Raw genomic sequence first — 115,343 nt, 5'->3', positions numbered from 1 at the left:
TATATTCCTGCGTGTTGTTGAAAGCGGCGATGGCGCTTTCCATGGCGGCGAACTGGATGGTGAGCCGCTCCTCGAGCGCAATGCTGCGTGCCTCGACGCGCTCCTGCTCCTCGGCGATCGCCGCGGCTTCCTTCGCCAGACGTTCGGATGTCGTCTTGAAGCCGCCTCCGCTCGCGGAAAGCTGCTTCTGCATATCGGTGATGAGACCGGACACCGTCGATCGCACGACAATCGTCGCCGATGTCGCGCTGCCGAGGATGTTGACGGCAAGGCCCGCTGCCGCCGACGTGGAGGACGCGATCAGGCGGTTGCCGATGCCGATCGCGGCGACACCGCCGATCTTGCCCGAAGCGTTGGTACCCGCGGTGGCGGTCGGCACATCAAGGCCCAGCGTGGCCGCAAGCGTGCCGTTGAGCCCGACGAGCGAAACGCCCGAGGTGCTGCCCACGCCCTTCGAGGTGAAGCTGAACGCCGACCCATCCCACGCCGCCGTCAGCGACAGGCCGAACGACTTCAGCACCGAATCGTCGTTGATCGCGGTCTGGAACGCCGCGGCAAGCGCCGCACCGGTCGCATAGCTGCCTTCGGGGAGGTTGATGGCGAGCGAGGTGCGGCCGTCAAGCGTGACCGTGAAGCTCTTGTTCGTCGCATCGATGACGACCGGCACGTCGAACGCCGTAGGTGCGGCCGCACCGCTGAGCCTGCCCGAGGTCGCAGCGACAATGTCGGTGACCGCATAGGTACCCGGCTTTGCAGCACCAAGGCTGCTTGCGATCTCGACGAGCGCGGAACTGCTGGTCTGCCCCGGCACGAACATGTCGTGGACGCGGCCCGGATGATTGGTCACCGCTTTCGTGAGCGCCGCATCGTCGATGCTGAGCGTGCCGTCGCGGTTGGTCTTGATGCCGATCTCGGAGAGGCTCGACGGACCGCCGCCGTCGGTCAGCAGCGTCTTCGTGCTGAGATCGGCGAGCATCCGCTTGAGATCGCGCGTCGTGCGGTCGCCCGCGAGCGCGCCCGCGGCGACGCCGTCCTTGCCCGCCCGGGTTTCCTCCGCAAGCATCGAGATCAGCTGGTTGTAGACGTCGACATAGTTGCCGACCGCCGTTTTCAGCGTGGTGGCATCATAGTCGCTGGAAATCGTCACGGGACCGTCGGTGACCTTCATGAGGTCGAGTTTGAGGCCCGAGACGAGGTCCGAAATGCTGTTCGTCGGGCGTTCGACGGTGATGCCGTCGACCACGACGATGGCGTTCTTCGCCTGCGCCGTCCACGTCATGCCGGCAGTGCCCGGGCCGAACTCGAAGGCTTCGAGGCCCGTGCTGCCGTCAATCGTGAACGCCTTCGCCGCGCCCGTTTCGCCGCGCAGCACGAGGCGGGCACCGCTTGCGTCTTCGACGATCGAGGCGGTGACGCCCGCGTTCGCCGCGTTGATCGCCTGCTGGAGGCCGACGAGGCTGTTGTTTTCCGGCCCGATCGTGACGGTGACGGGCGCCGCCGTGCCCGCGGTGAACCCCGCCGGTGTCGGGAACGTGCCGGTGAGCGTGCCGAAGCTGATGGTGAGCGTGCCCTCGCCGATCGGCGCGTTGCGATCGGCAACCGCTGCCGACGCGACCGTCTGCCGCTGCGCGAGCTGCGTCGCCTCGATCGTGTGCGACAGCGAGGGCGGGCTCGACGAACCGGTGAGCGAAAGCGCGATCGAAGACGTGTCGCTGCTGATCACCTGGCGGCCGAGCGCGCCGCTGCTCACGAGCGAATCAAGCGCGGTCGAGAAGGCGGACAGGGCCGAGCTGATCGTAGAAAGGCTGGAGATCTTGGCCTCGACAGCCGTCTGACGCGCAGTCAGCATCTTGTCGCTGCCCGCGCGCTGCGCGGCGACGAGATCGGCCACGAGCTGCTTGGTATCGATTCCCGATCCGCTGCCGAGCGCCGTCAGAATGGACATTGGACCTGCCTTCTCGTTCCTGCGGACGCGCGCCATCCGCTAAGACTGTTCACGACCGATTCTGCGCCGGATTTAGGGAATAATCGGTAAAGATTCGCAAGCGTTCCGATCATAGCGGCCGCCCGTTCTCGTCGAAGCGTGCGCCTTCCGGCACATCGATAGTGGGCTGGGTCAGGCGATCGCGCTCCACGCTGAACACGAACGCCAGCACGCCGGCGACGGCAACATAGAGATCATCGCGGATTTCCTGGCCGATTTTCGAGGTGAAGAAGACCGCGCGGGCGAGCAGCGGATAGCTGAGCACCGGCACCTCGTTGTCTGCCGCAAGCTCGCGAATCACTTCGGCGACCAGATCCTTGCCCTTGGCGACGACGACAGGCGCCAGATCGCGGGTCTTGTCGTAGCGGAGCGCTACGGCGAAGTGCGTCGGGTTCGTCAGCACGACATGCGCCTGTTGCATACCCGCGCGCATATTGTTGCGCGTCGCCTCGCGCTGACGGCGACGAAGCTGCATCTTCACCTCGGGCGAACCCTCGGTCTGCTTCATCTCGTCCTTCACCTCCTGCCGCGACATCTTGAGCTTGCGCATCAGCTGGATCGCCTGCAGCGGAATGTCGACACCCGCGACCACCACGAGCCCGGCCGACAGGATGAGCAGGAATACCGCGGCGAGATGCCCCGTGTGGGCAACGGCCTTGCCGACGTCCTCAGTGCCGAGCGAGGCGATCTCCCGCGCGTAATCGGAGAGCATCCACCAGCCGATGACACCAACGAGCACGACCTTCAGGATCGATTTGCCGAGTTCTGTGAGGCCCTGCATCCCGAAGGTGCGCTTCACCCAGTTCATGGGGTTCATGCGCGAAGCCTTCGGTGCGATCAGCGACATGTTGAACTGGAACGTACCGAGCAGCGCCTGACTGACGAGCGCGGCGGCGAAGCACGTGAACAGCAGCCCTGCGAGGGGAAAGGCGATCACCTTGCCGAGCGCCCACGTCGCGGCGGCAGGCTGGAAATTGACCCCACCCTGTTTGAGGCCGACCAGCCCCGTCTTGAGCATGAGTTCGAGGCTGGAAACCATCCAGCCGCCCGCAAGCGCGAGATAGGCGGCACCGACGAGCATGACGAGCGCAGTGGTGAGTTCGCGCGAGCGGAGAACATCACCCTTTTCCGCCGCGTCGCGCTTGCGCTTCTCGGTCGGGGCTTCGGTTTGCTGGTCCTTTTCGGGTTTGTCGGACACGTCAGCCCTCTCCCAGCCAGGCTTTGGCCTCGTCGAGCCCCGTATCCGCTGCCGACTGCATAAGGTCGCTCATCGCCGGAAACGCGATGGCGAGTACGACGAAGCCGGTCATCAGCGTCAGCGGCAGGCCGACGGCGAAGATGTTGAGCTGCGGCGCGGTGCGCGTCAGCACGCCGACGAAGAGGTTGAGCGCGAACAGCGCGAAGCCAACGGGAAGCGCGATCGCGAGCCCGCCCGCGAACACGAAACCACCGAACTTCACGATCGCCCAGAAATGGTCCCGCGTCAGCCAATCGCCGCCGAGCGGCATCAAGGCGTAGCTCTCCACGATCAGGCGCACGAGGATCAGGTGGCCGTTCAGCGCAAGGAACAGCAGCGTCATCAGGATCATCAGGAACTGGCCGACAACCGCGCTGTTGTTGCCGCTCTGCGGATCGACCATGTTCGCGAAACCAAGGCCGATCGAGTTCGCGATATATTCACCGGCGAGCAGCGGCGCGGCAAAGGCAAGCTGCAGGATGAAACCCACGGAGAGCCCGATCATCAGCTCCTGAATCACGATCACCAGGCCCTGCAGCGACAGGATGTCGTAGGGCACATCCACCGGATAGACCGAAAGCACCAGCACGCCGATCGCGCCCGCGAGCACGACGCGCACCTGCAGGGGCACGCCGATCGCCGAGAAGATCGGCGCCGCGACGAGCGTGCCGCCGATGCGCAGCATGGCGAACATCAGCTGCATCATCCACGCCTCGATGCCGACGGAGAGGATGTCGGTCATCTGACGAGATCCGGAATCCGCTCGAAGATGTCCTGCGTGAAATCCACCAGAAGCCCCATCATCAGCCCGCCGAAGAGGCCGAGACAGACAAGCACGCCGATGAGCTTCGGCACGAAGCTGAGCGTCGCCTCGTTGATCGAGGTCGCCGCCTGCACCATGCCGAGTACAACGCCGATGACGAGCGCGGGCAGCAGCACGGGCAGCGAAACCAGAACGAGAATCCAGAGCGCCTGTCCGGCGACTGCAGTGAAATAGGATGCGTCCATCTTGCCGCTCCTCAACTCGTAAAGAAGCTGCCGGCGAGCGAGCCCATGGTGAGCGCCCAGCCGTCGACAAGAACGAACAGCAGCAACTTGAAGGGAAGCGAGATGAGCGTCGGAGACAGCATCATCATGCCGAGCGACATGAGCACGGCGGCAACGACGAGATCGATGACGAGGAACGGCAGGAAGATGAGGAAGCCGATCTGGAATGCCGTCTTCAGCTCGCTGGTAACGAAGGCGGGGAGCAGCACAGAGAACGGCACGTCCTCCGGCTTTTCATAGGCACCGTCCTTCTTCAGGTTGGCGAACAGGATGATGTCCTTCTGCCGGGTCTGCGCCATCATGAAGCGGTGCAGCACGGTGCCGCCCTTCTCCACCGCCGCATCGATCGGCATCACGTTCGCGGCATACGGCTTGAAGGCCGTGTCGTTGATCTCGGTGAGCGCCGGGCTCATCACGAAGAAGGTGAGGAACAGCGACAGGCCGATCAGCACCTGATTGGGCGGCGTCTGCGCAAGGCCGAGCGCCTGCCGCAGGATCGAAAGCACGATGATGATGCGCGTGAACGCCGTCATCATCAGGATCACTGCCGGCAGAACCGACAGCAGCGTCATCAGGACGAGGACCTGCAGCGACAGCGAGAGCGGCTGACGCGCGCCCGGCGCAGCAGCGCCGGTCAGCGTATCGGCTGCAAACTGGACGGGGGAAGGTCCGGCCGGCGCAGTCTGGGCAAGCGCAGGCGCGGCGAACAGGAACAGCGCGGCGATGAGGAACGGCGCGAGGCGCATCAGGCGATCAGCGCGCATCGTCTTCATCCTCTACGGTGAAGCTGATCGCGGGCACTTCGGAGAGAAGGTTCGCGCCCTGCTTCGTCACCGCGAGCAGCAGGCGCTTTCCTTCGAAATCGACCACGGCGAGCTTGACTGCCGGAGTAAGAAACACCGTCTCGGAAAGCCGGGCGGCGGAGCGGGTGGTGGAGCGGGACTTGAGGCCGCCGGCGAGACCGCCAAGATTATAGCGTTTCGCGAGCCAGAGCCCGGCAATGATCAGTCCGCAAACCAGCGGCAGCATGATCGCCAGCCGTAATACGTAATCCCCGATCAAGGTCCACCCCCGTCAAAATCTTGACGCGTCAGATGTCCTTGACGCGTTCTCCCGGTGCCACAATGTCGGTAATCCGTACGCCGAAGCGTCCACCGACCGTCACCACCTCGCCCCTCGCAAAGAGTGTGCCATTTGCGAACAGGTCGAGCGGGGCACCCGCCGGGCGGTCCAGTTCGACGACGCTGCCTTCGTTGAGATTCAGAAGGTCGCGGATCTTCACCTGGCTGGTGCCGACCTCCACCGAGAGGCGGACGTCGATTTCCTGAAGCAGGCGGAGGTTCGCCGATCCCGGCTTCCAGGGATCGTCGGACTTGGTTTCCGGGCTCGCGGTTTCAGTGTCGCTCATGTCGGGCTCCTTGAAATACTATCGGTTGGTGGTGGCGCGGGGGCGCGCGATGGAACGGATCTTGAGCGCGGCGTTGCCATTGGCCTCGCCGGGCGCACCGATCCCGAAGGTAGTTTTCTCGACGAGCATGTGCAGCTCTTCGGGAACATGGATCGGCACCACGTCGCCGACCTTCAGCGCCATGATCCCTTTGAGCGACATCGTCGGCTCCGCGAGGATCGAGCGCACCGGGAGCTCGACATCGAGCAGCGCCGATTTGAGCCGCCCCTTCCAGCCGGGATCGGTCTCGCTCTGTTCGGTGATGACGCGCAGGCGCAGAAGCGGCAGCAGCGGCTTCAGCGCGTTCAACGGATAAACGACATCCACTGCAGAGGTGCCGCCGCGCGGCAGATGGACGAGGAAGCGTGTGACCACAACCATGTCGTTCGTTTCGAGAAACGAGAGGAACTGTGGGTGGCTTTCGCTCGAAATGCGGCTGAACTGCAGGTGGAAGATATCCGCCCACGCCGCATCGAGCTGCGCGAACAGGCGGCCGAGCAGCGATTGCTGCACGCGGTCTTCAGCGGCGGTGAACTCGCTGGCGCGGGTCGCGGGAGGTTCGCCCTTGCCGCCATAATACGCGTCGACGATCGCGCCAATGAGATCGGGCTTCATCACCACGAGACCATGGCCGCGCAGCGGCTCCATGCGGACGATAGTGAGGCTCAGGAAATCCTCGAAGCCCTCCGCATAGCTGCCGAACGATTCGAGCGACGTGAGCCCGCAATCCACCTTGGGCGCGACGCGCAGCATCGGCTGGAAAACCTGCCGCATCCCGCGCGCGAGGCGTTCGTTCAGCATATGCAGCGCATGAAGATCGCCGAACTCGCGCTCGTCGCCGCTGTCGAAGCTCCACGGCGCGATCACGCCGTCGGGCATCACGCCCGCGCCGGATGCGATGCTGCCGTCGGCGATGCCCGCCTGCAGCGCTTCGATCTCTTCCTTGCTGAGATTGAGTTCGGAACTCATGGGTGCCGCCTACTGGATGACGAAGCTGGTGAAATAAACCTGGGAAATGCCGCCGAAGCCGACCTTTTCCTGAAGGGCTTTGTTGATCGCGGCGCGCAGGCGGCGTTGCAAGTCTTCCTTGCCCGCAGCCGTCGCGACATGGTCCGCGGTCTGCTCGCCGAGCACGCCGAGCACCGCGCTGCGGATCGCCGGCTCGTTCTTCTCGACCGCCTCGATCACGCGGCTGTCGTAGTTCGTCGCGACGCCGAGCCCGACCTGGATGTAGCGATTGGGATCGGTGAGGTTCGCGGTGAACTCGCGCTTCATCTCGAAATAGGTCGTCTCATAGTGTCCGTCGCCGTCAGCATCGGTCTGCGCCGGCGCATCTCCACCGTCCTTGCGCTCGACGAGCTTGGGCTTGTTCTTGTCCTCCTTGGGGCCGTGGCCGCCGATGAGACCGCTTGACGTAGCATACCAGCCGCCCGCCGCGCCGCCGCCGAGCAGGACGAGCGCGCCGAGAACGGGAACGAGCTTGCCGACAAGGCCGCTCTTCTTCTTGGGGACAGGTACGGGAGTATCACTCATTTCAATCTTTCCTAAGCAAAGCGCTCGATGGCGGTCTGGCGAACAATGGCACGAACGGTTTCAGCCTGCGATGCCGCTCCACGCGGTCGCGTGCTAAACGGCTGCTCGAACGCCGTCTCACGCGATTGCTCGCCGCGATCCTGGCGCCCGCTGCCAACATCGACGGAGGCTTCCTCAAGGCGGACACCCCGGTTTTCCATCATCGACTGGAGGCGCGGCGCGGCATCGGCGATGAAGCCCTGCGCGGCGGCGGTTTCCACCGTGAAATGCACCTTCGCCTGATTGCCGTTCGTTTCGACCCGGATAAAGAGATCGCCAAGCTCACGCGGTTTCAGGTGCAGCTGCGCCTCGCGGCGGTCGCCGCTCACCAGCGTCTGCACATCGGCGGCGAGCTGATCGACCCACTGGTCCTCGACCGCATTGCCGATCAGCAGATCGTCGAGCAACGCCTCGTTCGGCACGGTCTGGCCCTGCGCCGCGTCCGCGCCCTGCGGGCGGGCGGACAGCGGGTCGTGGACCGCAGCAAGCACGGCCTGCGCGGTTTGCGACGCCGGAAGCGCCTCGCGCAGCGGTGCCGGGATATTCGCCGTGTCGGTATCGGCACGGTCATTCAGAAAGGCCCGTGCGGCGGGCACAGCCTCCTCCGCCGCCGCAACGGCGGCACGGAATTCACTGCCCCGCGCCAACGCGCGCGTCGGCATCACGGGACGTTGCATCGCCGGGGCGGCAATGGTCGCGCCGGCCGCCGGCATCGGTGTCGCGGCATCGGTTTCGGCATCGGCGACAGCCTCTCCCACGGAAGCCTTTGGCGCAGGTGCGGCGGGCGCATCCTCGGCATCCGCAAGCGCGCGGTCAGGTGCTTCGGAAACGGGCGTCGACGGTGTCTGACCGGCCGTTGCGACCGGCGCAGCCTGCGGCTCGCCGGAAACGGGTGTGGCCGCGGCAGGAATTGCGGGCGGCGCGATGGACACCGAAAGCGTCGTGACCTGCGGCACCGCAGGTGCGATCACACCGGCCTGTACATTCTCTTCACGATCGACGGCATCAGGAGCGGCGGCCTCCACCTCGGCATCACCGGACGCGTCACCCTGCTCGCCTGCAATGATCGCCGGAACCGGCGTTTCCGTATCCGCGGGCGCGAGATGCCGCGCTGCCACCGCTGCAAAGCGTGCGCCGGGCGTTTTCGGATCCGGCACGGGCGACGACTGCGTAGGCATCGCGGGGAGCTGGAGATCGAAGGCCATATCCATATCGCTTTCGGCTGTTTCGATCACATTGGCAGACGGAGTGGCGGCTGCTGGCGCGTTTTCCGCCGTCGGGTTTCCGTCACCGGTCGACGGCAGTCCGACGGTAAGACCCTTGGCAGGCGGCGCAGCCTTCAGGGCCATGATCGACAGGAAATCGGGCGCAGATGTCGGAATTCCGGGGCGGATGGCGGTTTGCACCGACAATTCCGGCATCCCCAGAAGTTCACCAAGACCAGTCGCGTTGACGGACATTTGACCCCCGTTGCTTACTCAGGCGAACACTCAGCAATAAGCGTGCCATTTTGGGGCGGGTCTGCGCGAAGCCCTTCAGGCGCGCGTGATGCGCCGCGGCGGGGTCGCGCGTTCCTGACGCGCTTCGGCCTCGCGCGCCTCGGCGGCTTCGGCACGGTCCGCGAGTTCCTCGGCGGCACGCTTCCGGCGATGTGCGCCGAGCGTCACCTGCCGGGCATCTTCGAGCCGCACCTCGGCGCGCGCGGCGCGGTCCAGCGTGGCGGCGAGCGCCTTCCCCAGCCGGTCGTATTGATGCGCCATGGATTTGAGCGCGAAGGCCGCCGCATCGTCGGCGACGGGCGTGTAGGAATGCCGCAGCGCCTCGATGCGGTTGTGCATCTGACGAAGCTGGTCGAGATCGGCGGCGGCTTTGCCCTCTTCGGCAAGCGCGCGCTGCTTCTGAAGGCCGCGAACGCGCGCGACACGCGCCAGACGATCCGCCTTCCCGGCCATCTCAGTGCTCGCCGAACTGCTGGGTCAGCTCTGCGACCGACGCCGCGAGATCGACAGGCGCATCCTCGGCCTGCATGATGTAGGCTGTGACTCCCGCCTGCGCTGCAATGGCGGCGTCGAGCGCCGGGTCGTTGCCGCGGTTGTAGGCGCCCATCAGAATGAGGTCGCGATTCTCTTCGTAGAGCGAGAACAGGCGCTTCAGCATCTGCGCGGCACGGATATGCGGGCGTTCGGCAACATCGCTCATCACGCGGCTGATCGAGGCGGCAATGTCCACCGCCGGGTAGACGCCGCGCTCCGCCTGCTTGCGTGAGAGCACGATATGCCCGTCAAGGATCGCGCGCGCCGCATCGACGACCGGGTCGCCCACGGTGTCGTCGCCGTCAGCGAGCACGGTGTAGAACGCCGTGATCGAACCGCCCGATTTCGCATCGTTGCCCGCGCGCTCGATGAGGTTTGGCAGCAGCGAGATGACCGAAGGCGGATAGCCCTTCGCGGTCGGCTGCTCGCCGAGCGCGAGACCGATCTCGCGCTGCGCGTGCGCGACGCGAGTGAGGCTGTCGATGATGAGCAGCACGTTCTTGCCCTGCCCGCGGTAGTATTCAGCGATCGCGGTGGCGCGATGCGCGGCGCGGATGCGCATGATCGGGGAATGGTTCGCCGGAACGGCAACGACGACCGAGCGCTCACGCGCCGGCCCGTGCAGTTTGGTGGCAAGAAAATCCGTGACCTCGCGGCTGCGCTCGCCAATGAGCCCGACGACGACGACATCCGCCTTCGAATAGCGCGTCATCATGCCGAGCAGCACCGACTTGCCGACGCCCGAGCCCGCGATGATGCCCACGCGCTGGCCGCGCCCAAAGGTGAAGAGGCCATTCAGCGCACGCACGCCGACGTCAAAGGCTTCGGTGACGCGCCCGCGTTCCAGCGGGTTCTGCAGCCGCCCGACGAGCGGCCAGTCCTGCTCTGCCTCGATCGGGCCGAGCCCGTCGAGCGGCAGGCCCGAGCCATCGACGACGCGGCCGAGCAGGCTATCGCCCACCTCAACACGCGACTGGTTGCTTTGCGGAAAGACCCGCGCATCGGGGAGCACGTCGGCGCGCTGGCCGAGCGACATCAGGATGCAGCGGCCGTTCCGGAAGCCGATGACCTCCGCCTCGGCCGCTTCTTCGCTGGCCGTTTCGATGCGGCACACGGTGCCGACAGGCGCGGCAAGGCCCGAGGCTTCCAGAAGCAGACCGTCATAGCTGGTGAGCCGCCCGATCTGGAGCGGCGCAGTATCGACCGACGTCCTGCCGATGCCGCCGAGCAGATCGGCGATATCCTCGGTCGCCGTGTTCACGCGGCGATGCCCGCCGCGCGCAGTGCGGTTTCAAGCCGAGCGATGCGCGGACGAACACCGTCCTCCACTTCACCGCCACCGGCTTCGAGCCTCACGCTGCCGCGTTGCAATTCGGGATCCGCGGCAAGCGTGAGGTTCGTATAGTCTTTAAGGCTGCCATCATCGATGACGGCAAGGTCGTCCGGGTGCAGAAACAGCTTCGCGGCCTCGCTGGTTTCCTTCAGCGTATCGAGCGCTCGTGTGATGCAGCCGTTGACGAATGCAGGCTCGACGGCAACGTGTGCGCCGACGATGCGCTCGACGAGATCGAGCACGGCGCGGCGCAGCTTCGGCCCCAGCGCGGCCCTGTCGATCGCGCGGGCGTCGTCGAGGCTGCGCAGCAGCGAACGGCACTCGGCCCGGGCCCGCTCCGCTTCGGCCCGCACTTCCGCGCGGCCGGCCTCAAGCCCGGCGGCGTGCCCCTGCGCTTCAGCTTCGGCGAGCGCGGCGGCAAGCTCTTCTTCGGTCGTTTCGATGGTTTCGTGAATTGTGCCGCGCGTGAATTCCGACGAGGGGTGGGCGAAATCCACGCGCGGCACGAAGTCGCCCGCCGGCCGGGGAGCGAACATCGGTGTGAAGTCGCTGCGGCTGGGTGCGAACAGATCGGCGAGCGTCACGGGACGGGCATCTGCACTGAAAACACTAGACATAGTCATCTCCCGAACCGCCGAGCATGATAGCACCGCTTTCGCCGAGCTGGCGTGCGATCGCGAGGATGCGCTTTTGCGCGTCCTGCACCTCGCTCACCTTCATGGGACCGCGCGATTCGATCTCGTCCTGCACGCTCTGTGCGGCACGCTGCGACATGGCAGCGAACATCTTGGTCCGCATCCGCTCGTCCGAGCCCTTGAGCGCGGCGACAAGCAGCGTGTTGTCGACCGAGCGGAGCAGCGTCTGCATACTGCGGTCGTCGAGCGCGAGAAGGTTTTCGAACACGAACATCTGGTCCTGAATACTCTGGCCGATATTCTCGTTCATTGTGGTTAATTGTTCGATGATACGGCGGTCCGCGCCGCCGCGCACATAGTTCATGATGCGCGCCGCGGTGGTCGTGCCGCCCGCGGTCGCGGAGCGCACGGCGGCGTTCGTCTTGATCTGCTTCTGCATCACGCGCTCAAGCTCGGCGAGCGCGTCAGGCTGGATCGAATCGAGCGTCGCAACCCGCAGCATCATATCGGGCTGCATCTCCTCAGGGAGCAGCTGGAGCACTTCAGCGGCGAGGCCCGGCTCCAGATGGCAGAGCACGGCGGCGATCACCTGCGGGTGTTCCGACGAAATCGTAGCCGCGATCGAGCGCGCATCCATCCAGTCGAGGATTTCGATGCCCTTCTGCGGTGCCGAGGAGCTCATACGACCGAGCACGCTGCCCGCCTTCTCTTCACCCAGTGCCTTCACGAAGACGTTCTTCACATACGGGCCGGTGCCGAGGCCAAGACTCGTCTGCTCGCGCGCGGCGAGGATGAACTCGTCGAGGACGACGTTCACCGTATCCTGATCGACATCGGCCACCGAATACATCGCCTGGCCGAGGTTCTGCACCTCGCGCGGGCCCATGTGCTTCAGAAGGTCGGCCGCTTCGTCTTCACCCAGCAGCAGCAGCAGGATGGCGCTTTTCTGGGTGCCGGACAGATGGCGCGGCGCGAGTGCGAGTTCCTCACTCATTGGCATTTCCCTGGGCTGCGGTTTCGGTACGGATCAGCTGGCGGACGACATTCGATGCGCGGGCGGTATCCTCGGCGACGAACATGCGGACCACGGCGACCTTGTCGTCATAGCTGTTCGCCATCGTCAGCACCTCGGGCGGCAGGCCACCGCGCGGCTTCAGACGTGCCTTCAGCGCTTCCATCGTCTGCAGATCGCCGCCATCGAGCACGATGGAACGCGGTGCGCCAAGGACGCCACCGGCCGGCATGGGCGCGGCATCGGCAGCGGCCAGCGCCTTTTTCAGGAACGGCCGCAGCACCATGAAGAACACGACGACGAAGATGAGGAGCGCCGCGAGGATCTTGAGGATGTCGCCGATCCAGGCGTTGCTCTGGAAATCAACCTGATACCAGGCCTGCGTTTCCGCCGTGGGATCGACGAACGGCCGCGATGTGACGGCCACGAGATCGCCACGCTCCGCGTTGAAACCGATGCTGCTCTGCACGAGCTTCTCGATGGCCTTCGTTTCCGCGGCGGTCATCGCCTTGCCGTTTTCGCGCAGCACGACGGCGGCGGAGACGCGGCGAACCTCGCCGATCGGCGCCTTGGTAACGGAGACCTGCTTTCCGATCTCGTAGTTGCGCGTGTAGCTCTCGCTGCGCGGGCCCGAGGGCGGCGCGGCGGGGGCAGCGCCCGGATCGGCGGGATTTTGCGCCTGTGCCTGTGCCTGCTCCGGCGTTGCTGCAGTCGCGGCAGGCGGAGCGACGTTCGAAAGGGCGCCCGGAATGCCGCGCGGAGCCAGCTCGCCGCCGCTCGACTGCGATGCGCCCTGCTCGCTGCGGATCACGGCATTGTCCTTGTCCCACGCCTCGTTCGTCTGCTGGGTTTCGGTGAAATCGAGGTCGAGGTGCACTTCGGCGGTGAAATTGTCGCTGCCGATGATCGGCGTCAGCAGCGCGAGCAGACGTTCGCGGTACATGCTTTCCATCTTGGACTGGAACGCGATGCGGCGGCGGCTTTCGCCGAATTCGTCGCCCGAAGCGTCGGGGGTAAGCAGCGTGCCCATCTGGTCGATGACCGACACGCGGTCCGCCGGCAGGCCGGGAACCGAGGAGGCAACCAGATTGACGATGGAGCGCACCTGCGCCTCGCCGAGCGCGCGGCCCGGCGCCAGCTTCAGGAAGACGGAGGCGGTCGGCTGCGCCTGATCGCGCACGAAAACGGACTGTTCGGGAAGCGCGAGGTGGACGCGCGCGGATTCAACCGCGGCGATTTCCGCGACGCTGCGCGCGAGTTCGCTTTCCTGGCTTTGCTTCAGGCGGGCCTGCTCGATCGCGCGGCTGGTGCCGAGCGGCATATCGTCGAGCAGCGCATAGCCTTCGGCCGCGGCCTTCGGCAGCCCCTGGCCGGCGAGCAGCATCCGCGCCTTGTGATAGTCGGCGGCGGGCACCTGCACGCTGCCAGTCATGTTATCGATACCGGGCGTGATCCCCGATGCTTGCAACGCCTCGACGACAGCGGCCTTGTCCGCCTCGGCAAGCCCCGGAAACAGCGTCCGCATCTCGGGCGTGCGCGTGAGGATATACGCCATGGCGACCGCGGCGATCACCAGCGTGCCGATCACCATCGGCAGGCTGCGGCGCACGGCGGGCTGCGCGAGCATCGCCTGCAGCTGTGCCTGAAAGCGGCCGAACCCCGGCCCAAAGGGGGCGGCGGGCGGCGGCGCGGATACGGCTGGCGATGTGGCGGTGTCACTCATGAATAGGGCTCGTCAATCTCTTGCAGATGTTTGGACGGGGTCAGCGGCGAAATCAGACGGGCATGTTCATGATGTCCTTGTAGGCGGTCAGCAGGCGGTTTCTCACCTGCATGGTCGCCTCGAAGCCGATCGATGCCTTCTGGCGCTGCAGCATCACCGCGGCGATGTCCGTCGTCTCGCCGCGCTCATAGGCGGCGGAGGCTTCGGCGGCGCGCGTCTGCTGCGTGTTCACAGCCTGCATCGCGCTTTGCATCACGTTGCCGAAATCCGGCTTCGTCGCGGCTTGCGGCGTGCCGGCGCGGGAAAGCACGTCGTTCCGCTCCAGGATCTGGGAGCGGATCGCGAGCAGGCCTTTTGCATCGATCGTCATAGCCGGGACTGCAATGCAACCGCCGTGCCAATCGCGGAAAACAGCGGCGCGACGGCGCGCGCGTCGAAATCCGGACGGGTCTTTCGCGCGGCGACGTCGGAAACCCGACGGAAAAAGCGCACCCAAATTTTCGTGATTAAACTTTGCCGCGCATCGGTCGTGAACTGGGGTACGGCAGATGCTTCGCCAATGAGGCGCATGGCTGAGCCGGCTTTTAGAGCGGGAAAAAGAGAGAGAGCCATGACTGTCATCAATACGAATATCTCGGCCCTTCGCGCCCAGAGCGGCGCCGCTGCGGCTGAATCCTCGCTGTCGAAGGCGATGGAGCGTCTGTCCACCGGCAAGCGCATCAACTCCGCGAAGGACGACGCCGCCGGTCTCGCCATTTCGCAGCGCATGACCGCGAACATCCGCGGCATGGCCGTCGCCATCCGCAACGCCAACGACGGCATCTCGATGGCGCAGACGGCTGAAGGCGCCCTCGGCGAAGTCACCAACATCCTGCAGCGCATCCGCGAGCTGACCGTGCAGTCGGCGAACGGCACCTTCAGCGCGCAGGATCGTTCGAGCCTCCAGGCGGAAACCAACCAGCTGCTCGCCGAAGTCAACAACATCTCGAAGACGGCGAACTTCAACGGCCTCAAGCTGCTCGACGGCTCGGTCACCGACCTCAAGCTGCAGACGGGCGTCAACGCCGGCGACCAGGTCGGCATCTCGATGGTGAACGTGTCCTCGAACGCGCTCGGTCTCACGAGCGGCGGTGCGCCGGGCCAGATCACGACGGGCCGCGTCGGCAACCTGTCGTCCATCGCCGCCGGTGCAGTACTGTTCAACGGCGTCGCCGCGCTTGAAACGGCCTTCGGCGCCGGTGTCACCACCGACACGGCCCAGAAGCTGGCCGCCGCGATCAACGACAACAGCGACAAGACGGGTGTGAAGGCCACCGCCTCCAACAACGTCACCAGCGCCAAGATCACGGCCGAGAGCTTCGCGGTCGGCGACATCACCATCGGCGGCGTCGCCGTGGGTGCGGCCGCGAGCGTCGAGGAACTGGTCTCCAACATCAACCGCAACGACTTCGGTGTCACCGCGACGCTGAACGCCGACAAGACGATCACCCTGTCGAACACCACCGGCAAGGACATCACGGTCGGCGGCACGGCGGCGGGCGGCTTCACCGCCGGCACCTACACGGGCTTCGTCAGCCTGCAGAGCGCTGACGGCAGCGACATCAAGGTGACGGTCGCGGATGCTGATGCCAGCGCCTCGATCGACGATGCGGAAATCGCCACGGCGCAGAAGTTCGGCCTCAACTACTCGGCCGATGGCGTCAGCTTCAGCGGCGTCGATGTTGGCGGATCGGCCCTGGTTGCCGATGCGCTGGTCATCAACGGCGTGAAGATCGGTGCTTCGGTCGACGATACGGCCGCCGAGAAGGCGATCGCGATCAACGCACAGTCGGACAACACCGGCGTGAAAGCCACGGTGTCTGGCGACAAGCTCGTGCTGACCTCCACGGACGGTTCGGGTATCCGCGTTGAAGGTACCTCCGCTGCGCTGACGGCCATCGGCTTCTCTGCGCAGGGCGGCACCGCCAACATGACCTCGACGCTCGACATCAGCAGCCAGGAAGCTGCGGTTGCGGCGCTCACGGTCCTCGACAAGGCGATCGACTCGATCGTGTCGAGCCGTGGCGATCTCGGTGCCCTCCAGAACCGCCTCGAATCGACCGTCAGCAACCTGACGACGACCTCGACGAACCTGACCGAAGCCCGTTCGCGTATCGAAGACGCGGACTTCTCGGCGGAGAGCACCAACCTCGCCCGCTCGCAGGTTCTGAGCCAGGCGGCAACCGCCATGCTCGCTCAGGCGAACCAGACGCAGCAGAACGTGCTGTCGCTGCTTCGTTAAGAGTTAGCGTTGTAAGTTAGTACGGGTTCGGCCCCGGCGCTCATCCGAACGCCGGGGCCGTTTTCTTGAAGACCTGAGATTTTGGGGGTTTTTCGTGGCAACCGAAGACGACGACGAGGAGCTGACGTTCGACGCGGAGGCGCCGCAGGCCGCAAAGCCGAAAGCCGCCGAACCGCAGCCCGAGCCCGCCCCCACGAAGGCCGAGGCCGAAGCTCCGGCACCGGAACCCGCTGCTGAACCGGCTCCGGAACCCGCGCCCGCCCCGACAGCGGCGCCTGCCGCTGAAGCGAAACCCGCCGAAGCCGCCCCGCCGTCGCGCAAGCCCTCGCGGTCCGGCATGGCGATCGCCGCGTGTCTCGGCGTCTGCGTGCTCACCTCCACCATCGCCGCCGTCCAGTCGTGGCGCGCGGCGAGCATCGCGGCCGACGCGAGCAGCGCCGGATCGACGAAGGACGTGATCGCCAAACTGAATGCGCTCCAGACGCTGATGGAACAGCAGCGCGATGCTATCGACGAACTGTCGACCCGGCCCGGCCTCGCCGCAGCATCGGCATCGCCGCAATCGGTCGACGGCCAGATCAATGCGCTGGCCGCGGCGGTCAAAGCCAACCAGCAGATGGCCGAGCAGCTGCCGTCGGTGGTGATGAAACAGGTAGACGCCCGCCTCGCGCGCGCCGAGCCCCGACGCGCGGCGCCTGCAAGCACACGCCCGCAAGCCGTCCGCCCCGCCGCCCAGCGCAGTGCCGCAGCGAAACGCGCGCCTGAGCGGAGCGCGGAAGCCGCGAAGGTTCTGAACACGCCGATCGTGGCGTCGTCGGCCGAGAAGAAGCGGCCCGCCGGCGAAGAGATCAGCTACCCCTGAGCCTGGCGTAAAGAGGGCTGGCAGAACCCGCAGATGCTGCTAGCTGGCGGGCATGAGCCTTCGCCTGCCGCCCGTTCCTGCCTGGTCCGCCGCCCTTATCGCCGCCCTTATCGGGTTCGGCGGAACGGTTGCACTCGTGGTGCAGGCCATGCGCGTGCTCGGCGCATCGATCGAGCAGACGGGCTCGGCTCTTACCGCGCTTTGCCTCGGCATCGCGCTCACCGGCGGCTTTTTCTCCCTTCGCCTGAAAATGCCCGTCGTGCTGGCGTGGTCCACGCCCGGAGCGGCCCTGCTCGCCGCGACGGCACCCGGGATCGCATGGCCTGCCGCGATCGGCGCGTTTCTGGCCGCAGCCGCAATGATGGTGGTGCTGGGCGCGATCCCGGCACTCGGGCGCCTCGCCGCGCGCATCCCCACGACCGTTGCCTCGGGTATGCTCGCCGGGGTTCTGCTTCCCTTCTGCCTCGGGCTTTTCAGGGCGGGCGCCGCCGATCCGCTGCTCGTCGCCTTGCTCGTGGCGGTTTTCCTGTTCGCGCGCCAACGCGTGCCGCTTTACGCGCTGCTCCTGGTCCTCGCGGCAGGGATTGCCATCACCATGGTTCGCGGTGACGTAGCCCCGCTTCCGCCCGGAGCGACGTTCGGCGCGCTGACCCCCGTGATGCCTGCGTTCGATGTCCGCACGATCCTCAGCATCGGCGTGCCGTTCTTCCTCGTCACGCTCGTCTCGCAGAACCTGCCCGGCCTCGTCGTGTTGCAGGCAGCCGGCTACACGCCGAACGCCCGCACGCTTATCGTCGGGACCGGATTGACCTCGCTGGTGGCGGCGCCATTCGGGGCGCACGCGATCAGCCTCGCCGCGATCACGGCCACGATCTGCACCAGCGACGACGCACATCCCGATCCGCGCAAACGCTGGGTCGTGGGCATATTGTATGCCGGCTTCTATCTCGTGCTCGCGCTGTTCTCGCCCGCGCTCGTGCGGCTGTTCCTTGCGCTGCCGGAAGCGGTGATCGTCACGTTGACGGGCATCGCGCTCATTCCGGCGCTGCTCGGCACGATGGAAACAATGCTGTCGGTGAAGGAGGATCGCGACGCGGCGATCGTCACTTTCCTTGCGACCGGATCGGGCCTCGCGCTTTTCCGGCCTCGGCGCCGCATTCTGGGGGCTGCTCGCGGGTTTCCTCGCGCTCGGCGGCAAGGCGCTGCTGCGCCGGATTTAGGTTACGCCGCCCACTCCGAAAGACCCTGCCGCATCCGGTCGAGCGCGGCTTTCTTGATCTGGCAGACGCGCGCGGCGCCGACGCCGAGCACGGCGCCGATCTCGTCGAGGTTCAGCTCCTCGACATAGTAGAGCTGGAGCACCATCGCCTCGCGCTCAGGCAGGGTCTTGATGCCCTCGGCGAGCGCGCGTTCGAGATCCTTGCGTTCCAGCGTTTCGTCCGGCGTTTCGCCTTCGTCGGCGAACCACTGCGAATGGTCCGAATAGACCTCGTCGATGTTCTCGTAATGCACGCCCTGCGTCGCATCGATCTCGACCTGCAGCGCCTCGATCGTGATGCCCATGCGCGCGGCGAGTTCCATCTGCGTCGGCGGGCGTCCGAACGCCAGCTCCGCCTCGCGGCGCGCATCGTTCAGCTGCTTGCGGCGCACGAGCGCGCTGCGGCACATATTCGCCTGCCGCCGCAGCTGATCGATCATCGCGCCGCGAATGCGCGTGGTGGCGTAAGTGGTGAAGGCGGCAACGCCGCGCTCTTCAAAATTGCGCGCGGCTTCGAGCAGCGCGATCGTGCCGATCTGCACGAGATCGCCGATCTCGATCGCCGAGCTGACCCGCCCGAAGACATGCCACGCGATCTTGCGCACAAGGCCGAGATTGGCCTCGACGCGCTGCTGCGGCGTCGGCGCCGACTGGCGCCGCGCGTAAACAAGGCCGCCGGGAAGCTCAGCCCGCGCGTGCATCGCGGTCCTCTCCGAAGAAAGCGGTGTTGGGCGCCGCGAGGATGTCCGTGCGCGTGCGCTTCGCGATATCGAGCGCAAGCGTGTTGAACGCCTGCCCCGCCGCCGAAAGCGGGAACGCTTCCACAAGACAGCGCTTGCGCATCGCGGCGCTGTGCACGTGATTGTCGTGCGGGATCGAGCCGAGGTGTTCGAGATTGATGTCGAGGAAGTTGCTCGCCACCTGTTTGAAGCGCGCGAACAGTCTGCGGCCCGCCAGCGCGTTCGGCACCATGTTGGTGACGACGAGCACTTCGCGGCAGCGGCCGCGCACAGCCAGCGCTTTCAGAAGACCGTAGGCGTCGATGAACGATGCCGGCTCGTCGGTGAGCACGACGATCGCGAAATCGCTCTTTTCGACAAGGCTCGTCACGTTGGGGGCAATGCCCGCCGCCGTATCGATGACGAGATAGTCGAGGTCGTCCTCGAAAATGCGGAACTCGCGGCACAGGCCATCAAGCACGTCGTCTTCGATCACCGCGAGACTGACGTCGCCCGATCCGCCGCTGACAAGCCCGATCCCCGCCGGACCGGGCTGCACGATCTCGGTGAGCGGCACGCCGTCCTTCAGGGCATCGCGCACCGTGCGGCCCGCCGGGCGGCCGAGCATGACGCCCGCGTTCGCAAGGCCGAGATCGGCATCGAACAGCATCACCCGCTTGCCGGACTTGGCGAGCGCGACCGAGAGATTGACCGACACGTGGGTCTTTCCGACACCGCCCTTGCCGCTGGCCACGGCCACCACGACGGGGCGATTGCGGATATCCTGGCCGGTCGGCGCGGGCGAAGTCATTCGGGAAAGGCCTTCCGTTGGCATACGCTTGAGAGCGGAAATCATTGCAGCGTCGCCGTCGCGCCGTTGGAGAGTGCCGCGGCGACCATCCGGCAAAGGCCGGTTGCCCGCGCAGCATCGTATCCGCTTCCGAAATCGGCCGAACGCCCGATCCCGGCAAGCGGCACTCCGCTTGAAAGCAGCATGGTCAGCACCGCCCCCGGCGGCAGGGTTTCACCCGCATGCGTGAGAACATAGGCATCGAAACCTTGCGAAAACATCTCCGCGATTTGGCGATGCCGCGCAAGCTGGCCGTTGAGCGGCATCGTGCAGAGCACGCTGAGCGTGCCCGCGCGTTCGAGTGCACCGCGCAGTTCTTCCACCTCGCAGGCGGCAAGGCGCGGATCGCTTGGCATATCGATGAACAGGCGTTCCTTGCGCGAAAGACGCCGCGCCGCTTCGGCTAGGCTCTCCCCGCGCGCCGGATCGGCGACCGGAATCTTCAGAATGGCGGCGATGACGCGAAGCTGCTCGCGCGCGCCGGGGCGGCGATCCCCGGAAAGGAGCGTGATGCGTTCGCCGGGGCGCGCCGCGCGCGCCATCGCGGCGAGCTGCGCCAGCGTCGTCGTCTTGGCACTGCCGCTGTCGCCCACTACGCAGACATGCGCGAGATCGGTGTGCGGCGGCGGCGCGATCTTCACTTCGCGCTCGACGCGGATCAGGAAGCGCGACCACGCGTCAGCAAGATCGGCACCGGCCGCGGCCATCTCGCCGGTCAGGAACTCGGGATCGATGCCCACCGCGCGCGACTGCGCGATGAAGCGCACCATCGGATCCTTGCCCTTCGGCTGAGGCACAGGCGCGAAGACGGGCGGCGCGGCCATTTCGGACACACGGTGCAGCGCCGAGGGCGTGGGGCGCCGTTCGATACCGCCCGCCACAACCTCGACGCCGTGGCGCGTGGTGCGGGTCTCGTAAACGACAGCGTCGGGGCCGAACATTTCGGCGACGCGTTCAAGCGCGATGCGGCTGCTCGGCGCTACGATGGTCGTGGTCTGCATGACGCGAACTCAACTCCCCTTAGTGTTCGTTGCCGCGGCCGACGACGGCCACCACCTGAACCTGACGGCTGTCCGGAATCTCGTAGAAGGACAGCACCGTCACATCCGGCAGATGCTGGCGCAGAAGCTGGAACAGCGGCCTGCGCACGAGCGGCGTCGTGACAACTGCAAATGTCGTGCCATCCGACAGCAGCGGACGCGCCGCCTCGCCGAGCGCGGTGAGGATGCGCTGCGAGAGCGCCGGATCGAGCGGATAGGCGCCCGTGGGATCGGCGCGCACGGAGGCGACCAGAAGCTGCTCCAGTTCGCCATCGAGCGTGATGATCTTCAGCTGCTCGCGGATGCCGCAGAGCCTCTGGACGATGAGCCCGCCAAGCGCCGGGCGCACCAGCTCGGTAAGGTCGCCGGCATCCTGAGTGCGGTGCGAAACGCCCGACAAAGCCTCGATAATCCGCCGGAAATCGCGGATCGGCACGGCCTCGTCGAGCAGGGTCTGCAGCACCTGCGTGATCGTCTGCAGCGACAGCGCCTTGGTGACACCGCCCACCAGTTGCGGCGTGGTGGTCTGCAATGTGTCGAGCAGCTTCTGCACCTCGTCCTGCCCGAGAAGCTGGCGCGACTGGCCGCTGAGGATCTGGTTGACGTGCGTTGCCATCACGGTCGACGGGTCGACGACGGTGTAGCCGTTCGCGATTGCCTGGTCCTTTTCTTCCGGCTGGATCCACAGCGCGTCGAGCCCGAACGTCGGATCCTTGACGGCACGTCCGGAAACCGACGCGTGGACGAGACCGGAATCGAGCGCGAGCAGTTCCTGCGGCGCCACCTCGTCCTCGCCGTAGACGACGCCCGAAACGAGCACGCGATAGGCATGGGGCGGCAGCGCCATGTTGTCGCGCACGCGGATCATCGGGATCACGAAGCCCAACTCGCGCGAGAGCTGACGCCGGATGCCGGTGAGGCGGCCCATCAGCGGCGCACCGAGCTTTTCGTCGACAAGGCCGATGAGGCCGTAGCCGATCTCGACGCTGATCTGGACGTTGTCGGTAACGTCTTCCCAGCTGATCTGCGATTCCGCATTGGGGTCGACCACCGGCGCCTCGATGACGGGCGCAGCATCGGCCACGGCCTTCGCCCGCTTCAGGCGCCACGCGACATAGCCGGCCGCTCCCGCGGCAGTCAGGATGAGCATGTGTGGCATACCCGGCACCACGCCGAGCAGCAGCAGGATCACGGCAACCGGCGTCCAGGCGCCCACCGAGCCGAACTGGCTCGCCACCTGCCCGGAAAGGTCGAGCGGTGAAGACACGCGGGTAACGATGATCGCCGCCGCGATCGACAGCAGCAGCGCAGGGATCTGCGCGACGAGGCCGTCGCCGATGGCGAGCAGGATGTAGTTCGAACCCGCCTCGCCCAGCGTCAGCCCATGCTGCACCGTGCCGAGGATAAGGCCGCCGATGATGTTCACGAACAGGATGAGGATGCCCGCGATGGCATCGCCCTTCACGAACTTGGAGGCGCCGTCCATCGATCCGTAGAAATCCGCTTCGGTCGCGACTTCCTGACGGCGCGCTTTGGCTTCGTCGGGCGTCAGCAGACCGGCGTTCAGGTCGGCATCGATCGCCATCTGCTTGCCGGGCAAGGCATCGAGCGTGAAACGCGCCGAAACTTCGGACACGCGGCCCGCGCCCTTGGTGATGACGACGAGGTTGATGATGACGAGGATCGAGAAGACGAAGATGCCGACGATGTAGTCACCGCCGACGAGGAAGTTGCCGAACGCCTCGATCACTTTACCCGCGGCGTGCGGCCCTTCGTGACCGTGGACGAGCACGACGCGCGTAGAGGCGACGTTGAGCGCCAGACGAAGCAGCGTCGCGAATAGGAGCACAGTGGGGAAGGACGAGAAATCCAGCGGTTTCTGCGTGTTCAGCGACACCATGAGCACGGCGAGCGAGATCATGATGTTGAAGATGAAGAACGTGTCGAGCATGAACGGCGGGATCGGCACCACCATCAGCACGACGAGCAGCAGGATGCCGATCGGCAGGAAGGCCGCGCGGGCGGCACCTGCCCAGATCGAGCGGTTCATCTGGAGCGTTGCGGCAGTCACGAACGGCTCCGGGCGCTGGTCTTCAAGGCTTCAAACTCCGTGTGAAACAGGCTCAGCCGAGGCTGGCGAGCGTGAGATAGGCGAGCCGGGCGGCTTCCGGTTTCGTCGTCGTGAGCAAGCCGTCGAGCGCCGCGGCATCCTCACCGGCGAGCGCGAGCGCGAGGCTCATCGGCAGCGGCGGTTCGACGGGTACGGCAGGCGCGCGGGCTGCGAGCGCCTGGTCCGGCGCATCGTCCCCCATCTTGGCGGCGAAGCGCTCATAGACTTCCGAGAGCGAGCGCGGCGTGCCGTTCGATGCGTAGAACACGGCGCGGTTCGCAGCAGCAGCAGCCGGCATCACCTGATCGGCGCGCTGGTCGGGGTTGGCCGCCATGGCGCCGAGGAACTTCGAAGCGCCGCGCGGTCCAAGGAAATGGCCCATGTAAAGGTCGGTCGCGTTGGCCGTGCGCCCCGTGGCGCCTTCGATGGCGTTCTGGTTGTCGCGCGCCGTTTCCGCCGCCATCAGCGCCGAGGCTTCGGGTTCATTGCGGAGATTCATGATCGCCGTGCGCAGGCCGGGATCGGCGACGGAAAGCCGTCCACGCGCATCGGTCTTGATCGCGTTCGCAGCCCAGCTGAGGCCATGCTCCGCGCCGTGGCGCTTCAGCGCGCCGAGCCAGCTCTGATCGATGAACTGATAGAGCCCTGTCGCACTGCTGGTGCGCGCTTTCGCATCGGGCCTGAGGCCGCTTTCGACCTTTGCCTGGTTGTAGAGATAATCGAAATCGACGCCGGTACGCCGGCTCGCTTCGGCAATCGCCGTGCGGACGCGGTCAGCGCCTCCAGCGATCGTAGAAAGGGGCGTCGGATTCATGACGGCTTCGTCTCCTTTGGGGGAGACAAAGCAAAGGCCGTGCCAGTCTTAGAAAATCAGCGCCTTCAGGCGCAGTCGAGGTCCAGCGTGCGGTAGCCGCCGTCCATGCGGCCATTGCGGCCGTAGCGGACCTGCGGGGCGTGCCCGGCGGCGCGCGACAGCACGGCGAGGCGGCGCTCGACGCCCGCAAGCAGCAGGTTCACGCGGAGCGCGGCCTGCTCGCAAAGCTCCGCGCCTTCGCGGATCAGCGCATCGGTTTCGGCGTCGCTTTCGACGATCGGCGAGAGCTGGAGCGCCGAAATCGCGGCGAGCTTCGCGGGTGTCGAGGATTCGAGGACGCTGATGTCCCCGCTTTCCAGCGCCGCGAGCTCTGCGCGCAGCGTTTCGTTCAGGGTCATCAGTGTCTGCCGGTAGGCAGGGGCATCCATCATTCGGCCGTCCAGCCGAGATCGAGATCGACCATCTTGCGGGCGATCTGTTCGGGATCGACCTTGTAGCTGCCATTCGCGATCGCGGCGCGAAGCTCGGCGACGCGCGCGGCGTCGACCGGCGCGGCAGCGGCATCGCGCGCCGCTGTGGCAAGCTCGGAAAGCTCGGCGCGCGCAGGCGTCGGCGCGGTTTCGGCCGTCGCGGTCTTCTTGGCTCCCGCCGCCTTCGCGGCAGCCGGGTCCAGAAGCACCGACGCTCCGTTCAGCCCTGCCGGGCGGCCAGAAATTCCGTCTACCATCCTCGTCGCCTCATCATCGCCTCAGCGGCGCAAAAGCCCATTATAATTTCATTCACGACCGTCTTCCGGATTCTTATAGCCCGGAAGCGCAACAATTCCCGGCGCGATCACAATTGCCTGTATTCGGTTCCCCGAAGCCACATTGCGAACGCGCACGCGGCCGCCCACCGGAGCGTCTTGTTCGGCAAGGCCGTCGACCGCGACTTCGATCCCGCCGCCCCCGCTCTTGATCTGCACGGGATCGCCGCGCTTCACCGCATTTGCGGCGATCAGCATGTTGGCGCGCACCGCCTCTCCAGGATTGAGCGCGCGAATGACCACTTTGCCGACCACCTGATCGACCGCCGTGACCCCGCCGGGAACATAGGTATCGGGCCGGAAATCCACGTCCCCTGCCGTGATCGTACCGCCGCGCGGCACTGGGCGAACGACGACAACGGCGCCGCTTCCACCCTGCACAGCGCCCTGCCCGGCCGGTTTCATGTCGATGGGAACGTAAATCTGCCAGCCGTCCGGCCCGCCGCAGCGGACGAGCACCGTCGTCTGCCCCGTACCGTACCAGATCAGCTCCGGCCGGATGGAACAGGCGCCGAGCTTCAGGCGGCGATCGACGCGCGGCGCGCGGTTCGGCCCGGCGAAGTCGCCGATCTGGGCTTCAAGGCGATCAAGGTTCTCGAAAATCACGGGCTGGGCCGTCGCCGCGGGCACGCCGACGGCAAATATTGCCGCCAATGCCCACAAGCGTCGGGAAACCGTCGTTCTGTTCATCCAGCCTTGCATGACACATTTCAAAGCAATGTCCATGCCAAGCTCGGAAGTTAGCGCAGGCGCAGCGCCGTCCGCGTTCCGGGAGGCACCCCATCGCCGAGCACGCGCGCCCGCGCGGCGCTGCCCGACACCGAGACCACCTCGGCAAACGTCCATTCCGGCCCCGCCCCGGCCGCGACGCGGGCGTCCCCGAGCCCAAGGAGATCGCCGACGACGAGGTCGCCGCCCGCCGCCGAGATCAAAAGCTCGTCGCCCGAGGCGCCGTTCACGGCCACTTCGAGCGGGCGGCAGCGCGCGAACGCCCCCGCTTCCTCGACGAGATCGGCAAGCTTTCCGCCGAAATCGGGCGCAACGGCACGGCGCGAGGGGCGGTAGTCGGCGGGAACATATTCCCACGTCCGCGCCGAGAGCGTCCAGTCGCTGTCGCGCGTGATCCGCCCGAGGAGCGTGCCCCGCACGGAATCGTAAACCTCCACGCCGAGCACGGCCTCGGCGCGCTTGCCCGTGATCAGAGCGGCGCCTTCCACACGGCGCGTGCGCATCTCGATGAACGGCTGCACGAACAGGCCGTAGCCGGGCGCACCGCCATGCGCGAGCGCCGCATAGCGTTCAGAAGGCCGCCGCGCGGCGGCAAGCGGCAGCGCGGCAGGCTCGCCATAGGCGTCCCGGAATGTGCGCTCGGCATCGGCGCGCACCGGGTCCGCAATGGCGGGATCGATCGCCGGATCGATATCGACCCGGAGCGGGCCCACATGCATCACGGGCCGCACCGATACGTTGCACTTACCGGCCTCAAGCGGCGCGAGCGTTGCGGATACAGCAACCCGCAGCAGGCCATCTTCGCGCCATTCGTCCGTCACCTCGAACGCGGTCACCTTCGCGCGCGCGGTCGCCCAGAGCGTGTCGGACCGCACGATGTTGCGGTCGATAATCGTGCGCGCTTCAACGTCCATGCCGCCCGCCGCGACGGCCTGCCGAAGCGCATCCCCGATCGCCGCGCGGCGCGCGCGCGCCGCGTCCGCACCGAGCGGTGCGGCACCTTCCACGTCGACGCGCACGTCCGCGGCCGCCGGAAAGGCCGCAAGAACGACGGCAACGGCAAGAAGGGCGGCCCCGCAGCGCATCAGTCGGCGCCGCCCGCCGGTCGCCGCATCTCGACGACGGTTTCGTAGGTATCGTCGCCCTTCGGCGTGATCTTGACGATGCGCGCGCCCGATACGGTTCCGCTCACCGTGGCGCGGATCGAGTCCGACTGCAGCGACGTGTTGGATGCGGAGGACTGCGACTGTAGCTTCACGCCGTACACCTGCTCGGCAAGGTTGCGCAGCGCGGCAAGGTGCGAGGCGCGGATCGCCAGCAGGCGGCGCTCCTCGTCCGTTCGCGCGGGCTGCGACGAGATCGGGGCGAAACCGACGCCGGTCAGCACGGCGGGCGCTGCTTCCTGCGCGTGTGCCGGCAGGACAAACAGGGCAAGCACCGCAAACGCGGCCCGGGGCGTCATGAGTCTCATGTCAGGAATAACGACAGCTTCGGGTTAAGATTAAGTGCGCGCGAAAACGCGTCGGGAAACCGACGGAAGGCCGTCAAGGCTCCGACAATGCGCCCACAACCTCAAAATATATCTATTGAAATCATATTGTTATCGATCTGGCACGCCACTTGCTGGAGCGAGAGCGGACAAAACCATCAGGACGTACCGCAATGGACGTACTCGACAATTATTTCGGTGTGCACGCACAGGCGCTCGAATTGCGTTCGAAGCGCCTCGAGCTGCTCGCCTCGAACATCGCCAACGCGGCCACCCCCGGCTACAAAGCGCGCGACATCGATTTCGCCGCGCAGCTGAAGTCGGCGGAGAGCGGCGGCGCGCTGACCGTTACCGCAGGCAACCACATCGGCATGGGTGGCCCCGGCGCATCCGGCGGCGCGCTCTACCGCATCCCGAACCAGGCATCGCTCGACGGCAACACGGTCGAGCTTTCCACCGAGCAGACACGCTTCGGCGAAAACGCCGTTCAGTATCAGACGACGCTCGCGTTCCTGAACGGCCGCATCAACACGCTCTCGCGTGCGCTGAAGGGCGAATGACGATGGCCGGACTTTCGATCTTCGACATTTCGGGCCGCGCCATGTCGGCGCAGCTCGTGCGGCTCAACACCACGGCGAGCAACCTTGCGAACGCCGGCTCCGTCGCGAGCAGCGAGGCCGAAGCCTACAAGGCGCGCAAGCCGATCTTCGAGACCTATTTCGATCAGGCGAACGGCGGGGCCTCAGCCACGGTGGACGTCGTCGATGTCGTCTCCGCCGGCGGCACACCCGTGAAGCGCTACGATCCCGGCCATCCGATGGCCGACAAGGACGGCTATATCTACGAGGCCGCAGTCGACCAGACCCAGGAGATGGTCGAGCTGCTCGAAGCCTCCCGCCAGTATCAGAACAACGTCGAGGTCATTCAGACCGCGAAGTCGCTGATGCTGAACACCCTGAAACTCGGACAGTGAGGCAGGCATGACCAGTACCAGCAGCGGCCTTGATCTGAGTGCGCTCGGCATCAAGAGCTACGATTCAAGCAGCACCGTCACGCAGAAGAGTCAGCTCGATCAGAGCGACTTCCTGAAGCTGCTGACGACGCAGCTGAAGAACCAGGACCCGCTCAACCCGGTCGAGAACGAGGCGTTCGTCGCGCAGATGGCGCAGTTCTCGTCGCTGGCGGGCATCTCGGAGATGAACACCAAGCTCGGCAGCATCCTCGATTCGCTGAACAACAATCAGCTTTCAACGGCCACCGGCCTTGTCGGCAAATATGTGCTGACATCGGGCACCAAGGCGGTGCCGGACGGCACGGGTGCCGTTTACGGGGCGATCACGATCCCCGAGGGTGCGACCGACACGACGGTCGCGATCAAGGATTCCACCGGCGCGACGATCCGCACGCTGAAGCTCGGCGCGGTCGAGGACGGCGTCCACGAATTCGCCTGGGACGGCAAGAACGACGCGGGCGAAACCGTGGAGCCGGGCCCCGTCACCATCGAGGCGACGGCAAACGTGGGCGGCAAGCGCGAGGCGCTTTCCACCTCGGTCTACGCGCTCGTCCAGTCCGTCAGCACCGCGACCGCGAACACGCCGATGACGCTCGACCTGCTCGGCATCGGCTCCGTCACCTTCGACAAGGTTCAGAAGATCAGCAGCTAGTTCTCACCGTTTCCAGAGGAGACCCTACCCATGGCAATGTATACCTCGCTCACCGGCCTCAACGCCGCGCAGACCGATCTTTCCACGACCTCGAACAACATCGCGAACGTCGGCACGGTCGGCTTCAAGCGCTCGCGCGCCGAGTTCGGTGACATCATCTCCAGCTCCGCGCTGCAGAGCGCCGGCCGCGTCGCCGGCTCGGGCACCGCGCTCAAGACGATCAAGCAGCAGTTCACGCAGGGCGCGATCCAGTCGAGCCTCAACGTGATGGACGTCGCGCTCATGGGCGAAGGCTTCTTCATGGTGAAATCCACCTCGGGCACCACCGACATGCAGTTCACCCGCAATGGATCGTTCAGCGTGAACAACGAGCGTTTCGTCGTCGATAGCGGCGGCCAGGCGCTTCAGGTCTATCCGGTGAACGATTCGGGCACGGTGATCTCGACGAGCATCAACGACACGCGCGCACTGCGCCTGCCGCTGACCTCGGGCCAACCGCGCGCCACCACCGGAATCAACCTTGCGCTGAACCTGCCGTCCGACGCGGAGGTGATCCCGAACAACCCGATCTATACCCCGACGAACCCCTACGCGTTCAATCCGGACAATCCCACCACCTACAACCGTTCGACCTCCACGACGGTCTACGACTCGCTCGGCAATCCGATGGCTGCGGAAATCTATTATGTCCGCACATCGAGCTCGAATTCGTCGTCGACCACGAACGACTGGAACGTCCACGTCATCGTCGACGGTACGGAACTCACACCCTCGTCCGGCCCTTCGCCTATGCAAATGCGCTTCGACAATTTCGGTCAGCTCATTTCTCCGACCACAGGCGTGGGCTTCGACCCGCTGAACATCCCCGGCGGCGATCCGCTGCTCATCTCGCTCGATCACGGTACGTCGACGACGCAGTATTCGGACCCGTTCTCGATCGTGTCGATGACGCAGGACGGTTATCCGTCGGGCCGTCTCGACAGCGTTACCGTCGACAACAACGGCGTGGTGCGCGCCAGCTTCACCAACGGTCAGACGCAGGCGCTCGGCAAGATCGCGGTCGCGACCTTCGCCAACGCCAACGGCCTCAAGCAGACCGGCGACGCGCATTACACGTCAACCGGCATTTCCGGCGAACCGATCCTCGGCGAGGCGGGATCGAGCGGTGTCGGCACGATCCGTTCGGGCGCGCTTGAAATGGCGAACGTCGATATCACCGAGGAACTCGTCAACCTCATCACCGCGCAGCGCAACTTCCAGGCGAATGCGAAGGCGATCGAAACCGATAGCGCGATGACGAGCGCCATCATCAACATCCGCAGCTAAGCGGATTTGAGCTGACCGGAACCGACCATGGACCGTCTCGTCTATACCGCCCTCTCCGGCCTGCGCAGCGCCATGGCTGCGCAGGACGTGACGGCGCACAATATCGCCAACGCGAGCACGATCGGCTTCAAGCGCGACGTCAGCGAAGCGCAGAGCCGCCATCTCGTCGGCGGCCAGAGCTTCGCCAGCCGCATCCAGGCGGCCGAAGGCACGCTGGCGTCGGACCAGGCGCCCGGCACGGTCAATCAGACCGGTCGCGCGCTCGACGTGGCGATGCTGGGCGAATCGATGATGGCGGTTCAGGCACCGGACGGCACCGAAGTCTACACCCGGCGCGGCGATCTCCGCATCAGCCCCACGGGTATCCTTGAAACCGGCGACGGCCTCGTCGTCGTCGGACAAGGCGGGCCGATCACGGTGCCGCCGGCCAATACGGTCGAGATCGGCGCCGACGGCACGGTGAGCATTCGTCCGCAGGGCGGGCAGCTCAACGAGATGAGCGAAGTTGGCCGCATCAAGCTGGTGACGCCGCAGCCGGACGAACTGGAAAAGGGCCTCGACAATCTGATGCGCGCGGCGGGCGGCGGACAGCTCGCGCAGGACGATACCGCACGCCTCCAGACCGGCGGGCTTGAAGGTTCGAACGTCAACATGATGGCCTCGATGGTCGACATGATCGAGCAGGCGCGCGCCTACGAGGTGCAGGTGCAGCTCGTCACCAGCGTCCGCGACATGGACATGAGCAGCACGTCGCTGCTGCGTCTGGAATAGCAAGGAAGGAGTCCGGCATATGAGCTCGGCACTGCACACGGCAAGGAGCGGCCTCGACGCGCAGGACATGCGCATGAGGGTCATCTCCAACAACCTCGCCAACGTGAACACCACGGGCTTCAAGCGCGACCGCGCGGAATTCCAGAGCCTGATGTACCAGAACTACCGGCAGGCGGGCGCCAACAGCGAGCAATCGACGCAGTATGCGACCGGCCTCAACATCGGCACGGGCGTGCGCATCGTCGGCACCGAGCGTATCAATACGCAGGGCTCGATGCAGTCGACCGACAACCCGACCGACATGGCGATCAACGGCTCCGGCTATTTCCAGGTGCTGAAGCCCGACGGCACGATCACCTACACGCGCGACGGCTCGTTCACGGTGAGCAGCGAGGGCCTGCTCGTCACCAACGACGGCTACCCGCTGCAGCCCGACATCACGATCCCGGAAGGCGCCCGGTCGCTGACGATCGGCAAGGATGGCACGGTCAGCATCGTCAATGCCGGCGACTCCTCGCCGAGCCAGATCGGTCAGATCCAGGTCGCGAACTTCCTGAACCCTGCTGGTCTCCAGCCGCTCGGCGACAATCTGTTCGCCGAAACCGCCGCGAGCGGCGCGCCGATCGTGGGAACGCCGGGCGTCGATGGTCTCGGCGAGATCAACCAGAACATGCTCGAAACCTCGAACGTCAACATGGTCGAGGAAATGGTCAACATGATCGAGACGCAGCGCGCCTACGAGGTGAACTCGAAGGTGATCTCCACGGTCGACGGGATGATGCAGTATGTCACGCAGAACCTTTAAGGTTGCCGCCCTCTCGCTGCTCGCGGCGACCGCCGCGTGCGCAGCGCCCTACGAGCGCCCGATGGCGGAATTCGCACCGTCGCACGCCCCGGCGCCGACCGCGCCCTTGCAGGCAACGGGCGCCATCTACCAGGCCGGCCGTTTCGCCAGCCTCGTCGAGGACAATCGCGCCCGGCGCGTCGGCGACGTGCTGACAATCGTACTCGTCGAAAAGACGCAGGCCGCGAAGTCGGTATCGAGCGCGAGCTCGCGCAACAGCGACATGTCGCTTACGCTCCCCGATGCGAAACCCTTCTCGTGGGTGCCGGATGGGCTGCTTTCAGGCGGCAGCGGCCAGACCTTCGCCGGACAGGGTTCCGCCGCACAGTCGAACCAGCTGACCGGCGAGATGACCGTCACCGTGGCGCAGGTCTACACCAACGGCACCATGCTCGTGCGCGGCCAGAAGCTCATCAAGCTCAACCGCGGCGAAGAGTATCTACAGATCTCCGGCATCGTGCGCCCGCAGGATGTGACGCCCGAGAACCGCGTCGCCTCCACGCGCGTCGCCGACGCCCGCATCGCCTACTCCGGCACCGGCGAACTCGCGCAGCAGACCCGCATGGGCTGGCTGCAGCGCTTCTTCACCGCAATTACACCCTTCTAGGTCCAAAGGACTCGCCATGCGCCTTCGCCGCTTCCTCATCGCTCTCGTCCTCGCCTGCGGGTTTGCCGCACCGGCGGCGGCGGAGCGCGTCAAGGATCTCGGCGATTTCGCCGGCATTCGCTCGAACCAGCTCGTCGGCTACGGCATCGTCGTCGGCCTCAACGGCACCGGCGACGACAATCTCGAATACACGATCCAGAGCATGAGAAGCGCGATCGCGCGCTTCGGCGTCGTCATCCCGCCGGGGGTGAAGGCCAGCCTCAAGAACGCCGCGGCCGTGATGGTGACGGCGGACCTGCCGCCCTTCGCGAAGCCCGGCCAGAAGATCGACGTGACCGTCTCGGCGATCGGCAAGGCGAAGTCGCTTCGCGGCGGCAACCTGCTCCTGACGCCGCTCGTCGGCGCGGACGGCGAGGTCTATGCGATGTCGCAGGGCAGCCTTGCCGTCGGCGGTCTCGGCGTCGAGGGGCAGGACGGATCGAAAGTGACGGTGAACGTCCCCTCCACCGGCCGCATCCCGCAGGGCGCTTCGGTCGAGCGCATGGTCGACACGCCGTTCGCGACCTCGCCGAGCCTCGTGCTCAACCTCCGCGAAGCGGATTTCACGACGACGCAGCGCGTCGCCGACGCCATCAACAAAACACTCGGCGGCGGCACCGCCTCGCCCATCGACGCGGTCTCCATCGAAGTCACCGCGCCGATGCAGGCGGACCAGCGCATCAGCCTCGTCTCGATCATCGAAAACATCGAGGTGCAGCCCGCCGCGCCCGCCGCGCGCGTGGTCGTCAACTCGCGCACCGGCACAGTGGTGATCGGCGCCAACGTCCGCGTCTCGCCCGCCGCCGTCAGCCACGGCAGCATGGTGGTGAAGGTGACTGAGAACCCGCAGGTCAGCCAGCCGGGCCCCTTCTCGCGCGGCCAGACGACAGTGACGCCCGACAGCGGCATAGAGGTCGAGCAGGGCGGCGCGCACATGTTCCTGTTCAATCCGGGCGTCGCGCTCGACGACATCGTGAAGTCGGTGAACGCGCTCGGCGCGACCCCGTCGGACCTCGTCGCCATCCTCGAAGCCTTGAAGCAGGCGGGCGCGCTCAAGGCGGAGCTGATCGTGATATGACGACGATAAACGGCCTTCAGAACGGCGGAACCGCGGCTGTCGACAGCAGCCGCAAGAACACCGATGCGAACCTCGACAAGGCCGCACAGCAGTTCGAGGCCGTGTTCGTGAACCTGATGCTGAAGCAGGCGCGGCAGGCCGTGCCCGATGGCGGCCTCTTCCAGAGCGAGGGTCTGAAGACCTTCCGCGAAATGCAGGACCGCGAGCTTGCAGGCACGCTCGCGAAGCACAGCCCGCTCGGCATTGCCGAGGCGCTGAAGACCTTTCTCGCGCGTGGCCAGCAAACCGCGGCCCCCGCGACAAACGAAGGCGAAGCGAAATGAGCGACCTCCTCGGCCTCGGCGCATCCGGCGTCCGCGCCTACCAGACCGCGCTCGACATCGTCGGCGAGAACATCGCCAACGCGAACGTGCCCGGCTATGCGCGGCGTACCGCCGTCGTCACGGAGAACCCCTCCGCCGGCGGCGGCTTCCCGCTGATCCGGCAGACCACAGCGGGAAGCGGCGTCAACGTCAGCGGTGTCGCCCGTGCCTATGACGCCTTCCTCACCAGCGATGCCCGCACAGCGTCCGGCGACTACGCCCGCGCGCAGACGCGGCAATACTGGCTGAGCGAGATCCAGTCGTTCCTCAACACCGATTCGCAGGGCCTCTCCGGGAGGCTGACGTCGTTCTACAACGCCGCGCAGGACATCTCCACCGATCCCACCTCGCTCTCCGCGCGCGATGCCTTCCTGTCGGCCGCCGGCGAAGTCGCCGCGCAGTTCCGTAGCCTCGCGCAATCGTTCGATGCGACGCGCACGGGCATCAAGCAGGATGTCGACCAGACCGTCGATCGCATCAACGACCTCACCAGCGCGCTTTCGACGCTGAACGGAACCATCCGCCGTACCGCGGGCGGCACGTCCGCCTCCGCGAGCCTCGAAGACGAGCGCGACCGCCTGCTGAACGAGTTGGCGTCGCTCACCAAGATCGACGTCACCACCCGCGGCGACGGCACGGTCGATGTGCGCCTCGACAATTCGAACGGTCCCATGCTGCTCGATCAGATGGGCGCGAAGCTGCTCGGCGCCACAGAGGCGAACGGCAAGATCCGGCTGACGCTCGATCCGTTCGGGAGCAGCGGCACCATTCCGGTGCCGGGCAGCGGCGTTCTCGCCGGCCTTTCCGATGCCTACACGCAGAACAGCACCAGCATGGCTGCGATCGATACGCTCGCCCAGCAGTTCGTCACCAGCGTCAATGCCGCACATCGGCAGGGCGTCGATCTGAACGGTGTCGCCGGCGGCGATCTGTTCGCGGCAAGTTCGCTCGTGGCGACGCCGTCGCGGACCAACACCGGGCAGGCGACGCTCGACCTTCAAGTGACCGACGAGTCGCTCGTCTTCGCCGGGGGCTATGAGCTCTGGTACGACGGCGGCACCAGCCAGTGGACGCTCTCGCGCACCGATGGCAGCGCCTCCATAACCGGCAGCGGCACGCTCGACCTCGATGGCATCCACCTCGAACTCGGCGGCGCGCCCAAGGGCGGCGACTGGTTCCAGATCGAAGGCGTCTCGGGCGCTGCGGGTATGCGCGTTCTCGTGGAGGACGGCGCGAACGTTGCGGCGGCAGCGCCGTGGGCGGCCGATATTTCTGCGGCCAACCAGGGCGCGGGCACGGTTTCCGTGCGCAGCAACCCGGCCGCCGCTACGATCCCCGCGCCGGTGCCGACGAGTTTCACGGTCCGCATGGGCGCGGGCAGCACCTACGAGATCATCGACACGGCTGACACCGGCGTTCCGCCCACCGTGCTTGCGAGCGGGGCCTATGTGCCGGGCGCATGGATTCCGGTGAACGGCTTCGACGTGCAGCTTTCGGGCACGATTGCGGAGGGTGACAGCTTCGTCGTCGCACCGACGGCGGCAGGCATGGCCGACAACGCCAACATGCTGCGCATGGTCGATACAAGGCTCGGCAATCCCGGCTTCGAGGGCCGCTTCGCCCGTGAAGTGACGCGGGTTGCGACGAACCTCAACGATACGAAAGCGCTGGCATCGGCAACGCTCGCCGTGCGCGACAAGGCGCTGGAAGCGCGCGACGCGGCATCCGCCGTCAATCTCGACGAGGAAGCTGCCGATCTCATCCGTTTCCAGCAGGCCTATCAGGCCTCTGCGAAGATCATCGCGGCCGCCCGCGAGATCTTCCAGACCATTATCGACATCCGCTAAGCTTCCCCGAGGAACCGCAAAATGCGCGTCGGCACCTTCCAGTCCTTCCAGTCACAGATGAGCCGCATGGGCTCGCTGCAATCGACCCTCGCCCAGCTCGAGGCGCAGATCGCGTCGGGCAAGCGCATCCTCGATCCATCGGACGATCCGCTGGGGTCGAGCCGCGTCGCGGACTTGCAGCGCAGCATCGACAACAACCAGCAGTTCATCCGCAACATGGATGCGATCACAACGCAGCTTTCGTTTGCCGACAGCGCCGTGGACGCCATGTCGAACCAGATGGTGCGCGCGAAGGAACTCGCCGTGCAGGCCGCGAACGGCACGCTGACCGACGCCGATCGGAAGGTGATCAGCACCGAGCTCGGGCAGATCATCGATCAGATGCTGTCGCTTTCGAACAGCCGCGATGCAGCCGGAAATTATTTGTTTTCAGGCGCTTCCGTCGGCACGGCACCGTTCGCGCGGGATGCGACCGGCGCCATCGTGTGGCAGGGCAGCGGCGACGCGCCGAAGGTGCCGATCAGCGCCGACGTGGCCGTCTCGACCGGCGCGAACGGCCTCTCAATGCTTTCGATCGAAACGAGCGGCGGACGCCAGACGATCCTCGCCTCGCTCACGGAATTCAAGGCGCTGCTCGACGACCCCAGCGTCGATGCTGCGACCTTCACGGCAGGCATGGAGAAGGCGCTCAGCGACACGACGGCAGGCATCGACCGCCTTGCCGATCAGCGCGCCACCTTCGGCTCGCGCATGGCGCAGGTGGATACGGAGACCGACCGTCTGAAGGCGCTGGAGACCACGATGACGACCGCGAAGAGCAATCTCGAAAGCCTCGACGTCGCCGCGGCCATCGTCCAGCTCAAAAGCGCGATGACGTTGCTCGACGCTTCGCAGCAGAGCTTCGCCCAGATCAAGAAACTGTCGCTCTTCAGCTACTTGTAACGCTGTGCTGCGTCGCAACAAATCTATGTACGGGGAAGCCTTTCTCAACCTTTGGGTGCCTAAATGGCCGTCAACTGAGGTCGTTAAGCAAGATGGACAGACGGCATCGCAAGAATCCGGGCGAGGCCCGGTGATGCCGCCAGGCAATGGAGTTGTGCGTTAGATGTTCGCTGCGATCGGCCTTATTGTCCTTTTCGCGATGGTCTTCGGTGGTTTCGCCATCACCGGCGGCAATCTCGAGCCGGTCATGCACGCGATTCCGCACGAGATGCTCATCATCGGCGGCGCGGCGGCGGGCTCACTGCTGCTTGGCAACAGCTTCGCCATCCTGAAGCAGGTCGGCGGCGGCATCGGCAAGATCTTCAAGGGTCCGACCTACAACAGGAAGGACTATCTCGACGCGATCTTCCTCGCCTCCAAGCTGATGAAGACCATGAAGACCGATGGCCCGGTCGCGATGGAAGCGCACATCGAGGACCCCAAATCCAGCAGCATCTTCAACGAGTACCCAAAGCTGCTGAAAGACCATTTCCTCATCGATTTCATGGCGGACGCCATCCGCCTCGTCGTCGTCTCCTCGGGCACGCTCAACGTGCACGCCGTCGAGGAGATCATGGACAATGCGATGAAGACGCATCACCACGCCGCGATGAAGCCGGTGAAGGTGCTGCAATCCACCGGTGACGCCCTCCCGGCGCTCGGCATCGTCGCGGCCGTGCTCGGCGTCGTGAAGACCATGGGCTCGATCGACCAGCCGCCCGCCGTTCTCGGCGGCATGATCGGCTCGGCGCTCGTCGGCACCTTCCTCGGCGTGCTCCTCGCCTACGGCATCGTCTCGCCGATGGCGAACCGGCTGGAGCAGATCCTCGAGGAAGACGGCGAAATCTACCACGTCGCCAAGGCGATCATCATTTCCTCGCTGCACGGCAATGCGCCCGCCATGGTCATCGAGGCCGCGCGCACCAGCATCAGCAGCAAGAACCAGCCCGGCTTCGCCGAGGTGTTTGACGGGCTGCGCGGCCGATGAGCGCCGAGCCGATCAAGCCGCTCGTCGCCGAAGCGGAAGTCCCGCCGCCGATCATCATCAAGAAGATCACCATCGAAGCCCACGGCGGCCATCACGGCGGCGCGTGGAAAGTGGCTTACGCCGACTTCGTGACCGCGATGATGGCGTTCTTCCTGCTGCTGTGGATCGTCGGCGCAACCAACGAGGATCAGCGCAAGGGCATCGCCGACTATTTCTCACCGACGCTCGTCCAGCACACCAAGGCGGGCGGATCGAACGGCGTGATGGGTGGCCGCGCCATGTTGGCGCCCGACGGCAACGCGCCGAACGCCGTGCCGAAGGGCACGCAGCGGCTGATGCCCGTCACCAGCTTCTCGCGCGTGACACCGCCGACGCCGGAGGAACGCGCAGCAGCCGATCAGTTGCAGCGCGAAGACGTGAAACGCTTCGAAGCCGCGGCCGAAGCGCTTGAAAAGCGCATGGCGAGCGACAAGAATCTCGCGCAGCTGCGTGACCAGCTGCGGCTGTCGGTGACGCAGGAAGGCCTGCGCATCGATATCCTCGACGAGGCTGACTTCGCGATGTTTTCCGTCGGCACCAACCGGCTTTCGCCGCAGGCGCAGGACCTTGTCCGCGCCGTCGCCACGGCCGTGCAGACGATGCCGAACCCGATCGCCATGCGCGGCCACACCGACAGCCTGCCCTACGCCGGCGGCTCGCTCGGCGGACCGGCGGGCGGTATGAACAACTGGGTGCTCTCCGCGCAGCGCGCCGAAACGACGCGCGCCGCGCTCGCCGCTGCCGGCGTCGATCCGACACGCTTCTCGCGCCTTGAAGGTGTCGCCGACCGGGAGCCCTTCAACAAGGCCAACCCCTACGATCCGCGCAACCGGCGCATCAGTGTCACGCTGCTCTATCGCACGCCGATGGGCCCCGGAACCGCTGACCAGCCTCCCGCCGAATAAGACGGGTTGATCGGCGCGGCAGGTGCGTGCATATGCACGCATTATGTCTTCACCCTGTGTCTGCACACGCCTGCGCCGCGCCGCCCGCGCCGCGAACACGCTCTACGACGCCGCGCTGGCGCCGGCCGGCCTCACGACGCCGCAGTTCGCGCTGTTGCGCACGCTGGCGCGCACGGGTGCCTGCTCGCTGACGGCGTTCGGCGCCGCCACGGGCCACGACCGCACCACGCTGAACCGCACCGTCGGCGCGCTCGAGCGCGAAGGCCTCGTGCAATCCTGCGCCGGCACCGACAAGCGCCAGCGCATGGTTTCGCTGACGGATACAGGCCGCGCCGCGATCGACCGCGCAACGCCGCTCTGGGAGCAGGCGCAGGCCGAGATGGCACAGCAGGTCGACACCGGAACGCTGTTCGCACTGCTCGACCGCGTCGAAGCCGGAGTGCGCCCATGAAGCGCCCCGCCGTCGTCATCGCCTGCGGCGCACTGATCGTCACGCTTGCCATGGGTGTGCGGCAGACCTTCGGGCTGTTCCTTCCCGAGATGAGCGCCGCACTCGATATCGGGCGCGGCACGTTCGGGCTCGCGCTCGCCATCCAGAACCTGCTGTTCGGCCTCGCGCAGCCGTTCGTCGGCGCGATTGCCGACCGCCACGGCGCCGGGCGCGTCGTCGCTTTCGGCGCCATTCTCTACGCCCTTGGCCTCATCGGCGCGGCGATGGCATCGAGCGCGTTCAGCCTTCACATCACCTTCGGCGTGATCGTCGGCATGGCGCAGTCCGCCACGACGTTCGTCGTCGTTCTCGGCGCGGTTGGCCGCGTCGTGCCGGAAGCGCAGCGCTCACTCGCCTTCGGGATCGTCACGGCAGGCGGATCGCTCGGCCAGTTCCTTATCGTACCCGCCGGGCAGATGCTGCTCGGCGACTTCGGCTACCAGACCGCGCTCATGGTGCTCGCCGGCACCGTCGCCGTCGCCGCGGCGCTCTCCGTGGGCGTCGCCGGAAAGCCGCAGCCGATCCGGAGCGATCAACCGATCGGAAATGCTCTCGCCGAGGCCATCTCAAACCGCAGCTTCCTGCTGCTCACCGCAGGTTTCTTCGTCTGCGGCTTTCACATCGCCTTCATCGCCACGCATTTCCCGGCCTACCTCGCCGACAAGGGCCTCGGCACCGCGATCGGCGGGACGGTGCTGGCGCTCGTCGGCCTGTTCAACATCTTCGGCTCGTACATCTTCGGCCTGTGGGGCGATCACGCGCCCAAGAAGCTGCTGCTGAGCGGGCTGTATGCAACCCGCGGCCTCATCATCGTCGTCTACCTTCTGCTGCCCGTTTCAACGCTCTCCTCGCTGGTCTTCGCCGCGGCGATGGGCTTCCTGTGGCTCGGCACGGTGCCGCTGACGAGCGGCCTCATCGGGCAGATCTTCGGCGTCCGCTACCTCTCGATGCTCTACGGCATCGTCTTCCTCAGCCATCAGGTGGGCAGCTTCTTCGGCGCGTGGATGGCGGGCGTGCTCTACGACATCACCGGCAATTATGATGCGGCGTGGGGCGCCTCCATCGTGCTCGCCGTGATCGCCGCGCTCCTGCACCTGCCGATCCGCGCCGTTCCCGTCGCGCGGCTGCAGGCTGCATGAGCCGCCGCGCGCATCTTCTCGTCGTGGCGCTCGGCCTGCTTGCCGCGGCCGCCGGCTGGGCGCTCTGGGACCGCGAGGGCGCCATGCTCTGGCTCGCCGGGTTTGCGAGCTTGTGCGGCTGAGCGGCTTGCGTCCGCGCGCAAACCCGGCTAGCAGCACAGCGTCATCTGGGGAGTAGCCAGCCGCCGACGAGGCGGGCCTTCGCGTCAACATACTTGGTCGAGAGGCCATGGTGCGAGGGGAACGGGATCACCGTTCGGGCGAGACCAATGACGTCGCTTCCCTGTCCGGTCGGGCGGGGGAGGCGATGTCGTTGGATTCGCGTACTGCCCGACCCGGAGATATCCCTTGGAAGCCCTGTTCGTTTCGACCGTCGTGGTCGCGCTCGCCGAGATCGGCGACAAGACCCAGCTGCTCGCCATCGTCCTCGCCGCCCGCTTCAAGCGCCCGATGCCGATCATCGCGGGCATCTTCGCCGCCACGATCGCCAACCATTTCCTCGCCGCGCTCGTCGGCAGCCAGGTCGCGTCGATCCTTGAAGGCCAATGGTTCCGCTACGCCGTCGGCGCCTCGTTCATCGCCATGGCGCTCTGGACGCTGATCCCCGACAAGCTCGACGATGTGGAAGACAAGCCCGCCCGTTTCGGCGCGTTCCTCACCACGCTCATCGCCTTCTTCCTCGTCGAGATGGGCGACAAGACGCAGATCGCCACGGTCGCGCTCGGCGCGCGTTTCGAAAACGTGATCGCGGTGACGATGGGCACGACGCTCGGCATGATGATCGCGAACGTACCCGCCGTATTCCTTGGCGATGCGCTCATCCGCCGCGTGCCCATGCGCGCCGTTCACATCACCGCCGCGCTGCTGTTCCTCGCGATCGGCCTCTGGGTGGTCGCGCAGACCGCCGGCTGGGTGTGAGACCCCGCATCGCCAAGGAAGCACTGGACAATCCGGGCGGCAACGCGCATCGCTTCGGCCCATGACCGGTACGCCCAAGGCGCGCCCAGCGCGCCGTCTCACCCGTGAGGACTGGATCGCAAGCGCCCGCAAGACGCTTGTCGATCGCGGTGTCGACGATGTGAAGGTCGATCGGCTGGCGAAGCAGATGCGCGTGACGCGCGGCAGCTTCTATTGGCATTTCCAGCACCGCAAAGACCTTCTGGATGCGCTGCTGACCGACTGGGAAGCCCGCAACTATTTCGAGATCGCGCAGATCCGCGCGCGCTGGGCGAAGACCGCGCCGGATCTCACCGAGGTCGTGGCGAGCTGGCTGGATGCGGACCCCGCCTTCCCGTCCTTCGATGTTGCCGTGCGCGCATGGGCACGCAAAAGCACCGACGTGGCCGAAGCGGTCGAGCGCGCCGATGCCGCATGGATCGGGCTGCTGCAGGAGCTGTTCCAGAAGAGCGGCTACGACAGCGACGAAAGCCTCGTGCGCGCGCGCATCACGCACTTCCACCAGATCGGCTATTACGCCCTCGGTTTCCGCGAGCCCCATGCCGAGCGGCTTCGTCTGGTCCCGCTCTACTACCGCGTGCTGACCGGCCGCGAACCGACGGCCAATCTGCTGAAGACACTCGGCGACCTCGTCAGCGAAGCGCCCGCCGCCAAGCGTACGGGCCGCAAGGCCGCAGGCTAACCCAAGTCCAGTGCAACGCTGTATCTTCGTTCCGAAAGTCTGAGCTTTCGGAGGCGCCGTTCATTTGCTTTCCACGCATTTCGCAGGATTGATTCCAAACAGAAGTGTATGTATCTCTGGCGCCGTGATGGGAAGCAAGCGGGGAGCGACGGGCAGGTGACACGATATTCGGCGTGGTCGCTGCTGCGCGCGGGCCTTTCCGGCCAGCGGACGTGGACGCCCGCGTGGCGCGACGCGAAACCCAAAAAAAGCTACGAGGCCGTCATCATCGGCGGCGGCGGGCATGGCCTCGCGACCGCGTATTATCTCGCGAGCAAGCACGGCCTTCGCGACATCGCCGTGCTGGAGCGCGGCTGGATCGGCGGCGGCAACACGGGGCGAAACACCACCGTGATCCGCTCCAATTATTTCTTCCCGGAAAGCACGCGCTTTTACGATTTCTCGCTGTCGCTCTACGAAGACCTGTCGCGCGAACTCAATTACAACATCATGTTCTCGCGGCGGGGCATGTGGAGCTTCGCGCACGACCGGCACGGCGTTGAGATGCTGCGCCGCTCGGCGAACGCGATGCGGCTGAACGGTGCCGACGCCGAATATCACGAGGCGGACGAGGTGCTCCGCCGCATCCCCGGCCTCAATCCCTCGCCGCGCTTCCCGATCCTCGCCGGCCTGCTGCAGCCGCGCGGCGGCACCGCCCGCCACGATGCCGTGGCATGGGGCTATGCGCGCGCCGCCGACAGCCTCGGCGTCGACATCATCCAGAACTGCGAGGTGACCGGCTTCGACATTCGCGATGGTCGCATCCGGGGCCTCGAGACCTCGCTCGGCGATATCGCCGTGGATCGCGTCGGCCTCGCGGTCGCGGGCCACAGCAGCGTGATGGCAGAGCGCGCGGGCTTCCGCCTGCCGATCGTTTCCTACGCGCTGCAGGCGTTCGTGTCGGAACCGATGAAGCCAGTGCTCGATACCGTCGTGCTCGCGCCTTCCACCGGCACCTACCTCAGCCAGTCAGACAAGGGCGAGATCGTGGTGGGGAGCGCGCTCGATCTGTTCCCGTCCTACGCGCAGCGCGGCAGCCTGCCCGTGCTCGAACACACGGCGGCGGGCCTCATAGACCTGTTCCCGCACTTCTCGCGCGTCCGCCTGCTCCGGCAGTGGGCAGGCATCGTCGATGTCGTCCAGGATTCGACACCGATCCTCGGCGAAAGCCCGGTGAAGGGCCTGTACCTCAATTGCGGATGGGGCACCGGCGGCTTCAAGGCGATCCCCGGCGGCGGCTTCTGCTTTGCCCACAACATCGCGACCGGCGAGGCGCACCCGCTTGCCGCCGCCTTCTCACTCGACCGTTTCCGGACCGGCGCGCTCATCGATGAAGCCGCCGCCTCCGGTATTGCGCATTGAGGTCACCATGCTGCTGATCGATTGTCCCTGGTGTGGTCCCCGCGCCGAAAGCGAATTCCGCTGCGGTGGCGAAAGCCCGATCGTTCGCCCCGCCGACCCGGCAGCGACCGACGATACGACGTGGGCGGACTACATGTTCTTCCGCGATAACGTGAAGGGGCTCGGCTTCGAACGCTGGCACCACCGCTACGGTTGCAGCCTCTGGTTCAACATCGCGCGCGATACCGTCTCGCACCGCATCCTCGCCGTCTACGGCATCACCGATCCCCGCCCGGCGCTGGAGGGCGAGGCATGAGCGGCTACCGGCTCGACCACGGCGGCGACATAGACCGCACACGCCCCCTCACCTTCCACTGGGAAGGCAAACGCTATTCGGGCTTCGCAGGCGATACGCTCGCCTCCGCCTTGCTCGCCAGCGGCGTCCGCATGGTGGGGCGCAGCTTCAAATACCACCGCCCGCGCGGCCTCATCGCCGCCGGGCTCGACGAGCCGAATGCCATCGTCCAGCTCGAACAGGGCGCGCAGACGATCCCGAACCTCAAGGCGCCCTATGTGGAGCTTTACGAGGGGCTCAGCGCAAACCCGGTGAACGCATGGCCGAGCCTCGGCTTCGATCTGCTCGCGGTGAACGGCCTCGTGAAGCGCTTCATCCCGGCCGCGTTCTACTACAAGACCTTCATGTGGCCGGACTGGCTGCTGTTCGAGCCCGCGATCCGCAAGGCGGCGGGCCTCGGCACCTCCCCCACCCTGCCCGATCCGGATGTCTACACGCAGACCTCGGCCCACACGGACGTTCTGGTTGTCGGCGGCGGCATCGCCGGGCTTTCGGCGGCGCTGCACGCAGCGCAGGTCGGGAAAGCCGTGATGCTGATCACCGGCGGCGCGCACTGGGGCGGCAGGCTTGCCGGAACCAGCGACACGATCGAAGGGAAGCCCGCACGCGTCTGGATCGAAGATACGCTCCGCGCGCTCGCCGCCATGCCCAACGTCACGCTGAAAGCGCGAACGCTCGCGACCGGTCACTACGACCACGGCATGGTCGCGCTCTGCGAACGGCTCACCGACCACCTGCCCCCGGCGGAGCGCAGCGGCCCGCGCCAGCGGTTGTGGCGCGTGCGCACCGATGAGCTGATCCTTGCAACGGGCGCGATCGAACGCCCGCTCGTGTTCCGTGGCAACGACCGCCCCGGCGTCATGCTCGCGGGCGCCGCGCGCGCCTATCTGCATCGCTATGGCGTCATCGCAGGACGGCAGGTCGTGGTCGCGACCAACAACGACAGCGCGTGGCAGGCAGCGTTCGATCTGGCCGAAGCGGGGGCACGTCTGGTTGCCATCGTCGATGCGCGCGCTGACCTGCCTGCCGCGCTGACCGAACGTGCCCGCAGCCACGGCATCGCGGTTCATGCGGGTATGGCCCCCGCTGCGGCTCTGGGCGGGCGATCGCTGCGCGGCGTGCGGATCGGAAACGTCTCCGGTACGGGACGCATCGAGGGCACCACGCAGACGCTGCGCTGCGACACGCTGCTCGTCTCGGGCGGCTGGAACCCCGCCGTGCACCTCCACTCGCACGGCGCCGGCCGGTTGACGCTCGACACCAACCTGCAGAGCTTCACACCCATAGCCGCAGCAGGACATCGCAGTGTCGGCGGCGCAGCGGGTGATTTCGCGCCCGCCGCGCCGATCCCGGCGCTCTGGTCGATTTCCGAAACCGGAGAGCCCGATCCCGAAGCGTGGGTCGATTTCCAGAACGATGTGACCGCTGGAGATATCGCGCTCGCCGCGCGCGAGAACTTCCGCTCGGTCGAGCATCTGAAGCGCTACACGACGCTCGGCATGGCCTCCGATCAGGGCAAGACCTCGAACGTGAGCGGCATCGGCATCCTCGGCACCCTGCTTGAAAGACCGATGCAGGCGATCGGCACCACGAAATTCCGCCCGCCCTACGACCCGACGCCGTTCGGCGTGTTCGCCGGGCACCGTGTCGGCGAAGGTCTGCGCGCCCGCCGTCGCCTCGCGTTCCACGACTGGCACAGCGAGAACGGCGCATCGCTCGACGAATACGGCGGCTGGATGCGGCCCGCCGCCTACCCGCGCGCGGGCGAGCGCGAGGAAGACGCCGTCCGCCGCGAGGTTCTGGCCGTGCGCGCGGGTGTCGGTCTCTTCGAAGCCTCCCCGCTCGGCAAGATCGAAGTGAAAGGCCCGGATGCCGCCGCCTTCCTCGATCGCATGTATGTGAACACGATCAGCACGCTGAAGGTGGGCCGCTGCCGCTACGCGATCATGCTCACCGAAAACGGCACGGTGTTCGACGACGGCGTCGTCACGCGGCTGGCCGAGGACCATTTCCTCGTCGGCACCACCAGCGGCCACGCGGCCGCCATCGCTGAAGCATTCCGCGAGTGGCTTCAGTGCGAATGGACAACGATGCAGGTGCTCGTCGAGGACGTCACCACCTGCTGGGCGGTCGCCAACATCGCCGGGCCGAAGGCGCGCGACGTGCTCGCAGCGCTGGAGCCGGACATCGACATTTCGGGCGCAGCCTTCCCGCACATGAGCGCCCGCACGGGGCATGTTTGCGGTCTCCCCGCACGCATCGCGCGCGTCAGCTTCACGGGCGAGCTTTCCTATGAAATCGCCGTGCCGTGGCGGGATGCCGGGGCGCTCTGGACCGCGCTGGTCGAAGCCGGCGCGCCTTACGGTTTGACCCCGTTCGGCGTCGAGGCGCTGATGACGATGCGCATCGAGAAAGGCTTCCTGCACGTCGGCTCGGACACCGACGGCACCACGCTACCGCAGGACATCGGTTTCGGCGGTATCATGCGAAAGAAGGCGCAGGATTTCGTCGGCTGCCGCTCGGCGCTCCGGCCCGATGGGCTCAGGACCGACCGGCGCAGTCTCGTCGGACTCGAAGTGACCGATGGCAACCCGGCCCCGCTCACCACCGGCGCGCACGTGCTCCCCGCCACGGCTGCCGCGCCGCAGCCCGGCGAGGGCTGGGTCACGTCGAGCACATGGTCGCCGACGCTGGAGGCGCCGCTCGCGCTCGCGCTCGTCGAACGCGGGCAGGACCGGATGGGCGACACCGTGCGTGTCTGGGATCTCGGCACGTGGCGCGAGGCGCGCATCACCGGCCTCTGCCGCTATGACCCCGAAGGAGCCCGGCTCGATGCCTAACCCCCTGATGCCGGATTGGTGCCGTATCGACGCGGACCTCGCCGTCGCCAAGATCCAGATCACGGGCGCCGACGACGCGCCGCAGCGTCTCGCCGCGGCGCTCGGTCTCAGCGCGCCTGCCCCGAACCGCTTCACCGGCAACGGCGATATCGCGCTTTCAGCGGTCGCGCCGGGCGAATGGCTGCTCACGGGCACATCGGACGGCGTAGCGACCGCACTGAACCGCGCCGAGACCGCGTTTCCCAACGAAACCATCCTCGCGCTCGACCTGACGCACGGGCGTATCGCGCTGCGACTGGAAGGATCGGCGGGGCAGGATTGGCTGGCCGCTTTCACGCCGCTCGATCTCCGCCTCCCGGCCGGCGCCGCGGTTCGCACGCGTTTCGGCGACATCGGCGCATTCATCGCGCGCACAAGCGATACGCCTGCGTTCTTACTGATCGCCGATCAGAGCTACGCCGGATACCTCCTGCACCTCCTCGGAAGCCCGTCATGACCGAACTGAACCGAACCCGCTGCGTCCTCCGCTTCCGCAGTCCGGATCGAACCGGCATCCTCGCGGGGTTGGCGCCGCTTCTCACCGACAACGGCTGGGACATTCGCGAGGCAGCCATCTACGGCGACCCGGACAGCGCCACCTTCTTCGCGCGCATGGAACTCGCGAGCGACCGCGCCCGGACCGCCGACCTCGCCCAGCACATCGCCCCCGCAGTCGTCGCACTCGGGCTCGACTGGGAAGTCCACGACATCGCCGAACCGATGCCCGTCCTGATCGCCGTCTCGAAGTTCAACCACTGCCTCGTCGATCTCCTACACAAGGTCGAAATCGGCGCCCTCCCCATACGCATCGTCTGTGTCGTCTCGAATCACGAGCAGGAACGAAAGCGCGTCGAATGGCACGGCATCCCCTACCACCACCTCCCGGTGGACCGCTCAGACAAGACCGCGCAGGAAAAACGCTTCCTCGAGATCATCGCAGAGAGCGGCGCCGAACTCACCGTCCTCGCCCGCTACATGCAGATCCTCTCGGATGACTTCGCCGGCCAGCTCGCCGGCCGCTGCATCAACATCCACCACAGCTTCCTGCCGAGCTTCAAGGGTGCGAAGCCCTACCATCAGGCCAAGGCGCGCGGCGTGAAGCTGATCGGCGCCACCGCCCACTACGTCACCGCCGACCTCGACGAAGGCCCCATCATCGAGCAGGACGTCCGCCGCGTGACCCACGCAACCACCGCGGAGGAGATGGTCGCCACCGGCCGCGAGGTCGAAGCCTCCGTCCTCTCCCGCGCCGTCCGCTGGCACGCCGAACACCGCATTCTCGGCAACGGCAACCAGACGGTGGTGCTGAACTGACAAAACCGACGATTGCGGGCTTGGCAAGACCCCGGCACCTCGCCTATATGCCCGCTTTCGTCGATCCAGCGCCTGCCCCAAGCAAGGCGCTACCCGGTGCGGAGAGGTGCCAGAGAGGTCGATTGGGACGGTCTCGAAAACCGTTGTGCGGGCAACCGTACCGTGGGTTCGAATCCCACCCTCTCCGCCACGAAGCGCTTGGCGAGTGCCCGGAAAGCCTGCGAGAACCATGCGTTTCCGGACACTTTCGACCGATCTGTCCTCTCATTTGATCCCTTTGAGTTCCCCAACAATCTCGAGCTGTGCGGGATTATTTTGGAGCACTCCTGTTGAAGAGCTTCCAGGTGAGGAAGGGGAAACCCGCGGCGCTGGATTGCAAGCTCGCTGATTCCGTCGGACTTTATACTGTTCGTGAGTCCCGCTTCCAACCCGGAAACGGTGCGGGTGTTCGGCCTCTATCTCCAGGTATCGCTCTACGCGGCACTGAAGCTACGTGACGAGTTGCACGGATACCGTGAGCTCGTCATGCCTCTCGATAAGGAAAGCATGCCATGTGCAGCGAACACATTGCGGAGTTTGTAGCCACGACCAAAGGCTGAGTTTGGACATACAAACGCACCACGGATGCTCAAGGGAAACAGTTCCTGCGTGGGCCGCCTATTTCAGCTTTCTATCGGTGACAGGCAGAACAAGGCTGGAACGGTGCGCACCGACCGCGATGTCCCATTTCTGCCCGGCAAGAGGTGGGCTCGCGAAGTGCGCCCTGTCAGACCCTGCAAGCACGATCCGGATGCGTGAACCCTGTCTGAAGCGATGTGAGATCGGCATCATGGAAATATCGAGCGTGATCTCTCGGCCTGCGGTGTGAGGGTTTGCATCGCGGCGCAGATTCGTCTGCTGCGCGGCCAATGTCTGATAAGGGAGCTTGCCCGACAGGTGATGCGAGGCCCGAACGAGACCCTCTGTCAAATACCACGCACGCCCCTCGGAATCGACCTCCTCGAGATAGACAAAATAGTCCGCATTGGAAACCGTGTTGGTGATCTCCAGTGTGAAAACTGGGCTGCCTGTGATCTCCAGATCTGACGCCAGCGGTTCAGTTGTAAAGTTGACAAGGCCCGAATCCACCCCGCTGCGCTCCTGATAGGCCACGGGACTGGACATCGTTGTATCCCAGCGGGAGAGCGACCCTGGCGCAGCATCATTTTCGGGAACAACTGAGAGCGTCTGTGCCTTGCCGCAGGCCTGCGCCTTCAGTTCCCCCGCCAGCGTCAGGCAGTAGCGCACGCGCTTTCCGGAACGAAGCCATGTGTTCGCTGCGTTCCAGCGATTTGCTCCCGTCGTGAACCAGCGGACCCTCGGCTCGCGATCATAGCCGTTGTCGACCCCGGCAACGTAGCGATCGAAAAAGGCTATAAGCTCAGCCTTCAGATCGAATTTGGACGGGACAGGCACCGTTACTCCGGGAGCGTAGTAGTGGCCGAGGCCGTGATTTCCTGACGAAATCAACAAGCGTTGTTTCCCGGAAGCCGAATTCAGGAAGCGATGAATGGCAGACCGTGCATAGCCGGAATCATACCAGCTCGCGATCCCGAGAAGCGGCATACGATCGCGATCGAGTTCGCGCTGATATCGGTAGGGGCTCGGCCATCCATCGGAGCCGAACACGGGATCGTCCCGGAATTCGACATCGCTCAGACCTTCCGCGCTGTTGCGGTTTTCCGCATGATCGCGAATGGCCTCCGCGACCATCTCGCCTTTCGGATCGGCATCGACGGGGCACGGGCCAGCGACATTCGCAAGCGCGGGGATACCCTCCATGTTGCCACTGTCGAGCGCCGCGTTGAACGCGCCCCAATTCTGAATGAAGAAGCTGTTGCGGACACCGCCGGGGAAGTCGAGGTCCGCGTAGAAATCATATCCGGCCGAGATCGGCGCGACAGCCTTGACCGCTGGATGACGATTGAGCAGCAGAAGCTCCGATGTGGTGCCGACGTACGAGACGCCCGCAGCGCCGACGCGGCCGTTTGACCACGGCTGCGCCACGACCCAGTCGAGAACAGCATTGCCGTCCTTCACCTCCTGCATTCCGAACTCGGTCGGGCGTGATCCGTAGGAGGCACCCGTGCCCCGCACGTCGACCACGACCACCGCATAGCCGCGCCGCACGAAGTAGGCGGGAAACGGCGCAATCTGCCGACAACTTCCGGTGGGATCAGACCGGGCCGCAAGCGAACGATAGTAACGGGTCTGCTGCAGAATAACCGGAAGCTGCTTTCCGGCTTCAAGATCGCGCGGCAGGTAATAATCGGCCGCCAGCCGAATACCATCCGGCATGGTCACGTAAACCGAGCGTTTCTCCACCTCTCCGGCGGAAGCCGGCCGCGCTGGGCGATCGGCCTGCCACGGGGCCGCATCGGGAGCGACAACCTGCGGTGTCGCCCCGGCAAGCGCCAGAATGGCGCCCAGAACAATCATCATGATCGCTACCTCTATTTACTGCCCGCGAGCGCGAAACCGACACCGCGGCTGACGGCGGCGGGAATGACACTGCTGTGCGTTTCCTCGGGGAAGTTGACGAAGCGGACTTCATAACCCGCACTGCCGGACACAGCCGCGAGACGCGCTGCCAACTCGCTTGCATTATCTACCATCCGGCCCATGCCGGATGCATCTTCCACGTTTTCCCCCGGCTTCTGTTCGAGGGCACCCACCGTTATCAGCACGCGCGGTGCAGCCTTTCCGGCAGCGACGCGAGTGCGAAAGGCGGCTTCCTCATTCAGAACGGCTCGCCTGTTCCACCATATGGATGGGCTTGCGGCAACGAACGTCCTGAAACTTTCCGGGTGGTTGAAGAGCACATGCAGGGTGAACAGGCCGCCAAGCGAATCCCCAAGCAGCGTCTGGTCCTTGAGATCGACGGGATACGCCGCGGCAAGCATCGGGCGCAGCTCTTCGACCATGAACCGGTAGAACAGCTCGGCTCCTCCAAAGCGGCCGTCCTTGCCCGCCATGGCTTTCAGGGCTGGAGGAATGTTTTCGGCCGGTGTGGGAGGCGTCAGGTCGGCATTCCTGAGCGCCATGATCTGCCTGATGTCTGAAACTGGATAGCCAACACCGACGATGATGGCCGGGCGCAGTTCACCGAACTGCCTCAGCATCATCTGCATCGCGGCGGTTCCGAACATACCGTTTCCGTCAGTGACATAGATGACGGGATACCCTTCCGGCGGCGGAGGCATCAGCGGCTTGTACACATAGACGCGATAGGTGCGCCCACTGATCGCGGAAGCGATGTCGAACTGAGTCGCATCGACCAGCGTCGCCGGCTTCTGCGCCGGGAGCGGCGAAGGCGTGGCAACCGTTTGCGCGGCGGCTGGATGAACAGCCGCGACAGCGAAAAGGGCGGCGGCGATCTTGAGATGACGCTTCATGGGCACTCCTCAATAGTTGACGCGAACGGTCGCGCCGATCGTGCGCGGACGAATGCGATAGGCGATCTGGGGCTGCGCGATAATCGGCCCCACGGTGGAACGGTTCATGGCGCTGCGTTTGCCGTTGCCGTCAAACAGGTTGTTCACGAAGCCGATCACCTCGACGCGGTCAAGCGCAATACCGACCCTGAGATCCGCAACGGTATAGTCGCCAAACCGCGTACCCTTCTCGTCGTAATCGGTGTATTGGTCGCCAACATACTGCCCGCTTGCGCGCAGGTAAGCACGGTTGCCCGCGACATCAAAGTTGAACTGTGCAAACCCGCTCGTCTGGAATTCGGGCGACCCGGGCAGACGCAGACCGGGGGTGATGCCGACAATGCCCGTCGTACGGGTCAGGTTGGGCACCGTGCTCGCTGTCTCGGCCTTGTTCACCGAAACTGAACCACCGACTTCGAACTGTGCCGTGATCTGTATCGATGCTTCGAGCTCGGCACCATAAATGTGCGCGCTTCCGGCGTTGCCGACATGGCCCACATTGTTCAGCGACAAGCTTGTCTGCATGTTCGACCAATCGATGAAGTAGGCGGCTGCATTGTAGCGCAGCGTGCCGTCGAAGGCTCTTCCCTTGGCGCCAAGTTCATAGTTCCAAAGATTGTCCGAACTGTAGGCGCGCGGAATATTGGGGCCGCCGAGGCCCGCAGTGAGATTCGGGCCACCGACCCTATAACCCCGCGCTGCCGAGACATAGAGCGTCAGATCCTCGCTCGGCCGAAACGCGATAGCGAAACGTGGATTATATGCCGTATCGCTCTGGCGGATGACAGTCGCGACCTGCACGGCCGGGTTCGGCGATCCCGTGAAGAGAAGCCCCGACGAGAGCGTATCGAAACGCAGCGTCGTATCGGAGATGCGCAGTCCGGCGGTCAGGTCCAGGCGATCGCCGATCGTATAAGAGAGTTCGCCGAAAGCCGAGAGTTCCTCTTGCTCTCCTTCGGTCGAGAGGGCAGCAAGATTTCCCGATCCCAGAATCGGCGCCAGTACGGGTGCGGTGACCCACTGCCCACCGTCGGCCTTCGCGCTCAGATAGAAGCCGCCGAGCGTCCATTGCAGCGGCCCTGCGGCCGTGGAAACGAGGCGAAGCTCCTGCGTGAAGATATCCGAGTTGTTGGTCGTGATCGCCGGGGTTGATCCGGTGAGACCCGGGATACCGAGTTGAAGCCCCACGACTTCGGTATAATAGCCCGCATCATCGTTGAGCGAAGCCTTACGTCGAATGTAGGTAGACGAGGAGATCAACTCCAGCGCATCGAAATCGTAACGCAAGCCGAGATTGACAAGCGCGCTTTCGAGGCGGGATTCCAGGGACTGCCGGCTGGTGGTGATACCGTAAGGGTCGTTTGCGCCCACAACGGGAGCATACAGGCTTTCACCCGCCGCGAAATCCTTGCTCATCTGGTAAGCGCCCATGATGTCTACCGACAACCGCTCACCAAGCCGGGCCGCGACCGCGAGGCGTGCACCCAAGGTCTCGTTCCGGTTCACATCGGTTTCACCAGTGCGGCTGTTGTCGATCCAGCCACCTTCCTGAAATCCGTATCCAACTGCGCGAATTGCCAGCCGGTCCGGGATGAGTGCCTGGTTGACCATGGCGTTGCCCCAGATGGAGCCTTCGCCGCCACGCGTGGCGGCGCCTGTCAGTTCGGCGGACGCCCCCGGCCCAGTCAGATCGGGCTTGTTGGAGATGATGCGAAGCGTCCCGCTCAGCGACCCTGATCCGAACAATGTTCCCTGTGGGCCGCGCAAAACCTCGACACGCTCGACATCGACAAGACGCAGATTGGTCGCACCAAGGCCGGCAGAGCCGGGATCGAGCGGGATATCGTCGAACATCAGCGAGACGGTGGTCTGCTTGAGCCCCGGATCGGTTCCCGTCGCGACGCCGCGAATAGTAAGATTCGTCTTGTTGCCGCTGCCCGGTCCGGGGTTCGACAATCCCGGCGTATTGCGAACAATATCTTCAAGCTGCGTCGCCCCGCGCCGCGCCAGCGTGCGGCCCGTTTCTGCGCTCACGCTTGCGGGCACCAGCCGGATCAGTTGCTCGCGGCGGCTGGCCGTGACAACGATTTCCGAGCCGCCCCCATCGGTGCGCGCAGCCCCATCATCGCCGCCACCGGTTTTCACGATAGCGATCGCGCCCGAGCTGTCGAAGCGACTGGAAAAGCCTGTTCCCGAAAGGATCTGATCGAGTGCATCCTCCGGCGCGACGAGCGCGCGAACGCCAGGGCTGCGCACCCCTCCAATATCGTCTACTTTGTAGATGATTTCGCGGCCCGATTGCCGCGCGAACTGGTCGAGCGCCTGCTTCAGATCTCCAGCGGAAATCCTGAATTCGGTCTGTTGTGCAAGCGCAGGCGCAACGCACAGGATTGCGGCACCCAAACCCAAAGCCGCGGCCAGATATCCCTTTGTCACTTTGTTTCCACCCCCCTCGAAAATTTCAATTTCCTGTTGGGAGGGACACGCACGCACGTGACTTCCGTAGTGTCATCCGGCGGAAATAATGATGGATGAGTCTTCCCGCCGTACATCCAGGCCGTAAGCATCTTCCAGAAGGCGAACGAAAGCATCCACATTGGATGCCTGAAAGCTCCCGCCGATCCGGATATCGGCAACGACTGGATCGACAATGACGATGTGGATGCGGCTATAGCGATTAAACTCGGCGGCGGCATCGGCGATCGTCATGCGATCGAAAACAAGCCTGCCATCGCGCCATGCAAGGCCATCCTCGACACGGCCAAGCGCATGTGCGGTGACGAGTGTGGCTTCCCCTCGCGACAGGGCGATATCGCCGCGCGACACAATCGCGGGTCGGGGCCTTTCGATGCCCTCGTCCTTATCGATGCGAACGCGCCCTTCAAGAACAGCGACCTGCACCATATCCCCATCCCGCCGAACAGAGAATTTCGTGCCGAGCACGGTTATGGTCTGCGTGCCCGCGTATACCACGAACGGCTCATCGGCGCGGTGTGCGACATCGAAATAGGCCTCACCTTGATCGAGCCAAACCTTGCGTTCGCTCTTCGATACCGATGTGTGGAGTCGGGTGTCCGTGTTGAGCTCGATACGGCTGCCGTCGGCGAGCGGGATTGAGCCTCGGCCGCCGACCGGCGTCACGAAACTCGCCGTGGCCACCACATCGTCGCTACGCTGATGGAACCAAAGCGCGCTACCTGCCACCAACGCGAAGACCACAGCCGCGACCGCCGCTGTCCGGCTCCGTTTCCACCGTGTCTGCAGGGATGCCGCCAAAGAGAATGGCCTCGAGATTTCCGGTCCGAGCGCGCCGATGCGGTCGGCGATCCTCCAGCCGTGCTCCAGGCGCCAGTACGCGGCTTGGTGTGCGGTCGACAGCTTCAGCCACTGGTCGAGGGCCACCTGATCGGCGGACGACCACTCCGGTTCTTCGCGCCTCCGCAGCCAATCCGCGGCGATGGTTTCGATCTCGGCAGACTTCGTCATGGCCGCCTCCGCCGCGAAACGCTGGCGCTGCGCGACCACTGGATCTTTCCCGTGCCGCCCAACACGAAATCAACAAGCGCCCGCATCCCGAGCGTGATCTGCTTTTCCACCGCATCCACACCGATATCGAGCCGGGCCGCTGTCTCTCGCGTCGAAAGCCCTTCGACCTTGCGGAGGCGAACAATCTCCCGACACCGCGGCGGCAGCCGGTCAAGCCCCGCAATCGCCCGCTTCAGTTCATCGCGGGCGACAAGTTGCCGTTCGGGGTGAAACGCCTGCCCGCCCTGCTGCACGTCATCCAGATCCGCCAGCAGCTCGAACGAAACGATCCGAGAGCGCCGTGCGCAATTGATGAGGTGGTTGCGCGCCACCGTGTAGACATAGGCAGCGCTATGTTGCGGGAGCTGCTCGCGCGCGCCTTTCAACACCCGCTCGTAAATATCCTGCCGCAAGTCCTGAAGATCAGCAGTCTCCCGCCAATTTCTCCTCAGAAACGCCATGAGCGCAGCTTCCAGCGGAAGAACTTCCCGACAGAACCAGCGTCTCAAGGCTTCATCGTCGACCATTACTCGTAAGCACCTGCTTCCGCTTATCCGTTTTATAGACACACGGGGCCGCAGAAGCCGTAGGGATATTTTTTGCCTTCACGGCGAAAAAGCAGGCGTGGATACCCGATCCCATCCCGCAGCTTGGCGCACGGCCGGCTTGCCGCTAAAGGCCTCGTCCATGCTACGCCTGTCCGGCCTCAACCTACCGCTCGATCATGCGGACGACGCGATGGCGCCTGCGATCTGCACGCGTCTCGCCATCGTGCCCGAGCGGTTGCGCGGGTTCACGGTGTTTCGCCGCGGCAATGATGCGCGGCGCAAGAGTGCGATCCTGCTCGTCTACACGGTCGATGTCGACATCGCGAACGAAGACGAGGTGCTGGCGCGCTTTGCGAAGGACCATGATGTCCGCCCGACGCCAGATATGGAGTACCGCTTTCCTGCGCGCGCGCCTGAGGGCTGGTCCGGGCTGCGGCCGGTTGTCATCGGGGCGGGGCCGTGCGGGCTATTCGCGGGACTGATCCTTGCGCAGATGGGGTTCCGGCCGATCATCCTCGATCGCGGCAAGATCGTTCGCGAGCGTACCAAAGACACATGGGGCCTATGGCGCCGGTCGCAACTCAACCCGGAATCCAACGTGCAGTTCGGCGAGGGCGGTGCGGGCACGTTCTCGGACGGCAAACTCTATTGCCGCGTGAAGGACCCGCGCTTCCTCGGCCGCAAGGTGCTTGAGGAGTTCGTGAAGGCGGGCGCGCCCGGCGACATCTTGTTCGAGGCGCATCCTCATATCGGCACCTTCCGGCTCGTCACGATGGTGGAAAGCCTGCGCGAAACCATCGAGGCGCTGGGCGGCGAGTACCGCTGGCAGACACGCGTCGAGGAACTGGAACTGGAGCGTGCAGCGGACGGCAGCCTCGGGGTGCGCGGGCTTCATCTCCAGGGCGGCGACTTTCTCGAAGCCGATCACGTCGTCCTCGCCGTCGGCCACAGCGCGCGGTCGACGTTCGAGATGCTGCACCGGCGCGGCGTCCACATCGAGGCGAAGCCGTTCTCGATCGGCGTGCGCATCGAGCATCCGCAAGCATGGATCGACGAAGCGCGCTACGGCAAATTCGCACGCCACCCCATCCTCGGCACCGCGGCCTATAGCCTTGCGCATCACTGCGCGAACGAACGTACCGTCTACAGCTTCTGCATGTGCCCCGGCGGGCGCGTGGTCGCGGCGACATCGGAGGAAGGCCGCGTCGTCACCAACGGCATGAGCCAGTATTCGCGCGCCGAGTTCAATGCCAACTCCGGCCTCGTCGTCGCCATCGACCCGGCTCGCGACTACCCTGAGGGGCCGCTCGCGGGCATCGACTTCCAACGGCACTGGGAAGCGCTCGCTTATGTCGCGGGCGGATCGAACTACAACGCACCGGGACAAACTGTCGGCGATTTTCTGGCGCAACAGCCGTCCACCGCGCTAGGGAGTGTAACTCCCTCCTACAAGCCCGGCGTCACCATGACGGATCTTTCCGCCTGCCTCCCCGGCTTCGCGGTGGAGGCGATGCGCGAGGCGCTGCCCGTGTTCGGACGCCAGCTCGCGCGCTACGATCACGCCGACGTGGTGATGACCGGCGTCGAGACGCGCACCTCCTCGCCCGTGCGGATCACGCGCGGCAAGGACTTCCAGAGCCTGAACACGACACGCCTGTTCCCGGCCGGCGAAGGTGCGGGCTATGCGGGCGGCATCCTTTCCGCCGCCATCGACGGAATCAAGGCGGCCGAGGCGGTCGCCGCCAGCATCACCCGTGAACGCTGAGAGCTTCGACGCAATCGTCCTCGGCGCCGGGGCGGCGGGGATGATGTGCGCGGCAACGGCAGGCGCGCGCGGCAAGCGTGTGCTGCTCGCGGACCACGCGGATGAGCCGGGCAAGAAGATCCTGATCTCGGGCGGCGGGCGCTGCAATTTCACGAACATCCACACCGCCGCCGACCGCTATCTCTCGGGCAATCCGCATTTCGCCAAGTCCGCACTCGGGCGCTACACACCGCAGGACTTTCTAGGGCTCGTCGAGCGTTACGGCATCGCGTGGCACGAAAAGACGCTGGGCCAGCTCTTCTGCGATGGTTCCGCCCGGCAGATCGTCGATATGCTGGTGGAGGAATGTGCACAGGCGGGCGTCACGATCGAGCTGGGTCGCGCGGCCACCGAGATCGAGCACCGAGACGGGCTATTCATGGTGTCGATCGGCGGGCGCGACTATACGGCGCCCGCGCTGGTGCTTGCCACCGGCGGACCGTCTATCCCGAAACTCGGCGCGACCGGCTTTGCTTATGATATCGCGCGTCGGTTCGGGCTTTCGGTCGTGCATCCGCGCCCGGCGCTCGTGCCGTTTACACTGGGGGGTGATGAGGCGCTGTTCCGTTCACTCTCGGGCGTCTCGGCGGAGGTCGAGGTGTGCTGGCAGAAGGTGCGTTTCCGCGAGGCCGCCCTGTTCACGCATCGCGGGCTTTCCGGCCCGGCCATGCTGCAGATTTCCTCCTACTGGCAGCACCGCACGCCGATCGGCGTCAATTTCCTGCCCGATGCCGGGCCGGACTGGCTGATCCGCCAGAAACAGGCGCAGCCGCGGTCCACACTGAAGCGCGCCCTCGCCGCCCGCCTCCCTGCCCGCCTCGCGGACGCCCTTGCCGAACGGCTCGCGCTTGAGGGCGATCTCGGCAACATCGCCGATAAGGCGCTCCGCGCAGCGGAGGCTCGGCTCACGGACTGGAGCTTCACACCGAGCGGCACCGAGGGCTTTGCCAAGGCCGAGGTGACGGCAGGCGGCATTTCCGTGGACGGTCTCTCATCCCGCACGATGATGGCGGCGCGCGTGCCCGGCCTCTATGCCATCGGCGAGGCTGTGGATGTTACCGGCTGGCTTGGCGGCTATAACTTCCAGTGGGCATGGGCGAGCGGCAGGGCTGCGGGGGAAGCGATTTAGTGCAGCCCTGAGTGCGCCGACTGAGACGGTGCGGGCTGCGCGAGGAAGGCGTGGATGTCGCGGGCGTCCGCTTTGCTGAGGATATCGGCGAAGCCTGCCATGCCTGCATCAACGAAGACACCTTCGAGGACGATCGCATCGAACGCGTCGTGCGTTTCGGGGGCCATCTTCCAGAGGTTCGGATAGCCGCCCATCCCGTCCTTGCCGCCGTGACAGCGGCCGCAGTAGGCGCCGTAGAGCGCGCCGCCGCGCTTCACGGCTTCGGCGTCGCCGCGATATTTCGCAGGCGGATCGGTGAAGGCGATCTTCTCGCGCAGCGGCGGCAGCTCGGGCGCCTTGCCGCCGATCTTGAAGACGATCAGGCGCTCATGGTTCTCGCGCTCGGCCGCCACGGCGCCGGGCGGATAGGCGACGTTGAGCGCGCCGCCGAAGCCGGCGTTCACGGCGACATACTGCTCGCCATCGATCTCGTAGGACATCGGCGCGGCCATGATGCCCGTGCCGACGTTGATCCGGTGCAGAACCTTTCCGGAAATGCCGTCATAAACCGTGAGATAGCCGTCCGCCGATCCCTGCATGACGAGGCCTGACGCCGTCGCCATCACGCCGCCGCTCCAGAACGGCAGTTCGCTGCTCGTCCATGCGATCTTGCCGGTTTTCGGGTTCCATGCCGTTAGCACCGCATCGAAACGCGGCTTGGGCTGGCCGGGGAACGCTTCCTCGGAATTGGCGCCGCCCTTGCCGAATGCACCGAACGCCGGGAACGAGGCGATCGAGCCCTGGATGCCGCTGTAGGGCTTGTAGGGCTGATCATACATCTGGAAGGTCATCGGCGCCTGCAGCACCGGGATGTAAACGAGGCCGGTTTTCTCGCTGTACGCCATCGGCGGCCAGTTGTGTCCGCCCGCTTCCGACGGCCAGACGAGCTTCGTTTCCTTCGAATAATCGGACTGCTCGGTGATGACTGGCCGTCCGCTCTTGAGATCGACGCGCTCAGCCCATGTGACGGTCGTGAACTTCTCCGCCGAGAGCAGCTCGCCGGTGACGCGGTCGAGCACGTAGAAGAAACCGTTCTTCGGCGCCTGCATGATGACCTTGCGCGCTTTCCCGCCGAATTCGATGTCGGCAAGGACCATGTTCTGCGTCGCCGTATAGTCCCAGCTGTCTTCCGGCGTCGTCTGATAGTGCCAGACCTTGCGGCCGGTATCGGCGTTCACCGCGACGATCGACGAGAGATACAGATTGTCGCCGCCGCCGGGGCTGCGCGACCAGAGCGGATGCGGCATCCCGTTGCCGGTGCCGAGATAGACGATGTTCGAATCGGGATCGTAGACGATCGAATCCCAAACCGTGCCGCCGCCGCCGAGATCCCAGCGCGAAGCCTTGCTCCACGTCTTGCGCGCCTCGGCGACTTCGGGATGTTCGTCCGGCCCCGCGCCCGGCACGGTGAAGAAGCGCCACACGAGCTTGCCGGTCTTGCGGTCATAAGCGCTCGCATAGCCGCGCACGCCCATCTCCGCGCCGCCGTTGCCGATGACGACGGTTTTGCCGGAAACGCGCGGCGCACCGGTGATCGCGTAGCTGCGCGTACGGTCGGTGATCGTGTCGACCTTCCACAGTTCCTTGCCGCTCGCGGCATCGACTGCGGCGAGATGGCCATCGAGCGTGGCGACATAAACGACGCCGTCCGCGACATCGACACCGCGGTTCACGGCATCGCAGCAGGTCCGCCGCGCGAACTGGCCATCGACCTCCGGGTCATATTGCCACTTCTGCGCGCCGGTCTTCGCATCGAGCGCGTAAACCACGCTCCAGGGCCCGGTGAAATACATGGTGCCATCGACGACGATCGGCGTCGATTCAACGCCGCGATGCGTGCGCCCGCGCACAACGAAGTCGTTGAACTCCCACGCGACGCCGAGCTGGGCGGCGTTTTCCGCGGTGATCTTCGTGCCCGTGTAGTAATAGGCCGTCGCCCGCTTCCAATCCGGCGTCGACGCTTCGCCGCCCGATTTCTGGGAGCCGCAGGCGGCAGCGAGGGACAGGGCGGCGATCGCGGTTATCCGTACGGCGGACGTCATCATCGCGGATGTCATCATCTTGGCCGAACGAACCCATGCGGACCCGGCACGCGTGGCAATCATCACCCTGTCCCCCCTCAAACGCTTACCTCTAGAACTTCTGACGGACCTCGACGCCGATCGTGCGCGGACGCAGCGTCGTTGCATAGTCATTGCCCGATCCGAGCTCCATGTCGATGAGCGGCTGCACGTCGAAGACGTTGTTCACGTAGAGCCTCAGCACCGTCGATCCGTTGTCGGCGGAGAGTGACGCGTTCACGACATCATAGCTTTCGCGGAACTGCGCGAGGTTCGGCACGAGGCCCATCTCTGCATCCGAGAAGGTGACGGCCTGCACACGGTCGAACATCCGGCGCGCCTTGCTTTGATACTGATACTCGGCGCGGAGCTGCGCCCGCCAATCGGCACCAACGTCGAAGCCGTAGCTTGCGAACGCGCTTGCCATCCACTTCGGCACGGCGAGCACCTGATCATCATCCTGCACCGCAGTGCCGACGGCGGCGTTGGTGATCTTCGCGCTCGTATAGGTCGCGTTGCCGCCGATCTGGAAGCCGCCCGCCACGTTGACGCGCCCTTCGATCTCGGCGCCCTTCACCTCGGCACTGCCGGCGTTGCCCGTGAAGGCGAAGCCGCAGTTGATGAGGTTGAGCTGCTGCTGGATCTTCTTCCAATCGGTGAAGAACAGCGCGCCGTTCAGCGTCACGCGGCCATCCGCGAACTGGTTCTTGGAACCGAGCTCGTAGCTCCAGAGATTATCGGAATCGAAGCTGTCGGGCGCGGCGGTGAGGCCGAGGCGCTCAAGATCGGCCGCACAGAGCACGGGGTTGATCTGGAAGCGGTTCGGGCCACCCGGCCGGAAGCCCTTCGCCGCCGAGGCGAAGATCATGTTGTCCGGGGTCGCCTTGTAGGAGATGCCGACCTTGGGGTTGACACCCTTCTCGTTGCTCTTGCGCCCCTCGACAAGCGTCAGCCCGCCGTTGAAGGGGCCGTCGCCCATGATGTCGACCTCCTGCTTGATCTGGAACAGGCGCACACCCGCGGTGACATCGAGCTGGTCGGTGATCGAGAAGGTCACCTCGCCGAACGCCGCGTACTGCTTCGTCTTGGTCGTCGTATCCCCGACATAACCGGTGGTGGTGCCGATGAACGGCTCGGCGCCCGGCGTATCGACGATCTGGTACAGGTTATCGTCCTGCCAGGAATAATAGAGACCGGCGAGCCACTTCAGACGATCGCCGGGACCGCCGGAGGAAAGGCGCGCTTCCTGGCTGAACTGCTTGGTGCGGCTGGCGGACAGGTTGTGGCTGGTCAGCGGGAACATCGGCGGCACGAGCCCGCCGATGAAGAAGCTGTAGTCGCGCTCCCAATTGAGCTTGCGGTCGAAATAGGCGGTGAGCGAAGTGAACTGCACATTGCCCAGCGTCTTCTCGACATCGAGGCTGTAGATGCCTGCCTTGTCGACCGTCGGCTGCGCGAGGCGGAACGAAGAGGTCAGCTCCTCCGTATCGCCGAGGAAGAACTGCGCCGGGTTCTTCTGCTCGTAGCGCTGATAGAAGAGCGCGGGACGGATCGACCAGGTCGCGTCCGGCTCCCACTGGAACGACAGGCGGCCGACGAAGCTGTCCGCCTTGTTGTGATCCGACATGCTGCGGCTGGTCAGCGCATCCTGCGCGAGCGGCGTGTACGTCGGCGACGGCGTGCTCGAATAGTTCGAGTTCTGCACGAGGCCGGGCGCGTTATCGATGTAGCCGCCGTCGCGGCGGTAAAGGAAGCCGGTACGCATCGCCAGCGTGTCCGTGACGAGCGGCAGGTTCAGGATGCCCTCGACATTGTACGAAGGATCGCCGTGCGCGGTGGTGGCGACGCCGGCCGCCGCGCTTCCGGAAATCGCCGACGTATCCGGCCGTGCGCTCACGTACTTGATCGCGCCGCCCATCGAGCTGCCGCCATAAAGCGTGCCCTGCGGGCCCTTGAGGACTTCGAGGCGCTCCATATCGAAGAAGATCGGGTCGAAAGCGCCGCTGAACGTCGTCGCGATCGTCACCAGCGAGATATCGTCCAGATAGATGCCGACGGTGGGCGCCGAGGCGACGGTGCTGACGCCGCGGATATTGTAGTTGCCGAGGCCGCGCTCGACATTCGAGAACGACAGGCCCGACACGTTGCGCATGACGTCCTTCACGTCGACGGCACCGTTCTCGCGCAGCTGGTCCCCACTGAGCGCGCTGACCGAGATCGGCACGTCCTGAAGACGCTCGCTGGTCTTGCGCGCGGTCACCACGATCTCACCGGCATCGAGCACGGGCGCGGTTTCGGCCTCCTGCGCCTGTGCGGTGCCAAGCGCGATCGACGAGACGCCGAGCGCCAGCAGGCCGCGGCTGAAAGTGATGGAAAATGCGCTTTTCTTCATGTGTTTCCCCTCTTTTGTCGTTCGCCGCCGGGCTTTCGCCTCTGGATGAGCGGGCTGAGTTCGCACCATGCGGCGGGCGGGCGGCAACGTCTTTTCCATTCTCCCGAACTTTGTTTGCGCTGCCCCGAACACGGTGAGTGCATCCGGGGGCGCACCCAGATTGGAGCCTGCTCATAGATTTTTCGCGGCGGCGCAAAAGCGCGGCGAGGCAACATCTTCCACCCTTCTGGAAACCCGCCTTCCAAAGAGCAAGCCCATGACCCCACCCCCCATCGACTGGCACGCCCGCGCCGCCGCGCTCGCGCTCCCAACGCGCCCGTTCATCGACGGCCGCTTTACCGACTCCGCGAGCGCAGAAGGCTTTGAGTCGATCAACCCGGCCACGAACAGGCCCGTCTGCACGCTCCCTGTGGGTGGCGACAACGACGTGGACCGCGCGGTCGCCGCCGGCCGCCGCGCGTTCGAAGACGGCCGCTGGTCGAAGGCGACGCCACTTCACCGCAAGGCCGTGCTGCTGCGCATCGCCGAGCTCATTGAGGCGAACGCCGACGACCTCGCACTGATGGACGTGCTGGAAATGGGCAAGGCGATCTCCGCCGCGCGCGCCGAGATCGCCTTCGCGACCGGCTTCTTCCGCTACTATGGCGAGGCGACCGACAAGCTTTACGGCACCGTCGCGCCTTCCGACCACATCACGCTTTCGCTGGGGCTTTTCGAGCCGCGCGGTGTCGTGGGCGCCATCGTGCCGTGGAATTTCCCGCTCATCAACGCGGCGCTGAAGGCCGCACCCGCGCTCGCAGCGGGCAACAGCGTCGTCCTGAAACCCTCGGAAATCGCTTCCACATCAGCGCTGCGGCTTGCCGAAATCGCCTCCGAAGCGGGCCTGCCGGACGGCGTGCTGAATGTGGTGCCGGGCCTCGGCACCACGATCGGCCAGGCGATCGGTCGCCACGCTGATATCGACCTCATCAGCTTTACAGGTTCCACCGCGACCGGCCGCCTGTTCATGACCTATGCGGGGCAATCGAACGGCAAGCCGCTGCTCCTCGAATGCGGGGGTAAGTCGCCGCAGGTGGTCTGCGCCGACATGGCGGACGATCTCGAAGCCGTCGCGGCGCGTGTGGCGCACGACGCCTTCTGGAACCAGGGCCAGTGGTGCGCGGCGAAAACCCGCCTGATCGTGGAGGACAGCTTCCACGACCGGCTCGTCGAGGCGGTGATCAAGGCCGCGCAGGCGCGCGTGCCCGGCGATCCGCTCGATCCCGCGACCGGTTTCGGTACGATCGCCACGCGCGGCCAGCTCGAGAAAATTCGCGATTTCATCGATCACGCCGGCACCGAAGGCGCGAACGTCGCGTACGACGGCGGCACGTGGGGCGAGGCGTCCACGGCGCCCGCCGTCCTCACCGACGTGCGCCCCGACATGACCGTCGCCTGCGAAGAGGTGTTCGGGCCGGTGCTCTCGGTCCTGCGTTTCCGCGATTTCGACGAAGCGCTCGTCATTGCCAACGACACCCCCTACGGCCTTGCCGCCAGCCTCTGGACGCGCGACGCCCGGCGCACGCAGGCGGCGGCGCGCGGCCTCCGCGCGGGCCGTGTCACCGTGCGCGCAAGCGCTGCGGCGGGCGAACACAGCGGTTTCGCGATGGGCGCGGAACCGTGGGGCGCCTCGGGCTTCGGCATCGAAGGCGGCATGGACGGGCTGCGCTCCTACTGCCGGATCAAGGCGGTCGAGTTCGTCAACTGATGCTTGCGGACCACGCTTTGACGGAAACGGGCGGCTCTCTGGACACGCCGCAGGGCGAACGTATAGTCGACGTGCAGCACTTTTCAGGGATGCGCGCGTTGAACAACAGCCTCGACACCGCCCTCGCCGGCTTCGATTCCACGCTCATCCCTATTATCAAGGCCCAGAAAGGCTACGTCCAGGGTCGCCCGGGGCCTGTGGGCCAAGCCTTTCACTTGAAGCCCGACCACGAAACCATGCACGGCTGGTACGATGGCGTAACGATCCGGCCCGGCTTCTCCCTGGTACTTTCCGACCTGCACTTCGCCGAGGAAAGAACCGCCCATCATGTCTGCGGCGACCATTTGAAGCTGCACTTCAAGCTGAGCGGCACGAGTGTCATCGGCAGCCATCAAGAAGAAGATGTCGCGGTTTCGTCCGGTCTCATGTCGTTCCTCGTCCAGCCCGCCTACAGCATGAAGTACGAACGCATGATGCGGGAAAGCCACGAGCGCTCGATCACGATGGTCTGCAGCAAGGATTTCGTGTCCGAACTGCTTTCTCCGAACATGCCGGACCTCCCCTCCTCCATCGCCGACTTCCTGCGCGCACGGGCTTCGCAATTCTCGTACAGCACCATGCCGATGCCCGCGCAGATGCGGCCCATCGTCGAAGACATACTGAGCCAGCCACGCAGCGGCGCGCTCGGCAATCTGATGATGGAAGCGAAGGCGCTCGAACTGCTGTGCTTCGCGATCAAGCAGATCCTCGGCAGCGCGCGCGCCGCGGACATGGTGCGCGCACGCGACCGTCGGAAGATCGAGGAGCTCTGCCAGATCCTCGACGATGACACGCAGGCCGCGTTCTCGATCGCCGAACTCTGCCGCCATCTCGCGTGGAACGAAACGCAGATGATGGAGTGCTTCAAGCAGGTGACCGGCACGACGATCTCGAACTACCGCCAGCGCGTGCGCATGGACAATGCGCTGCGGCAGCTCTGCGATACCGACGCCTCGATCACCGAGGTGGCGTTCAACGCCGGCTACGAGCACCCCAGCAACTTCGCCACCGCCTTCAAGCGCACCTTCGGCTTCTCGCCGCGCCTCGCACGCACACGCCTGAACTAGAGAGCCGCCGCACAGGCATTGCGGCGGCCCGCAAAGGAAGGCGCTCGCGGATTCAGTCAGAATGGAACGATGATGAACTCCGCCGCCAGCTTCAGCGCCGATTACCAGAGCGCGCGCGCCAAATTCCTTGAAGAGGCCGCGGCAGCGGGCGCGGCACTCGAAGCCGTCCAGCACCCCGAGCGCGGCCCGGACGGCGGCGAACTCTTCACCGATGTCGCCGCGTTCGGCGTGGAAGGCGCAGAGCGCGTGCTGGTGCTGATCTCGGGCACGCACGGCGTCGAGGGCTTCTGCGGTTCGGGGGCGCAGGTCGACCTGCTGCGGCGCGGCGAGATCGCGCGGCGCCCCGAGGGTGTCGGCATCCTGATGATCCACGCGGTGAACCCCTACGGCTTCGCGTGGCTTCGCCGCGTAACGCACGAGAACATCGACCTCAACCGCAACTGGATCGACTTCGCGCAGCCCCTGCCCGAAAACCCCGGCTATGACGTGCTTCACCCGTCGATCTGCCCGCCGACATGGGACGGAGCCGCACAGGCCGCGTCAGCAGCCGCAGCGGGCCGCTACGCCGAGGAACACGGCGCGCTTGCCATGCGCGCGGCGATGATGGGCGGGCAATATAATCACGCCGACGGGCTGTTCTACGGCGGCAAGGCGCCGAGCTGGTCGCGCGCCACGCAGAGCGCGATCCTGACGCATTATCTCAGCGGCGCGGCCAAGGTCGGCATCATCGATTATCACACCGGCCTTGGCCCGTGGGGCTTTGCCGAGCAGATCATCGTGACCTCGCGGGAGAGCGACGGCTTCCGCCGAGCCGCGCGCTGGTATGGCGCTGCGCTCGCCTCGGTGGCGGATGGCCAGTCGGCGTCCGTGCGTATCGAAGGAGACGGCCTCAGCGCCGCCCCCGCCCTGCTGCCGAAGGCAGACATCACCGGCATGGCGATAGAGGTCGGCACGCATCCGACTGATCATATCCTTGCCGCGCTGCAGGCGGATTGCTGGCTCCACGCGCACGGCGACCCCACGTCACCCGCCGCCAAGCCGATCAAGGACGCCATCCGGGGCGCCTTCTACGGCGATGCGGACGACTGGAAGGGCATGGTCGCGGGCCAGTCGCTGCTCGCCGTGCGGCAGGCGCTCGCAGGGCTCGCCGAAGGGCTCTGAAGCCCGCCTCCTGCCTTCCCCCTCTGGCGCGACGCGTGCAAAGATGAGATGCACGCGCAAACAGAAGGCGGCGGGGAGGTAAGATGCGTCATTTGCCATGGATCGTGTTCGCGCTCGTAGGCGCTTTCGCGCTGGCGGTGATCGCCACAGAGCGCGGTGAGCCGATCAACGCGCTGTGGATCGTGACGGCAGCGATCTGCATCTTCCTCGTCGCCTATCGCTACTACGCACTCTACATCGCCAAGCACGTTATGCGGCTCGATCCGAACCGCCAGACGCCGGCGCTGCGCCGCGCCGATGGGCTCGACTACGTTGCGACCGACAAGACCGTGCTGTTCGGTCACCACTTCGCCGCGATCGCGGGCGCGGGGCCACTCGTGGGACCAGTGCTCGCCGCACAGATGGGTTATCTGCCCGGCACGCTCTGGATTCTCGCGGGCGTCGTGGTCGCGGGCGCGGTGCAGGACTTCATGGTTCTGTTCATCTCGATGCGCCGCGACGGGCGTTCGCTCGGCGAACTCGTGCGCATGGAAATGGGGGCGGTGGCGGGCACGATCGCGCTGTTCGGCACGCTGATGATCATGATCATCCTGCTCGCCGTGCTGGCGCTGATCGTGGTGAAGGCGCTCGCCGAAAGCCCATGGGGCATGTTCACCGTCGCCGCCACCGTGCCGCTCGCGATGGCGATGGGCGCTTACGCGCGCTGGATCCGGCCGGGCAAGGTCGGCGAGGTGTCGCTGATCGGCTTCGTGGGGCTGATCCTCGCGATCATCTACGGCCAGCAGATCGCGGCCTCGCCGGTGTGGGGGCCGATCTTCACCTTCACGCCGGTGCAGCTCTGCTGGCTGCTGATCGGCTACGGCGCCGTCGCCTCCGTGCTGCCGGTGTGGCTGCTGCTCGCGCCGCGCGACTACCTTTCCACCTTCCTCAAGATCGGCGCCATCGCCGCGCTCGCGGTCTGCATCGTCATCATGGCGCCACCGCTCCGTATGCCCGCGCTCACACAGTTCGTGGACGGCAGCGGTCCGGTGTGGGCGGGCACATTGTTCCCCTTCCTGTTCATCACCATCGCCTGCGGCGCGGTTTCCGGCTTCCACTCGCTCATCGCGAGCGGCACGACACCGAAGCTGATCGCGAGCGAAGCGCACGCGCCGTTCATCGGCTACGGCGCGATGCTGATGGAGGCGTTCGTCGCCGTGATGGCGCTCGTCGGCGCCTCCATCCTCGATCCCGGCATCTACTTCGCGATGAACAGCCCTGCCGCCGTGCTAGGGCCGGACGCGGCAAGCGCCGCCGCCGCGGTAACGAACATGGGCTTCCCAATCACGGCGGACGCGCTGACGCAGGCCGCGAAGGACGTGGGCGAGGCAACGATCATCTCGCGCACCGGCGGGGCGCCGACGCTTGCCGTCGCGATGGCGGAGATCTTCAGCCACGTGATCGGCGGGCCGGGCATGAAGGCCTTCTGGTATCACTTCGCGATTCTGTTCGAGGCGCTGTTCATCCTCACCGCCGTCGATGCCGGAACGCGCGCCGGGCGCTTCATGCTGCAGGACCTGATCGGGCTTGTCGCACCGAGCTTCCGCGACACCAAATCGCTGACGCCCGGCCTTGTCGCCACCGGCCTCTGTGTCGCGGGCTGGGGGTTCTTCCTCTATCAGGGCGTTACCGATCCGCTCGGCGGCGTCAACACGCTATGGCCGGTGTTCGGCATCTCGAACCAGATGCTGGCGGCGATGGCGCTGATGTTCTGCACCGCCGTGCTCTTCCGCATGAAGCGGGAACGCTATGCGTGGGTGACGGCGATCCCGACCGCGTGGCTGCTGATCTGCACGGTGAGCGCGGGTTCGCTGAAGCTCTTCTCGCCCGATCCGAAGATCGGCTTCCTTGCGCACGCGGCGAAGTTCTCCGAAGCCGCCGCGCGCGGCGAGGTGCTCGCCCCCGCGAAGTCGATGGCGGAGATGAACCGTATCATCTTCAACGATCGCATCGACGCCGCGCTTTGCGCGCTGTTCCTCGCGGTCGTGCTGTCGCTGCTGTTCTTCGCGGTGAAGACATGCATCGCAGCGCGGCGCAGCAGCGAGCCCACGGCGCGTGAAATCCCTGCTTCCGCGGTGCCGGCCGAATGACCGGCTTCCTCGCCCGCCTGCGCGAAACCGCGCACCTGATGGTCGGCCTGCCGAGCTACACTGCCTATCTGCGGCACATGACCGAGCGCCACCCGGACCGGGCACCGATGAGCGAGACGGAGTTCTTCCGCGACCGGCAGGAGGCGCGCTACGGCGGCAAGAACGGCGGACGCTGCTGCTAGTTAGCCACCGAAGCGTGAGAGCACGTTGCCGAGAATGCGTGCCACGTTGTTGTTCCCGCCGTTCACTGGCAGCGCCTGGCTCCACGCGATTGAGCCCGCCGCGAACACGGCGCCGCCGTTCGGCGTCGTGAAGTAGACGATATCGCCGCGCACCTGCGGGTCCTGCGTGCCACCGCGACCGGGGAAGGCGTAGGCGACCTCCTCGGAAACCAGCGGATAATTGTCCGAATGGTTGAACGAGGCGGCGAGCAGATGCGCGTGTGGCGGCGTGCCGAGCGCGAGGTCGTAGCGATCGAGTTCGAGGCCTGACGCGCCGCCGAGACCGAGGCCGAAATCGCCGATCAGTTCGCGCTCGCCGATCCCTTCGAAGATCCACGCCACCTCGGGATCGAAACTGTCCGGCAGGCGCTCGAAGGGCTGGCTTTCGTCCATGCCTTCCGTGGTGAAGCCGACACCGACGATCTTCTGCGGCGGACGGCCGCGCGAGCGCCAGAGGCCGGAGCGTTCGCCGGTGGTGGCGAGATAGCCCTCGCCTGCCGCTGCCTGCCACGCGCGCGAGCCGACGTCGAGCTTGCGCACCTCGATGCACCACGGCTCTTCGGGGCGCACGGCGGTGACCCAGTAATAGCCGTTGCCGCCGAGGTAGAGGACGCGGCCGCCGCTCGCGAGATAGTCCTCGGTCGCGTCGAGCATTGTCGATGAATAATACTCCGGGTGCGTTCCGGTGAGGACAGCGCGGTAGGGTTTGATCGCGTCCAGCCCTTCGCGGTCGAGATCGTGATCGGTCAGAACCTCGAAATCATGGCCCGCATGATCGAGCCACCAGATCAGCGACAGGTCAGCCGGAAACGCCCACGGCACGCCCGTTGCGGGCATACGGTAGCGGGGGCGCATGTTGAGGATCGGGCGCCGCCACGACGAATAGCAGACGCCTGCATAGTCGCTGTGCACGTCGTAGGTCGAAAGCCCGAACTCCTCGGCCTCCTTCCATTGCAATTCCTCGGGCGTCACCACGGGCGTGTTGGCGCAGATCGCCTGCGCGATCGGCGCATCGAAGGCTAGGTGCTCGTTCGCGTAAGCGAGATAGGTGAAGGTCGGCATCAGCACCGCGATCGGTGCCTTCGGCTGCGCGGCACGCACGAAGAACGGCACATGATCCTCGACCTCGCCGCTGCGGATGCGGAGCGCGTAGACGCCGCTCGGCAGGTCGGCCGGGATCGCGTAGCTGAGCGTCACCTGCCAGCCGCAATCGATGAGCGCGTCCTCGTGAAACGCGACGCCGCCGTACTGCGAGGGATCGAGCCGGAAGCTGTCCTCGCGGCCATTCCAGTTCCAGCCGGTCATCGCGCGGATCGGGCGGTTGACGCCGTGCGCGTGCAGCTTCGACGGGCCGATGTCCTCGATCACGTCGCCGATGCCGGTGTCGGTATAGCCTGCGGTCGTGTCCCAGAAGGCGACGGATGCGGCTGCGGGCAGCCCCCTGCCCTCGCTCATGGCGGCGAGCGTATCGGCAGACACCACGCCGCCGAGCACGCCGGGGCGGTCGATCTTGCCGTTGTAAAGATGCGAAGGCGCATCGCCCGCCGAAGCCGCGATCAGGAAGCGCGCGCCTGACGCCGGTGCGAACGCGCCGCCTTCACCTTCGGCGCTGTCATCAAGATCGAATGGCGCGACGGGGCCGATCTTCGAGTTCCAGCGGTTGATGCGGCCCTTCTGCATCAGCGCCATGCGGCCGGTTTCGGCGTCCCAGCTTGCAGCCACGAAATACCAGAAGTTCGCCACCAGCTTGCGCCCGAGCGCCAGTTCCGCGCCGCCAACGCGCAGGTGGAGCCGCCCGTCCGCACCGATCAACAGCCTGTAGCCGCTTGCCTTGCCATCGCCGCAGCCGAGGATCGTCTGCTCGCCCGCGCCCGGCAGGCTGGGGCAGATGAAGGCGTGCAAGGTCGCCGACGGCAGATCGGCGAGCGCGGCCGACGGCGGTACCGCCGCGTAAGACCCGCGATGGATCGCCTGCGGCACGACCTCGACCTCGGCGGGAAGCGTGGAAGCGACCTCCCGCTCGACGAAGCCGGGGCCGATGGGATTCACGTCGCCGTGGAGGAGGCGCACGAGTTGCACATCGGCGCGCGTCGCGGCGTCGGCGGAAAGCATGAAGGACACGGTTTCACCCGCGCGCGTCGCGAGCGGGTCCGCATAGCCGAGCAGTCTGTTCATGGCGGTCCCTCTCATTCGGCCTGGAGCTGGGCGACGCGGCGCAGGAACACCGCGTGATAGGCGGCATTCAGCGAGGTGAAGACCTCGTCTTCCACCGCGGCGGGCACGCCTCGCCTTCCGGGAAACACGACGAGCCGGTATTCGGGCACCGCCGGATCAGGCTGGAAAATGCCGAGCTTGCCCGCCATGCCGCCGCGCCGGAAATAGTTGAGCAGCCGTTCGAGCGGGTCCGAATGCTGGCCGAGCGGCCGCTGCCGGTGCTCCTCGATCACGGCATCGCTGACGAGGCCGCGCAGGCGGGCGCGGATGCGCTGGTCGAACGCCGCGAAATAATCAAGCTGCCTGTCCCTGACCGGATCGGGATACTCCATGACGCCGATGTCCTTCTGGCAAGCGCGACCACCGGGCGGAGAAGCCCGTGCCTGATCGCCTGTGGATGAAAGGGGCCGCGCGCGGCCCGACTTCAATTGATGTCGATCAGGCCGAGCGCGACCGCACGCGCGATGGCGTGCGCCCGGTTCACCGTATCGAGCTTCTGGTTGATCCGTTTCAGGTAGATGCGGACGGTTTCGGGCGAGATGTCGATGATCGTGGCGATATCTTCGATCGTCTTGCCGCGCGCCGACCAGGCGAGGCATTCGAGCTCGCGCTCGCTGAGTGGCCGCGCAGTCGCCGGCATCTCGTGAAAGCGCTGCGCGACGACACTGTCGAAATAGTGCGCCACGAGCTTCAGAAGCGGCCGCGCGGCCTCCACCGAATCCTGCCACCGGCTGCCGTTCGTGGGATCGCCCACCGCCGTGATGAAGGCGAAACGGCCACGGCTCGCCACCGGCACGGTGAGACCCTGATGCAGCCCCCAATCGGCGGCGTAATCGATGCAGGCCTGCTCCTCGACGCTCAGTTCCTCGCGCCGGTCGCGCACGTCCTTCCAGTCTGTCTCGCCGGTGACGTAGGAGTTGCGGAAATAGGGGTCGTGGGGGCTATGGCGTTCCCAGTCGCGGTCCCATTTCGCGGGGAAGCTCCGCGTGTGCAGCGGCACCGCCGCCCACTTGCCGTCCACCCTGCACGGCGTTCGCGTCCAGCCGTAGACGAGCTGCGGGAAGCCAAGGCCTATGATCACATCGTGAAGCACGTCGACCGCCTCGTCGACACAGCGCGCGCGATCGATGTCGGACATAAAGCGTCCGATCACACCGAGCTCGCCTGCCTCCGGATTCAATCGCTTCCGGCCTCCCTGCCCGCGACCGGCCGGGGCGCCATCCCTTGCCCGCGGCCGATTCGTCGCCATACGACTATCATCAATCCACCCGGGCCGGTAGCCGGGCGCGGGGGACAGGGCCTGCACCGCCGGGCTCACAGCTTGAACGAGGCCGAGACACCGTAGGTGCGCGGCGCGCCGTGAATGTTGAGCAGGAAGCCGAAGGCGGCGAGATCGTTCACATAGGTGCGGTAGGTCGTCTTCGTCAGGTTCTTCGCGAAGAAGCCCACCGACCAGCGATCATCCGGGCCTTTCAGCGCCAGCCGCGCGTTCACCAGCCAGTAGCCGGGCTCGAGGCTGTTCGGCGAGTTGGTCGTTTCGAAATACTGCGCGGAGCGGTAGTTCGCATCACCGGTGAGCGCGAGTTCGAGATCGTTCCCGAGCGGCTGCGTGAACGTCGCCTGCGCATTGTAGGTCCAGCGCGGCGATTGCACGGTGCGATTGCCCTTCAGGCTGGCACCGCCGGTGCTGATGTCGCTGTCGATCTTCGATTGCAGCCAGCCGCCGCCCATGCCGAAGTTGAGCTGTTCCACCGGCTGCCACTGCAGATCGAATTCGACGCCGTAAGTGGAAATGTTCGCCGCGTTGATGGTGATCGGGATCGGCGAGGTGGTGCTGTCGACATTGATGAAACCGTCGGTGAACTTGTAGTGATAGATGGACGCGTTGAAGAGCAGCGAGCGGCCGAACAGGATCGATTTCCAGCCCGCCTCGTACGCCGTGATCTTCTCGGGCGCGAGCGAGGTGAGCGCCTCCGGGCTGCCGACGAATTCGCCGTTGTAGCTGCCCGAACGGAAACCCGTGGAGGCGTTCGCGAACAGCATCAGCTTGTCGACGGATGCAGAATTGATCACCGGCTTCCATTCGATGCCGACCTTGAACGTCGCGGCATCGTCGGTGCGCGATTCATTCGCCTCGGCGAGCGTCGCGACGATCGTCGACGGACGGATCGGGCTTCCCGTGCGGCCGATACCCGCATAGGTGCCGCCGTCGAAGCTCACCTTCTCGCGCGAGTAGCGCACGCCGGCGGTGAGGCCGAGCGTATCGGTGAGCGCGACGTCGTTGTGGAAGAACAGCGCCAGCGCATCCACCTTCTGCGTGAATGGGCTGTAATAGCCGGGGGCCGCACCGTAGCCGACCGTGAGATAATCGCCGTTCCTGTAATCGTCGTGCTCGTAATAGGCGCCGACGACATAGTTCCACGTGCGCTCGCCCGAGGAGGTGAGACGCACCTCCTGCGTGAACTGGTTGATGCGGTTGTAGTAATCGACATCGAGCGTTTCCAGCGGCGAGCCATCCGAAACCTCGTGCTGCATCCGCCGGAAGTGCTGGTAGCTGGTGAGCGAGGTAAGCGTGCTCTCGCCGAGATCGTGCTCAATGCGCAGCGTGGTGCCGAGGCTCTTGTTCTTCACCGTGTGCAGGCGGCCGTTGTTCGATGTGTAGGGATCGTCGTCGCCCGGATAAAGGCCGTCCGTGCCGCGCACGCAGCCTGGGTCGCCTGCAGTCGCATTGCCCGCTGCGTAGGGCGCGCAGAGCACCGGGGCTCCGTCCGCAAGCGATTCCGGCGTGAAGATACCGACGCCTTCATAGGGCTGCAGCGTGCCCCACTGGCGCCCGGCGTTCACTGTGAGCAGTGCGTTCGTGACACCGTTGTCCCACGCCACCTGTCCGCGCAGTGCCCACTTCTTCTCTTCGCCCTCGCGGCGGTCGAGCGTGAGGTTGCGATAGTAGCCCTTGTCCTGATTGACATAGAGGCCGGAGAGGCGCGCCGAGAAATCACCGCCAAGCGGTCCGGTGACATAGGCCTCCGAGCGCACCGTGCGGTAATTGTCGTAGCTGACGTTCGCGCCCGCGCCGAATTCCGCCTGCGGGCGGCGCGAGAAGAAGTTGACCGTGCCGCCGGTGGCGTTGCGGCCGAAGAGCGTGCCCTGCGGGCCTTTCAGCACCTCGACGCGGTCGACGTCGAACAGCAGGAGCCCGGTCATGAAGGTCTTGGAGAGGTAAACCTCGTCGAGGTTTACCGCGATCGGGGAATCGAGGTTCGCTGAAAACTCGTTGGTGCCGATGCCGCGCACGTTGAAGGCGACCTGACCGGCGCCGTAGTTCGCCTGCACGTTCGGCACCATGCCGGTGATATCGGTAACCGAGGTGACGCCGCCGTTCGCCAGCGCTTCGGACGAGAGCACCGACATGGTGATGCCCACGTCCTGCACCGACTGGTCGCGCTTCTGCGCTGTGACGACGATCTCGCCGATGCCGCCCTCAACGGCTTCATCCGCCGCCGCGGCCTGCACCTCCTGCGCGCTCGCGGCCGAGGTAAGGCCGATTGCCAGCGCACCGGCGGCCGATGCCAGCCAAAGCCGTGATTTCCCGCTTCCCAACGCATGTGTCATCGCGTTCCCCCTTTTTTGTGTTGGCGGCCCCGCCCGATACGCATCGTTCTTTCCGACATCCGGTCGTCACCGGCGGGATCCGACAGGCTCTATGGTCGGGCACGGGGGCCGCAGCGCTCAAGTCACCCGAAGCGGTGACGGGGCAGGAAGACAAGGTCAGCATGGAATGGCTGCCGAACTTGACACATATTGCCTTGCCGCTTAACCCGCCGCACAGATATCGTCGGCAACGCGGGTGGCGTAGCCGTGCGCTCCAAGATCGCGCGTGGTTTGACTTTCCGCGTGCTTTGTATGCAGGGCCGGGGCGAAGAGACCACGAATGCAAACCCGCCGCACTGCCGGTGACCCCAACGGGAAATCCAACACTGTCGACGCTTCAAAGCGCCTGCCCCGCACGCAAAAGGGTTGGCGCACGCGCGAGCGGCTGATCAATGCGGCCGCCGCCGTGATCAATGCCGAGGGCTATCAGGCCTCCACCGTGGAGAACATCGCGCGCAAGGCGGAAGTGCCGATCGGGCTCTATTATCGCTACTTCAAGGACAAGACGGACATCGCCTTCGCGGCGCTGGGGAAAGCCGCCGAGGAATACCGCGGCGGCGTCCAGTCGCTGGCGGCGCAGCGTTCGCTGTTCGGGCGCGAAATGGCGGTGCATGAGCTGCTGTACGAAACGCTGCGTGACAATTTCCGTATGCTCAGCAGCTATTTCTCGGCACGCAAGGAAGACGGCAAGCTGGTCGCATTCTTCCAGCAGCAAACCACCCAGTTCATGGAGGATTTTTACGCCTTCCTGACCGAGCTGAATGTCGTTCCGCCGATCACCCGGCAAGGGTTCGAAGTCCTCGGTCGCGCGCTGATCGGCTTCTCCGAAAACACGCTGCACCGCAATTTCGCCGGACTGGATGCCGGTGTGGCGGTGCCGACGCAAAACCGATCCATGATGGTGCGCATCATGTCGGAGCTGCGCTACCGCGCGCTCACCTGCGAGGATCCCTCTGCCGCCGGATATACGCCGGTGTGGACCATGCGGCTGCGGCGCGGCAAACGCCCCGCCTTCACGCCGCTCATTCTAGCGAGGGCGTTCAACATTCCGATGGAAGCCGCATCGACCGTTGCGCAGCCCTCTCCCCAGCGCGCCGACGCGCGCGCCACGCTCGCGCAGATCGAGGCGGGCACGCTGGACGGCCTCAATATCCACGGCTCGGCAGCGCTCAAGCTGAGCGACATCGAAGCGGAATCCGGCATTACCCGGGGCGCGATCTATTATCATTTCAAGAACAAGGACGCACTCGTTCGCAAAGTGCTGGTGGATTGGCTGAGCCCGCTCGAGGGCGATCTGGGCGACGCCCACGACAGCGCCGACGCCGCGCCCTACGACCGCCTGCACGCCGCGGTGAAGACCTTTGTCGAGGCATTCTGCAACGCGCCCGGTGCGCTGCGCGCGATTCACGAGCTTGAACCTGTGGACCCCACCGTTGCCGTGGCGTACCGGCGTTGCCGCTCGGTGTTCGCGCGCCGGCTCGCCAAGATCATACTGGATTGCGGCGAGGGGCCTGAGCCCACGGCCGAAGCGCTGGGTTTCGTCGTGCACGGTATGATCGCCATGATCGAGCGCCTCGCGCGCGACCGCTTCATCATACCCGATGCCGAGCTGCAGGAAGCCCTGCCCGGTGCCGACGAGATGATCGCCGCGCTCGCCGCCATCCTTCATCGCATGGCCTGGAGCGTGGACCCGCCGGGCGAGCACGGCCTCCCGGCGCCGATTGCCGCGAAGCCTCTATAGTCCCTTGAATGCGGGCTTGCGCCGTTCCTGAAACGCGGCAACGCCTTCTCGCATATCCTCGGTCATCACCGCTTCCATCTGCAGGCGGCGTTCGAACATCAGATGTTCGCGCAGATCGTGTGCGAACGCACTTCGCATTGCCCGCTTGGTCAGCGCCAAGGCCTTTGTAGCCTTGCGCGCCAATGTCTCCGCGAGGGCTTCAGCCTCGGAATCCAGCGTGCCCTGCGGCACGACTTTCCACACAAGGTTCCACGCTTCGGCCTGGCGAGCGGAGATCGGCTCATCAAGCATCGCAAGCGCCAGCGCGCGCCGTTCCCCGAGCAAGCGCGGCAAGTGAAAGCTCACCCCGGAATCGGGCACAAGCCCAAGCCGCGAGAACGCACACATGAATGTCGCGTCTTCAGCCGCAAGAATGTAGTCGCAGGCCAGCGCCAGCCCAAATCCCGCGCCCGCCGCCACGCCGTTCACTGCACACACGGTTGGGAACGGGACATCGGCCAGCGCCTGGATAAGCGGATTGAGGCCCTGCGCGATGGGTGCCGTCAACGCCTCCGCCGAACGGCCATCGAATTCGAAGCCCTCCCCCAGATCCTGGCCCGCGCAGAACCCGGCACCCTCGGCACGCAAGAGCACGGCGCGCACGGCGGGATCACTGGCGGCCTGTTCCAACGCTTCGCGCAGCGCGCCCTGCAACGCGGCATCAAGGGCATTGCGCTGCCGGGGACGATTCAACGTCAGGCGCAGATAGCCACCGATCCGTTCGACCTGCAATGATGGCTCGGACATCATGCGCAATCTCGCCGCAACGCGCTGAAACGCGCCGGTGACATCGCTTCAAGCGTCACGCCGAAGCGCTCAACATCATCCGGCAACGCGCGGCCGAGCGCGACGGCCGCGGCGCTGCGCGCGACTGCGGGAGCCGTTTGAATACCATAGCCACCCTGCCCTCCAAGCCAAAAGAACCCCGCACGAACGGTATCGAACCCTATCACGATCGTCTTGTCTGGCGCAAACGTGCGCAGCCCCGCCCAACTTCGACCCGTGCGCCTTACGGAGATACCCGTCGCGCGCTCGAACCGATCCACGGCGATGGCGATGTCGATATCCTCCGGATAGGCGTCGCATGGCGGCGTCGGCGTCTCGTCGGCGGGCGAAATGAGAATCTGGCCCGCGTCCGGCTTGAAATAGAATTCCTCATCGATATCGATCACGACCGCGCCTTCGATTTCCGCAATGCCTTCGGGCTTCGGCAACATGCACACAGTGCGGCGCTTGGGTGTGAGCGTGATCGGCGCGGCGCCTGCCATGCATCCAATCGTTTCCGCCCACGCGCCGGCCGCGTTGACGACGACCTTGGCTTCATATGTCTGCCCGCCTGCTTTGACGCGCCACACACCATCGCGATGCAGCGTTTCAGCCTTGGCGTTCAGGACGAACCTGGCACCGCGGCGGCGCGCGCCCTTGATATAACCCGATAGCAGCGCCGCCGCGTCGATCTCGCGTGCACTCGATTCCCACAAGCAAAGTGCAGCATAGTCGGGCGCCAGCAAGGGTGCCTGCGCGTGCGCGAACGCCCCGTCGCGCTGCTCCACAAAGCCGCTCTCGCGCACTTGATCGTAGAGCGTGTCGAGTGCCTCACGCTGATCTTCGCGCGCGACGTACAGCATACCGCGCGGGCTGAGCAGCGGCCCCTCGAACAGGTCCGTCGGCGGCGCTTCGAAAAATGCACGGCTCGCCGAGGTGAGCCCGCGCATCACCGCGTTGCCATACAGCTCCGTGAAGAAGGCCGCGGAACGGCCGGTGGCGTGGAACCCGGGCTGCTCTTCCATCTCGAGCACAATTACGGACGCCTCCGCGGAAAGCTCGTAAGCCACGGATGCACCCGCGATACCTGCACCAATGATCAGGAAATCCGCGCGTTCAACCACGGTGCCTCCATGCTTCAGAAGCCTGCGCAATGCTCAGCGTTTGTCGCTCGACATCAACGCTGTCGCGTGAACACCGGATCGATGGCGAACCAGGGGATGTCGTCGAAGGCGACCCCGCGCAATCCGCCAATCGATCCATCGGGCGCGAGTTCGATGTCGAAGCCCCAGACCGGGAGCGCAGGATTGTCCCACATCACCGCATAGCGTCCGCCGGAGAGATGGCTGAGCGCCCCCTCATAGCCGGTGCGATCGATCCGCACGCGCGCGTCGCCCCTTCCGCTCATGACGTGAAACGCGCCCAACCGATTGGCGTATGCGCCCACGAGCGCCGGGGTGGGCGCGATCGCGGGCAGGCGTTCGCGCACCTCCGGCAAGGAGGGCCCCGCCGTCAGGGCTTTGCGCAGGGGTTCCATACGCGCCAGAATATCCGCATCCGGCAGCCCGATCAGCGGCCGAACGGCTTTGAACATCATCGCGGCCGGTACCGCGATATTGCCGCCATTGGTCAAAGCGACGAAGCCGATATCGTCCTCGGGCGACCACGCCATCCATGATGTCATGCCGTCGATGCCGCCCCCATGCAGTGTGTAGGTGGCGCCGTCATAGGTCATGCTCGCGAGGCCGAGGCCGTATCCTAGATTGGTGACGCGCCCGGGGTCCTCCAGCGCGCCGATCAGCTGGCGTATGTCCATCATCTCGTCGTCGACGAACACGTGGCGCAGCTGCTGCAGCCGTGCCGCCGTTTCCGGACGCAGAATGCGCACGCCGTCCAGCGAGCCCCCATTCATCATCATGCGCACATAGCGCGCCATATCGCGCGCGGTGGAGTTCATCGATCCGGCAGCCGACGCACCCAGCACCGGATGGTACGGCACCGGCGTCGGCGTGCCGGCAACATAGGCGTGCGGCGTGGCGACGTTGCCGCGTGTCGTAATGTCCAGCGTTGGGCTGGAACGCGTCATCCGCAAGGGCTGCAGCACTTTCGTGCGCACCAGTTCTTCATACGACAGACCCGTCTTCGCCGAGGCGCCGGCGGCGGCCACGGCGAACATCGTGTTGTTGTAGGCGAAAGCGGCGCGGAACGTCCGTGCCGGCGGCATGTGTGCAACCGAGGCCACGAGTTCGTCCACATTCGCACCGAACATGTACCAGGCCGCCAGCCCCGATTGCGTGGCGAGGCCGCTTCGGTGACTGAGCGCATCCTCGAACGTCACATTGTCGTTGGCATAGGGATCCTGCATTCGAAAGCGCGGCAGAGTATTCACGATCGGGCTGCGCAGGTCGATCGTGCCACTCTCTTCGAGCGCTCCGAACGTCACTGCCGTGAAGCTCTTGCCGTTGGAGCCGATGGCGAACACCGTATCGGCATCGACAGCGCCGCCTTTGCCCTCTTCGCGCACGCCATAGCCGCGCAAATGCAGAACGCGGTCGCGCCGTACGATGGCGATGGCCATGCCCGGCACGCGCCAGGTCCGCATCGCCGCTTCGACATAGGCATCGAACGCAGCGAAGCTGGGCGTTTCCTCTGCCGCGGGTTCCCGAGCGTGTGCTGGTGATGCAACGAGCCCCAACAACAGCGGCAATCCGGCAAAGAGCCGTACCAGCATCCGTCTATGAATCACAATTCGCCTCCCCTTCCGCGCGTACCGCGTGACCCTGTTTACGCGCGATCAGAATGAAAAGCCCAGTTCGACACCGAGCGTTCTGGGAGCGACCAACATCGTGTAGTCCGTGCCGAGAAAATCGAACGACAACTCCGAAGCGTCGTTATCGAAGATGTTCTTGCCCCAGAGCGTGAGCCTCCAGCGACCTTCCGCGCCCTCGATACCGACCTGCGCGTTCACGATCGTGCGCTTTTCGTGCAGATAGTTCGGATTGTTGAGCGAGGAGACATAGGCACCGTCTCGATAGGAGATGTCACCGCCCAGGAAGCCGGTCAGATTGTCGCTGATCGGCTGCTCAAATCGGCCGGCAAGGCTAGCGGTCCAGCGTGGGGCGTTCTGCAACCTGTTCCCGGAACAGGCCACCGGATCACCATCACCGTCGACGCTGCACCCGAGGTAGGTTCCGTATTTCGCGTCAGTATAGCCGATGCCGCCCATGATCGTGAGCTGATCCGTCGGCCGCGCGAACAGCTCGATTTCGAAGCCATCGCTGTCGGCCGATGCCGCGTTGTTCACGATGAAGGTCGTGCCGACGAGGCTCTGCTCCTGCTTGTCGGCGTAATCGATGTGGAACGCCGCAATGTTGAGGCGCACGCGATCATTCATCCACGAGGTCTTTAGGCCGATTTCGTAGCTGTCGACGAACTCGGCGGCGAACGACAGATCGGAAGGTGTGGTGCCGATGACCGTGGCATTGAAGCCCCCGGCCTTGTAGCCGCGCGAGTAGCTCGCATAGGCGAGGATGTCTTCGGTGGGCTTGTAATTTATGTAGGCGTTTCCGGACCATTCGCCCTCGTCGGTCGAATTCTTGAGCGCCGGGACTTCGATGGCGATGCCGAGTATCGGCAGCAGAAACGCGCCGGGCGAAAGCGTCTGCGCAAAGTCGAGCTTCTTGTTCTCCGCCGTGTAGCGCAGCCCGCCGCCGATCGCGAGGCGTTCGCTCAGATCAACCTCGACGTTACCGAAGAGCGCCCATGAGTCGGAATTGACGTCCGCCGTCGTGAAGGCTGTTTCCGGTGAGCCGAGCACGTCGGCGCCAAGGTTGGCGGTGGTGATCGAATCCAGCTCCTCGTGGAAGTAGTAGGCGCCCACGACGTAGGAGAACGATGCATTGGCCGGTGATTGCAGGCGGATTTCCTGGCTGAACTGCTCCTGCTTTTCGGTGCGTCCGGTGAAGGAGATATCGGCCACGCTGAAATCCTGATCGAGCAGCCCCTTGGTTTCATGCCTGCGCAGCGCCGAGATCGACACCAGGTTCGTCCATCCAAGGTCGGCATCCATCCGCACCATGCCGCCAAGCGACTCGCGGCTGCCGAACGATTTGAAATTGGTTCCGATGCGGCGCTTGGACACAGGATAAGGATCCGCCGCCGCGAGCGCGCCGCCGCGAATGTCCATCATGGAATCGACATTGTCGTCCTCGTAATAATCCACCGCCGCGCGAATGCGCACCGCGTCGCTGGGCTCAAAAACGAAACTGGCGCGGGTGTTGATGGAGGATTGGCCGTTGTAGTCGGCGCCCGTGGCGAAATCCTTGAGGAAGCCGTCGCGTTCCCTGATTTGGGCAGAGAGGCTCGCCAGAAAGCCGTTCCCGCCGATCGGTCCGCTCAGCCGGAAGCCGCCTTCGATCAGATTATACTCGCCGGCCGAGACCTGCGCCGAAGCTTCGAACGTATCGCTCGGCGCGCGCGTGGTCAGGCTGATCGCGCCGCCGATCGTATTGCGACCGAACAGCGTGCCCTGTGGGCCGCGGAGCACTTCGATCCGTTGCAGATCGAAGATCGGGGTCACGAATGCGAACTGACGGCCGATGTAGACCTCATCGATGTACATGCCGATACCGGTTTCAAATCCGGGGTTGTTCGATGTGGTTGAAAGGCCTCGAATAGCGAACGTATCGCCGCCCTGGCCGCCGCCGGAATTCACGACGTTGGGCAGGATACCCGCGATATCGTCGACATTGGCGAGCTTCATGTCCTTGATCTGCTGAGCGCCGATCACCGAGATCGCGATCGGAACGTCCTGCACGCTCTCTTCGCGTTTGCGTGCGGTGACGACGATTTCTTCCGAAACGGTCTGCGCCACGGCCGGCAATGACACGGTCGCCCCGGTGCAGCTTGCAGCCAGAAGACAGAATTTGAGTGTACGAGACATAAGTTTTCCCCTCCCTTTTTTCCGCGAACCTGAATGGCTAAATCGCCGCGTACGCCGTGACGACGCAGGCCCCTCCCAAACCGAGATTGTGTTGAATCGCACGCTTGGCGGCATCGACCTGACGCCCCTCCGCATTGCCGCGCAATTGTTCGACCAGCTCGAAACATTGCGCGAGGCCGGTCGCGCCAAGCGGGTGGCCTTTCGACAAAAGGCCACCTGAAGGGTTCATCACCCAGGCGCCGCCATAGGTGTTGTCTTCATCGCGCACGAGCTTTTCGGCTTCGCCTTCGCCGGCGAATCCGAGCGCCTCGTACATCACGAGTTCGTTGACGGTGAAGCAGTCGTGAAGCTCCACCACCTGCGCGTCGCGCGGACCCCAGCCGGCCTGTTCATAAGCCTTCTGTGAGGCGGCCGCGGCCATTCTCGGGCCGATGAGCGCCAGCATACTTCCCGTGTCGAACACATCGTCATGATCGGTCTCAAGCGCCTGTCCGACGATCTCGACACGGGGCGTAAGCCCATGCCTGCGCGCGAACGCTTCCGTGCACAGCACCGCCGCCGCACCGCCGCACGTGGGCGGACACGCCTGCAGGCGCGTGATCGGCGGACTGAGCGGAGGCGCGGCCATAACCTCTTCCAGAGTGATCGGCGTGCGGAACAGCGCCTTGGGATTGTGCGCCGCGTGCCGCCGCGCCTTCACCGCGATCTGCGCGAACGTCTCCGTTGCCGCGCCATAGCGCTGCTGATATTCCTTGCCCGCATAGCCGTAGAATTCGGGCAGATACGCGCCATCCGTTTGGCCGCCGGCGTCAGCGAGCTTTTCAAGATGCCGGCCAAGCGGCGCCGGGCGATCACCATATGCCATCAGGATCGGCCCCGGCGCCATCTGATCGAACCCCACCGCCAGCGCGCATTCGGCCTGCCCTGAGAGGATCGCCTGCCGCGCCAGAAAGAGCGCGGTCGAGCCCGTCGCGCAGGAATTGGTGACGTTGAAGATCGGCACGCCGGTGAGGCCAAGCGGATAGATCGCGCGTTGACCCGCGACGGAGTCTCCGAACACGTAACCGGCATAGACGTGCTCGATATCCCGATAGCCGATGCCCGCATCCTTGATCGCGGCAAGCGCGGCGTCTCTGCCGAGTTCGGTATAATCGGGGCTCTTTCCGGGCTTGTAAAAGTCCGTCATGCCCACGCCGGCGACCAACACTCTCGTCATAACGGATCTCCCTCCCTGCCCCTTCTCAGAGGCCTTGTGTTTCGCCCGCCGCCCCGCTCAACCAGGGCCGCAATGGAATATCGATGAAGCTTGCGTCGGCGCCGCCGACATCGAGGGTCCAGATCGGATCGCCCGTGGTGGGATAGCGCGCGAACGTCTCCCGATCCGCGCCGGCCAGCAGCAGCACCAGCCGATCCCCGGCCGCGATGCGCGCGGCAACCGGGAATGCATCGAAGACGACGTGCGCCATTTCGCCTGGCACCATCGGCTGGACATCCGCGCGCCGGAACGAGCGCTCCAGCGCGCCGCCCTCTTCGCGAACGCGCCTATGCAACACGCGGAGCATGCCCTCCGTGAGATAGATCAGGCGGCCGTCGGGGCGCTGAACGGCGAGATAGGCGAACACCGCGCCGTCTTCGTGCGTTGAACTCAGCGTCAAGGCGATGCGCGGCGCACCCGCGAGTTCAAAGTCCTGCGTGAACGGTGCGGAAGTGAAACGTGCCAGCGAAGCATCCTTATGGGGCCAGCCGGCGTAATCGGGAATGACACCGGTGTTGGCGGTCCAGCGATTGGCCGCTCCCGTCGTCGCATTGAAATCGACCTTGTACGAAACGGTGATCTCCGATGCGTGGGCTTCATCGCGCAGATCGTTTTCACCGAGATAAAGGCGATGCGGTTCGACACCGGTAGGCGGCCACACCTCGGTGCGTCGCCATACATCGGAGCCGAGCACAGCGTATCGGATCGAGCGTGTCGCCGCACCGGCCAGCGCCCGGTCGGCGAAATCCGCGAGCAGCGCGAACTGCCGTGGCACCGAGGGAACCGGCTGTTGCGGTTGCGGTTTGAACGGATCGGCGCCCGCGTAAGCCCCATGCGACGCTGCGGTGATGCTCACCTCCACCGGCACGCCTTTGGAAAGCGCGAAGCGCTCCAGCGCCGATTGCGCCGTGCCGGCATCGAGCCAACTGCCCCACACCTGCGCCGGCACGCCGGCCGCGCGCACGGCGGCGACGCGTGCTGCCGTCCCCATACCGGCAATGGAAAAACTCCGCCCGGGCAGCGCGTCGTCCGCGTAAGTGACGCCAAGCAGATCGATGTCGAGCCGCGCATTCGCGAGGTGGTCGCGCAGCGCCGTGCGCGCCTCCACGAAACGGGCATCGCCATCGACCGGTCCGATGTGGATCATGCCGGCACAGGCCGCCGCGTCGGCGATGCAGGCCACGCTGCGATCTCTGCCCGCCACGGCCGAGCCCCACAGGTCGCGCATCATTGCGTTAGCAACGCCGCCGGGGAAAAAGAGGTGCCGATAAGGATCGCTTTCGGCGGAGCGCACGATCGCGGCGCGGATTGCAGGTTCGCCCAGCGTTGTACCGAGATCGGCGGCATCGGCGCTGTACGAGAGCCCCATCAGCACGACCGCGCCGTTGCTCCAGCTTTGCGAAGCGGCCCAGCGGCTGATCGCGCCGACATCCGCGATCTCGGTATCACTGAGTTCCGCGTCGCGCACGCCGCTCGACACGCCGCTGCCGACGGAATCGAACACAACGAGTGCATAGCCGCGCTGCGTCCATTCGTTGGCGAAGTGCGCCTTCACTTCGCCGCGGCGGCCATAGCGGCTGCTCACCACCAGCGTCGGCACACGGTCGTTCGCGGCGTGCCGGGGAAGATAGAGATCGACCGCAAGGCGGTCGCCGCCGGAGCCGTTGACGTAGAGCGATTGCGCGCGTGCCGGCAGATCGGCCGATGGATGATCGGCATGTCGCACCGCAGGCCCGGCGACCTGCGCGCAGGCCGATATCGCTGCCAGAGCAAGCACGCTCGCCATCATGTGCAGGGAAAGGAAGCGGGCGCCGCGCATCTCAGTTCACCAGGCGTTCGGCGCTGGCCCAATAGCGGGCGCGGAGCGCTTTCTTGTCGGGCTTGCCAAGCGGCGTCAGCGGCAACTCGGCGACGAATTCCACGCGCTTTGGCGCGCACAGCGCGCCCTTGGCCTCGCGCACGCTCTCGATCAGGGCGGCCGCATCGGCAAAGTCCGCGCGCCGCGGCACGACGACCGCCATCACCGCCTCGCCCCACTTCTCGTCGGGCGTCGCCACCACGGCGGCAATCGAGACTTCAGGATGGCGGTTCAGAACCTCTTCGATTTCGCGCGGAATCACGTTGAAGCCGCCCGAAATGATCAGGTCCTTCTTGCGGTCCTCGATGAAGAGGAAACCGTTCTCATCCATCCGCCCCATGTCGCCGGTGCGCAGCCAGCCCCCGCCCATCGCTTCTTCGGTTGCGTCGGGCCGTTTCCAATAACCTTCCATCACGAGCGGACCGCGCGCGCAGATCTCGCCGATTTCGCCCGGCGGCACCGGATTGAGATCGTCGTCCATCAGCGCCACCGATGTTGCGGCGCTTGGAAACCCGCACGACTTCAGCATGTGCGGGCGCGCGAGATCATGATCGGCCTTGCCGAGTACGCTGATGATGTTGGGGCACTCGATCTGCCCGTACACCTGCACGAAGATCTGGCCGAACGCCTCGATGGCCTTGGCGAGCTTCGTGGGCGACATCGGCGAGGCACCGTAAACCAGCGTCTGCAACGGGCCCGCCCCGCGTTCCCAGATCTCCGGCCGGTCGAGGAGCACATAGATCATCGTCGGCACGAGGAAGGTGGACGTGATGCGATGCGTGTGCAGCTCATCCACAAACCGCGCGGGATCGAACTTGGCGCGCAGCACCAATTCGCCGCCGCGCAGCAACGTGGGGAGAATGAACAGGAACGACGCATGGCTGATCGGCGTCACCGCCAGGAAGCGCATCTCCTGCGGCAATTCGCACTCACTCGTCTGCAGCAGAAGGTTGGTCACCAGCGAGCGGTTCTTGTGCACGACGCCTTTCGGCCGCCCGGTGGTGCCGCCGGTATAAACGACGAACGCCGGCGTATCGCCGCCCGCCACCGCCTGTAGCGGCGCCGGTTCAGCCATTTCCGCCGCCGCTTCGATGCTCGGCGCGTAATCGAGGCCGCCGAACGACATCGTGCGCACGCCGGGGCACTGCGCCGCTACATCGCGGCCGTGTTCGGCGAAGTGACGATCGTCGACCAGAAAAAGATCGATGTTCGCGTCCTGAAGCGCGAACGCATGGTCCTCCACATTCGCCTTGGGATGGAGCGGCGTGTAGCGCATACCGACCATCAGCCCGGCCGCGAGTGCGACAACAGCCTCGACGCGATTGGCGGAGAGGAGAGAAAACGCGCTACCCGGTTTCATCCCCGCGGCACGATAGGCGCCGGCGTAGCGACGCATTTGCTCGCCCATCTCGCGATAGGTCATGGCGCCGTGGTCGTCGCTCAAGGCAACCCGATCGTCGAAGCGGCGCGCAGCGCGCACGAACAGCTCTCCGAGCGTGTTGGAGATATGGATATCGTCGTTCATGATGCTTTCCCGTCGATACTGCGCTCGAACGCGCCCAGGGCATCGTCGATGATGTCGACGAGCCTATCGACGTCCTCCCGCGTCGAGATCAGCGGCGGGCACACCATGAACCACTCGCCGAACTGTCCCCCGCCCGTGCGCCGATGGAGCATGGCCAGCCCACGCTCCATCATCAGATGCTCGATCCGCGCGGGCGCATTGAGTTCGAACGGATAAGATTGTCTGGTGTCCTGATCGGCGACGATTTCGATCGCGAGCTGCAACCCGCGCCCGCGAATATCGCCGAGGGAACGCCGCCGCTTCTGCACGGCCCTCAGCTGATCTTCGAGATAGACGCCTGCCGCCGCGCTCTGCGTCACGAGATCGCTTTGCACCAGTTCGTCCAGAACCGCGCAACCGATCGCGCAGCCCATCGGGTTGGCGACATAGGTGTGGCCGTGCGCGAAGCCGCCTATGGCGCGCAGTTCGTCCACCAGCGCCGAAGAGGTCACCAGCGCGCTGATCGGCGCATAGCCGGACCCCAATCCTTTGCCCATGGTGAGGATGTCGGGCGCCGCGCCCGGGAAATAGTGCGAAGCGAGGAATTTACCGCAGCGCCCCGCGCCGCTCATGATTTCGTCGTGGATCAGCAGCACGCCGTGGCGATCGCAGATCTCGCGGATACGCCGATAATAGCGATCCGGCGAAACCAGCGCGCCAGTGGACGTGCCTCCGACGAGCTCAACGATGAAGGCCAGCACCGTCTCCGGCCCTTCGCGTCTGATCGCCTCTTCGAGCGCCTCGGCACAATAATCGACATAGGAATCCGCGTCGAAGCCTTCCGGTGTGCGATAGGTGATCGGCGCCGGGATTTTCGGCATCGGCACCATCATCGGCCCGAACAATTTCTCCATCACCGGGTCGCCGGTGACACCGAGCGCCCCGAGCGTTGCACCATGATAGGATGGCATCCGGCTGATGACCTTGTGGCGGCTCGGCTCTCCGCGCGCGATGGCGAGCTGTCGCGCGAACTTCAGCGCTGCTTCCGTCGCCTCCGAGCCGCCATTGAGGAAATAAGCGGAATCGAATTTGCCTCCGCAGAGTTCGGCGAGCCGGCGCACCAGCTCCTCATCGGGACGACTTTCCCAGATGCGGGCGTACGCGAACGTGATATTTTCCATCTGCGCGCGCATGGCGGCGAGAACGCGGGGATGACTGTGACCGAGGGCGGTCACCACCGCGCCGGACGAGCCATCGAGATAGGCCTTTCCGTCCTTGTCGAAGATGTAGACGCCTTCGCCGCGCACCGCGATAGGGAATGAAGGCGTGCCCGGCGGCGAAATAAATCCTTGTGCCGACAGGCGCATCAGTTCGGTCCCTTGAATGAGGAAAGATCGGCCCGGGGCTGGCGTGCGGCACGGTCCGCCAAAAAGCGCTCGATACCGATGTAGGCCATGCCGACGGCGAACCCCGTGGCGGAATTCAGGATCAGCGGCAGCGCCATCGCCGGCTGCGCGAGCAGCGAGGTGACGATGAAGATCGCCAGGCCTTCCTGCCGGATGGCATGTTCGCACACGATGGCGGTGCGTTCGGCGCGCGCCACCGAAAAGAGGCGCGCAAACAGGAAGCCGGTGGCGACCATGATCAGATTGAGCGCCAGCACGGCGGGCCAAACGCGCGCGACGGCCTCCACGAAGGTCTCTCGCTGCTGCCACATCAGCAGCAGAAAGATTGCGATGATGATGACCGCCGCGACATTGCGCAGCGGCGCCTCGATCGCATCGCGCACGCGCGGCAGATGTGCCCGCACCAGCATACCGAGCGCCACCGGCAGCAGCGAGATACGCGCCACCGAGACGATCGCCTCCAGCGGCGAAATGGAAACGCGTTCGGCGCCGCCCATGAAGATAGCGTAGCCAAGGGCGAGCCACAGCGGCGCGAGCACGCCATAAGCGACCGATCCCGCCGCGGTCATCGAAATCGAGAGCGCCAGATCGCCGCGCCCCCAGAACGTCAGCAGGTTCGAGAGCGTGCCGCCGGGGCACGTCGCGATAAGATAGATGCCGACCGCGAGCACAGGCGCCGCCCCGCTCGCGTGCGCGACGCCGACACCGATCGCGGGCACGATCACCAGCAGACACGGCAGCGCCACGAGCAGCGCCTTGGGATGGCGCACGATGCGCACGAAGTCGTCCAGCCTGAGCGCCAGCCCAAGCGAGAACATCATGATCGCCAGGGCAATCGGCAGAACGAGGTCGTAGACCATCACCATGAGCGCGGAGCCATCACAGCGACCGCCCAGGCCCTTGGCCGCCGCCTCGCCTGTCTCTGCAAATGCAAGGAAAGCGGCGGAAAGTGTCGCTTTATGCTGTTCATCGCCCCAAATGCCCCCTCTTGCCTTTTTTATACTCATACCTCATCCTCACATTTATGCAAATGGTATAAAGCGGATGGGGACGCTGAGGTGTCGTGGGCCAATCACCCTGCCGTTGACCGGGCGGGCACGACCCAAGCTGCACCCACGCGAAGCAAGGGGAGAGCTGCGATGTTTGCGCGGAATTGCTGGTATGTCGCGGCGTGGTCGCACCTGCTTCCAGCGGGAACCGTGATCGGTCGGCAGATTCTGGACGAGCCGATCGCACTCTACCGCACCGAATCGGGTGCCCTCGTCGCCATGGAGGATCGCTGCCCTCACCGGCTGGCGCCGCTCTCGCTGGGGTGCGTGCAGGGCGAGCAACTGCAATGCCGATACCATGGGCTCACCTTCGATATGGCCGGCCGCTGCATCGGCGTGCCCGGTGCGGAGAAAATTCCGCCGGGCACCAACGCACGCACATTTCCCGTCGCCGAATGCGATGGCTGGATATGGGTCTGGCTCGGCGCGCCGGGTGCCGCGAACGAAGCGCTGATTCCGCGCGGCTTCGATCTCGCCGACCGGCGTTTCACCATGCGCTATGGCGAAATCTCCTACGCGGCTGACTATCAACTCGTGAACGACAATCTGTGCGATCTCTCGCACCTCGATTTCCTGCACAAAACGACGCTTGGCGGTGCAACCGCGGGCGGCTGGTCAGACCAACCCCCACGGGTAACGCCGCTTGAGCGCGGCGTTCATATCGAGCGCTGGCTTAAGGACCGGCCCGTCAACCCCGGTGGCACCGATCTCACCGACATCTGGAGCTGTTACGATTTCAGCGCGCCCGGCATTCTCGTCATGCGCACGACCTTCTACCCGCGCGGCGCGGCAGAACGCTGCGGCTTGGCCGCACCGCCAGATGATCTTGCACCGCTGCTGCGCCGTGTGGATCAACAAGCGGTCACGCCCACCGGCAAGAAATCGTGCACCTATCTGTTCGCCGCAGGCTTCGAAGGCATGACGCCGTCGCCCGTGGCGATGGAGCGCATGTACAAGATCGTCATGGACGCGTTCGCGGAAGACCGCACCATGATCGAAGCCCAGCAACGCATCTGGGATCTAACGCCCGCCTCGCGCAGGAACGCGTTCCTGCCAAGCGACAAGGCCCCTCACCTGTTCCGCAAGATGCTGGCGAGGCTGATCAACCAGGAGCTGAAGGTTTCAAGCTAGCTTCGCGAACCCGATCCCAGCGCCAAGGCTAGCGTGCGGAGACAGGCGGGAGGCGATCCTTCCATGGCTTCGCCGCCTCGATCTGGGAGGCAAGGCGGATCAGCAGGTCTTCACGCCCGCGGTTGGCAATAAACTGGGTTCCGAGTGGCATACCGTTGCTCGCGGTTTCGATGGGAAGTGAAATTGCCGGTAGGCCGGAGATGCTGATCGGCGCAGAGAACGCCATGAAGCCGACGAGGCGTTCGAAATAGGCATCGACATCGCTCCATGCCTGCGAAGGGTCGCCGACCTCGGGCGCCGTCACGGGCGTAGAGGGCGTGATGACAATGTCGTATTTGCTCACAGCCATGCAGATATCCCGGCCGATCTGGCGCAGGATCTCGACATCGAGAGCGTGCTCGACACCGGAAACGTTCTTGGCCAGATCTCGAATGGCCCAGACGACCGGTTGAAGGTCGTCTACCCCGGCCTTTCGGTTCATCAGCGCTTCCGCCGTGTCCAGCCCCATTGCGGTCAGCACGTTGATGACGCGAATGAACGTCGCGGTGAAGCGGGCGTAATCGATCGGGATTTCGGTCACTTCAACGTGGTGGCCGAGCGACTCGCAAAGCCGGGCAGCCGCTTCGGCCGTCCGGGCGGCGTCCTCGCTGCTGATCGGCCCCGGCGACCGGGTCATCAATCCGATGCGAAGCTTGCCGGGATCCGCGCCCACCTCTTCGAGGAGTGGCCGAGATAGCGGCTGGATTTCATATGGATCGCCGGGCGTGGAACCCCACAGCGCATCCGAATAGGCCGCGGTGTCGCGAACCGAGATCGAAAGGCAGCCATCGGTGCCGCAGCCGTACCAGACATCGGCATAATCGGGGAAATAGGTGTTCCTGCCGCGCGAAGGCTTCAGGCCCACCAGCCCGCAATAGCTGGATGGAACGCGAATGGAGCCGCCGCCGTCGCCGCCGTGCGCGAACGGCATGACACGGGCCGCGACGGCACACGCCGCCCCGCCGCTCGACCCGCCGGGCGTGCGCGACGTATCCCACGGGTTCCGCGTATCGCCGAACAGGGCGTTGCCGGACTGGAGATTGATGCCGAACTCCGGCACGTTGGTGGAACCGATGTAGATAAGCCCCAGCGACTTCAGCCGGTGGATCATCACGCTGTCCTGCGCGGGCACATGATCCCGGAAGAAGCGCGATCCCGATGTCAGTGGAACACCCGCATGGCCGAGGATCAGATCCTTGAGCAGCCACGGCAGCCCGGCGAATGCCCCCTGCCGGGGCGGATCGGCCGCCACGCTGCGCGCCAGCTCATAACCCTTGTTGGTCATGAAATTGAGCGTGGGATTCAGGCGCTCGATACGCCCGATGACGACCTCGACGAGTTCGGCGGAACTGATCTGACCCGTTCGGATGAGGTTCGCGAGGCCAAGGCCGTCATATTCGATAAGCTGGTCCGTCATGATGGTTCCCTGTGCTTATTCCGGGTCAGAACTTGATCGTGTAGCGTGCCCCGACACGGAGCGGCGGTGCAACCGATGCGAAGACGCGACTGCCGTCTGGCATGAAATAGAAGGTGTTGAACAGCCGCGTTTCCGCATAGGTATCGAAGAGGTTCGCGGCGAACACCTGGAACTTCCAGCTCGGCCGTACGAACGCGATGCTGGCGTCCACGATCTCGTGGCCCGGAATCGTCAGCAGCGGATCGAAGGCGACACCATAGCCCTGGGTCTGCGAACTGACATGGCGGCCATCCAGACTGAACACCAGTTCCGAATCCGATGATCCGATCGGCATGGTATATTCTATGCCCGCGCTGGCGGTCCAACGCGGCACGAACCGCAGCCGCTCTCCAGCGTGCTGCACGCCCGACCCATCGACATAATCGTCGAACTTGGCATCAGTGTAACCGACCGCGCCGGTCAGACTCAGTCCCTCCACCGGCTTGAATTCGGCGTTCAATTCGAAGCCTTGCGAATGCGATTTTCCGGCATTCGCGGTCGTCGCGATCGCGATGCCGTTGTCGGTGATGATCGAGGTGAGCTGCTGGTCCTTCAGGTCGATATAGAAGAGCGCGCCACCAAGCTGCACCCGACCATCGGCGAAGCGGCCCTTGAAGCCCAGTTCGTAGCTGAGCGCCTTTTCACTCTTGTAGGGAATGAAGCTGGCGTTGCTGGCGGGCGTAAGCGGCAACCCGCCCGACCGCGCGCCCTGCGCTATGCTCGCGTAGACGATGCCGAAATCGTCGATCGAATATTTGATCGAGCCCGATGCCGTGAAATTGTCGAAGCTCGCGCGGTTCACACCGGCGCCGCCGATTGGAATCTCATAGGGATGGATTACCGCATAGGCATCGTAGGCGCCCTTGACCTTCTCGTGCCCGAAGCGGCCGCCTGCGGTCAGTTCAAGATTGGTCGTCGGCGTGTAGGATGCCTGACCGAAAACGGCGAAGCCTTCCTTCGTCAGGTCGACATTCTGGTAATCGATCGTAAGGCCCGTGGTCGGGATGCCGATCCCCATGTCGTCGAAATCCTGTAGGTCGTAGCTGCGGCGGGATTTCACCTTGTCGCGGAACGCGTAAACCCCGGCCATCCACTGCAGCGGGGCCGCACTTTCAGACGATTCGATGCGCAGTTCGGTCGAATAGAATTCCTGATGGTTCCGATAATCATGACGGTTCGGGCCGCGATCGCCGCCGCCATCGAAATCGAATGGCAGCTTGCTGTCGAGTTTCCGGTAGCCGCTGAGCGAGACGATATCGATACTGTCGCCATGCCAGGTAAGATTGGCCGCGAAACCGCGATTCCGGTTCACGCCTTCGATCTGATAATCGCTGTTCACACGGTAGCAGTCGCAGCCCCTCGGCACCCCCGGAAGACCGGTTTGGCCGCGCCACTCCTGCGCGTCCGCCGTCAGATACGCCTCGAACCGTTCGGACGGGTTCAGCACCAGCGACACGCGCCCCTGATAGCTGGTGGACCGGTCCGCGCTCACCGTGCCGCTTTGCCCCGAAAGCGCCGGGATGACCGCGTTCTTCAAATAGCCGTCCGTTGTCGAGACATCGAACGAAGCGCCCGCATACACGCCATCGGCGAGACCGCCGCTTACGCTGGCCTGGCTGCGGAAGGACAGCAGGCTATCCGCTTCGGCGAACAGGCGGACCTGCGTTTCCGGCCCCGGCCGGCGGAAATTGATGGCGATTGCGCCGGCCTCCGTATTGCGGCCGAAAAGCGCGCCCTGCGGCCCCTTCAGAACCTCGACGCGCTCCACGTCCACATAGCGCGTGTCGAAGCCCAGACGCGGCTGGTAGATGCCGTCGACGAACACCGGAGCCGCCGGATCGCCGCCGCCCGTGTTCGCGCCAACCCCGCGAATCACCAGCGAGAGAAAGTCGCGCCCCGGGCTGTTGATGTCGGATGAGGTGGAGAGGCCCGGGAGCCGGCCGATCAGGTCGGACGTGTTGACCACGCCCTTCGCCTCGATCGCCTCGGGCGTGACGACATCGATCGACGCGGGCACGGAAATCAGCGATTCCGCGCGCTTTCGAGCAGTCACCAGGATTTCGCCGCCCTCAACGACACCCTCTTCCTGCGCCAGCGCGGGAGCGGCCACTGACCCTCCAAGCGACGCGAGGAACAGGACGTGCGCGATTATCGCCGTCGACCCATGTATCCGAAGCATGTGTACCCCCTTTTTTCGTTTCCGAGTCCCGACCCATCGGGCCGTGTTCTCCCAAAGCATGTGGAGGCGTCGGCATAATGTCAATTCCATTTCTTCACTTGAATAATCTACACATTGTGTAATGAATAAGCCAAGAAGGACGATATGACGATCAAAGACACGCTCATTCGAGGCTCGGATTCGCTCACAAAGGCGGACAAACTCATCGTGCAGGAATTGCTGGCGAATTATCCGACAAGCGGGCTTTCCACCGTTTCGGATCTCGCGGCCCGCTCGGGCGTGAGCGACCCCAGCGTCGTGCGTTTCGTGCGGCGGCTCGGCTTCGACAGCTATCCGGCGTTTCAGAAGGCGCTGCTCGCGGAAGTGGACGAGCGGATGAACTCACCGCTGTCGATGTTCAGCAAGGTGAAACAGCCCGCAAAGGACAGCTTCGGCCGCTATCTCGAAGGCTGCGCCGACCTGCTGCGCCGCACGCGCGAGTTGAACCCGGCAAGCGAATATGAGCGCGTTGTCGAGGCGCTGGCGGACCCCGATTTCCGCATCAGCGTGCTGGGTGGGCGATACAGCCGATACCTCGCGGGATATCTCGCCCAGCACCTCGGTATGCTTCGCGCAGACACGCGCACGATCGAACCGATCGGCGAGGAAGAACCCTATGTTCTGGAGGCCTTCGGCCGCCGTGACCTCGTCATCATCTTCGATTACCGGCGCTATCAGGCGGATGTGATCCGCACTGCGGAGCGCGTTCGCGAACGCGGATCGCGGATCATCCTGTTCACCGATCCGTGGCGCTCGCCCATCGCACGCCTCGCGGATGCCAGCCTGCTCGCACCCGTCGAATCCCTGTCCCCTTTCGATAGCACGCTGGCGGGCATGGCCCAGATCGAGGCCATCGTCGCGGGGCTGACAGCGAAACTTGGCCATGTCGCGGAAGCCCGGATGCAGACCTTGGAAGCGCTGGCCGTGAAATTGAGGCCTGCCAAGGAGCACAACGTTGAGGATTGAACCCCGCTTTTCTCGCATTCCACCACGCGCGGAAACCACCACGCTGCTGTTCGTCGATATGCAGCGCATCTGGATCGATAACGCGAGCGGTTACTATCGCGATCGTCTGCACGGCGGCGTCTTGCACAATCAGGAACGCCTGCTGGAGGCCGCGCGCGCGGCGGGCGTTCAGGTGATGCATACGATCATCGAAAGCCTGACACGGGACGGCCGTGACCGTTCGATGGATCACCAGTTGAGCGGCATCCACGTTCCAAAGGGCGACCCGGCTGGCGCGATCATCGATGCGCTTGCCACTGCCGAAAACGAGATCGTGCTGCCCAAGACATCTTCCGGCCTCTTCAATTCGACTGCGGCCGATTATGTTCTTCGCAATCTCGGCACCACGCACCTCGTGGTTTGCGGCGTCATTACCGACCAGTGCGTCGACATGGCTGCGCGCGACGCGGCGGATCGCGGCTACCTCGTCACCGTCGTCGAGGATGCCTGCGCCACCTATTCTGCGGAACGCCACGCCGCGGCGATCCAGACGCTTCGCGGCTATGCCGACGTTCTGGATACGCCCGGCACCATCGAACATCTCTTCCACGCCAAGCCGGTGAAAACGAACCCGTGACCAATCAGACCTTTTCCGCGGCGGGTACACCGCTCTGCGCCGTTCTCACCACTGATCTGGCAGGCATCACGCGCGGCCGCAGCTTTCCGTCGGACCGGATCGCGACCTATCTCGATCGCGGCATCGGCTGGGTGCCTGCGAATGTCGCGATCGATCCTTTCGGCGCGATCGGCGCACATCCGTGGGGTTCGTCCGGCGATCTTCGCATCATTCCCGATCCCGATACGCATGTGCGGGTGGAGCACGCCGTCTCTCCACCGCTCGAATTCCTGCTGGGCGACATCATGGATCTGGATGGCGCGCCGTGGGTGTGCTGCGCGCGTGGCTTCCTGAAGACCGCGCTCGACCGCTTCCGCGCCGAAACCGGGCTGGAGCCGGTGATGGCGTTTGAACACGAATTCCGCATGGAAGGTGCAACATGGGCCGACGCACCGGCCTTTTCGCTGGGCGCGATGCGCCGCGCTGCCGGGTTTTGCGGAACGCTGATGGCGGCGCTGGAGGAAGCCGGGGCCGAGCCGGAGATGATTCTTCCCGAATACGGCCGCGACCAGTTCGAAGTGACGCTGGCCCCCGCCCCTGCCCTGCAGGCGTGCGACCGCGCGGTCGTGCTTCGCGAGATCACACGCGAAATCGCCCGCGCAGCCGGAATGCGCGCCAGCTTCACCCCGAAGCCGGAACCCGACGCCGCAGGCAGCGGCGTACACATTCATTTCAGCCTGAACGCTCCACCCGGCAACGTGACTTTCGATGCCGCCCGCCCCGGCCGACTTTCCGAAATCGCAGCGCATTTCACCGCAGGCATCGTGAAGCATTTGCCTGCGATCACGGCATTCTCCGCCCCCAGCCCAATCTCCTACTTGCGGCTGGTGGAACATAGCTGGAGCGCTGCTTATGCGATCGTCGGCGAACGCAACCGGGAAGCGGCGCTGCGCATCTGCCCGACCTTCCCGCAAAATGGCCCGGACGCGGCGCGACAATTCAACGTGGAGTTTCGTGCCTGCGATGCCACCGCGAATCCCTATCTGGTCGCCGCGCTGATCGTGCTTGCAGGGCTTGAGGGTATTCGCGGCGCCCTGCCCCTGCCCGAACTGGTCAGCGTGGACCCTTCCGATCTTCCCGACGCGGAGCGCGCCAGGCTGACGCGTCTGCCGCAAAGCCTTGGCGAAGCGCTTGCGGCGCTCGATGCGGACGCGGTCGTCAAATCCTGGTTGCCGCCTGAACTCCATGCCTGTCATTCCGCGATGAAGACCGGCGAGATCGAACGGGTCGCGAAGCTCTCGCCGGAGGATATCTGCGCGCTCTACGGTTCGGTCTATTGATGAACCGGGAGTGCAGCGGCCCGGCCGCGGTCGAGATCGTCAACCCCAACGGGAAGGCGCCGATCCTGCTGACATGCGAACATGCGTCAAACAGTGTGCCCGAGGGGATTTCTCTCGGCATCAGCCCATGCGACCTCGAAAGTCATATCGGCTACGATATCGGTGCCGCCGCCGTCACGCGGCGACTGGCGGAATTGCTGGACGCCCCGGCCATCCTGTCGCGCTATTCGCGCCTCGTGATCGATTGCAACCGGCCGCTGCCATCGTCCGAGAGCATTCCCGATACAGTGGCCGGTATCGTCATTCCCGGTAACCGGGATTTGCCGGAGGCGCAGCGTGAACAGCGTGCGCGCCTGTATTTTCAGCCGTTCCACGATGCCGTCGCAGAGATGCTTGCGCAGCGCGATCCCGATGGCGACCATCTGCTGGTGTCCATCCACAGCTTCACGCCCCGACTCGCGAACGTGGAACGTCCGTGGGATGTCGGCATTCTGCAACGGCAAAGCCCCGCAACCGGCGAGGCTATGGTCGCCGCCTTCAGGCAGGCGGGCGTGAACGCCATCAGCAATCAGCCCTATCAGATCGAGGACGAGACCGATGCCACGCTCCCGCTCCACGGCGAAGCGTGGGGACGCCCGGCCGTGCTCGTGGAACTGCGGCAGGACAAGCTGGGCAGCATCGCAGGCATCGAAACGTGGGCCGCCCGAACCGTTGCCGCCGTTCGGGCGGGCCTCCAGTGTGAAAGACAGAGCGATGGCAACTGATCTCTACGCGCGCGATGTCGCGGCGATCGGCACGCTTCAGAAATTGCGCTTCTTTCCGCAGACCGCTGTCGGCGGCGCGGGCTGCTACCTGCGCGATAGCAACGGCGCGGCCCTGCTGGACCTCTCGGCAAGCTGGGGGGCAGCCAGCCTTGGCTACAGCCATCCAGCGATCGTGGAGGCGGTAAGCCGCGCTGTACGCGATCAAGCGGGCGCCAGCGTGCTTTCCGGAACCAATGCCGCAATCGTCGAACTCGCCGAACGCCTGCTGCGCATCACACCGGGTGAAGGCGCACGCAAGGTATGGTTCGGCCATTCCGGATCGGACGCCAACGAAACCGTCTACCGCGCCGTGGTGCGCGCAACCGGGCGGCGGCGAATTATCGCCTTTTCCGGCGCCTATCACGGCGGGACCACGGGATCGATGATGATTTCCGGTCACCCTTCGCAGGCCCATGCAGAACGTTCGTCCGATCTCGTTCTGCTGCCCTATCCGTGCCGCTATCACGATACGGTTACGGCGGAATCGGTGTTGGAAATCTTCGATCACATGATCGCCACCAGCGTGCCGCCGCACGAGATCGCCGCGATCTTCATCGAACCGATCCAGTCGGACGGGGGCCTCATCGTGCCGCCCGAAGGCTTTCTGGCGGCGCTGGTGCGCCGATGCCGCGCGCACGGCATCCTCATCGTTTCAGACGAAGTGAAGATCGGCCTTGCGCGCACGGGCAAGCTGCACGGTTTCGCACACGAAGGCTTCACACCCGACATCGCCGTGTTCGGCAAGGGGCTGGGCGGAGGTCTCCCCATATCCGCGATCGTTGGCCCGGCGGACGTGCTCGATGCGGGCACGGCATTCGCGATGCAAACCCTGCACGGAAACCCGGTGTGCGCCGCGGCGGCGCTGGCAGTGCTCGATACGATCGAGCGCGAGGATCTGGCGGAACGCAGCGCGTCGCAGGGTGCCGACCTGATGGCGGCGCTGCGGGGCCTTTCGGAAAAGCATCCCATCATCGGCGACATTCGGGGACGCGGTCTGGCGATCGGCGTCGAACTCGTCGACGATCGGAACAAGAAAACCCCCGCAACGCGGGCAGCCGCACGCCTTCTCTATCGCTGCCACGAACTTGGCCTCGTCGCCTATTACGTGGGCGGCAACGCCAATGTGATCGAGTTCACGCCGCCGCTGACCTTCGGCCCCGCCGAGATCGCCGAGGCCACCGCCATCCTCGACCAGGCCTTGTCAGACCTCGCCGCAGGCCGCCTCGACACCATCGACATGCGCGACTTCGTAGGCTGGTAATCGGGATGTGTGCGGCATCCCCCATCATTCAATTTCGAAGGCTGGCACCTCGGTTCTGCCACGCCTCCGCTAAACTGCTAACGGACCATTCGCCAAAAGAGAGCGTCTTCTGACGACTTGGCTGCCTGTGGAGACCATAGAAAAATAGTTCAGAAAAACCGGCAATACACTGGACCAGTTTCACCATGTCACCTCACCCACCGCACGCAATTTAGCAGGGCCCGCGCTGGAAATCTCTGATAGGCGATTTTCCTGCGCGAAGCTGGCTCAATAGAGATTGGATTTATAATCCCGCTCGAGTCCCATGCGCATCAGACCCGGAACCGCAACTGCGGTGCTGGCGATCCTTGCGCCGAGGCCCTTGTTTCTGTTCAACTTCATGTGCGCGACAAACATGGCCGCGGGATCCACGCCCTCGACGGCCACGGCGGGCCAGAGCGCCGCGCGCTCCAGGGCCGCACTCCGGCGCCGGACAATCTCGGCATCCACTGAGACGGTGATCAGCGGTATCTTGCCGTTCACCGCAAAGCGCGACCGTGCGGTTTCATCCGTTGTCAGGTGTGCCCGGCCGCTGACGATGGCGACGTCGTGCGATCCGGGAATAAGAAGCGCCGCCCCGATACCCGGTTGAGCGACAATGTTTCGGAAGCTGTCCACGCGGCGATTGCCCGGCCGATCGGCGAACCAGAGGTTACCGTCTCCGATCTGCGCCATGGCGCCCGCCGGATCACCTTTCGGGCTGAGATCCGCTCCACCGTCCGCGTCGATCGTTGCGAGCGCGATGAAACGGCTCGCCGCGACGAATTCCGCCGTGCCCTCCGGCACCTCCTTCACAGGCGATGCCGACCAGAAGCCGGACCGGATCAGCGCCTTGGCGCAGTGCACATAGCATTCCTCGACCGCCATCACCGCCATTCCGGCATCGATCGACGCGACCCGGCCGTTGACACGCAGCGTCTCCCCGATTCCGGGAAGCAGGAACAACGCACCCAACCCAAGGCCTGGGCGCACTAGCACCGCATCATCGAGATGCGACAGGGGCAGCCGCAGTTCCGATCGCGACGCCTGCGCGAAACCCGGCTCACCACCGCCGAGCGTCACCGTGATTCCTGTGCCGTTTCCGAAACCGGCGAACACCAGTGGCGACCGCGCGATCCAGCGCAGCGCGGTTTCATCGAGGTGGTCTATGACCTTCAGATGGATTGCGGGCGGTGTCTTGCCGATGATCCGTTCAAGCGCAGCGGTGTCAGCGATCTCCGACTGATCTTCCGGAACAGGGCTTCTCAATGCAGCCTCCGTGCATCTTCGAGGAGCATCGCCAACATGATCCGGGCCGAACAGATCGCACAATCGAAAGCGGCGCCGAGCTCGCTGCTATATGTGCCACAGGCCGCGCGCGAACGACTGCCTTCGATCAGTTGCAACAAGAGATGCTCATCGCCGGAGAGCGCTTCGCCGCCGATGACAATCGGCCGGCCCAGCCCTGCTTCGTAGAAATGCATGAGACTGCTGAGCGCGGGCGTAAGCATTTCGCAGCGATGCGCGGAGAGGATCGCACAGAGGCGGGGCTGCACGTCGCACCCCTCGTCACGCGCTTCCCGCCAGCCTCGCGCCGCGTCAACGAGAATGCTGGCGGTTTCCCGTTCGATGGCCTGAACACGCAGCATGGGGCAACTCCCTTGGAATGCCAGCCATTATTGCGAATGATTCTCAAATAAGCAATCAGCAATGCGACGAGCCGCTGCATCCGTGGCTGACCAGATCTTGCAACCCAAAAGCCACACCACGACGCCGGGACATTCAATGACATGATTCTTTCTTGAAAATGAGAATCAATATTAATAATGCGACGACGAGTGTCCAACAGGGGGCGCAGAGCAACCACAACCGGAGAGGTCCACCAATGAAACCGGCGCTTTCAATTCGTTGCGCTCTACTGCTGTCTGCCTCCTTCTCGGGGGCTGCGCTCGCGCAGGAGTCTGTGACCGACGAAACTGCAGACAGCACGATCGTCGTCGTCGCGACGGGGCGAAGCGCAGCGACATCGGCCTCGAAAGCGGAAACGCCGATCATCGAGGCGGCCCAGAGCATCTCGATCATCAGCCGGGAAGAAATGGATGTCCGCGCCGTGGGCACGGTGAGCGACGCGCTCGCCTACACCGCGGGCGTCAACGTCGAATCCACCGGCATCGACAGCCGCACCGATGAAATCGTGGTACGCGGCTTCGGCGCCGGTGGCTTCTCTTCCAACAACAATTTCGTCGATGGCCTCCGCCTGCCCTCGGGCGGACAATGGACGCGCACGCAGTTCGATCCATTTGCGCTGCAACAGGTGGAAGTGCTCAAGGGCCCGTCGAGCGTGCTTTATGGACAGACCGCACCGGGCGGTATCATCAACATGGTGACGAAGCGGCCGACAACAAAACTCTCCGGCGAACTCATGCTTCAGGCGGCCGGCTTCACCGATCTCGGCCGCTGGCAGTATCAGGCCGCAGGCGACATTTCCGGCGCGCTCGATGCCGACGGCAAATTCTCGGCGCGGCTGGTCGGCCTTGCCCGCGACGGCCAGACCCAGATCAACAAGACGAGCAACAGCCGCTACTACATATCGCCGTCGTTCACGTGGGCGCCGAGCGACGACGTGTCATGGACGCTGCTCGGCCAGTACCAGCGCGACGAGGGCGGCTCGACGTATCAGTTCCTGCCCGCGACCGGCACGCTTTATCCTTCGAACGGCGACCGTATCGATCTCGACGAATATCTCGGCGAGCCGGATTGGAACGTCTACGATCGCGAACAGATTCTGATCGGGTCGTTCTTCCGCGCGAACCTGAGCGAAAACATCAGCTTCCGAAACAGCGTGCGCTATACTCACGTCAACTCGCTGTACCGCGTGACCGTGCTTTCGGGCGACACGCTGAATGCCGCGACGCCCGGCGCTTCGACATGCGCGGCAATGCTCACCGGTTATCCGGCGGCCTTCGCTGGCTGCATCCCTGGCCAGACCATCGGCCGCCGTGCTGTGCAGGGAGACGGCGAGAGCGACGGCATCGCAATCGACGCCAACCTGCAGGCGAAATTCACAACCGGCGCCATCGAGCATACGCTGCTCGGCGGTATCGACTTCTTCCGTACCGACTGGGAACATTACCGCGACCTCGTCATCGCGCCCGGCCTGCCGCGCGGACAGGTCGAGCCTCTGATCGACATTTACAATCCAGTCTCTCGCGGTTCGTCCCACTATGCGGCAAACCTCACGCCCCAAGTTTATACCGAAACCGAAAGCGACCAGATCGGCCTTTACCTTCAGGACCAGATGAAGCTCGGCAACCTGCGCCTCAGCATCGGCGGCCGCAAGGACTGGGTCGACGACAAGACAACGAACACCGTTGCCGGCACACGCTATACGACGCGTTCCAGCGACTTCACGTGGCAGGCTGGCGCCGTTTATCTTTTCGACAACGGCCTCGCACCCTACGCCAGCTACTCGGAATCCTTTCAACCGCTGGTGTCTGAACCAACCTCCAACCTGACGAAAGAGCCCTTCCTGCCGACAACAGGCCAGCAATACGAAGCGGGTCTGCGTTTCGAACCGCGCGGCAGCCACGCCTATTTCACGCTCGGCGCTTACCAGATCAAGCAGCAGAACGTGGCGACGCCAGACCCCGACGGCACGATGTGCGGCACCAGTGTCTGCAACGTGCAGACGGGCGAAATCCGCGTGCGCGGCGTGGAACTGGAGGGCCGCGCCGCGACCCGCATCGGCCTCACCTTCGTCGGCAGCCTGACGCGGACGTGGTCGAAGGTAACCAAGAGCAGCAACACCGCCACTGAACTCGGCAACCGGGTAGGTCAGGTGCCGGAATGGCTCGCCTCGGGCTTCGTCGATTATCGCTTGCCCGAAGGTGTGCTGCATGGCCTCGGGCTTGGCGGCGGTATCCGTTATACCGGCAAGAGCTGGGGCAATCTTGCCAACACGCTCGAGATTCCGGCGCACACGCTGTTCGACGTGTTCGTAAGGTATGATTTCGGGTCTTCGACCCCGTCGCTCGACGGCCTGTCGCTCTCGGTCAACGCCCGCAATCTTGCCGATAAGACCTATGTGGCGACCTGCACCGCTTATGCAGCCTGCTACTACGGTTCCGGCCGGACCGTGACGGCGCGCCTGCAATATCGCTGGTAGCGGTTCACGCAGCCTCCACCTGTTAGCTATTGCCTCTCGTTTGCATTTTATGCAACGCTCACGTTGTATTTCTCGCCAGTGGATGGAGCGGCAAGACGATGACAGAAATCCTGGCGGGCCTGTGCCTGCTTGTCGGCACGATCGCGCTGTATCTCGCTTCGCCGAACCAGCGGCTGCGCGAAACACTACTGCCATGGGCGCGATGGGCGGGCTGGGCGTTTCTGGTCGTGGGGCAGGTTATGCTGTGGACGATCATGGGGACCGCGACGGCGGTCTTCACCAGCCTGACGGCGGCGATGCTGCTCTGGTCGGTGATCCCGCTCGCCGTCGCCTGGCAGCGGGGGGAGAAGGCGAAAAAATGAGTACGTTCGAATACACCAGCCGTGACTGGTTCGGAAAGGCAAGCGCGGGGCTCGTGCTCGGCTTCGGTCTCGCACTCGCCCTCAGCAGCCTGTTCGCGATCCTCGCCCCCGGCAGCGGCGGCGGCAAGCTGCAGGTTACCATGTGGATGGCGTCGCCGATCTGGGTGACGATCCTCGGCTTCTGCTTCCTGTTTCGCAGCGGACGCGCGGCCTGGGGCTGGCTCGGTCTCGCGAACGGCATCGCCTTCGGCCTTCTGGCCGTGGTTCAACCCTGAAACGCTGGAGAGGCGAACCGTGCGCACCGATGTCGTCCGCATGTACAAGGATGTCCACACGTGGGTGGGCATCATCAGCGGCCTTGCCCTGTTCATCGCCTTCTACGCGGGTGCGATCACGATGTTCGAGACGCAGGTGCAGCGCTGGGCATCGCCGCCCGTCGCGCTCTCCCCTGCCCCCGCCATCGAACGTACGCAGGAACTGATCGACAAGACACTCGCCGCGCGACCGCAGGCGGAACGGCAGTTCCAGATCACGATTTCACCCAACGCCGAAGCCCCGGCACGCATGATGTGGCTGGAGCGCGCGCCCGGCGCGAGCCGCCGCGACCCGGCGCCGATGTTCGGCTCGACACTCGCAGCCGACGGCTCCGTGGAGATCGTGCAGATCGTGGGCACCGAGGTTGCACAGATCGTGGACGTTCTGCACCAGCAGGTCGGCCTTCCGCTCGACCACGAAATCGCCATGCCGATCATGGGCATCATCTGCCTGCTGTATGGCATCGCGCTGGTTTCCGGCACGATCGTGCTGCTCCCCAGCCTCGTGAAAGATCTGTTCGCGGTACGCGTCGGCAAGAACCTGAAACGCATGTGGCTCGATACGCACAACGTGCTCGGCCTGTTCAGCCTGCCCTTCCATATCGTGATCTGTCTGACGGCGGTCGTGTTCGCCTTTCACGACCAGTTCTACGACGTTCAGAACAAGATCGCCTATGGCGGCAATCTCGCCGCGAAATGGGAAGAAGGCGAACACCACGACCCCGCCCCACGCGGCCCTGTTATTCCCGCTGACGAACTGCTCCGAAGCGTTCAAGCGCAGGCAATGGCCTGACGGTGAGCGCGTGGGGTGAAAATCCGGCTTACGGTCACCGTGCGCCCAACGCGGGGTGGGTCGAGGTCGCCCCCTACACCGGAAAGTTCACCGAAACCGATTACATGCCGGGTATGCAACCGGCCGGTTTCATGCCCACCCTCACCAGCTTCTTCACACTCCACTTCGGCAGCTTCGGCGGCCCGCCGGTGCGCTGGGCGTATTTCTTCATGGGCCTCGCGGGCGCAATGCTGTTCTACACGGGCAACCTGCTGTGGATCGAATCACGCCGCAAGAAGGAGCGCAAGGCGGGCGCCGTCACGCAAAGCCGGTCGACCATCGTGATGGGCGCTCTCACGGTCGGCGTCACACTCGGGTGCGTGGCGGGCATCTCGCTGACGATCGCGGCCGCGAAGTGGTTGCCGGGGCGTGTCGGAGATGTAGCCGCGTGGCACAGCTGGATCTACTACCTCACCTTCCTTGCCGCGATCGGCTGGGCGTTCGCGCGCGGTGCGGCACGGGCGGGATGGGAACTGCTGGCGTTCGCCGGTGCGATGACCCTGCTGATCCCGATCACGTCGCTGTTGGCAGCAGCAGGACTTCCAGGAACGGGGTGGAGCTATCGCCACACGATTCTGGTCGACGTCACCGCCCTTGCGGGCGCCGCCGCGCTCTTCTGGATGGCCCGCATTGCGTATCGGCGCGCCGAGAGCGGCCCACGGGACAGCGTGTGGGGCGAGGCGAAAGCCCGCACCGTTCCACAGGCTTGAAGAAAGGCACCGCCTTCATCCGCCCCTTGCAAAGAAAAATGTACCGGGTTCTCCAAATGTGATTGTCTGAGGACTTCACGGGGTTTCAGGATTTTCGCCGGGGAACGCGCGTGGAGGATGACAGGAAGGTGCTGGACAGGTGGTTCGCGGAAGAGATTCTTCCGCTGGAACCCTTGCTCATGGGCTTCCTGCGCCGAAACTGGCGCCGCTACGAAGACCTCACTGACCTGCGGCAGGACATTTACCTCAAGACCTACGAAGCCGCCCGCTCCGCACGCCCGATATACCCGCGCGCCTTTCTGCTGACGGTTGCCCGTAATCACCTCATCAACCTCGCCAAACGCGCCAAGATCATCGCCTTCGACGAGGTTGCCGATCTGGAAGCGATCAGTATCGACACGGTGACGCCGGAGCAGAGCGCGGTGGCGCGCGACGACCTGCGGCGGTTGCAGGAAGGCCTGGCGAACCTGCCCAAACGCTGCCGTGAGGTGATCGAGCTCCGAAAGGTGCAGGGCCTGTCGCAGCGCGAGGTCGCGGACGCGATGGGCGTGGGGCTCGATACCGTTCAGCGGCAGACGACGCTCGGCATCCGCGCGCTCGCCGATTTCATGCTTGGGGGCAGCGGCAAGCTGCAAAGATCCGCAACGACAACCACACGATACAAGACGGGAGGCCAGCCATGAACGACTGGCAGCAGATCGAACAGGATGCAGCCGAATGGCTGACACGCCGTGATGGAGACAGCTGGAGCGACGAAGACGCCGCGGCACTGGACAGCTGGCTGGACGATCCCGCGAACCGCGTTTCCTTCCTGAGGCTGGAAAGCGTCTGGCAGCGCCTCGACCGGGCCGCGGCACTGCGTTCACCTGACTTCGATGCGACGGCGCATGAACGACGCGGCATTCTGAAACGCTGGCTGCCGCTGGCGATGGCGGCATCGTTTGCCGGCGCGATCGGACTTTACACATTTCACGACCTGCGCACCCCACAGGCGCCCACAGCCTATGCGACCGCGATCGGGGAAATCCGCAATGTGAAGCTCGCGGACGGCAGCTCTGTCGACCTCGGCACCGCGACCCGTCTTCGCGCCGATGTGACGGATGACAAGCGGGTGCTGTGGCTGGACGAGGGAGAGGCTTTCTTCGCGGTGGCACACGACGCCTCGCGCCCATTCGTAATTCATGCGGGGAAACAGCAGGTGACCGTTCTCGGCACGCGCTTTTCCATGAGACGAGAGCAGCACGAACTGCGCGTCTCCGTACTTGAAGGGCGCGTTCGTCTTGGCCCCGATGGCGGGCGGAACAACGCAGTCGAGCTTGGCGCAGGCGGCGTTGCGATCGCCACGGACACCTCGACACTCGTCGGCTACCGCCCGGTTTCGAGTATCGAGGACAGCCTCGGTTGGCGAAATTCCACACTCGTGTTCGAGCAGTCTCCGCTGGAAGACGTCGTTCGAGAGTTCAACCGCTACAACCGGCGCAAGCTGGTGATCGTGGATGACAGCGTGAAGACGATGCACATCGGCGGCAGGTTCGCAGCGAACGATGTTGAACAGTTCGCCCGGCTGCTGGAGAATGGCTTTTCGCTCAAGGTCGAATACCGCGACAACGAAATCAGGATCGGCCGCCCGGCATTGTGATTTTTTTGTTACCGGTATCCTTGATCGCTTTGTCTGAAGGAATTGGAGGGGCAACAAGGGGGAATGAACCATGCTGGCGTTTCGCTTGTGCTGTACGCAGCCGCGATCGGCATGTCCGGCGCCACCCCTGCAATCGCCGCGACCATCAGCTTTCATGTTCCAGCGGGCGACATGGCCCGGGCGCTCAACGTTTTCAGCCAGCAATCCGGCATGAATATCGTTTACGCCACGAACGATGTACGCGGCAAACGGACCGCCGGCGTGCGCGGCGTGTTACCACCAGGCGCAGCACTTGATCGACTCCTTGCGGGATCGGATCTTGCAGCCAGACAGGGCGGCGGCAGCTTCGTCGTGATGCGCGACCCCGCTGTAACGCCACGAAACAAGGAAGCCTCCGCTTCACTACCTGCCTGGGAAGAAACACCGATCGTCGTGACCGCGACGCGGCGCGAAAACACTATCGAAAGCGTTCCTTTCAACATACAGGCATTTTCGCGCTCCGATCTGGAAACGACCGCGGCAAAGAGCGCAAGCGACATCGCCCGCCTGATCCCCGGCCTCACGTTCACCGACGAAGGCCGGCGCGACGGCTTCCGTCCCTTTCTGCGAGGACTGCGCAGCGGCGAGGATGTCGGCCTTGTTGCGACAACTGCCGTATATCTTGATGACGTGCCGATCGATCGGCCCGGCACGTTCCGTCCGCTCGACATGCGGTTGCTCGATCTCGAACGCATCGAGATCCTGCGCGGTCCGCAAGGAACGCACTACGGTGCGGGCGCGATGGGCGGCGTCATCCGCTACATTTCCGTGAAGCCCGATCTGGTCGCAGCAAGCGCGGAAGCGAGTGCCGCGCTGTCATTCACAATGCACGGCGGCTCCAATCAGGACACTTCGGCGATCGCGAACCTGCCGATCGTGAGCAACAAGCTCGCACTACGCCTGTCCGCCGCTTTCCAGAACACGTCCGGGGTTCTGGACAATGTGATACTGGACAGCGCAAATGTCGACGATGCCAGAACGATGACGGCTCGGCTCGCGCTGCGCTGGGTTCCGGATGATCTCATGATCGTCGATGCCAGTTACCAGAATGAAGATAGCACGTTCGGCGAGCGCAATTGGTTCGAAAGCACGCTCGGTACGTTCAAGGTCGGCTACAATGTGCCCGGCTATCAGGACGAAAACACGAGCGTTGCAGCAATCACCGTACAACGCGATGTCGGCATTGCCGACCTGACCTCCACGATCAGCTATCTTAAAGTCTCGCGCGCGCAGCGGCAGGACATTACGCATTCGGAACGCGACAATTATTACGCGCGAGTGATCGGAGCTCACATTGCGCTGCCACCGTTCATTGCCGTCAGCGAAGGCAAGGACACGGCGCGGGCGTGGACACAGGAAATACGCCTCGTCTCAAAGGGCGGAGGCGCCTTCGACTGGTCGGTCGGCGCGTATCTCTATCACTCGCGGTTCAAGAGCGATTATCAGATCAGCGTTCCGATTCCCTTCGAAGGGCAAAGCGACCTCGAAGAGCTGCTAGGCGTCAGCCTGAACGACGACAGGGAATCCCACATGGCAAGCGAAGAGACGCTCCGCCAGTTCGCCGTGTTCGGGGAGATCGGTTACCGACCGATCCCGGAATGGCACCTCTCTCTCGGCGCCCGTCATTTCGATTTCCGCCGCCGTTCCGATGCCGCGGTAATCAACCAGTGGGCTGCCGGCCGCCGCGACGACGATGGCCTCGCTCTCGACGTCCCGCTACCAGAAGAGATCAGCCATGGGCGATACAATGAGGACGGCGCCGCATTCCGTTTCAACACCTCTTACACGCTGGACACGGACAGCCTGATCTACGTCACGATTGCGGACAGTTTTCGTCCGGGCGGGTTCAACGCGGAAACCACCTCATCTCCGCTGCCCGCAGGATACCGGCAATATCTTTCGGACAGCATCGTCAGCTACGAGTTCGGCGCCAAGCTCGGCATCGGGCGTCATGTCTATCTGACAGCATCGGTCTACCATATCGACTGGTCGGACATGCAGACGCAGATCCAGTCCCCAACGTTGTTCGGCCTCAGGGGGAACGCGGGCTCGGCGACGGTGAGGGGCGGCGAGCTGCAGCTTCAGATCGATGACATTCCCGCAAAGGGAACATCGGTCCAGTTCGGCTTATCCCATATCGATGGCCGCCTCGACGAGCGCATCGACGGGATCGGCTTCAAAGACGAAAAGCTCCCGTTCGTGCCCCGCTTTTCAGGCTCGCTTCTTGTTGATCACACGACAGACATCAGCGACAAGGCAAGGATTGGAGCGACTTTCTCTGTCAGCTACACGGGCGCATCCTACAGCGATTTCGGCCCTGTTCGACCAATGCCCGAAGGACCGGAAGACAATCCGCGCTACCGGAAACTCGATGCCTATTGGCAGGCAAATCTATCCACGCGTCTCTCGATTGGCGCCACGAGCTGGCGCCTGTTCGTGAACAACCTGCTCGATACGAAAGGGCAGACCTTCAAGCAGTTTCAGGCTTCGTTTTCACCATACAGATCCAGTTTCGAGCGCACCACGCTGCTTCGCCCGCGAACGGTCGGCGTCGAGGTTCGGCACGCGTTCTGACAATACACGATTTACGATCAAGGAAGGACGACAAGACGATGCGAGCGCTTCTGCGATGCGCGCTTCTCACGCTGTGCCTGTACTCCACGCCAGCGGCGGCGGATGCCCCGGCGCTTGCACCGGTCACGCTGCGGAATGCCGGCGAACTTTCACTGACGACACCAGATGGGAAGGATTACCGGCTCTTCATTTCCATCCCGACCGAAGCGCCGCCGCCAGAGGGCTGGCCGGTGATCTACGTTCTCGATGGCAACGCCTGGTTTCCACAATTCTCGGCGCAGGCGATCATGATGGGACGACGGCCCGATCATAACGGCCTGCTCCCGGCCATCATTGTTGGTATCGGCTATCCCGGCGACCGCGATTTCTACATGGACCGCCGCGTTCCCGATTTCACGCCCAACGCGCCGGAGCGAGAAGCGCCGACCGAAGGTTGGGAGGCGCCCGGCGGTGCTGATCGGTTTCTCGATTTCATCGAGAGTCGCGTGAAGCCGCTCGTCCTCGGCAATTATAAGGCAAATCCACGAAATCAATCGATCTTCGGCCATTCGCTGGGGGGGCTCCTGGTCCTGCACGCCTATTTCACTCGGCCGAACGCATACGCCAACTATGCCGCCGTCAGCTCCTCGATCTGGTGGAACCGCGAATATATCCGCGAGGAAGAGGCCCGGTTCGTTTCCACGCTGGCAAAGGCGCCTCCGTCCGGTCGCCTGATCCTTGCCGTCGGCGCGGCAGAATTGCCCGACATGGTGCAGGGATCCGAAGACATGGCCACGCGCCTGTCGCCCCTCGCCGCGAAAGGCTTGAAGTTCGATTTTCTGAAGATTGAAGGCGAGGATCACATCACCGTGCCCCTACCCGCGTTCACCCGCCTCATCCGGAGCACGCTTCAGGCCAGCGCGATCGACCGCGAACACTATCGCAAGCTTCAGGAGGCGCCGGCGCAATAACGATACCGTTCCAGCGCAGCCATGACCATCGGCTGACGACAGACACAAGCTGAAAGAACGGGCGCACCGGCGCCCATCCAAGCACGCCGAATAAACATGCGCGTTTCGCGCCACGGACCCGCTTTGTCTTCAATCACAACAGGAGGAAGTACCATGATCTGCAAGACCCGGTTACTGCTCAGCGCCGTTTCGCTGTTTGCCCTCAGTCAAACCGCTTACGCTCAAACGGCGGCCGAGAATGACGGCCCGGCCCAGAACAGCGATGCCATTGTCGTTACCGCATCATCGAAGGCACAGAAGATCATCGATGCCCCGGCAAGCATTTCGGTGGTGACGGCGGAAGAACTCGCCTTGCGTCCGATCCAGGATCTCACCGACATTCTCGATCGCATGGAGGGCGTCACCATCAACCGCGCGGGTAACCAGCGCAACATCCAGCTTCGCGGTCTGCCCAGCATCTACACGCTGTTCCTGATCGACGGGAAACGCGTCAGCGCCTCCACCACCAACTTCCGTGGCAATGATTTCGATGCAGCGTGGGTGCCCGTGGAGGCCATCCAGCAGGTCGAGGTGGTGCGCGGCCCCTTGTCGTCGCTCTACGGCTCGGATGCGATCGGCGGCGTCGTCAACATCATCACCAAGCCGGTGGGCGAAGACTGGCACGGTTCGCTTTCGGCCGATTACACCTTCCAGGAAGATCGCGACGCAGGCGATCTCGACAAGGTCGGCGGCTACATCAGCGGGCCAATCGTGGCCGGAATGCTCGGTTTCAAGGCCTATGGCGGCATCAACATCCGCGAGGAAGACCGCACCGTGAACCCGGTTCCCTCGGGTGGCGGTGATCCACTGCCCGGCTTCGACCGGCAGGAAGAAAAGTACCTCGACGGCACGCTCGTCTGGACACCGGACGCGCACAACGAAGTGTCGCTGAACTACGGGTACAACAAGCTGATTCACGGCCAGACGCCAATGACGCGCCATTCCGGCTCGCTCGCCTACAAGGGCGACTGGGATTTCGGCAAGGCCCTGCTCCGCCTCTCCGCCGACCGCATCCACAACGCGGCGGGCACGGTGGATGACGAGATCAATCCCAATACCTCCAACGACGTGATCCTCGACGGCCGGTTCACCCTGCCGTGGGAAGCAGCCCGCCAATCCATCACGATCGGCGGCGAATATCGCTACCAGCGTCTGAAGGATCCGGCAAACCTCGGCGGCCTGCCGGGTTCGCCCGAATTCGGCCTCAGCACCTCGACCAGCGTTACGCAGAAAGCGCTGTTCATCGAGGACGAGATCGAGGTGACCGAAGACCTCAGCGTCACGCTCGGCAACCGCTATGACGATCACGAGAATTTCGGGGGTCATCACAGCCCGCGCGCCTACGTCGTCTGGCACCCGGTCGACGACCTGACCGTCAAGGGCGGCTGGGCCCGCGCCTTCCGCGCGCCGACGCTACTGCAGAACAGCCCCAACTGGGGTACGGTTTCATGCGGCAGCGCCACCACGGGCTGTTACATTATCGGTTCGGAAGATCTGAAACCGGAAACCAGCACCAGCTATGAAGCCTCAGTCCGCTACGACACGTCGGATTTCGCAGTCGGCATCACCCTGTTCCGCAATTCTCTGCGCAACCAGATCAGCATCGAGAACCGTACCAGGGACGTCATCGCTGCCCCGCTATTGCCGAACTTCGTCGGCTTCCTTGAAGATGGCCGCCCGATCTTCGCTTATGAGAATATCGCGCGCGTCCGCACCCAGGGTATCGAAGCGACGGCCCGGTTCAGCCCGGTTGCCGGTGTGACCGTGCAGGCCAACTATTCCTATCTTGATGCTGAAAACCGCTCGGGTCCGACACCGCTCGCGATCCCTTATACGCCTCACCATTCAGGCAACCTCTCGGTAAGCTGGCAGGCGAACGAGAAGCTCTCGCTGTTCGCGGCCAGCAACTATGTTGGGCGTCAATACCTCGATGTCTACTCGAACCCGCTCTACAATGTTGAGCGCGGCAGTTACCTGACAGTGGACTTCTCCGGCACTTACAAGATCAACGACAAGTTCCTGATCCGCGCCGGCATTCTCAATGTGTTCGACAATCGCCAGGAACGCGAAATCCTGACCGAATACAATGAAGATGGACGCCGTTTCTTCATCGCTGGAACGGCCAAATTCTAAAAGGAAAGTCTGCGGGCTGAGATAAAAAGGATGTGGCGGCGCCAGATCGACGCCGCCACATTCCGCCCTTGATGGAGAACGGCTTCAGCCCCTTTTCCTGTTCATCAGCACGTTTGATAGCATCGTGCGCTGATTTGGTCTTAGCTCAAACGCCGATGTACATACCGCTTAAGCGAAAAAGGCCTTCTCTTGATCGCGAAATAAATCAGTGCCGACACGCACAGGGAATCCAGTGCGCTCACGCCGCTGAGTTCGAAACCGAGCGGAGCCTGCACCGCCGCTACCAAGACACCCGCTAACCAGCACAGGAATGCAGCTGGCCGCCAGGTCGGGAGAACGTTCTCTATCCGCGATGGGGAAAGGTAAGCATGGACAATGTAAACGCCGCCGATGGGCGGTATCGCTACGCTCAATACATGCAGGAAGGGAACAAGATAGGAAGCGAGGCCCGCTAGGCCCGCAACAGTTCCAACGACCCCAGCGAAAACGGTCAACCAGGACCGTGACACTCTGGGCATCAACGTTTGGAAGACGAGTGAGGTCGCATAGAGGTTGTACGTATTGTTGAGCCACGCTGCTGCGATCACGATCAAGATCGCAAACATGCCGAGACCAAGGCCGAGCATGATCTTCACGAGATCAGCCTCGCCCGTCAGCAGTGCCGGTATCGCCGCCGCGATCAGCACCAGCGGCAAACCAACGCCGAAGCCGACGGCCGCGCTGGCCGCCGCATGAGTGCCGTTTCGCGCGAAGCGGCAGATGTCGGGCGTCAGCAAGGCCCCCACGATCACACCGCCCGCCAGCATCGATCCGCCCTGACCGACCGTGAGCGCCGCGCCGCCGGAGGGGCCGCGCATCTCGGGCCAGCCGTAGGCAATGATCGCCGCAACGACCGTCCAGACCAGAAGCCCCACCTTGAAGGGCGTGAGTATCTGCGAAAAAATGTCCAGCGCCCGAAAGCCGATCGCGGTGGTTGCGATCATGAGAACCGCGCCGGCGAGGAGTATGCCCATATGCGGGACGTCCGTCCCGGTTTTCGCGAGCGCCGCCACCGCCGCGTCTCCGAACATCATCAGGATGACGCCGAACCAGCCCAGCATGACGAAACCGAGGACGCTGTTGACGACCTTGCCGCCCGTCGTGCCGAACGCTTGGAGCACCAGCTCGTAGCTCGAAAGGCCGGACCGCGCACCAGCGACCGATGCGAAGGCCGCCACGACGGCAAGGAGTCCGCCGCCCAGGAAGCAGGCGGCGATCGTGTCGGCGAGCGGCATCTGCCCGGCGAACTGCGCGCCCATCACGAAAGCGGGCAGCGTCACCAGACTGGACATGAGGATCATCAGGATCCGAAAGCCATGTACCCGTTGATCGGCCGATATCCCGCTTGCTTCCCCTGTCGGCATTAATTTGCTCCCGCCCTCCTCAGAACATGTACGAGAGCTCAACGCCATATCGCCGTTTCAGGTTCGGACGACGGACATTGGCACCAAGGCCGATGGGAGGAAAGTCCTGAATGACCTCCACGGGCTGGCGCGTATTGGTGACGTTGCGGCCGAAAGCGACGATTGACCAGCTTTCCGTCTTGAGGCCGAGGCGGAGATTGAGATAGTCCTTCTCTCCGGTTCTCAGCGTGTTGGCGACGTCCCAGTACATCGGCCCGCGACGTTCATAGTCGGCGCGGGCCAGCAGCTCGATATCCCCGGCGACCGGCGCGCTGTATTCGATACCCGCGTTCAGCGTGTAGCTGTTCACCCTTGGCAGGCGGTTTCCCTTGAACGCGCCCGTCTCGTCCGCTGCCTGGATTTCGGCAATGCTGATGCCGTAGGCCGCGCTCACTGTAAGGCCCGAGGCAACACGGCCGGTGAATTCAAGCTCGGCACCGTCCACTTTCGCGCTGTCGAAATTGGTCAGGATCTGCCCTTGAATCGTCGGAAAGAAGAATTGCGGGTTCGAGAAATCCGAATGATAGACCGCGCCGGCAATCGAGACGCGTCCATCGGCAAGGCTGGCCTTGAAGCCGGCTTCATAGCTGTCCAGCACCTCCGATTCATAGCGGCGCGGATAGAGCGTGCCCATGACGACAGCATCGGAGTCGTTGAAACCGCCACTCCTGAAGCCGCGCGCTACCGTGGCGTATGTGGTGAACTGGTCGGACCAGTGATAGGCTATCGACGCCTTCGGCTGGAGCTTCTTGAACGTATCGGAAATCGGCGTGGGCCCGCCATCCTCCACCGGGATCGCCGAGCGGTACGAGCGCTTATCGCTGTCGTAGCGCAGGCCCAGTGTCAGCACCAGATTGTCGGTGAGATTCGCGTCGGCCTGCCCGAACAGCGCAAACAATTTGCTTCGGCTGGTGCCATCCTGTTCCAGAAAC

General features: G+C 64.8%; 101 protein-coding genes, 1 tRNA gene, 3 pseudogenes and 1 riboswitch (2 of these 106 cut by a window edge). Of the genes and pseudogenes, 52 read left to right on the top strand and 53 right to left on the bottom strand.

Annotated features, from left to right (window positions below; genetic code table 11):
- The 17 genes from fliD to ACFQ00_RS03570 all read right to left on the bottom strand — a co-directional run.
- Positions 1-1,945, bottom strand: the 5' portion of a protein-coding gene (gene fliD / locus ACFQ00_RS03650) for a flagellar filament capping protein FliD (protein WP_381486351.1). The gene continues 41 nt to the left of window position 1, outside the view; the window shows 1,945 of its 1,986 coding nt (coding positions 1-1,945); its start codon is at positions 1,943-1,945; the stop codon falls past the left edge of the window.
- 109 nt (positions 1,946-2,054) lie between these two features.
- The gene (locus ACFQ00_RS03645; protein WP_381486349.1) at positions 2,055-3,182 is read right to left on the bottom strand and encodes an EscU/YscU/HrcU family type III secretion system export apparatus switch protein; all 1,128 of its coding nucleotides are present in this window, start codon (positions 3,180-3,182) and stop codon (positions 2,055-2,057) included.
- A 1-nt stretch (position 3,183) separates the two neighbouring features.
- Positions 3,184-3,963 carry a flagellar biosynthetic protein FliR gene (fliR, locus tag ACFQ00_RS03640; RefSeq protein ID WP_381486347.1) on the bottom strand — a complete coding sequence of 260 codons (780 nt, stop codon included), beginning with the start codon at positions 3,961-3,963 and terminating at the stop codon, positions 3,184-3,186.
- Positions 3,960-4,229, bottom strand: a complete 270-nt coding sequence (gene fliQ, locus ACFQ00_RS03635; RefSeq protein ID WP_381486344.1) for a flagellar biosynthesis protein FliQ — start codon at positions 4,227-4,229, stop codon at positions 3,960-3,962. The genes fliR and fliQ overlap by 4 nt, the downstream gene beginning before the upstream one ends.
- Positions 4,230-4,240: 11 nt before the next feature.
- The gene (gene fliP / locus ACFQ00_RS03630) at positions 4,241-5,032 is read right to left on the bottom strand and encodes a flagellar type III secretion system pore protein FliP (RefSeq protein ID WP_381486341.1); all 792 of its coding nucleotides are present in this window, start codon (positions 5,030-5,032) and stop codon (positions 4,241-4,243) included.
- Positions 5,022-5,330 (bottom strand): FliO/MopB family protein, encoded by a 309-nt coding sequence (locus tag ACFQ00_RS03625; RefSeq protein ID WP_381486338.1) that lies wholly within the window; start codon positions 5,328-5,330, stop codon positions 5,022-5,024. The genes fliP and ACFQ00_RS03625 overlap by 11 nt, the downstream gene beginning before the upstream one ends.
- 28 nt (positions 5,331-5,358) lie before the next feature.
- A complete protein-coding gene (gene fliN, locus ACFQ00_RS03620) occupies positions 5,359-5,676 on the bottom strand; it encodes a flagellar motor switch protein FliN (protein ID WP_339707707.1) in 318 nt (105 codons plus the stop codon).
- Between the two features lie 18 nt (positions 5,677-5,694).
- Positions 5,695-6,684 carry a flagellar motor switch protein FliM gene (gene fliM / locus ACFQ00_RS03615; protein WP_381486334.1) on the bottom strand — a complete coding sequence of 330 codons (990 nt, stop codon included), beginning with the start codon at positions 6,682-6,684 and terminating at the stop codon, positions 5,695-5,697.
- Positions 6,685-6,693: 9 nt separating this feature from the next.
- Positions 6,694-7,248: a flagellar basal body-associated FliL family protein gene (locus tag ACFQ00_RS03610; protein ID WP_381486331.1), complete on the bottom strand. Its 555-nt coding sequence runs from the start codon at positions 7,246-7,248 to the stop codon at positions 6,694-6,696.
- Between the two features lie 11 nt (positions 7,249-7,259).
- Positions 7,260-8,747, bottom strand: a complete 1,488-nt coding sequence (locus ACFQ00_RS03605; protein WP_381486329.1) for a flagellar hook-length control protein FliK — start codon at positions 8,745-8,747, stop codon at positions 7,260-7,262.
- 75 nt (positions 8,748-8,822) lie between these two features.
- Complete coding sequence (locus ACFQ00_RS03600; protein ID WP_381486327.1) at positions 8,823-9,239, bottom strand: hypothetical protein; 417 nt, start codon at positions 9,237-9,239, stop codon at positions 8,823-8,825.
- 1 nt (position 9,240) lies between these two features.
- A complete protein-coding gene (locus ACFQ00_RS03595; protein WP_381487827.1) occupies positions 9,241-10,560 on the bottom strand; it encodes a FliI/YscN family ATPase in 1,320 nt (439 codons plus the stop codon).
- A gap of 17 nt (positions 10,561-10,577) precedes the next feature.
- Complete coding sequence (locus ACFQ00_RS03590; protein WP_381486324.1) at positions 10,578-11,270, bottom strand: FliH/SctL family protein; 693 nt, start codon at positions 11,268-11,270, stop codon at positions 10,578-10,580.
- Positions 11,263-12,282: a flagellar motor switch protein FliG gene (fliG, locus tag ACFQ00_RS03585; RefSeq protein ID WP_381486321.1), complete on the bottom strand. Its 1,020-nt coding sequence runs from the start codon at positions 12,280-12,282 to the stop codon at positions 11,263-11,265. Before fliG ends, ACFQ00_RS03590 begins: the two co-directional genes overlap by 8 nt.
- Positions 12,275-14,023 carry a flagellar basal-body MS-ring/collar protein FliF gene (gene fliF, locus ACFQ00_RS03580; protein ID WP_381486318.1) on the bottom strand — a complete coding sequence of 583 codons (1,749 nt, stop codon included), beginning with the start codon at positions 14,021-14,023 and terminating at the stop codon, positions 12,275-12,277. Before fliF ends, fliG begins: the two co-directional genes overlap by 8 nt.
- Before the next feature lie 52 nt (positions 14,024-14,075).
- Positions 14,076-14,393 (bottom strand): flagellar hook-basal body complex protein FliE, encoded by a 318-nt coding sequence (gene fliE / locus ACFQ00_RS03575; protein ID WP_339707731.1) that lies wholly within the window; start codon positions 14,391-14,393, stop codon positions 14,076-14,078.
- The gene (locus tag ACFQ00_RS03570; RefSeq protein WP_381487895.1) at positions 14,390-14,647 is read right to left on the bottom strand and encodes a hypothetical protein; all 258 of its coding nucleotides are present in this window, start codon (positions 14,645-14,647) and stop codon (positions 14,390-14,392) included. Before ACFQ00_RS03570 ends, fliE begins: the two co-directional genes overlap by 4 nt.
- Here ACFQ00_RS03570 and ACFQ00_RS03565 point away from each other — a divergent pair.
- The 4 genes and pseudogenes from ACFQ00_RS03565 to ACFQ00_RS03550 all read left to right on the top strand — a co-directional run.
- Positions 14,583-15,902, top strand: a pseudogene (locus ACFQ00_RS03565) (flagellin N-terminal helical domain-containing protein); the annotation flags it as partial. The gene ACFQ00_RS03570 and the pseudogene ACFQ00_RS03565 sit on opposite strands and share 65 nt — an antisense overlap.
- An 81-nt stretch (positions 15,903-15,983) precedes the next feature.
- Positions 15,984-16,304: pseudogene (locus ACFQ00_RS03560) on the top strand (flagellin); the annotation flags it as partial.
- A 94-nt stretch (positions 16,305-16,398) separates the two neighbouring features.
- Complete coding sequence (locus ACFQ00_RS03555; protein WP_381486314.1) at positions 16,399-17,166, top strand: hypothetical protein; 768 nt, start codon at positions 16,399-16,401, stop codon at positions 17,164-17,166.
- A gap of 52 nt (positions 17,167-17,218) precedes the next feature.
- A pseudogene (locus ACFQ00_RS03550) lies at positions 17,219-18,247 on the top strand (benzoate/H(+) symporter BenE family transporter); the annotation flags it as partial.
- A 140-nt stretch (positions 18,248-18,387) separates the two neighbouring features.
- Here ACFQ00_RS03550 and ACFQ00_RS03545 read toward each other — a convergent pair.
- From ACFQ00_RS03545 to ACFQ00_RS03500, 10 genes are all read right to left on the bottom strand, one after another.
- A complete protein-coding gene (locus ACFQ00_RS03545; protein ID WP_381486312.1) occupies positions 18,388-19,125 on the bottom strand; it encodes a sigma-70 family RNA polymerase sigma factor in 738 nt (245 codons plus the stop codon).
- Entirely contained in the window at positions 19,109-19,954 is an 846-nt protein-coding gene (locus tag ACFQ00_RS03540; protein ID WP_381486309.1) for a MinD/ParA family protein, read from the bottom strand. The genes ACFQ00_RS03545 and ACFQ00_RS03540 overlap by 17 nt, the downstream gene beginning before the upstream one ends.
- Positions 19,955-19,995: 41 nt before the next feature.
- Positions 19,996-20,994: a hypothetical protein gene (locus tag ACFQ00_RS03535; protein ID WP_381486306.1), complete on the bottom strand. Its 999-nt coding sequence runs from the start codon at positions 20,992-20,994 to the stop codon at positions 19,996-19,998.
- 19 nt (positions 20,995-21,013) lie between these two features.
- Positions 21,014-23,083 (bottom strand): flagellar biosynthesis protein FlhA, encoded by a 2,070-nt coding sequence (gene flhA, locus ACFQ00_RS03530; protein ID WP_381487823.1) that lies wholly within the window; start codon positions 23,081-23,083, stop codon positions 21,014-21,016.
- A gap of 73 nt (positions 23,084-23,156) precedes the next feature.
- Entirely contained in the window at positions 23,157-23,957 is an 801-nt protein-coding gene (locus ACFQ00_RS03525; RefSeq protein WP_381486303.1) for a lytic transglycosylase domain-containing protein, read from the bottom strand.
- Positions 23,958-24,022: 65 nt separating this feature from the next.
- Positions 24,023-24,388: a hypothetical protein gene (locus tag ACFQ00_RS03520; RefSeq protein ID WP_381486300.1), complete on the bottom strand. Its 366-nt coding sequence runs from the start codon at positions 24,386-24,388 to the stop codon at positions 24,023-24,025.
- Positions 24,385-24,684: a flagellar biosynthesis anti-sigma factor FlgM gene (gene flgM / locus ACFQ00_RS03515; RefSeq protein ID WP_381486297.1), complete on the bottom strand. Its 300-nt coding sequence runs from the start codon at positions 24,682-24,684 to the stop codon at positions 24,385-24,387. The genes ACFQ00_RS03520 and flgM overlap by 4 nt, the downstream gene beginning before the upstream one ends.
- Before the next feature lie 48 nt (positions 24,685-24,732).
- Positions 24,733-25,452, bottom strand: a complete 720-nt coding sequence (gene flgA, locus ACFQ00_RS03510) for a flagellar basal body P-ring formation chaperone FlgA (protein WP_381486294.1) — start codon at positions 25,450-25,452, stop codon at positions 24,733-24,735.
- A gap of 50 nt (positions 25,453-25,502) precedes the next feature.
- Positions 25,503-26,576 carry a flagellar assembly protein T N-terminal domain-containing protein gene (locus ACFQ00_RS03505; protein WP_381486291.1) on the bottom strand — a complete coding sequence of 358 codons (1,074 nt, stop codon included), beginning with the start codon at positions 26,574-26,576 and terminating at the stop codon, positions 25,503-25,505.
- Positions 26,576-26,953, bottom strand: coding sequence for an LPP20 family lipoprotein (locus ACFQ00_RS03500; protein WP_381486288.1), 378 nt, complete (start codon positions 26,951-26,953; stop codon positions 26,576-26,578). The genes ACFQ00_RS03505 and ACFQ00_RS03500 overlap by 1 nt, the downstream gene beginning before the upstream one ends.
- Before the next feature lie 200 nt (positions 26,954-27,153).
- On the opposite strand from ACFQ00_RS03500, the gene flgB reads away from it, so the two are divergent.
- The 24 genes from flgB (at position 27,154) to ACFQ00_RS03380 (ending at position 47,817) form a co-directional block, all read left to right on the top strand.
- Entirely contained in the window at positions 27,154-27,540 is a 387-nt protein-coding gene (gene flgB / locus ACFQ00_RS03495; protein WP_381486285.1) for a flagellar basal body rod protein FlgB, read from the top strand.
- Positions 27,537-27,953 (top strand): flagellar basal body rod protein FlgC, encoded by a 417-nt coding sequence (flgC, locus tag ACFQ00_RS03490; RefSeq protein WP_449325421.1) that lies wholly within the window; start codon positions 27,537-27,539, stop codon positions 27,951-27,953. The genes flgB and flgC overlap by 4 nt, the downstream gene beginning before the upstream one ends.
- Positions 27,954-27,960: 7 nt before the next feature.
- Complete coding sequence (locus tag ACFQ00_RS03485) at positions 27,961-28,644, top strand: flagellar hook assembly protein FlgD (RefSeq protein WP_381486280.1); 684 nt, start codon at positions 27,961-27,963, stop codon at positions 28,642-28,644.
- Positions 28,645-28,674: 30 nt separating this feature from the next.
- Positions 28,675-29,970, top strand: coding sequence for a flagellar hook protein FlgE (locus ACFQ00_RS03480; RefSeq protein ID WP_381486277.1), 1,296 nt, complete (start codon positions 28,675-28,677; stop codon positions 29,968-29,970).
- A gap of 27 nt (positions 29,971-29,997) precedes the next feature.
- Positions 29,998-30,741, top strand: a complete 744-nt coding sequence (locus ACFQ00_RS03475; protein ID WP_381486274.1) for a flagellar basal body rod protein FlgF — start codon at positions 29,998-30,000, stop codon at positions 30,739-30,741.
- A 19-nt stretch (positions 30,742-30,760) separates the two neighbouring features.
- Complete coding sequence (flgG, locus tag ACFQ00_RS03470; protein ID WP_381486272.1) at positions 30,761-31,546, top strand: flagellar basal-body rod protein FlgG; 786 nt, start codon at positions 30,761-30,763, stop codon at positions 31,544-31,546.
- The gene (locus tag ACFQ00_RS03465) at positions 31,527-32,192 is read left to right on the top strand and encodes a flagellar basal body L-ring protein FlgH (RefSeq protein ID WP_381486269.1); all 666 of its coding nucleotides are present in this window, start codon (positions 31,527-31,529) and stop codon (positions 32,190-32,192) included. The genes flgG and ACFQ00_RS03465 overlap by 20 nt, the downstream gene beginning before the upstream one ends.
- A gap of 16 nt (positions 32,193-32,208) precedes the next feature.
- Positions 32,209-33,309: a flagellar basal body P-ring protein FlgI gene (locus ACFQ00_RS03460; protein WP_381486266.1), complete on the top strand. Its 1,101-nt coding sequence runs from the start codon at positions 32,209-32,211 to the stop codon at positions 33,307-33,309.
- The gene (locus tag ACFQ00_RS03455) at positions 33,306-33,632 is read left to right on the top strand and encodes a rod-binding protein (protein ID WP_381486263.1); all 327 of its coding nucleotides are present in this window, start codon (positions 33,306-33,308) and stop codon (positions 33,630-33,632) included. The genes ACFQ00_RS03460 and ACFQ00_RS03455 overlap by 4 nt, the downstream gene beginning before the upstream one ends.
- Positions 33,629-35,518: a flagellar hook-associated protein FlgK gene (flgK, locus tag ACFQ00_RS03450; protein WP_381486260.1), complete on the top strand. Its 1,890-nt coding sequence runs from the start codon at positions 33,629-33,631 to the stop codon at positions 35,516-35,518. The genes ACFQ00_RS03455 and flgK overlap by 4 nt, the downstream gene beginning before the upstream one ends.
- Positions 35,519-35,539: 21 nt before the next feature.
- Positions 35,540-36,460 (top strand): flagellar hook-associated protein FlgL, encoded by a 921-nt coding sequence (gene flgL / locus ACFQ00_RS03445; protein ID WP_381486258.1) that lies wholly within the window; start codon positions 35,540-35,542, stop codon positions 36,458-36,460.
- 163 nt (positions 36,461-36,623) lie between these two features.
- Entirely contained in the window at positions 36,624-37,487 is an 864-nt protein-coding gene (motA, locus tag ACFQ00_RS03440) for a flagellar motor stator protein MotA (RefSeq protein WP_381486255.1), read from the top strand.
- Entirely contained in the window at positions 37,484-38,431 is a 948-nt protein-coding gene (locus tag ACFQ00_RS03435; RefSeq protein ID WP_381486253.1) for a flagellar motor protein MotB, read from the top strand. The genes motA and ACFQ00_RS03435 overlap by 4 nt, the downstream gene beginning before the upstream one ends.
- A gap of 43 nt (positions 38,432-38,474) precedes the next feature.
- Positions 38,475-38,882: a MarR family winged helix-turn-helix transcriptional regulator gene (locus ACFQ00_RS03430; protein WP_381486250.1), complete on the top strand. Its 408-nt coding sequence runs from the start codon at positions 38,475-38,477 to the stop codon at positions 38,880-38,882.
- Positions 38,879-40,060 carry an MFS transporter gene (locus ACFQ00_RS03425; protein ID WP_381486247.1) on the top strand — a complete coding sequence of 394 codons (1,182 nt, stop codon included), beginning with the start codon at positions 38,879-38,881 and terminating at the stop codon, positions 40,058-40,060. The genes ACFQ00_RS03430 and ACFQ00_RS03425 overlap by 4 nt, the downstream gene beginning before the upstream one ends.
- Entirely contained in the window at positions 40,057-40,182 is a 126-nt protein-coding gene (locus tag ACFQ00_RS03420; protein ID WP_381486245.1) for a hypothetical protein, read from the top strand. The genes ACFQ00_RS03425 and ACFQ00_RS03420 overlap by 4 nt, the downstream gene beginning before the upstream one ends.
- A 34-nt stretch (positions 40,183-40,216) precedes the next feature.
- Positions 40,217-40,397, top strand: a riboswitch (yybP-ykoY riboswitch).
- An 11-nt stretch (positions 40,398-40,408) separates the two neighbouring features.
- Entirely contained in the window at positions 40,409-40,978 is a 570-nt protein-coding gene (locus tag ACFQ00_RS03415; protein WP_381486242.1) for a TMEM165/GDT1 family protein, read from the top strand.
- A 61-nt stretch (positions 40,979-41,039) separates the two neighbouring features.
- Positions 41,040-41,699, top strand: a complete 660-nt coding sequence (locus ACFQ00_RS03410; protein WP_381486239.1) for a TetR/AcrR family transcriptional regulator — start codon at positions 41,040-41,042, stop codon at positions 41,697-41,699.
- A 156-nt stretch (positions 41,700-41,855) separates the two neighbouring features.
- Positions 41,856-43,100, top strand: coding sequence for a sarcosine oxidase subunit beta family protein (locus tag ACFQ00_RS03405; protein ID WP_381486236.1), 1,245 nt, complete (start codon positions 41,856-41,858; stop codon positions 43,098-43,100).
- Between the two features lie 7 nt (positions 43,101-43,107).
- The gene (locus ACFQ00_RS03400; RefSeq protein ID WP_381486233.1) at positions 43,108-43,395 is read left to right on the top strand and encodes a sarcosine oxidase subunit delta; all 288 of its coding nucleotides are present in this window, start codon (positions 43,108-43,110) and stop codon (positions 43,393-43,395) included.
- Entirely contained in the window at positions 43,392-46,274 is a 2,883-nt protein-coding gene (locus tag ACFQ00_RS03395) for a 2Fe-2S iron-sulfur cluster-binding protein (protein WP_381486231.1), read from the top strand. Before ACFQ00_RS03400 ends, ACFQ00_RS03395 begins: the two co-directional genes overlap by 4 nt.
- On the top strand, positions 46,267-46,770 hold the full coding sequence (locus ACFQ00_RS03390; protein WP_381486229.1) for a sarcosine oxidase subunit gamma: 504 nt from the start codon (positions 46,267-46,269) through the stop codon (positions 46,768-46,770). Before ACFQ00_RS03395 ends, ACFQ00_RS03390 begins: the two co-directional genes overlap by 8 nt.
- On the top strand, positions 46,767-47,627 hold the full coding sequence (purU, locus tag ACFQ00_RS03385; protein WP_381486226.1) for a formyltetrahydrofolate deformylase: 861 nt from the start codon (positions 46,767-46,769) through the stop codon (positions 47,625-47,627). Before ACFQ00_RS03390 ends, purU begins: the two co-directional genes overlap by 4 nt.
- 100 nt (positions 47,628-47,727) lie before the next feature.
- Positions 47,728-47,817: transfer RNA gene (locus tag ACFQ00_RS03380), tRNA-Ser, on the top strand.
- Between the two features lie 467 nt (positions 47,818-48,284).
- Here ACFQ00_RS03380 and ACFQ00_RS03375 read toward each other — a convergent pair.
- From ACFQ00_RS03375 to ACFQ00_RS03355, 5 genes are all read right to left on the bottom strand, one after another.
- On the bottom strand, positions 48,285-50,108 hold the full coding sequence (locus ACFQ00_RS03375) for a CocE/NonD family hydrolase (protein WP_381486223.1): 1,824 nt from the start codon (positions 50,106-50,108) through the stop codon (positions 48,285-48,287).
- A gap of 11 nt (positions 50,109-50,119) precedes the next feature.
- Positions 50,120-51,061 carry an alpha/beta hydrolase gene (locus tag ACFQ00_RS03370; RefSeq protein ID WP_381486220.1) on the bottom strand — a complete coding sequence of 314 codons (942 nt, stop codon included), beginning with the start codon at positions 51,059-51,061 and terminating at the stop codon, positions 50,120-50,122.
- A gap of 9 nt (positions 51,062-51,070) precedes the next feature.
- Positions 51,071-53,536: a TonB-dependent receptor domain-containing protein gene (locus ACFQ00_RS03365; protein ID WP_381486217.1), complete on the bottom strand. Its 2,466-nt coding sequence runs from the start codon at positions 53,534-53,536 to the stop codon at positions 51,071-51,073.
- Positions 53,537-53,608: 72 nt separating this feature from the next.
- Positions 53,609-54,586 carry a FecR family protein gene (locus ACFQ00_RS03360; RefSeq protein ID WP_381486215.1) on the bottom strand — a complete coding sequence of 326 codons (978 nt, stop codon included), beginning with the start codon at positions 54,584-54,586 and terminating at the stop codon, positions 53,609-53,611.
- Positions 54,583-55,152 (bottom strand): RNA polymerase sigma factor, encoded by a 570-nt coding sequence (locus ACFQ00_RS03355; protein WP_381486212.1) that lies wholly within the window; start codon positions 55,150-55,152, stop codon positions 54,583-54,585. The genes ACFQ00_RS03360 and ACFQ00_RS03355 overlap by 4 nt, the downstream gene beginning before the upstream one ends.
- Positions 55,153-55,312: 160 nt before the next feature.
- On the opposite strand from ACFQ00_RS03355, the gene ACFQ00_RS03350 reads away from it, so the two are divergent.
- Both ACFQ00_RS03350 and ACFQ00_RS03345 read left to right on the top strand, forming a co-directional pair.
- A complete protein-coding gene (locus ACFQ00_RS03350; RefSeq protein ID WP_381486210.1) occupies positions 55,313-56,938 on the top strand; it encodes an NAD(P)/FAD-dependent oxidoreductase in 1,626 nt (541 codons plus the stop codon).
- Positions 56,928-58,106: a BaiN/RdsA family NAD(P)/FAD-dependent oxidoreductase gene (locus ACFQ00_RS03345; protein WP_381486207.1), complete on the top strand. Its 1,179-nt coding sequence runs from the start codon at positions 56,928-56,930 to the stop codon at positions 58,104-58,106. Before ACFQ00_RS03350 ends, ACFQ00_RS03345 begins: the two co-directional genes overlap by 11 nt.
- Here ACFQ00_RS03345 and ACFQ00_RS03340 read toward each other — a convergent pair.
- Positions 58,103-60,250, bottom strand: coding sequence for a PQQ-dependent dehydrogenase, methanol/ethanol family (locus tag ACFQ00_RS03340; protein WP_381486205.1), 2,148 nt, complete (start codon positions 60,248-60,250; stop codon positions 58,103-58,105). The genes ACFQ00_RS03345 and ACFQ00_RS03340 overlap by 4 nt on opposite strands.
- A gap of 28 nt (positions 60,251-60,278) precedes the next feature.
- Positions 60,279-62,597, bottom strand: coding sequence for a TonB-dependent receptor (locus ACFQ00_RS03335; protein ID WP_381486203.1), 2,319 nt, complete (start codon positions 62,595-62,597; stop codon positions 60,279-60,281).
- 256 nt (positions 62,598-62,853) lie between these two features.
- Here ACFQ00_RS03335 and ACFQ00_RS03330 point away from each other — a divergent pair, with 256 nt between their 5' ends.
- From ACFQ00_RS03330 to ACFQ00_RS03310, 5 genes are all read left to right on the top strand, one after another.
- Positions 62,854-64,344, top strand: coding sequence for an aldehyde dehydrogenase family protein (locus ACFQ00_RS03330; protein ID WP_381486200.1), 1,491 nt, complete (start codon positions 62,854-62,856; stop codon positions 64,342-64,344).
- Positions 64,344-65,450, top strand: coding sequence for a helix-turn-helix transcriptional regulator (locus ACFQ00_RS03325; RefSeq protein WP_381486197.1), 1,107 nt, complete (start codon positions 64,344-64,346; stop codon positions 65,448-65,450). Before ACFQ00_RS03330 ends, ACFQ00_RS03325 begins: the two co-directional genes overlap by 1 nt.
- Positions 65,451-65,519: 69 nt before the next feature.
- A complete protein-coding gene (locus tag ACFQ00_RS03320; RefSeq protein WP_381486195.1) occupies positions 65,520-66,611 on the top strand; it encodes a M14 family metallopeptidase in 1,092 nt (363 codons plus the stop codon).
- Between the two features lie 83 nt (positions 66,612-66,694).
- Positions 66,695-68,740, top strand: a complete 2,046-nt coding sequence (locus ACFQ00_RS03315) for a carbon starvation CstA family protein (RefSeq protein ID WP_381486193.1) — start codon at positions 66,695-66,697, stop codon at positions 68,738-68,740.
- A complete protein-coding gene (locus ACFQ00_RS03310) occupies positions 68,737-68,922 on the top strand; it encodes a YbdD/YjiX family protein (protein ID WP_381486191.1) in 186 nt (61 codons plus the stop codon). Before ACFQ00_RS03315 ends, ACFQ00_RS03310 begins: the two co-directional genes overlap by 4 nt.
- Here ACFQ00_RS03310 and ACFQ00_RS03305 read toward each other — a convergent pair whose 3' ends face one another.
- The 4 genes from ACFQ00_RS03305 to ACFQ00_RS03290 all read right to left on the bottom strand — a co-directional run bounded on the left by ACFQ00_RS03305 (position 68,923) and on the right by ACFQ00_RS03290 (position 74,787).
- Complete coding sequence (locus ACFQ00_RS03305; protein ID WP_381486188.1) at positions 68,923-71,136, bottom strand: N,N-dimethylformamidase beta subunit family domain-containing protein; 2,214 nt, start codon at positions 71,134-71,136, stop codon at positions 68,923-68,925.
- A gap of 11 nt (positions 71,137-71,147) precedes the next feature.
- Positions 71,148-71,507: a hypothetical protein gene (locus tag ACFQ00_RS03300; RefSeq protein WP_381486185.1), complete on the bottom strand. Its 360-nt coding sequence runs from the start codon at positions 71,505-71,507 to the stop codon at positions 71,148-71,150.
- Positions 71,508-71,599: 92 nt separating this feature from the next.
- Positions 71,600-72,328, bottom strand: a complete 729-nt coding sequence (locus tag ACFQ00_RS03295) for a helix-turn-helix transcriptional regulator (RefSeq protein WP_381486182.1) — start codon at positions 72,326-72,328, stop codon at positions 71,600-71,602.
- 161 nt (positions 72,329-72,489) lie between these two features.
- On the bottom strand, positions 72,490-74,787 hold the full coding sequence (locus ACFQ00_RS03290; RefSeq protein ID WP_381486179.1) for a TonB-dependent receptor: 2,298 nt from the start codon (positions 74,785-74,787) through the stop codon (positions 72,490-72,492).
- Positions 74,788-75,106: 319 nt separating this feature from the next.
- On the opposite strand from ACFQ00_RS03290, the gene ACFQ00_RS03285 reads away from it, so the two are divergent.
- Entirely contained in the window at positions 75,107-76,567 is a 1,461-nt protein-coding gene (locus ACFQ00_RS03285; protein ID WP_381486178.1) for a TetR/AcrR family transcriptional regulator, read from the top strand.
- Here ACFQ00_RS03285 and ACFQ00_RS03280 read toward each other — a convergent pair.
- From ACFQ00_RS03280 to ACFQ00_RS03240, 9 genes are read right to left on the bottom strand one after another with little or no spacing between them, the layout of a single operon-like run.
- The gene (locus ACFQ00_RS03280; protein WP_381486176.1) at positions 76,562-77,356 is read right to left on the bottom strand and encodes an enoyl-CoA hydratase-related protein; all 795 of its coding nucleotides are present in this window, start codon (positions 77,354-77,356) and stop codon (positions 76,562-76,564) included. The genes ACFQ00_RS03285 and ACFQ00_RS03280 overlap by 6 nt on opposite strands.
- Positions 77,353-78,495, bottom strand: a complete 1,143-nt coding sequence (locus ACFQ00_RS03275) for an NAD(P)/FAD-dependent oxidoreductase (protein WP_381486174.1) — start codon at positions 78,493-78,495, stop codon at positions 77,353-77,355. The genes ACFQ00_RS03280 and ACFQ00_RS03275 overlap by 4 nt, the downstream gene beginning before the upstream one ends.
- Positions 78,496-78,548: 53 nt before the next feature.
- Positions 78,549-80,117, bottom strand: coding sequence for a serine hydrolase domain-containing protein (locus tag ACFQ00_RS03270; RefSeq protein WP_381486171.1), 1,569 nt, complete (start codon positions 80,115-80,117; stop codon positions 78,549-78,551).
- A gap of 48 nt (positions 80,118-80,165) precedes the next feature.
- Complete coding sequence (locus tag ACFQ00_RS03265) at positions 80,166-82,313, bottom strand: TonB-dependent receptor (protein ID WP_381486162.1); 2,148 nt, start codon at positions 82,311-82,313, stop codon at positions 80,166-80,168.
- 37 nt (positions 82,314-82,350) lie between these two features.
- Positions 82,351-83,529, bottom strand: coding sequence for a thiolase C-terminal domain-containing protein (locus ACFQ00_RS03260; protein WP_381486155.1), 1,179 nt, complete (start codon positions 83,527-83,529; stop codon positions 82,351-82,353).
- Between the two features lie 25 nt (positions 83,530-83,554).
- The gene (locus tag ACFQ00_RS03255) at positions 83,555-85,387 is read right to left on the bottom strand and encodes a CocE/NonD family hydrolase (protein ID WP_381486152.1); all 1,833 of its coding nucleotides are present in this window, start codon (positions 85,385-85,387) and stop codon (positions 83,555-83,557) included.
- 1 nt (position 85,388) lies between these two features.
- Positions 85,389-86,951 (bottom strand): AMP-binding protein, encoded by a 1,563-nt coding sequence (locus ACFQ00_RS03250; RefSeq protein WP_381486149.1) that lies wholly within the window; start codon positions 86,949-86,951, stop codon positions 85,389-85,391.
- Positions 86,948-88,297 carry an aminotransferase family protein gene (locus ACFQ00_RS03245; RefSeq protein ID WP_381486146.1) on the bottom strand — a complete coding sequence of 450 codons (1,350 nt, stop codon included), beginning with the start codon at positions 88,295-88,297 and terminating at the stop codon, positions 86,948-86,950. Before ACFQ00_RS03245 ends, ACFQ00_RS03250 begins: the two co-directional genes overlap by 4 nt.
- Positions 88,297-89,202, bottom strand: a complete 906-nt coding sequence (locus ACFQ00_RS03240) for a bile acid:sodium symporter family protein (RefSeq protein ID WP_381486143.1) — start codon at positions 89,200-89,202, stop codon at positions 88,297-88,299. Before ACFQ00_RS03240 ends, ACFQ00_RS03245 begins: the two co-directional genes overlap by 1 nt.
- Before the next feature lie 273 nt (positions 89,203-89,475).
- Between ACFQ00_RS03240 and ACFQ00_RS03235 the strand changes: the two genes are divergently transcribed.
- A complete protein-coding gene (locus ACFQ00_RS03235) occupies positions 89,476-90,516 on the top strand; it encodes a Rieske 2Fe-2S domain-containing protein (RefSeq protein WP_381486140.1) in 1,041 nt (346 codons plus the stop codon).
- Positions 90,517-90,544: 28 nt separating this feature from the next.
- Here ACFQ00_RS03235 and ACFQ00_RS03230 read toward each other — a convergent pair whose 3' ends face one another.
- Positions 90,545-91,972 carry an amidase gene (locus tag ACFQ00_RS03230; RefSeq protein ID WP_381486137.1) on the bottom strand — a complete coding sequence of 476 codons (1,428 nt, stop codon included), beginning with the start codon at positions 91,970-91,972 and terminating at the stop codon, positions 90,545-90,547.
- A gap of 25 nt (positions 91,973-91,997) precedes the next feature.
- Positions 91,998-94,121, bottom strand: coding sequence for a TonB-dependent receptor (locus ACFQ00_RS03225; RefSeq protein WP_381486134.1), 2,124 nt, complete (start codon positions 94,119-94,121; stop codon positions 91,998-92,000).
- Positions 94,122-94,334: 213 nt separating this feature from the next.
- Here ACFQ00_RS03225 and ACFQ00_RS03220 point away from each other — a divergent pair, with 213 nt between their 5' ends.
- Genes ACFQ00_RS03220 through ACFQ00_RS03200 form a run of 5 tightly spaced genes read left to right on the top strand, consistent with a single transcriptional unit; the run spans position 94,335 to position 99,194 of the window.
- On the top strand, positions 94,335-95,195 hold the full coding sequence (locus ACFQ00_RS03220; protein ID WP_381486131.1) for a MurR/RpiR family transcriptional regulator: 861 nt from the start codon (positions 94,335-94,337) through the stop codon (positions 95,193-95,195).
- A complete protein-coding gene (locus tag ACFQ00_RS03215; protein WP_381486128.1) occupies positions 95,185-95,811 on the top strand; it encodes a cysteine hydrolase family protein in 627 nt (208 codons plus the stop codon). Before ACFQ00_RS03220 ends, ACFQ00_RS03215 begins: the two co-directional genes overlap by 11 nt.
- Positions 95,808-97,130, top strand: coding sequence for a glutamine synthetase family protein (locus tag ACFQ00_RS03210; protein WP_381486125.1), 1,323 nt, complete (start codon positions 95,808-95,810; stop codon positions 97,128-97,130). Before ACFQ00_RS03215 ends, ACFQ00_RS03210 begins: the two co-directional genes overlap by 4 nt.
- Positions 97,130-97,894: an N-formylglutamate amidohydrolase gene (locus ACFQ00_RS03205; RefSeq protein WP_381486122.1), complete on the top strand. Its 765-nt coding sequence runs from the start codon at positions 97,130-97,132 to the stop codon at positions 97,892-97,894. The genes ACFQ00_RS03210 and ACFQ00_RS03205 overlap by 1 nt, the downstream gene beginning before the upstream one ends.
- The gene (locus tag ACFQ00_RS03200) at positions 97,884-99,194 is read left to right on the top strand and encodes an aspartate aminotransferase family protein (RefSeq protein ID WP_381486119.1); all 1,311 of its coding nucleotides are present in this window, start codon (positions 97,884-97,886) and stop codon (positions 99,192-99,194) included. The genes ACFQ00_RS03205 and ACFQ00_RS03200 overlap by 11 nt, the downstream gene beginning before the upstream one ends.
- Positions 99,195-99,461: 267 nt before the next feature.
- On the opposite strand, the gene ACFQ00_RS03195 is transcribed toward ACFQ00_RS03200, so the two are convergent.
- Together ACFQ00_RS03195 and ACFQ00_RS03190 are read right to left on the bottom strand one after the other, a co-directional pair.
- Entirely contained in the window at positions 99,462-100,481 is a 1,020-nt protein-coding gene (locus ACFQ00_RS03195) for a pyridoxamine 5'-phosphate oxidase family protein (protein ID WP_381486116.1), read from the bottom strand.
- Positions 100,478-100,861 (bottom strand): hypothetical protein, encoded by a 384-nt coding sequence (locus tag ACFQ00_RS03190; protein ID WP_381486113.1) that lies wholly within the window; start codon positions 100,859-100,861, stop codon positions 100,478-100,480. The genes ACFQ00_RS03195 and ACFQ00_RS03190 overlap by 4 nt, the downstream gene beginning before the upstream one ends.
- Positions 100,862-101,175: 314 nt before the next feature.
- On the opposite strand from ACFQ00_RS03190, the gene ACFQ00_RS03185 reads away from it, so the two are divergent.
- The 10 genes from ACFQ00_RS03185 to ACFQ00_RS03140 all read left to right on the top strand — a co-directional run bounded on the left by ACFQ00_RS03185 (position 101,176) and on the right by ACFQ00_RS03140 (position 112,969).
- Complete coding sequence (locus ACFQ00_RS03185; RefSeq protein ID WP_381486110.1) at positions 101,176-103,377, top strand: TonB-dependent siderophore receptor; 2,202 nt, start codon at positions 101,176-101,178, stop codon at positions 103,375-103,377.
- A gap of 98 nt (positions 103,378-103,475) precedes the next feature.
- Positions 103,476-103,739, top strand: a complete 264-nt coding sequence (locus ACFQ00_RS03180; protein ID WP_381486107.1) for a hypothetical protein — start codon at positions 103,476-103,478, stop codon at positions 103,737-103,739.
- Positions 103,736-104,014 carry a hypothetical protein gene (locus ACFQ00_RS03175; RefSeq protein WP_381486104.1) on the top strand — a complete coding sequence of 93 codons (279 nt, stop codon included), beginning with the start codon at positions 103,736-103,738 and terminating at the stop codon, positions 104,012-104,014. The genes ACFQ00_RS03180 and ACFQ00_RS03175 overlap by 4 nt, the downstream gene beginning before the upstream one ends.
- 19 nt (positions 104,015-104,033) lie before the next feature.
- Positions 104,034-104,846: a PepSY-associated TM helix domain-containing protein gene (locus ACFQ00_RS03170; RefSeq protein ID WP_381486101.1), complete on the top strand. Its 813-nt coding sequence runs from the start codon at positions 104,034-104,036 to the stop codon at positions 104,844-104,846.
- A gap of 2 nt (positions 104,847-104,848) precedes the next feature.
- Positions 104,849-105,595, top strand: coding sequence for a PepSY domain-containing protein (locus ACFQ00_RS03165; RefSeq protein WP_381486098.1), 747 nt, complete (start codon positions 104,849-104,851; stop codon positions 105,593-105,595).
- Between the two features lie 110 nt (positions 105,596-105,705).
- Positions 105,706-106,278 (top strand): RNA polymerase sigma factor, encoded by a 573-nt coding sequence (locus ACFQ00_RS03160; RefSeq protein WP_381486096.1) that lies wholly within the window; start codon positions 105,706-105,708, stop codon positions 106,276-106,278.
- Complete coding sequence (locus ACFQ00_RS03155; RefSeq protein WP_381486093.1) at positions 106,275-107,234, top strand: FecR family protein; 960 nt, start codon at positions 106,275-106,277, stop codon at positions 107,232-107,234. The genes ACFQ00_RS03160 and ACFQ00_RS03155 overlap by 4 nt, the downstream gene beginning before the upstream one ends.
- A 63-nt stretch (positions 107,235-107,297) precedes the next feature.
- Positions 107,298-109,847 carry a TonB-dependent receptor domain-containing protein gene (locus ACFQ00_RS03150; protein WP_381486090.1) on the top strand — a complete coding sequence of 850 codons (2,550 nt, stop codon included), beginning with the start codon at positions 107,298-107,300 and terminating at the stop codon, positions 109,845-109,847.
- 38 nt (positions 109,848-109,885) lie between these two features.
- Positions 109,886-110,797, top strand: a complete 912-nt coding sequence (locus ACFQ00_RS03145; protein WP_381486087.1) for an alpha/beta hydrolase — start codon at positions 109,886-109,888, stop codon at positions 110,795-110,797.
- A gap of 153 nt (positions 110,798-110,950) precedes the next feature.
- Complete coding sequence (locus tag ACFQ00_RS03140) at positions 110,951-112,969, top strand: TonB-dependent receptor domain-containing protein (RefSeq protein ID WP_381486084.1); 2,019 nt, start codon at positions 110,951-110,953, stop codon at positions 112,967-112,969.
- A gap of 140 nt (positions 112,970-113,109) precedes the next feature.
- On the opposite strand, the gene ACFQ00_RS03135 is transcribed toward ACFQ00_RS03140, so the two are convergent.
- Entirely contained in the window at positions 113,110-114,372 is a 1,263-nt protein-coding gene (locus tag ACFQ00_RS03135) for a cytosine permease (RefSeq protein WP_381486081.1), read from the bottom strand.
- A 19-nt stretch (positions 114,373-114,391) separates the two neighbouring features.
- Positions 114,392-115,343: the end of a TonB-dependent receptor gene (locus ACFQ00_RS03130; RefSeq protein WP_381486078.1), read on the bottom strand. It continues 1,187 nt past the right edge of the window; only the last 952 of its 2,139 coding nucleotides appear in the window; the start codon falls outside the window, past its right edge; the stop codon is at positions 114,392-114,394.

This window comes from Sphingosinicella xenopeptidilytica (assembly GCF_042676985.1).
GTDB classification, from domain to species: Bacteria; Pseudomonadota; Alphaproteobacteria; order Sphingomonadales; family Sphingomonadaceae; genus Sphingosinicella; species Sphingosinicella xenopeptidilytica.
This window is presented reverse-complemented; position numbering and strand designations above follow the sequence as displayed.

Excerpts from the sequence above, each read along its gene's own strand:
- ACFQ00_RS03370 (WP_381486220.1), bottom strand. The coding sequence starts at position 51,061 with ATGAAGCGTCATCTCAAGATCGCCGCCGCCCTTTTCGCTGTCGCGGCT.
- ACFQ00_RS03240 (WP_381486143.1), bottom strand. The coding sequence starts at position 89,202 with ATGGTGATGGTCTACGACCTCGTTCTGCCGATTGCCCTGGCGATCATG.
- flgB (WP_381486285.1), top strand. The coding sequence starts at position 27,154 with ATGGACGTACTCGACAATTATTTCGGTGTGCACGCACAGGCGCTCGAA.
- ACFQ00_RS03155 (WP_381486093.1), top strand. The coding sequence starts at position 106,275 with ATGAACGACTGGCAGCAGATCGAACAGGATGCAGCCGAATGGCTGACA.
- fliM (WP_381486334.1), bottom strand. The coding sequence starts at position 6,684 with ATGAGTTCCGAACTCAATCTCAGCAAGGAAGAGATCGAAGCGCTGCAG.
- ACFQ00_RS03505 (WP_381486291.1), bottom strand. The coding sequence starts at position 26,576 with ATGCGCTGCGGGGCCGCCCTTCTTGCCGTTGCCGTCGTTCTTGCGGCC.
- ACFQ00_RS03540 (WP_381486309.1), bottom strand. The coding sequence starts at position 19,954 with ATGACTTCGCCCGCGCCGACCGGCCAGGATATCCGCAATCGCCCCGTC.
- flgK (WP_381486260.1), top strand. The coding sequence starts at position 33,629 with ATGAGCGACCTCCTCGGCCTCGGCGCATCCGGCGTCCGCGCCTACCAG.
- ACFQ00_RS03400 (WP_381486233.1), top strand. The coding sequence starts at position 43,108 with ATGCTGCTGATCGATTGTCCCTGGTGTGGTCCCCGCGCCGAAAGCGAA.
- ACFQ00_RS03480 (WP_381486277.1), top strand. The coding sequence starts at position 28,675 with ATGGCAATGTATACCTCGCTCACCGGCCTCAACGCCGCGCAGACCGAT.
- ACFQ00_RS03545 (WP_381486312.1), bottom strand. The coding sequence starts at position 19,125 with ATGCACGCGCGGGCTGAGCTTCCCGGCGGCCTTGTTTACGCGCGGCGC.
- flgL (WP_381486258.1), top strand. The coding sequence starts at position 35,540 with ATGCGCGTCGGCACCTTCCAGTCCTTCCAGTCACAGATGAGCCGCATG.
- ACFQ00_RS03300 (WP_381486185.1), bottom strand. The coding sequence starts at position 71,507 with ATGGAGTATCCCGATCCGGTCAGGGACAGGCAGCTTGATTATTTCGCG.
- ACFQ00_RS03285 (WP_381486178.1), top strand. The coding sequence starts at position 75,107 with ATGCAAACCCGCCGCACTGCCGGTGACCCCAACGGGAAATCCAACACT.
- flgG (WP_381486272.1), top strand. The coding sequence starts at position 30,761 with ATGAGCTCGGCACTGCACACGGCAAGGAGCGGCCTCGACGCGCAGGAC.
- ACFQ00_RS03320 (WP_381486195.1), top strand. The coding sequence starts at position 65,520 with ATGATGAACTCCGCCGCCAGCTTCAGCGCCGATTACCAGAGCGCGCGC.
- ACFQ00_RS03245 (WP_381486146.1), bottom strand. The coding sequence starts at position 88,297 with ATGCGCCTGTCGGCACAAGGATTTATTTCGCCGCCGGGCACGCCTTCA.
- ACFQ00_RS03535 (WP_381486306.1), bottom strand. The coding sequence starts at position 20,994 with ATGCAGACCACGACCATCGTAGCGCCGAGCAGCCGCATCGCGCTTGAA.
- ACFQ00_RS03465 (WP_381486269.1), top strand. The coding sequence starts at position 31,527 with ATGTCACGCAGAACCTTTAAGGTTGCCGCCCTCTCGCTGCTCGCGGCG.
- ACFQ00_RS03525 (WP_381486303.1), bottom strand. The coding sequence starts at position 23,957 with ATGAATCCGACGCCCCTTTCTACGATCGCTGGAGGCGCTGACCGCGTC.
- ACFQ00_RS03520 (WP_381486300.1), bottom strand. The coding sequence starts at position 24,388 with ATGATGGATGCCCCTGCCTACCGGCAGACACTGATGACCCTGAACGAA.
- ACFQ00_RS03590 (WP_381486324.1), bottom strand. The coding sequence starts at position 11,270 with ATGTCTAGTGTTTTCAGTGCAGATGCCCGTCCCGTGACGCTCGCCGAT.
- ACFQ00_RS03200 (WP_381486119.1), top strand. The coding sequence starts at position 97,884 with ATGGCAACTGATCTCTACGCGCGCGATGTCGCGGCGATCGGCACGCTT.
- ACFQ00_RS03360 (WP_381486215.1), bottom strand. The coding sequence starts at position 54,586 with ATGACGAAGTCTGCCGAGATCGAAACCATCGCCGCGGATTGGCTGCGG.
- ACFQ00_RS03485 (WP_381486280.1), top strand. The coding sequence starts at position 27,961 with ATGACCAGTACCAGCAGCGGCCTTGATCTGAGTGCGCTCGGCATCAAG.
- ACFQ00_RS03420 (WP_381486245.1), top strand. The coding sequence starts at position 40,057 with ATGAGCCGCCGCGCGCATCTTCTCGTCGTGGCGCTCGGCCTGCTTGCC.
- purU (WP_381486226.1), top strand. The coding sequence starts at position 46,767 with ATGACCGAACTGAACCGAACCCGCTGCGTCCTCCGCTTCCGCAGTCCG.
- fliQ (WP_381486344.1), bottom strand. The coding sequence starts at position 4,229 with ATGGACGCATCCTATTTCACTGCAGTCGCCGGACAGGCGCTCTGGATT.
- ACFQ00_RS03350 (WP_381486210.1), top strand. The coding sequence starts at position 55,313 with ATGCTACGCCTGTCCGGCCTCAACCTACCGCTCGATCATGCGGACGAC.
- fliF (WP_381486318.1), bottom strand. The coding sequence starts at position 14,023 with ATGAGTGACACCGCCACATCGCCAGCCGTATCCGCGCCGCCGCCCGCC.
- ACFQ00_RS03290 (WP_381486179.1), bottom strand. The coding sequence starts at position 74,787 with ATGACACATGCGTTGGGAAGCGGGAAATCACGGCTTTGGCTGGCATCG.
- ACFQ00_RS03425 (WP_381486247.1), top strand. The coding sequence starts at position 38,879 with ATGAAGCGCCCCGCCGTCGTCATCGCCTGCGGCGCACTGATCGTCACG.
- ACFQ00_RS03280 (WP_381486176.1), bottom strand. The coding sequence starts at position 77,356 with ATGATGTCCGAGCCATCATTGCAGGTCGAACGGATCGGTGGCTATCTG.
- ACFQ00_RS03260 (WP_381486155.1), bottom strand. The coding sequence starts at position 83,529 with ATGACGAGAGTGTTGGTCGCCGGCGTGGGCATGACGGACTTTTACAAG.
- flgM (WP_381486297.1), bottom strand. The coding sequence starts at position 24,684 with ATGGTAGACGGAATTTCTGGCCGCCCGGCAGGGCTGAACGGAGCGTCG.
- fliR (WP_381486347.1), bottom strand. The coding sequence starts at position 3,963 with ATGACCGACATCCTCTCCGTCGGCATCGAGGCGTGGATGATGCAGCTG.
- ACFQ00_RS03475 (WP_381486274.1), top strand. The coding sequence starts at position 29,998 with ATGGACCGTCTCGTCTATACCGCCCTCTCCGGCCTGCGCAGCGCCATG.
- ACFQ00_RS03135 (WP_381486081.1), bottom strand. The coding sequence starts at position 114,372 with ATGCCGACAGGGGAAGCAAGCGGGATATCGGCCGATCAACGGGTACAT.
- ACFQ00_RS03310 (WP_381486191.1), top strand. The coding sequence starts at position 68,737 with ATGACCGGCTTCCTCGCCCGCCTGCGCGAAACCGCGCACCTGATGGTC.
- ACFQ00_RS03150 (WP_381486090.1), top strand. The coding sequence starts at position 107,298 with ATGAACCATGCTGGCGTTTCGCTTGTGCTGTACGCAGCCGCGATCGGC.
- flhA (WP_381487823.1), bottom strand. The coding sequence starts at position 23,083 with ATGAACCGCTCGATCTGGGCAGGTGCCGCCCGCGCGGCCTTCCTGCCG.
- ACFQ00_RS03220 (WP_381486131.1), top strand. The coding sequence starts at position 94,335 with ATGACGATCAAAGACACGCTCATTCGAGGCTCGGATTCGCTCACAAAG.
- ACFQ00_RS03140 (WP_381486084.1), top strand. The coding sequence starts at position 110,951 with ATGATCTGCAAGACCCGGTTACTGCTCAGCGCCGTTTCGCTGTTTGCC.
- ACFQ00_RS03455 (WP_381486263.1), top strand. The coding sequence starts at position 33,306 with ATGACGACGATAAACGGCCTTCAGAACGGCGGAACCGCGGCTGTCGAC.
- motA (WP_381486255.1), top strand. The coding sequence starts at position 36,624 with ATGTTCGCTGCGATCGGCCTTATTGTCCTTTTCGCGATGGTCTTCGGT.
- ACFQ00_RS03430 (WP_381486250.1), top strand. The coding sequence starts at position 38,475 with ATGTCTTCACCCTGTGTCTGCACACGCCTGCGCCGCGCCGCCCGCGCC.
- fliN (WP_339707707.1), bottom strand. The coding sequence starts at position 5,676 with ATGAGCGACACTGAAACCGCGAGCCCGGAAACCAAGTCCGACGATCCC.
- ACFQ00_RS03605 (WP_381486329.1), bottom strand. The coding sequence starts at position 8,747 with ATGTCCGTCAACGCGACTGGTCTTGGTGAACTTCTGGGGATGCCGGAA.
- ACFQ00_RS03180 (WP_381486107.1), top strand. The coding sequence starts at position 103,476 with ATGACAGAAATCCTGGCGGGCCTGTGCCTGCTTGTCGGCACGATCGCG.
- ACFQ00_RS03410 (WP_381486239.1), top strand. The coding sequence starts at position 41,040 with ATGACCGGTACGCCCAAGGCGCGCCCAGCGCGCCGTCTCACCCGTGAG.
- ACFQ00_RS03435 (WP_381486253.1), top strand. The coding sequence starts at position 37,484 with ATGAGCGCCGAGCCGATCAAGCCGCTCGTCGCCGAAGCGGAAGTCCCG.
- ACFQ00_RS03335 (WP_381486203.1), bottom strand. The coding sequence starts at position 62,597 with ATGAAGAAAAGCGCATTTTCCATCACTTTCAGCCGCGGCCTGCTGGCG.
- fliP (WP_381486341.1), bottom strand. The coding sequence starts at position 5,032 with ATGCGCGCTGATCGCCTGATGCGCCTCGCGCCGTTCCTCATCGCCGCG.
- ACFQ00_RS03205 (WP_381486122.1), top strand. The coding sequence starts at position 97,130 with ATGAACCGGGAGTGCAGCGGCCCGGCCGCGGTCGAGATCGTCAACCCC.
- fliE (WP_339707731.1), bottom strand. The coding sequence starts at position 14,393 with ATGACGATCGATGCAAAAGGCCTGCTCGCGATCCGCTCCCAGATCCTG.
- ACFQ00_RS03355 (WP_381486212.1), bottom strand. The coding sequence starts at position 55,152 with ATGGTCGACGATGAAGCCTTGAGACGCTGGTTCTGTCGGGAAGTTCTT.
- ACFQ00_RS03230 (WP_381486137.1), bottom strand. The coding sequence starts at position 91,972 with ATGACGGACCAGCTTATCGAATATGACGGCCTTGGCCTCGCGAACCTC.
- ACFQ00_RS03375 (WP_381486223.1), bottom strand. The coding sequence starts at position 50,108 with ATGATGATTGTTCTGGGCGCCATTCTGGCGCTTGCCGGGGCGACACCG.
- ACFQ00_RS03190 (WP_381486113.1), bottom strand. The coding sequence starts at position 100,861 with ATGCTGCGTGTTCAGGCCATCGAACGGGAAACCGCCAGCATTCTCGTT.
- ACFQ00_RS03305 (WP_381486188.1), bottom strand. The coding sequence starts at position 71,136 with ATGAACAGACTGCTCGGCTATGCGGACCCGCTCGCGACGCGCGCGGGT.
- ACFQ00_RS03255 (WP_381486152.1), bottom strand. The coding sequence starts at position 85,387 with ATGCGCGGCGCCCGCTTCCTTTCCCTGCACATGATGGCGAGCGTGCTT.
- ACFQ00_RS03325 (WP_381486197.1), top strand. The coding sequence starts at position 64,344 with ATGCTTGCGGACCACGCTTTGACGGAAACGGGCGGCTCTCTGGACACG.
- flgA (WP_381486294.1), bottom strand. The coding sequence starts at position 25,452 with ATGAACAGAACGACGGTTTCCCGACGCTTGTGGGCATTGGCGGCAATA.
- ACFQ00_RS03395 (WP_381486231.1), top strand. The coding sequence starts at position 43,392 with ATGAGCGGCTACCGGCTCGACCACGGCGGCGACATAGACCGCACACGC.
- ACFQ00_RS03330 (WP_381486200.1), top strand. The coding sequence starts at position 62,854 with ATGACCCCACCCCCCATCGACTGGCACGCCCGCGCCGCCGCGCTCGCG.
- ACFQ00_RS03600 (WP_381486327.1), bottom strand. The coding sequence starts at position 9,239 with ATGGCCGGGAAGGCGGATCGTCTGGCGCGTGTCGCGCGCGTTCGCGGC.
- ACFQ00_RS03500 (WP_381486288.1), bottom strand. The coding sequence starts at position 26,953 with ATGACGCCCCGGGCCGCGTTTGCGGTGCTTGCCCTGTTTGTCCTGCCG.
- flgC (WP_449325421.1), top strand. The coding sequence starts at position 27,537 with ATGACGATGGCCGGACTTTCGATCTTCGACATTTCGGGCCGCGCCATG.
- ACFQ00_RS03340 (WP_381486205.1), bottom strand. The coding sequence starts at position 60,250 with ATGATTGCCACGCGTGCCGGGTCCGCATGGGTTCGTTCGGCCAAGATG.
- ACFQ00_RS03145 (WP_381486087.1), top strand. The coding sequence starts at position 109,886 with ATGCGAGCGCTTCTGCGATGCGCGCTTCTCACGCTGTGCCTGTACTCC.
- ACFQ00_RS03250 (WP_381486149.1), bottom strand. The coding sequence starts at position 86,951 with ATGAACGACGATATCCATATCTCCAACACGCTCGGAGAGCTGTTCGTG.
- ACFQ00_RS03315 (WP_381486193.1), top strand. The coding sequence starts at position 66,695 with ATGCGTCATTTGCCATGGATCGTGTTCGCGCTCGTAGGCGCTTTCGCG.
- ACFQ00_RS03175 (WP_381486104.1), top strand. The coding sequence starts at position 103,736 with ATGAGTACGTTCGAATACACCAGCCGTGACTGGTTCGGAAAGGCAAGC.
- ACFQ00_RS03390 (WP_381486229.1), top strand. The coding sequence starts at position 46,267 with ATGCCTAACCCCCTGATGCCGGATTGGTGCCGTATCGACGCGGACCTC.
- ACFQ00_RS03235 (WP_381486140.1), top strand. The coding sequence starts at position 89,476 with ATGTTTGCGCGGAATTGCTGGTATGTCGCGGCGTGGTCGCACCTGCTT.
- ACFQ00_RS03265 (WP_381486162.1), bottom strand. The coding sequence starts at position 82,313 with ATGTCTCGTACACTCAAATTCTGTCTTCTGGCTGCAAGCTGCACCGGG.
- ACFQ00_RS03610 (WP_381486331.1), bottom strand. The coding sequence starts at position 7,248 with ATGAGTGATACTCCCGTACCTGTCCCCAAGAAGAAGAGCGGCCTTGTC.
- ACFQ00_RS03460 (WP_381486266.1), top strand. The coding sequence starts at position 32,209 with ATGCGCCTTCGCCGCTTCCTCATCGCTCTCGTCCTCGCCTGCGGGTTT.
- fliG (WP_381486321.1), bottom strand. The coding sequence starts at position 12,282 with ATGAGTGAGGAACTCGCACTCGCGCCGCGCCATCTGTCCGGCACCCAG.